Origin of the sequence: Paraburkholderia sp. HD33-4, assembly GCF_021390635.1 — a bacterium.
In the GTDB taxonomy this organism is placed as follows: domain Bacteria; phylum Pseudomonadota; class Gammaproteobacteria; order Burkholderiales; family Burkholderiaceae; genus Paraburkholderia.
The window spans coordinates 1,141,454-1,255,895 of sequence record NZ_JAJEJS010000001.1; the positions used below are offsets into that span (position 1 = coordinate 1,141,454).

99 protein-coding genes, 3 tRNA genes and 1 riboswitch (1 of these 103 only partly in view) are annotated in these 114,442 nt (G+C 64.5%); of the genes, 62 read left to right on the forward strand and 40 right to left on the reverse strand.

All coding sequences use genetic code 11. The annotated features are described in order from the left end of the window. On the reverse strand, positions 1 to 185 hold the start of the coding sequence (wrbA, locus tag L0U84_RS05100; RefSeq protein ID WP_233848249.1) for an NAD(P)H:quinone oxidoreductase. The gene continues 418 nt to the left of window position 1, outside the view; only the first 185 of its 603 coding nucleotides appear in the window; the start codon lies at positions 183 to 185; the stop codon falls past the left edge of the window. A 142-nt stretch (positions 186 to 327) separates the two neighbouring features. On the opposite strand from wrbA, the gene L0U84_RS05105 reads away from it, so the two are divergent. After that, positions 328 to 1,641, forward strand: a complete 1,314-nt coding sequence (locus L0U84_RS05105; RefSeq protein WP_233848251.1) for a YihY family inner membrane protein — start codon at positions 328 to 330, stop codon at positions 1,639 to 1,641. Between the two features lie 34 nt (positions 1,642 to 1,675). Here the strand turns inward: L0U84_RS05105 and L0U84_RS05110 are convergent, their stop codons facing one another. The 3 genes from L0U84_RS05110 to L0U84_RS05120 form a co-directional block, all read right to left on the reverse strand. Next, positions 1,676 to 1,996, reverse strand: coding sequence for an Mpo1-like protein (locus L0U84_RS05110; protein WP_129963260.1), 321 nt, complete (start codon positions 1,994 to 1,996; stop codon positions 1,676 to 1,678). 200 nt (positions 1,997 to 2,196) lie between these two features. Next, positions 2,197 to 3,030, reverse strand: a complete 834-nt coding sequence (locus L0U84_RS05115) for an alpha/beta fold hydrolase (protein WP_233848253.1) — start codon at positions 3,028 to 3,030, stop codon at positions 2,197 to 2,199. Next, positions 3,027 to 4,424 carry an O-acetylhomoserine aminocarboxypropyltransferase gene (locus L0U84_RS05120; RefSeq protein WP_233848255.1) on the reverse strand — a complete coding sequence of 466 codons (1,398 nt, stop codon included), beginning with the start codon at positions 4,422 to 4,424 and terminating at the stop codon, positions 3,027 to 3,029. Before L0U84_RS05120 ends, L0U84_RS05115 begins: the two co-directional genes overlap by 4 nt. A gap of 296 nt (positions 4,425 to 4,720) precedes the next feature. Between L0U84_RS05120 and L0U84_RS05125 the strand changes: the two genes are divergently transcribed. The 3 genes from L0U84_RS05125 (at position 4,721) to aroC (ending at position 8,723) form a co-directional block, all read left to right on the forward strand. Then, positions 4,721 to 5,188, forward strand: coding sequence for a CBS domain-containing protein (locus L0U84_RS05125; protein ID WP_233848256.1), 468 nt, complete (start codon positions 4,721 to 4,723; stop codon positions 5,186 to 5,188). A gap of 337 nt (positions 5,189 to 5,525) precedes the next feature. Beyond that, the gene (locus L0U84_RS05130; RefSeq protein WP_233848259.1) at positions 5,526 to 7,463 is read left to right on the forward strand and encodes an MFS transporter; all 1,938 of its coding nucleotides are present in this window, start codon (positions 5,526 to 5,528) and stop codon (positions 7,461 to 7,463) included. Positions 7,464 to 7,622: 159 nt separating this feature from the next. Next, entirely contained in the window at positions 7,623 to 8,723 is a 1,101-nt protein-coding gene (gene aroC / locus L0U84_RS05135) for a chorismate synthase (protein ID WP_233848268.1), read from the forward strand. Between the two features lie 271 nt (positions 8,724 to 8,994). Here the strand turns inward: aroC and L0U84_RS05140 are convergent, their stop codons facing one another. Next, positions 8,995 to 10,668, reverse strand: coding sequence for an electron transfer flavoprotein-ubiquinone oxidoreductase (locus tag L0U84_RS05140; protein ID WP_233848276.1), 1,674 nt, complete (start codon positions 10,666 to 10,668; stop codon positions 8,995 to 8,997). A 188-nt stretch (positions 10,669 to 10,856) separates the two neighbouring features. Here L0U84_RS05140 and L0U84_RS05145 point away from each other — a divergent pair, with 188 nt between their 5' ends. Further along, positions 10,857 to 11,633 carry an SDR family oxidoreductase gene (locus tag L0U84_RS05145; protein WP_233848278.1) on the forward strand — a complete coding sequence of 259 codons (777 nt, stop codon included), beginning with the start codon at positions 10,857 to 10,859 and terminating at the stop codon, positions 11,631 to 11,633. Between the two features lie 56 nt (positions 11,634 to 11,689). Then, positions 11,690 to 12,121: an acyl-CoA thioesterase gene (locus tag L0U84_RS05150; protein ID WP_233848280.1), complete on the forward strand. Its 432-nt coding sequence runs from the start codon at positions 11,690 to 11,692 to the stop codon at positions 12,119 to 12,121. Positions 12,122 to 12,191: 70 nt separating this feature from the next. Here L0U84_RS05150 and L0U84_RS05155 read toward each other — a convergent pair whose 3' ends face one another. After that, complete coding sequence (locus L0U84_RS05155) at positions 12,192 to 12,737, reverse strand: LuxR C-terminal-related transcriptional regulator (RefSeq protein WP_018421157.1); 546 nt, start codon at positions 12,735 to 12,737, stop codon at positions 12,192 to 12,194. Between the two features lie 219 nt (positions 12,738 to 12,956). Here L0U84_RS05155 and L0U84_RS05160 point away from each other — a divergent pair, with 219 nt between their 5' ends. The 21 genes from L0U84_RS05160 to L0U84_RS05260 all read left to right on the forward strand — a co-directional run bounded on the left by L0U84_RS05160 (position 12,957) and on the right by L0U84_RS05260 (position 40,928). After that, a complete protein-coding gene (locus tag L0U84_RS05160; protein WP_233848281.1) occupies positions 12,957 to 13,661 on the forward strand; it encodes a CoA transferase subunit A in 705 nt (234 codons plus the stop codon). A 2-nt stretch (positions 13,662 to 13,663) separates the two neighbouring features. Continuing rightward, positions 13,664 to 14,305, forward strand: a complete 642-nt coding sequence (locus L0U84_RS05165; protein ID WP_233848282.1) for a CoA transferase subunit B — start codon at positions 13,664 to 13,666, stop codon at positions 14,303 to 14,305. A gap of 226 nt (positions 14,306 to 14,531) precedes the next feature. Further along, positions 14,532 to 15,446, forward strand: coding sequence for an alpha/beta fold hydrolase (locus L0U84_RS05170; protein ID WP_233848283.1), 915 nt, complete (start codon positions 14,532 to 14,534; stop codon positions 15,444 to 15,446). A gap of 78 nt (positions 15,447 to 15,524) precedes the next feature. Then, on the forward strand, positions 15,525 to 15,878 hold the full coding sequence (locus L0U84_RS05175; RefSeq protein WP_233848285.1) for a RidA family protein: 354 nt from the start codon (positions 15,525 to 15,527) through the stop codon (positions 15,876 to 15,878). Between the two features lie 82 nt (positions 15,879 to 15,960). Further along, on the forward strand, positions 15,961 to 18,204 hold the full coding sequence (locus L0U84_RS05180; RefSeq protein WP_233848287.1) for a RelA/SpoT family protein: 2,244 nt from the start codon (positions 15,961 to 15,963) through the stop codon (positions 18,202 to 18,204). 105 nt (positions 18,205 to 18,309) lie between these two features. Further along, a tRNA-Val gene (locus L0U84_RS05185) sits at positions 18,310 to 18,386 on the forward strand. Between the two features lie 254 nt (positions 18,387 to 18,640). Continuing rightward, the gene (gene thrS / locus L0U84_RS05190) at positions 18,641 to 20,548 is read left to right on the forward strand and encodes a threonine--tRNA ligase (protein ID WP_233848288.1); all 1,908 of its coding nucleotides are present in this window, start codon (positions 18,641 to 18,643) and stop codon (positions 20,546 to 20,548) included. A gap of 50 nt (positions 20,549 to 20,598) precedes the next feature. Beyond that, positions 20,599 to 21,123, forward strand: coding sequence for a translation initiation factor IF-3 (gene infC / locus L0U84_RS05195; RefSeq protein ID WP_075643713.1), 525 nt, complete (start codon positions 20,599 to 20,601; stop codon positions 21,121 to 21,123). A 258-nt stretch (positions 21,124 to 21,381) separates the two neighbouring features. Further along, a complete protein-coding gene (gene rpmI / locus L0U84_RS05200) occupies positions 21,382 to 21,579 on the forward strand; it encodes a 50S ribosomal protein L35 (protein WP_006052501.1) in 198 nt (65 codons plus the stop codon). 29 nt (positions 21,580 to 21,608) lie between these two features. Further along, entirely contained in the window at positions 21,609 to 21,968 is a 360-nt protein-coding gene (rplT, locus tag L0U84_RS05205) for a 50S ribosomal protein L20 (protein WP_006052502.1), read from the forward strand. A gap of 158 nt (positions 21,969 to 22,126) precedes the next feature. Then, positions 22,127 to 23,140, forward strand: a complete 1,014-nt coding sequence (pheS, locus tag L0U84_RS05210; RefSeq protein WP_008918800.1) for a phenylalanine--tRNA ligase subunit alpha — start codon at positions 22,127 to 22,129, stop codon at positions 23,138 to 23,140. Between the two features lie 160 nt (positions 23,141 to 23,300). Further along, the gene (pheT, locus tag L0U84_RS05215) at positions 23,301 to 25,736 is read left to right on the forward strand and encodes a phenylalanine--tRNA ligase subunit beta (protein WP_233848289.1); all 2,436 of its coding nucleotides are present in this window, start codon (positions 23,301 to 23,303) and stop codon (positions 25,734 to 25,736) included. Positions 25,737 to 25,805: 69 nt separating this feature from the next. Next, positions 25,806 to 26,216, forward strand: coding sequence for an integration host factor subunit alpha (locus tag L0U84_RS05220; protein WP_008918798.1), 411 nt, complete (start codon positions 25,806 to 25,808; stop codon positions 26,214 to 26,216). 43 nt (positions 26,217 to 26,259) lie between these two features. Next, complete coding sequence (locus L0U84_RS05225) at positions 26,260 to 26,676, forward strand: MerR family transcriptional regulator (protein WP_233848290.1); 417 nt, start codon at positions 26,260 to 26,262, stop codon at positions 26,674 to 26,676. 75 nt (positions 26,677 to 26,751) lie between these two features. Further along, a tRNA-Pro gene (locus tag L0U84_RS05230) sits at positions 26,752 to 26,828 on the forward strand. Positions 26,829 to 27,603: 775 nt separating this feature from the next. After that, positions 27,604 to 28,461 (forward strand): bestrophin family protein, encoded by an 858-nt coding sequence (locus tag L0U84_RS05235; RefSeq protein ID WP_233848291.1) that lies wholly within the window; start codon positions 27,604 to 27,606, stop codon positions 28,459 to 28,461. A gap of 226 nt (positions 28,462 to 28,687) precedes the next feature. Continuing rightward, the gene (locus L0U84_RS05240; RefSeq protein WP_233848293.1) at positions 28,688 to 29,605 is read left to right on the forward strand and encodes a BMP family ABC transporter substrate-binding protein; all 918 of its coding nucleotides are present in this window, start codon (positions 28,688 to 28,690) and stop codon (positions 29,603 to 29,605) included. Between the two features lie 27 nt (positions 29,606 to 29,632). Then, positions 29,633 to 30,958: an ATP-binding protein gene (locus tag L0U84_RS05245; protein ID WP_233848295.1), complete on the forward strand. Its 1,326-nt coding sequence runs from the start codon at positions 29,633 to 29,635 to the stop codon at positions 30,956 to 30,958. 236 nt (positions 30,959 to 31,194) lie between these two features. Beyond that, positions 31,195 to 32,598 (forward strand): hypothetical protein, encoded by a 1,404-nt coding sequence (locus tag L0U84_RS05250; protein WP_233848297.1) that lies wholly within the window; start codon positions 31,195 to 31,197, stop codon positions 32,596 to 32,598. A 676-nt stretch (positions 32,599 to 33,274) separates the two neighbouring features. Then, positions 33,275 to 33,949 carry a response regulator transcription factor gene (locus L0U84_RS05255; RefSeq protein ID WP_233851944.1) on the forward strand — a complete coding sequence of 225 codons (675 nt, stop codon included), beginning with the start codon at positions 33,275 to 33,277 and terminating at the stop codon, positions 33,947 to 33,949. A 634-nt stretch (positions 33,950 to 34,583) separates the two neighbouring features. Then, on the forward strand, positions 34,584 to 40,928 hold the full coding sequence (locus L0U84_RS05260; protein WP_233852080.1) for an autotransporter outer membrane beta-barrel domain-containing protein: 6,345 nt from the start codon (positions 34,584 to 34,586) through the stop codon (positions 40,926 to 40,928). Between the two features lie 27 nt (positions 40,929 to 40,955). Here L0U84_RS05260 and L0U84_RS05265 read toward each other — a convergent pair whose 3' ends face one another. The 4 genes from L0U84_RS05265 to L0U84_RS05280 are packed head-to-tail and all read right to left on the reverse strand — an operon-like array spanning position 40,956 to position 46,496. Beyond that, positions 40,956 to 41,921, reverse strand: a complete 966-nt coding sequence (locus L0U84_RS05265; RefSeq protein WP_233848299.1) for an amidohydrolase family protein — start codon at positions 41,919 to 41,921, stop codon at positions 40,956 to 40,958. A gap of 30 nt (positions 41,922 to 41,951) precedes the next feature. Beyond that, complete coding sequence (locus tag L0U84_RS05270; RefSeq protein ID WP_233848300.1) at positions 41,952 to 43,124, reverse strand: acyl-CoA dehydrogenase family protein; 1,173 nt, start codon at positions 43,122 to 43,124, stop codon at positions 41,952 to 41,954. Between the two features lie 12 nt (positions 43,125 to 43,136). Continuing rightward, the gene (locus tag L0U84_RS05275; protein ID WP_233848301.1) at positions 43,137 to 44,345 is read right to left on the reverse strand and encodes an acyl-CoA dehydrogenase family protein; all 1,209 of its coding nucleotides are present in this window, start codon (positions 44,343 to 44,345) and stop codon (positions 43,137 to 43,139) included. A gap of 30 nt (positions 44,346 to 44,375) precedes the next feature. Beyond that, positions 44,376 to 46,496, reverse strand: coding sequence for a 3-hydroxyacyl-CoA dehydrogenase NAD-binding domain-containing protein (locus L0U84_RS05280; protein WP_233848303.1), 2,121 nt, complete (start codon positions 46,494 to 46,496; stop codon positions 44,376 to 44,378). A gap of 129 nt (positions 46,497 to 46,625) precedes the next feature. Here L0U84_RS05280 and L0U84_RS05285 point away from each other — a divergent pair, with 129 nt between their 5' ends. The 3 genes from L0U84_RS05285 (at position 46,626) to L0U84_RS05295 (ending at position 49,766) form a co-directional block, all read left to right on the forward strand. After that, positions 46,626 to 47,534 carry a LysR family transcriptional regulator gene (locus L0U84_RS05285; protein ID WP_233851945.1) on the forward strand — a complete coding sequence of 303 codons (909 nt, stop codon included), beginning with the start codon at positions 46,626 to 46,628 and terminating at the stop codon, positions 47,532 to 47,534. A 125-nt stretch (positions 47,535 to 47,659) separates the two neighbouring features. Then, complete coding sequence (locus tag L0U84_RS05290; protein ID WP_233848304.1) at positions 47,660 to 49,336, forward strand: acyl-CoA synthetase; 1,677 nt, start codon at positions 47,660 to 47,662, stop codon at positions 49,334 to 49,336. A gap of 49 nt (positions 49,337 to 49,385) precedes the next feature. Further along, positions 49,386 to 49,766 carry a DUF5594 family protein gene (locus L0U84_RS05295; RefSeq protein ID WP_233848305.1) on the forward strand — a complete coding sequence of 127 codons (381 nt, stop codon included), beginning with the start codon at positions 49,386 to 49,388 and terminating at the stop codon, positions 49,764 to 49,766. 109 nt (positions 49,767 to 49,875) lie between these two features. On the opposite strand, the gene L0U84_RS05300 is transcribed toward L0U84_RS05295, so the two are convergent. From L0U84_RS05300 to L0U84_RS05320, 5 genes are all read right to left on the reverse strand, one after another. After that, a complete protein-coding gene (locus tag L0U84_RS05300) occupies positions 49,876 to 51,993 on the reverse strand; it encodes a phosphocholine-specific phospholipase C (RefSeq protein WP_233848306.1) in 2,118 nt (705 codons plus the stop codon). 128 nt (positions 51,994 to 52,121) lie between these two features. Next, a complete protein-coding gene (locus L0U84_RS05305; RefSeq protein ID WP_233848307.1) occupies positions 52,122 to 52,433 on the reverse strand; it encodes a hypothetical protein in 312 nt (103 codons plus the stop codon). Positions 52,434 to 52,555: 122 nt separating this feature from the next. Further along, the gene (locus L0U84_RS05310) at positions 52,556 to 53,428 is read right to left on the reverse strand and encodes an alpha/beta fold hydrolase (RefSeq protein WP_233848308.1); all 873 of its coding nucleotides are present in this window, start codon (positions 53,426 to 53,428) and stop codon (positions 52,556 to 52,558) included. A gap of 11 nt (positions 53,429 to 53,439) precedes the next feature. Continuing rightward, positions 53,440 to 55,029: a benzoate-CoA ligase family protein gene (locus L0U84_RS05315; RefSeq protein ID WP_233848309.1), complete on the reverse strand. Its 1,590-nt coding sequence runs from the start codon at positions 55,027 to 55,029 to the stop codon at positions 53,440 to 53,442. A gap of 73 nt (positions 55,030 to 55,102) precedes the next feature. After that, positions 55,103 to 55,570 (reverse strand): DUF4863 family protein, encoded by a 468-nt coding sequence (locus L0U84_RS05320; RefSeq protein ID WP_233848310.1) that lies wholly within the window; start codon positions 55,568 to 55,570, stop codon positions 55,103 to 55,105. Positions 55,571 to 55,816: 246 nt separating this feature from the next. Here L0U84_RS05320 and L0U84_RS05325 point away from each other — a divergent pair, with 246 nt between their 5' ends. From L0U84_RS05325 to L0U84_RS05345, 5 genes are all read left to right on the forward strand, one after another. Further along, positions 55,817 to 56,818, forward strand: coding sequence for a helix-turn-helix transcriptional regulator (locus tag L0U84_RS05325; RefSeq protein WP_233848311.1), 1,002 nt, complete (start codon positions 55,817 to 55,819; stop codon positions 56,816 to 56,818). A 115-nt stretch (positions 56,819 to 56,933) separates the two neighbouring features. After that, positions 56,934 to 58,613 (forward strand): 2,3-epoxybenzoyl-CoA dihydrolase, encoded by a 1,680-nt coding sequence (gene boxC / locus L0U84_RS05330; protein ID WP_233848313.1) that lies wholly within the window; start codon positions 56,934 to 56,936, stop codon positions 58,611 to 58,613. A 98-nt stretch (positions 58,614 to 58,711) separates the two neighbouring features. Beyond that, positions 58,712 to 60,139, forward strand: coding sequence for a benzoyl-CoA 2,3-epoxidase subunit BoxB (gene boxB / locus L0U84_RS05335; protein ID WP_233848314.1), 1,428 nt, complete (start codon positions 58,712 to 58,714; stop codon positions 60,137 to 60,139). Between the two features lie 68 nt (positions 60,140 to 60,207). After that, on the forward strand, positions 60,208 to 61,446 hold the full coding sequence (gene boxA / locus L0U84_RS05340; RefSeq protein ID WP_233848316.1) for a benzoyl-CoA 2,3-epoxidase subunit BoxA: 1,239 nt from the start codon (positions 60,208 to 60,210) through the stop codon (positions 61,444 to 61,446). 293 nt (positions 61,447 to 61,739) lie between these two features. After that, positions 61,740 to 62,519 carry an amino acid ABC transporter substrate-binding protein gene (locus tag L0U84_RS05345; protein ID WP_233848317.1) on the forward strand — a complete coding sequence of 260 codons (780 nt, stop codon included), beginning with the start codon at positions 61,740 to 61,742 and terminating at the stop codon, positions 62,517 to 62,519. 128 nt (positions 62,520 to 62,647) lie between these two features. Here L0U84_RS05345 and leuA read toward each other — a convergent pair whose 3' ends face one another. Then, positions 62,648 to 64,354, reverse strand: a complete 1,707-nt coding sequence (gene leuA / locus L0U84_RS05350; protein ID WP_233848318.1) for a 2-isopropylmalate synthase — start codon at positions 64,352 to 64,354, stop codon at positions 62,648 to 62,650. A 439-nt stretch (positions 64,355 to 64,793) separates the two neighbouring features. Between leuA and L0U84_RS05355 the strand changes: the two genes are divergently transcribed. Continuing rightward, positions 64,794 to 65,135: a hypothetical protein gene (locus L0U84_RS05355; RefSeq protein WP_233848319.1), complete on the forward strand. Its 342-nt coding sequence runs from the start codon at positions 64,794 to 64,796 to the stop codon at positions 65,133 to 65,135. 121 nt (positions 65,136 to 65,256) lie between these two features. Here L0U84_RS05355 and L0U84_RS05360 read toward each other — a convergent pair whose 3' ends face one another. Next, positions 65,257 to 65,718, reverse strand: a complete 462-nt coding sequence (locus L0U84_RS05360; RefSeq protein ID WP_233848322.1) for a cadmium resistance transporter — start codon at positions 65,716 to 65,718, stop codon at positions 65,257 to 65,259. A gap of 379 nt (positions 65,719 to 66,097) precedes the next feature. Here L0U84_RS05360 and L0U84_RS05365 point away from each other — a divergent pair, with 379 nt between their 5' ends. Further along, complete coding sequence (locus L0U84_RS05365; RefSeq protein WP_233848324.1) at positions 66,098 to 66,541, forward strand: hypothetical protein; 444 nt, start codon at positions 66,098 to 66,100, stop codon at positions 66,539 to 66,541. A 49-nt stretch (positions 66,542 to 66,590) separates the two neighbouring features. Here L0U84_RS05365 and L0U84_RS05370 read toward each other — a convergent pair whose 3' ends face one another. From L0U84_RS05370 to L0U84_RS05380, 3 genes are all read right to left on the reverse strand, one after another. Beyond that, the gene (locus L0U84_RS05370) at positions 66,591 to 67,853 is read right to left on the reverse strand and encodes a DUF3443 domain-containing protein (protein WP_233848326.1); all 1,263 of its coding nucleotides are present in this window, start codon (positions 67,851 to 67,853) and stop codon (positions 66,591 to 66,593) included. A 69-nt stretch (positions 67,854 to 67,922) separates the two neighbouring features. Continuing rightward, a complete protein-coding gene (locus L0U84_RS05375) occupies positions 67,923 to 68,387 on the reverse strand; it encodes a DUF2844 domain-containing protein (protein ID WP_233848327.1) in 465 nt (154 codons plus the stop codon). Between the two features lie 28 nt (positions 68,388 to 68,415). Further along, positions 68,416 to 68,754, reverse strand: a complete 339-nt coding sequence (locus L0U84_RS05380) for a hypothetical protein (RefSeq protein ID WP_233848328.1) — start codon at positions 68,752 to 68,754, stop codon at positions 68,416 to 68,418. 111 nt (positions 68,755 to 68,865) lie between these two features. On the opposite strand from L0U84_RS05380, the gene bamC reads away from it, so the two are divergent. Continuing rightward, positions 68,866 to 70,104 (forward strand): outer membrane protein assembly factor BamC, encoded by a 1,239-nt coding sequence (bamC, locus tag L0U84_RS05385; RefSeq protein ID WP_233848330.1) that lies wholly within the window; start codon positions 68,866 to 68,868, stop codon positions 70,102 to 70,104. A gap of 338 nt (positions 70,105 to 70,442) precedes the next feature. On the opposite strand, the gene L0U84_RS05390 is transcribed toward bamC, so the two are convergent. From L0U84_RS05390 to L0U84_RS05415, 6 genes are all read right to left on the reverse strand, one after another. After that, entirely contained in the window at positions 70,443 to 71,369 is a 927-nt protein-coding gene (locus L0U84_RS05390) for a DMT family transporter (RefSeq protein ID WP_233848331.1), read from the reverse strand. Between the two features lie 293 nt (positions 71,370 to 71,662). Further along, the gene (locus L0U84_RS05395; RefSeq protein WP_233848333.1) at positions 71,663 to 73,261 is read right to left on the reverse strand and encodes an L-lactate permease; all 1,599 of its coding nucleotides are present in this window, start codon (positions 73,259 to 73,261) and stop codon (positions 71,663 to 71,665) included. A 297-nt stretch (positions 73,262 to 73,558) separates the two neighbouring features. Continuing rightward, complete coding sequence (locus L0U84_RS05400; RefSeq protein WP_233848335.1) at positions 73,559 to 74,002, reverse strand: hypothetical protein; 444 nt, start codon at positions 74,000 to 74,002, stop codon at positions 73,559 to 73,561. Positions 74,003 to 74,271: 269 nt separating this feature from the next. Continuing rightward, complete coding sequence (locus L0U84_RS05405) at positions 74,272 to 74,496, reverse strand: glycine zipper 2TM domain-containing protein (protein WP_233848336.1); 225 nt, start codon at positions 74,494 to 74,496, stop codon at positions 74,272 to 74,274. 144 nt (positions 74,497 to 74,640) lie between these two features. Continuing rightward, positions 74,641 to 76,572 carry a phosphomethylpyrimidine synthase ThiC gene (thiC, locus tag L0U84_RS05410; RefSeq protein WP_233848337.1) on the reverse strand — a complete coding sequence of 644 codons (1,932 nt, stop codon included), beginning with the start codon at positions 76,570 to 76,572 and terminating at the stop codon, positions 74,641 to 74,643. Between the two features lie 89 nt (positions 76,573 to 76,661). After that, positions 76,662 to 76,779: riboswitch (TPP riboswitch) on the reverse strand. A 141-nt stretch (positions 76,780 to 76,920) separates the two neighbouring features. Continuing rightward, complete coding sequence (locus L0U84_RS05415) at positions 76,921 to 77,322, reverse strand: GreA/GreB family elongation factor (RefSeq protein WP_233851947.1); 402 nt, start codon at positions 77,320 to 77,322, stop codon at positions 76,921 to 76,923. A 602-nt stretch (positions 77,323 to 77,924) separates the two neighbouring features. Here L0U84_RS05415 and L0U84_RS05420 point away from each other — a divergent pair. The 6 genes from L0U84_RS05420 to L0U84_RS05445 all read left to right on the forward strand — a co-directional run bounded on the left by L0U84_RS05420 (position 77,925) and on the right by L0U84_RS05445 (position 82,639). After that, on the forward strand, positions 77,925 to 78,383 hold the full coding sequence (locus tag L0U84_RS05420; protein ID WP_233848338.1) for a hypothetical protein: 459 nt from the start codon (positions 77,925 to 77,927) through the stop codon (positions 78,381 to 78,383). A gap of 112 nt (positions 78,384 to 78,495) precedes the next feature. Further along, complete coding sequence (locus L0U84_RS05425; protein WP_233848342.1) at positions 78,496 to 79,353, forward strand: DUF1223 domain-containing protein; 858 nt, start codon at positions 78,496 to 78,498, stop codon at positions 79,351 to 79,353. Positions 79,354 to 79,401: 48 nt separating this feature from the next. Beyond that, on the forward strand, positions 79,402 to 80,046 hold the full coding sequence (locus tag L0U84_RS05430; RefSeq protein WP_233848344.1) for a cytochrome b/b6 domain-containing protein: 645 nt from the start codon (positions 79,402 to 79,404) through the stop codon (positions 80,044 to 80,046). Between the two features lie 75 nt (positions 80,047 to 80,121). Further along, positions 80,122 to 80,925 (forward strand): molybdopterin-dependent oxidoreductase, encoded by an 804-nt coding sequence (locus tag L0U84_RS05435; protein ID WP_233848345.1) that lies wholly within the window; start codon positions 80,122 to 80,124, stop codon positions 80,923 to 80,925. 93 nt (positions 80,926 to 81,018) lie between these two features. Further along, positions 81,019 to 81,267 (forward strand): pentapeptide MXKDX repeat protein, encoded by a 249-nt coding sequence (locus L0U84_RS05440; protein WP_233848347.1) that lies wholly within the window; start codon positions 81,019 to 81,021, stop codon positions 81,265 to 81,267. Positions 81,268 to 81,706: 439 nt separating this feature from the next. Then, positions 81,707 to 82,639 carry an EamA family transporter gene (locus tag L0U84_RS05445; protein ID WP_233848349.1) on the forward strand — a complete coding sequence of 311 codons (933 nt, stop codon included), beginning with the start codon at positions 81,707 to 81,709 and terminating at the stop codon, positions 82,637 to 82,639. A gap of 36 nt (positions 82,640 to 82,675) precedes the next feature. Here the strand turns inward: L0U84_RS05445 and L0U84_RS05450 are convergent, their stop codons facing one another. Further along, entirely contained in the window at positions 82,676 to 84,718 is a 2,043-nt protein-coding gene (locus tag L0U84_RS05450) for an NADPH-dependent 2,4-dienoyl-CoA reductase (protein ID WP_233848350.1), read from the reverse strand. A 308-nt stretch (positions 84,719 to 85,026) separates the two neighbouring features. On the opposite strand from L0U84_RS05450, the gene L0U84_RS05455 reads away from it, so the two are divergent. Continuing rightward, positions 85,027 to 85,824, forward strand: a complete 798-nt coding sequence (locus L0U84_RS05455) for a DUF4397 domain-containing protein (RefSeq protein ID WP_233848351.1) — start codon at positions 85,027 to 85,029, stop codon at positions 85,822 to 85,824. A gap of 255 nt (positions 85,825 to 86,079) precedes the next feature. Here the strand turns inward: L0U84_RS05455 and L0U84_RS05460 are convergent, their stop codons facing one another. Together L0U84_RS05460 and L0U84_RS05465 are read right to left on the reverse strand one after the other, a co-directional pair. Beyond that, a complete protein-coding gene (locus tag L0U84_RS05460; protein WP_233848353.1) occupies positions 86,080 to 86,217 on the reverse strand; it encodes an entericidin A/B family lipoprotein in 138 nt (45 codons plus the stop codon). A gap of 218 nt (positions 86,218 to 86,435) precedes the next feature. Next, a complete protein-coding gene (locus L0U84_RS05465) occupies positions 86,436 to 87,920 on the reverse strand; it encodes a sensor histidine kinase (protein ID WP_233848354.1) in 1,485 nt (494 codons plus the stop codon). A 197-nt stretch (positions 87,921 to 88,117) separates the two neighbouring features. Between L0U84_RS05465 and L0U84_RS05470 the strand changes: the two genes are divergently transcribed. The 5 genes from L0U84_RS05470 to L0U84_RS05490 all read left to right on the forward strand — a co-directional run bounded on the left by L0U84_RS05470 (position 88,118) and on the right by L0U84_RS05490 (position 90,490). Next, positions 88,118 to 88,294 (forward strand): DUF1328 family protein, encoded by a 177-nt coding sequence (locus tag L0U84_RS05470; protein WP_129961306.1) that lies wholly within the window; start codon positions 88,118 to 88,120, stop codon positions 88,292 to 88,294. A gap of 103 nt (positions 88,295 to 88,397) precedes the next feature. Beyond that, on the forward strand, positions 88,398 to 88,559 hold the full coding sequence (locus L0U84_RS05475) for a DUF1328 domain-containing protein (RefSeq protein ID WP_129961305.1): 162 nt from the start codon (positions 88,398 to 88,400) through the stop codon (positions 88,557 to 88,559). A 137-nt stretch (positions 88,560 to 88,696) separates the two neighbouring features. Further along, positions 88,697 to 89,242, forward strand: a complete 546-nt coding sequence (locus L0U84_RS05480; protein ID WP_129961304.1) for a ferritin-like domain-containing protein — start codon at positions 88,697 to 88,699, stop codon at positions 89,240 to 89,242. Between the two features lie 163 nt (positions 89,243 to 89,405). Then, positions 89,406 to 90,038 (forward strand): response regulator, encoded by a 633-nt coding sequence (locus L0U84_RS05485; RefSeq protein ID WP_013089872.1) that lies wholly within the window; start codon positions 89,406 to 89,408, stop codon positions 90,036 to 90,038. 20 nt (positions 90,039 to 90,058) lie between these two features. Continuing rightward, positions 90,059 to 90,490, forward strand: a complete 432-nt coding sequence (locus L0U84_RS05490; protein ID WP_233848355.1) for a response regulator — start codon at positions 90,059 to 90,061, stop codon at positions 90,488 to 90,490. Between the two features lie 8 nt (positions 90,491 to 90,498). Here L0U84_RS05490 and L0U84_RS05495 read toward each other — a convergent pair whose 3' ends face one another. The 7 genes from L0U84_RS05495 to L0U84_RS05525 all read right to left on the reverse strand — a co-directional run bounded on the left by L0U84_RS05495 (position 90,499) and on the right by L0U84_RS05525 (position 97,963). Continuing rightward, complete coding sequence (locus L0U84_RS05495; RefSeq protein ID WP_233848356.1) at positions 90,499 to 91,704, reverse strand: MFS transporter; 1,206 nt, start codon at positions 91,702 to 91,704, stop codon at positions 90,499 to 90,501. 233 nt (positions 91,705 to 91,937) lie between these two features. Continuing rightward, on the reverse strand, positions 91,938 to 92,762 hold the full coding sequence (locus tag L0U84_RS05500; protein ID WP_233848357.1) for a phosphodiesterase: 825 nt from the start codon (positions 92,760 to 92,762) through the stop codon (positions 91,938 to 91,940). 57 nt (positions 92,763 to 92,819) lie between these two features. Beyond that, positions 92,820 to 93,866 carry an ABC transporter ATP-binding protein gene (locus tag L0U84_RS05505; RefSeq protein ID WP_233848358.1) on the reverse strand — a complete coding sequence of 349 codons (1,047 nt, stop codon included), beginning with the start codon at positions 93,864 to 93,866 and terminating at the stop codon, positions 92,820 to 92,822. Further along, positions 93,863 to 94,780 carry an ABC transporter permease gene (locus L0U84_RS05510; protein WP_233848359.1) on the reverse strand — a complete coding sequence of 306 codons (918 nt, stop codon included), beginning with the start codon at positions 94,778 to 94,780 and terminating at the stop codon, positions 93,863 to 93,865. The genes L0U84_RS05505 and L0U84_RS05510 overlap by 4 nt, the downstream gene beginning before the upstream one ends. Before the next feature lie 50 nt (positions 94,781 to 94,830). Next, positions 94,831 to 95,655: an ABC transporter permease gene (locus L0U84_RS05515; RefSeq protein ID WP_233848361.1), complete on the reverse strand. Its 825-nt coding sequence runs from the start codon at positions 95,653 to 95,655 to the stop codon at positions 94,831 to 94,833. Beyond that, on the reverse strand, positions 95,652 to 96,656 hold the full coding sequence (locus L0U84_RS05520) for an ABC transporter substrate-binding protein (protein WP_233851949.1): 1,005 nt from the start codon (positions 96,654 to 96,656) through the stop codon (positions 95,652 to 95,654). The genes L0U84_RS05515 and L0U84_RS05520 overlap by 4 nt, the downstream gene beginning before the upstream one ends. 212 nt (positions 96,657 to 96,868) lie before the next feature. Beyond that, complete coding sequence (locus tag L0U84_RS05525) at positions 96,869 to 97,963, reverse strand: LacI family DNA-binding transcriptional regulator (RefSeq protein WP_233848362.1); 1,095 nt, start codon at positions 97,961 to 97,963, stop codon at positions 96,869 to 96,871. A 140-nt stretch (positions 97,964 to 98,103) separates the two neighbouring features. Here L0U84_RS05525 and L0U84_RS05530 point away from each other — a divergent pair. Continuing rightward, positions 98,104 to 98,188 (forward strand) — tRNA-Leu (locus L0U84_RS05530). Between the two features lie 75 nt (positions 98,189 to 98,263). Next, positions 98,264 to 98,767 (forward strand): M48 metallopeptidase family protein, encoded by a 504-nt coding sequence (locus L0U84_RS05535; protein ID WP_233848363.1) that lies wholly within the window; start codon positions 98,264 to 98,266, stop codon positions 98,765 to 98,767. A gap of 41 nt (positions 98,768 to 98,808) precedes the next feature. On the opposite strand, the gene L0U84_RS05540 is transcribed toward L0U84_RS05535, so the two are convergent. Further along, positions 98,809 to 101,157, reverse strand: a complete 2,349-nt coding sequence (locus tag L0U84_RS05540) for an FdhF/YdeP family oxidoreductase (RefSeq protein ID WP_233848366.1) — start codon at positions 101,155 to 101,157, stop codon at positions 98,809 to 98,811. 114 nt (positions 101,158 to 101,271) lie between these two features. Between L0U84_RS05540 and L0U84_RS05545 the strand changes: the two genes are divergently transcribed. Both L0U84_RS05545 and L0U84_RS05550 read left to right on the forward strand, forming a co-directional pair. After that, positions 101,272 to 102,705, forward strand: a complete 1,434-nt coding sequence (locus tag L0U84_RS05545) for an aminotransferase-like domain-containing protein (RefSeq protein ID WP_233848367.1) — start codon at positions 101,272 to 101,274, stop codon at positions 102,703 to 102,705. A gap of 47 nt (positions 102,706 to 102,752) precedes the next feature. After that, positions 102,753 to 103,043 carry a helix-turn-helix domain-containing protein gene (locus L0U84_RS05550; RefSeq protein WP_233848368.1) on the forward strand — a complete coding sequence of 97 codons (291 nt, stop codon included), beginning with the start codon at positions 102,753 to 102,755 and terminating at the stop codon, positions 103,041 to 103,043. Positions 103,044 to 103,125: 82 nt separating this feature from the next. On the opposite strand, the gene L0U84_RS05555 is transcribed toward L0U84_RS05550, so the two are convergent. Continuing rightward, positions 103,126 to 103,749 carry a lysozyme inhibitor LprI family protein gene (locus L0U84_RS05555; RefSeq protein WP_233848369.1) on the reverse strand — a complete coding sequence of 208 codons (624 nt, stop codon included), beginning with the start codon at positions 103,747 to 103,749 and terminating at the stop codon, positions 103,126 to 103,128. 302 nt (positions 103,750 to 104,051) lie between these two features. Between L0U84_RS05555 and L0U84_RS05560 the strand changes: the two genes are divergently transcribed. From L0U84_RS05560 to L0U84_RS05595, 8 genes are all read left to right on the forward strand, one after another. Beyond that, positions 104,052 to 104,957 carry an SH3 domain-containing protein gene (locus tag L0U84_RS05560; protein WP_233848370.1) on the forward strand — a complete coding sequence of 302 codons (906 nt, stop codon included), beginning with the start codon at positions 104,052 to 104,054 and terminating at the stop codon, positions 104,955 to 104,957. A gap of 277 nt (positions 104,958 to 105,234) precedes the next feature. Beyond that, the gene (locus L0U84_RS05565; RefSeq protein ID WP_233848371.1) at positions 105,235 to 107,550 is read left to right on the forward strand and encodes a putative bifunctional diguanylate cyclase/phosphodiesterase; all 2,316 of its coding nucleotides are present in this window, start codon (positions 105,235 to 105,237) and stop codon (positions 107,548 to 107,550) included. Positions 107,551 to 107,685: 135 nt separating this feature from the next. Further along, complete coding sequence (locus tag L0U84_RS05570; protein WP_233848378.1) at positions 107,686 to 107,874, forward strand: hypothetical protein; 189 nt, start codon at positions 107,686 to 107,688, stop codon at positions 107,872 to 107,874. Positions 107,875 to 108,044: 170 nt separating this feature from the next. Beyond that, a complete protein-coding gene (locus tag L0U84_RS05575; protein WP_233848379.1) occupies positions 108,045 to 109,442 on the forward strand; it encodes an FAD-containing oxidoreductase in 1,398 nt (465 codons plus the stop codon). Positions 109,443 to 109,470: 28 nt separating this feature from the next. Then, positions 109,471 to 109,824, forward strand: a complete 354-nt coding sequence (locus L0U84_RS05580; protein WP_233848380.1) for a cupin domain-containing protein — start codon at positions 109,471 to 109,473, stop codon at positions 109,822 to 109,824. Positions 109,825 to 109,972: 148 nt separating this feature from the next. Continuing rightward, on the forward strand, positions 109,973 to 110,548 hold the full coding sequence (locus L0U84_RS05585; RefSeq protein WP_233848382.1) for a TMEM175 family protein: 576 nt from the start codon (positions 109,973 to 109,975) through the stop codon (positions 110,546 to 110,548). A gap of 2 nt (positions 110,549 to 110,550) precedes the next feature. Then, positions 110,551 to 111,357 (forward strand): hypothetical protein, encoded by an 807-nt coding sequence (locus L0U84_RS05590; RefSeq protein WP_233848383.1) that lies wholly within the window; start codon positions 110,551 to 110,553, stop codon positions 111,355 to 111,357. 8 nt (positions 111,358 to 111,365) lie between these two features. Then, a complete protein-coding gene (locus L0U84_RS05595) occupies positions 111,366 to 111,854 on the forward strand; it encodes a metallophosphoesterase family protein (protein ID WP_233848384.1) in 489 nt (162 codons plus the stop codon). Positions 111,855 to 111,920: 66 nt separating this feature from the next. Here the strand turns inward: L0U84_RS05595 and proP are convergent, their stop codons facing one another. Next, entirely contained in the window at positions 111,921 to 113,390 is a 1,470-nt protein-coding gene (proP, locus tag L0U84_RS05600) for a glycine betaine/L-proline transporter ProP (RefSeq protein ID WP_233848386.1), read from the reverse strand. A gap of 740 nt (positions 113,391 to 114,130) precedes the next feature. Next, positions 114,131 to 114,403 carry an oxidative damage protection protein gene (locus tag L0U84_RS05605; protein WP_026228676.1) on the reverse strand — a complete coding sequence of 91 codons (273 nt, stop codon included), beginning with the start codon at positions 114,401 to 114,403 and terminating at the stop codon, positions 114,131 to 114,133. Positions 114,404 to 114,442 lie beyond the last annotated feature (39 nt).

Below are 114,442 nucleotides of genomic sequence, written 5' to 3' on the forward strand. Positions count from 1 at the left end.
TCGACGTACGGCGGTCCTTCGGCGGGGATGTCCGGCTCGCTCGCCTCGCAGACCGTGGAAACCGCCGGCACGGTGCGCACGCGCGCCTGCATGCCGGGGACGCTGTCGACACCGTGCGCGATCGCCAGCGCGAGCTCGCGCGTGGCGCCGTGACGGCTGTAATAAAGCACGAGAATGTCTTTCATAGGCCTCATCATTGAACGGGTATTATAGGGGTTCGGTCCATTGCACAGGCCACTCATAGCCGTTCGGCCAGCAGGTTCGGCCCAACGCCGCGCGGGGTTCCCGCAGTCCCGGTCTGACGGTTCAGCAAGCAAGGAGGCAGGTTTGTTGGTTAGGGTGCGTTTCGATCTCGACACGCTCAAACGGCTCGCGCAATTCGCCGCGCAACGCATCGGCGAGGATCGGATTCCGCAAGTCGCGGGCAGCCTGACGTTCACCACGATGCTCGCGCTCGTGCCGCTCGCCACCGTCGCGTTTGCGCTGTTCACCGCGTTTCCGATCTTCAGCTCGTTCCAGGCGTCGCTGCAGTTTTTTCTTGCCGACCACCTGATGCCCGCGCAACTGAACGATCAGATCTTCAAGTATCTGAACCAGTTCGCGTCGAAGGCCAAAGGGCTGACCACGATCGGCATGATCATCCTGTTCGTCACCGCGGTGATGACGATGATGACCGTCGAGTCCGCGTTCAACGTAATCTGGCGCGTGCGCAAGGCGCGGCCCGTCGCGCAGCGCATTCTCGTCTACTGGGCGATCATCACGCTTGGTCCGATCCTGATCGGCGTGAGTCTGTCGATCTCGTCGTATCTGTTCACGCAATCGATGTCGTTCAGCGCCGCGCAGCGCATCACACCGCTGATCGAGTGGGCGCTCGCGAGCGCCACGCTGCCGTTCACCATGCTCGCGTTCACCATCCTTTACGTTTATTTGCCCAACTGTCGTGTCGAGTGGCGCGACGCGGTGGTCGGCGGCGTGATCGCTGCGGTCGCGTTCGAGCTCGCCAAGCGCGGCTTCGGCTACTACGTGCGCCGTATTCCGACCTATACGGCGGTGTACGGCGCGTTCGCCGCGGTGCCGCTGTTCCTGCTGTGGATGTACCTGTGCTGGTTCATCACGCTGACCGGCGCGATGATCGCATCGGCGTTGCCGGCGATTCGCATCGGTCAGTTTCACCGCCCCGTGTTCTATGGCAGCAATCTGTTCGATTCGCTCGAACTGCTGGCGCGGCTGTGCGAAGCGCGTGAGGGCGGCAGACGCGGCTACACGATGCCCGAGCTTGCGCGCATGCTTCGCCGCGACAAGGATACGACGCTGATGCTGTTGCAGCGTCTCGAGGAGATCGAGTGGATCGCGCGGCTGGAGGAGGACCATACCGGCCCGCACTTCGTGCTGCTCGCCAACCCGGCGCAGGTGACCGTGCAGCGGCTGTACGACCTGTTCGTGATCGACCGCGCGGAGCTTACGTATCAGCTCGAACTGGATTCCACGCGCGTGGACGGCGGCATGCTGCTCGCCGCGCTCGACAACGACCAGCTGAAGGTGACGCTCGCCGCGTTGCTGGCCTCGCGCGCGGCGGCACGGGCGGCGCGATCCGCAGACGGGCAGCGCGCGGCGGCTTCGATGCCGCAGCAGGCGGCGTGATAGAGCGGCTCGACCTGAAGCCGCCCCGCTAGAACTACAACGAAATCTTCCCCACGCAGATGTCCTTGAACATCACCCAGTCGCCCATCAGGCTGTAAAACGGATGGCGGAAGGTGGCCGGCCGGTTCTTTTCGAAGAAGAAATGGCCGACCCACGCGAAGCCATAGCCGCACACCACGGCCGCCGGCAACCATAGCCAGTCGCCGGTGGCGAGCGCCATCGCGAGGCAGCCAATCACGCCGAGCGAGCCGACGAAATGCAACCGCCGCGACGCGATGTTGCGATGCTCGCTCAGGTAATACGGATAAAACTCCGCGAAGCTCGCGAAGTGATCGGTATGCGCGGTATGAGCCATGACGGCCTCCGGAGGCTGAAAAAGACGGCTTTTCAATCATTCTCCGGCGATCGCTTGCCTAACGCAACCTGGCCTTTCGGCAGATAGTGCGGCGGATTCGGCGTGGGTATCGTGGTGACTCGGCGGCCATTCGCAACAGCATTCCCGGTGGCTGCCTGCGGACCACCGAACTGCGCAACGAGCCGAAATCGCACGCCCCTTCAGCTCGCTTCGTGCGGCGCCCGCGAAGCGAAACTGAACAGCGCATCGAGCGTCGCGTCGGGTTGCTCGGTCATCAGCGCGTGGCCCGCATCGAGCGTGACGGTATCGACCGGGGCGCCCGCCTGCGCGAGCGCATCGGCAAGCGCTTTCGCCGCGCGCGGCGGCGTCATCGCATCGCGCCGGCCGACGATCAGGCGCGTCGCGCAACGCACCTGCGTCGCGCGAGCGAGGCCATCCGCATAGGTGTGGCAGGCGGTGAAGTCGGTGTGGAACAGATGCGGTTCCCCTCTGGCGGACACGTGCTCCATCAGCCGCTGGTTCATGCCGTGCAGCCAGAAGCCGGGACCGGGGCACGAGGGCTTTGCGGCGAGCGTCGAATGCGACCACTGGTTGACCATGTCGATCGCCTCGGGTTCGCGATTGAGCGCGGCGTCGAGCAACGCGTCGGAGACGCTCATCGGCTGCGCGGTCGCGAGCAGCGCCAGATGCGTGGCGCGCTGCGGATAGCGGCCGGCGAAGTCGAGCGCGATCAGCGAGCCCATACTGTGACCGGCGACGAACGCTCGGGTGACGCCCACGGCGTCGAGCAGCGCGGCGAGCCAGTCGGCCAGCGCGGCGATGCTGACGAGCGCGGGGCCGGCGCTGCGGCGATGGCCCGGAAGATCGACCGCGAGCACGCCGAAGCCGTGATGCGCGAAGTAGCGGCTTTGCAGCGCCCACACGCTGTGATCGTGCTCGGCGCCATGAATGAATACTGCCGTCGGCAGGCTCGCGTCGAACGGTTTGCCGCCGGTGTAGGCGTAGGCCGGTTTGCCTTGAACGGTGACGATCATGCGGACTCCGGGCGGGCGGGGCCGTTGGTGGTGGCGGACGCGGCAGAGGCGTTCTGCTGTGTTGGGTTGCCGTTTGGCGTTGCGGGACGACCGCCGGGCGCCGGTTGCGCGGCTTTTTGCGCGGCCTTCAGCGCGCGCTTGAGATCGTCGATCAGGTCATCCGGATCTTCAAGACCGATCGACAGACGGATCGTGCCTTCGGTGATGCCGGCCGCGGCGAGCGCGGCGGCATCCATGCGGAAATGCGTCGTCGACGCCGGATGGATCACCAGCGAGCGCGCGTCGCCGACGTTCGCGAGGTGCGAGAACAGCGTGAGCGCTTCGATAAAGGCGCGCCCGGCCGCTCGGTCGCCGCGCAGGTTGAAGCTGAACACCGCGCCGGCGCCGCGCGGCAGCAGCCGTTTGGCCAGCGCGTGGTCGGGATGCGTCGGTAGCTCGGGATAGGCGACCGATTCGACCATCGCATGACTGGCGAGAAAGTCGATCACGCGCCGCGTGTTGGCGACGTGTCGCTCCATGCGCAACGGCAGGGTCTCGATGCCTTGCAGCAGTTGCCACGCGGCTTGCGGATGCAGGCACGCGCCGAAGTCGCGCAAGCCTTCGCGCCGCGCGCGCAGCAGGAACGGCGCGACGGTGCTTTCCTCGGCGAACACCATGCCGTGGAAGCCGTCGTACGGCTCGGTGAATTCGGGAAAGCGGCCGGAAGCCTCGAAGTCGAACGTGCCGCCGTCGACCAGCACGCCGCCGATCGTCGTGCCGTGGCCGCCGAGAAACTTGGTCGCCGAGTGATAGACGAAGTCGGCGCCATGCTCGAACGGGCGCAGCAGGTAGGGCGTCGTGAAGGTCGAGTCGACCAGCAACGGCACGCGGTGCTCGTGCGCGATCTGCGCGAGCGCGGCGATGTCGAGCACGTCGAGGCCCGGATTGCCGAGCGTTTCGCCGAATAGCAGGCGCGTGTTGGGGCGCAGCGCGGCGCGCCACGCGCCGAGGTCGCCGGGCTTCACGAAGGTCGTCTCGATGCCGAAGCGCCGCAGCGTGTAATGCAGCAGATTGTGCGAGCCGCCGTACAGCGCGCTCGACGCGACGATGTGAGAGCCGGCGCCCATCAGCGTCGCGATCGCAAGATGCAGCGCGGCCTGGCCGCTAGCGGTGCCGATCGCGCCGGCGCCGTTTTCGAGCGCGGCGACGCGCTCTTCCAACACGGCGACGGTCGGATTCGAGATGCGTGAGTAGACATGGCCGGCGCGCTCCATGTTGAACAGCGCGGCGGCGTGATCCGAGTCGCGGAATGAAAACGACGTGGTCTGGTAGATCGGCGTCGCGCGCGCGCCGGTGGCGGGGTCGGGAGCGGCGCCAGCATGCAGCGCAAGCGTATCGAAACGGTTGGCGGACATCGTGAGCGGCGGGCCGTCGGGGCCACGCGAAAGGTCAGGGTGGGCCGGCCATCCTATCATCGGCGCGCGCCGCTTCAAGCGCGGTTTTCCCGTGGGTTCGTGGCCGGGTTGATCGTGGATTCGCGCGGCTCGTGCCGGGAGCGGGACAGGCTCGCGATCTGGAAGTCAGATGAATTCGAGATCCCGAAAGCTCGCCGAGCCTCGGCTGGCGGGCCGCTTTCCTTTTATGGGCCTTTCCGATAGGATCGAAAAAACATTTCATGCATTGCACGATTGGCGGTATCAGGAGATAGATCATGCGAGTCAGCGACATTCTTAAAGTCAAGGGCAACACCCTTTTTACGGTCACGCCGGATACCACGCTGCATGACGCCGTCAATACCATGGCCGAGCACGACATCGGCTCGCTCGTCGTGATGGAGTACGGCGACCTCGTCGGCATGCTGACGTTTCGCGAAATCATCATGACCTTGAGCGAGAACGGCGGCAGCGTCGGCACTTCGACGATCCGCAAGGTGATGGACGACCATCCGCTCACCTGCACGCCCGAAACCGACGTCAACGAAGTTCGCCGCATGATGCTCGAGCATCACGTGCGCTATCTGCCCGTGATGGAAAGCCGCACGCTGATGGGCGTGATCTCGTTTTACGACGTCGCGAAGGCGGTGGTCGAGGAGCAGGGGTTCGAAAACCGCATGCTGAAAGCCTATATCCGCGACTGGCCGGAAGAACAGGAAGGACAGGACCAGCAGCCGGCGCGTTGATGCGCGTGGCTCGAACGTCGCGCTCCGGCCGTCGCCGCGAGCGCGAAACCGCCGACAGGGCGCGCGCGCAAGCGGGCGCTTTTTTTGTGTCCGGCCCCCGGAGTCCGGATCCGGCTCGGGAGGATCGCGGGAGCGCTAACGGGCGGGGCGACGCTAGTGTGCGTGCCCGCTCCAAGGCGAACCGCGCCGGGCGAGGCCTCGCCGCCGAAATGATTGAAAGCCCTATCGCCGGTAACACCAGGTGTCACGCGCAGACCCGCGTGCGCGTCGTGCCAGCCTGTTTGCGGGCCGCGCGTTACGTATCATTGCCATTTTTCCGCGCCGTTCTTCCGACTTCATGAACGATCGTCCGTTGCCTGCCGCTCGCCGCGCCGCCCGTGCGCGCGAAGCGCACGAATCCCAGTTCCGCCTGCTCCGCCAGCGCCGTTTCGCGCCGTTTTTCTGGACGCAGTTTCTCGGTGCGATGAACGACAACGTGTTCAAGATCGGCTTCACGTCGCTCGTCACGTATCAGGCGGCGCGGTTTTCGGGCGTCGATCCGAAAACCGCGGCGTTCCTGATCTCCGCGATTTTCATTTTGCCGTTCGTGCTGTTTTCGGCCACTTCCGGCCAGATCGCCGACAAGTACGACAAGGCGTTGCTCACGCGCGTCGTCAAAACGTTCGAGATCGCGGTGATGCTGGTCGGCGGCGCGGGATTCTGGCTGCATAGCGCGCCATTGCTGTACCTGTGCACGTTCCTGATGGGCGTGCATTCGACCGTATTCGGACCGGTCAAGTACTCGTATCTGCCGCAACATCTGTCGAAGGCGGAACTGGTCGGCGGCAACGGCATGGTCGAGATGGGCACCTTCGTCGCGATTTTGATCGGTACGATCGTCGGGGGCGCAGGCGCGGGGTTCGCCGAGCATGGCGCGGTGGTGCTCGCTTGCGCGTGTATCGCGATCGCGCTGATTGGGCGCGCCGTGTCGGGCTTCGTGCCGGCTACGCCCGCGCCGCAGCCGGGATTGCGCATCAACTGGAATCCGGTCAGCGAAACGTGGCGCAATCTGAAGCTGGCGCACGAAAACCGCACGGTGTTTCTGAGCCTGCTCGGCATTTCGTGGCTATGGTTCGTCGGCGCGACGTTCCTCGCGTCGTTTTTCAACTTCGCGAAGGACGTGCTGTCCGCCGATCCCGACGTCGTGACCGTGCTGCTCGCCACGTTTTCGATCGGCATCGGCATCGGCTCGCTGCTGTGCGAACGGCTGTCGAAGCGGCGCATCGAGGTCGGGCTCGTGCCGCTCGGCTCGATCGGCATGAGCGTGTTCGCAATCGATCTTTTTTTCGCGAGCCACGCGTTGCCGCCGGCGGGGCATCTGCTGAGCGTAGGCGAATTTCTCGGGCGGCTCGCGCATTGGCGCGTGCTCGCCGATCTGTTCCTGCTCGCGATGTTCGGCGGCTTTTACAGCGTGCCGCTGTATGCGCTGATCCAGAGCCGCAGTCAGCCGAGCCATCGCGCGCGTATCATCGCCGCGAACAATATCCTCAATGCGCTGTTCATGATCGTGTCGGCGCTGATGGCGATGGGCCTGAGCGCCGCAGGTTTTGGCATTCCGGCGATCTTCCTCGTCACCGCGCTGCTGGACGTGGTCGTCGCGGGCTACATCTATTCGCTCGTGCCCGAGTTCCTGCTGCGCTTCGTCGCGTGGCTGCTCGTGCATACGTTTTACCGGATCCGGCTCGTGCACGCGGAGCGGATTCCGGAGCAGGGCGCGGCGGTGCTCGTATGCAACCACGTCAGTTTCGTCGATGCGATCGTCATCATGGCCGAAAGCCCGCGGCCGATCCGCTTCGTGATGGACCATCAGATCTTCCGCTCGCCGTTCGTCGGCTGGCTGTTCCGGCACGCGAAGGCGATTCCGATCGCGCCCGCGCATCAGGACGCGGCGCTGCTCGCCCGTGCGTACGATCTGTGCGCGCAGGCGCTCGCGGACGGCGAACTCGTCTGTATCTTTCCCGAAGGCAAGCTGACCCGCACCGGCGAGTTGAATCCGTTTCGCCACGGCGTCGCCGAAATCGTCGGGCGGACGCCGGCGCCGGTGATTCCGATGGCGCTGCGCGGGCTGTGGGGCAGTGTGTTTTCGCGCGCGGTGGACGCGAACTGGCCGCGGCCGATCAGCAAAGGTGTGATGAGCCGACTGAGCCTCGCGGTTGGCGAGCCGATCGACCCGGCGCTCGCGACGCCGGAGAAGTTGCAGCAGCTCGTGACCGAGCTGCGCGGCGCGCGCAAGTAGCCGTGGGCCGGTGGGCGGACGCCGGTGGCGCGTTCGCCCGTATCACCCGGTGCGGCCGCGGGCGTCCTGGCCGGTCGGCCATCGTCGTCGCCACGCCCGGCCTGGAGGCGAGCGGGCTGGCATAATAGCGTTCTCCCCGTATTTCTTTGGACGACGCTCATGTCCGGCAACACGCTCGGTACGCTTTTCACTGTCACCACCTTCGGCGAATCGCACGGCCCCGCTATCGGCTGCGTGATCGACGGCTGCCCGCCGGGCATGGCGCTCAACGAAGCCGACATCCAGTTCGAACTCGATCGCCGCAAGCCGGGCACGTCGCGCCATGTGACGCAGCGCCAGGAAGAGGACAAGGTCGAGATTCTGTCGGGTGTGTTCGAAGGTCAAACCACCGGCGCGCCGATCGCGCTCCTGATCCGTAACACCGACCAGCGCAGCAAGGACTACGGCAACATCGCCGAGACGTTCCGCCCCGGCCACGCCGACTACACCTACTGGCATAAGTACGGCATTCGCGATTACCGCGGCGGCGGCCGCTCGTCGGCACGGCTGACGGCGCCGACGGTGGCGGCGGGCGCGGTCGCGAAGAAGTGGCTGCGCGAGAAGTTCGGCACCGAGATTCGCGGCTATATGGCCGCGCTCGGCGAGATCGACGTGCCGTTCGTCGATTGGGCGCAGGTTCGCGAGAACCCGTTCTTCGTGCCGAATGCGGAGATCGTTCCGCAACTCGAAGCGTATATGGACGCGCTGCGCAAGGACGGCGATTCGATCGGTGCGCGCATCAACGTGGTCGCCTCCGGTGTGCCGGTCGGCCTCGGTGAGCCGCTGTTCGACCGCCTCGACGCTGACATCGCGCACGCGATGATGGGCATCAACGCGGTGAAGGGCGTCGAGATCGGCGCGGGCTTCGCGAGCGTCGCGCAACGCGGCTCGGTGCATGGCGACGAGCTGACGCCGGAGGGGTTCGTCGGCAATCACGCGGGTGGTGTGCTTGGCGGTATTTCGACGGGGCAGGACATCACGGTGTCGATCGCGATCAAGCCGACCTCGAGCATTCGCACGCCGCGCCGTTCGATCGACAAGGCGGGGAAGCCGGTGGTCGTCGAAACCTTCGGGCGGCACGACCCGTGCGTCGGCATTCGCGCGACGCCGATCGCCGAGTCGATGCTTGCGCTCGTGCTGATCGATCACGCGTTGCGTCATCGCGCGCAATGCGGCGATGTGGCCGTCGACACGCCGAAGATTGCGGCGAGCGCGCCGTAACCTGTCCTTTCACGTTGAGAATCTCGTGCTCTCGAGATTCTCCCCCACCTCGCGCAGCCTATGAGCGGCGCTTCCTGAACGCTTCCTTTTTCCGCGATTGCGCGCGTGGGCACACAGCCCGTGCGAAACGTGGCTTCGCCTGCGCAATCACGCACACAACGTCAAGAAAGAGGGAGTAAAAAACGGGAGCGACAGTGCGAGCGCACCGTCGAGGCTTGCCTTCGCAGCGCAAAGCTGTCGCAATGCGCGGCGAAGGCAAACAGCACACCAATCACATATTCGGATAGTTCGGGCCGCCACCGCCTTCCGGCGTCACCCACACGATATTCTGCGTCGGGTCCTTGATATCGCAGGTCTTGCAGTGCACGCAGTTCTGCGCATTGATCACGAGCCGCTCGTTGCCTTCCTCGTTCTTCACGAACTCGTACACGCCGGCCGGGCAGTAACGCGACTCCGGTCCCGCATAGGTCTGCCAGTTCACGTTGACCGGCACGGTCGGATCTTTCAGCGTCAGGTGCGCCGGCTGATTTTCCTCGTGATTCGTGTTCGAGATGAACACCGAGGACAGCCGATCGAACGTCAGCTTGCCGTCCGGCTTCGGATAGGGAATCGGCTTGCACTGCGAAGCCGGCTTCAGCATCTCATGATCGGAATGCTGATGATGCAATGTCCAGGGCACGTTGCCGCCGAGCAGCTTCTGCTCGAGACCGACCATCAGCGTGCCGAGGTAGAGACCCTTGCTCATCCACTGCTTGAAGTTACGCGCGCGATACAGCTCGGTGTAGAGCCACGACGTCTTGAAGGTTGCCGGGTAGGCGGTCAGCTCGTCCGACTGACGGCCGGCCTGCACCGCGTCGAACGCGGCGTCAGCGGCCAGCATGCCGGTCTTGATCGCGGCGTGCGAACCCTTGATACGCGACGCGTTCAGGAAGCCCGCGTCGTCGCCGACCAGCGCACCGCCCGGGAACACCAGCTTCGGCAGCGACAGCAGGCCGCCCGCGGTAATCGCGCGCGCGCCGTACGACACGCGCTTGCCGCCTTCGAGGATCGCGCGGATCGCCGGATGCGTCTTGTAGCGCTGGAATTCCTCGAACGGCGACAGATACGGATTCGAATAGCCGAGGCCGACCACGAAGCCCACCACCACCTGGTTGTTGTCCATGTGGTAGAGGAACGAGCCGCCGTACGTGTCGTTTTCGAGCGGCCAGCCGGCCGTGTGCATCACCAGACCCGGCTTGTGTTTCGCGGGATCGATTTCCCACAGCTCCTTGATGCCGAGGCCGTACACCTGCGGATCGACGCCGTCGCGCAGCTTGAACTTCTCGTTCAGCTGGCGGCCGAGGTGGCCGCGCGCGCCTTCGCAGAACAGCGTGTACTTCGCGTGCAGCTCCATGCCGAGCTGGAAGTTCCCGGTCGGCTCGCCGTCCTTGCCGATGCCGAGGTTGCCCGTGGCGACGCCCTTGACCGAGCCGTCGTCGTTGTACAGCACTTCGGCCGCCGGAAAGCCCGGGAAAATCTCGACGCCGAGCGCCTCGGCCTGCTGACCCAGCCAGCGCGTCACGTTCGCGAGGCTGATCACATAGTTGCCGTGGTTCTTGAAATTGTCCGGTAACGCCCATGTCGGCACGCTCTTCGCGCCCGTTGCCGACAGGAACAGGAAGCGGTCTTCGGTCACGTCGACCGTCAGCGGTGCGCCTTTTTCTTTCCAGTCCGGAATCAGCTCGGTCAGCGCGCGCGGATCCATCACCGCGCCCGACAGAATATGAGCCCCGATCTCAGAGCCTTTTTCGAGTACGCACACGCCAAGCTCGACGCCCTTTTCGGCGGCGCGCTGCTTCAGACGAATGGCAGCCGACAGGCCCGCAGGGCCGCCGCCGACGATGACGACGTCGTACTCCATCGACTCGCGCGGGCCGTACTGCTCAATGAGACTTGCGGGGGTCATTGATGCTCCTCTTACCGTTAGAATGCTTTTTTCGGGTTCGTATTGTGGGCGATCGATTCTCGCGCCGCAACCCAAAAGCCACAGATTAGCACGATCGTACTATTTCATGATACGGTATAGACCCTTAGTCGCGGTCCTACCGAACCCCGTCAACCGCAGTTGTCATTACAACCGAACAAGGAAAGACAATGGGCCGTTCGATCAATCTGGAAGGCAAGGTCGCGCTGATCACGGGCGCTTCGAGCGGGTTGGGCAAGCGCTTCGCGCAGGTGCTGTCGCAGGCGGGCGCGAAGGTCGTGCTGGCGAGCCGACGAACCGAGCGGCTCAAAGAGCTGCGCGCGGAAATCGAGGCGTCCGGCGGCGCCGCGCACGTCGTGTCGCTCGACGTGACCGACTACCAGAGCATCAAGTCGGCGGTCGCGCACGCGGAGACCGAGGCCGGCACGATCGATATCCTCGTCAATAACTCGGGCGTGTCGACCACGCAGAAGCTGTCCGAGGTCACGCCGGCGGACTTCGAATACGTGTTCGACACGAATACCCGCGGCGCGTTTTTCGTCGCGCAGGAAGTCGCCAAGCGCATGATCATGCGCGGCAACAGCGCGCAGAAGCCGTCGTACCGGATCATCAACATCGCGTCGATGGCGGGCTTGCGCGTGCTGCCGCAAATCGGCCTGTATTCGATGAGCAAGGCCGCGGTCGTCCACATGACGAAGGCGATGGCGCTCGAGTGGGGCAAGCACGGCATCAATGTGAACGCGATCTGCCCCGGGTATATCGACACCGAGATCAACCATCACCACTGGTCGACCGACCAGGGGCAGAAGCTCGTGGCGATGCTGCCGCGCCATCGGGTCGGCAAGCCGGAGGATCTCGACGGGCTGCTGCTGCTGCTCGCCGCGGACGAATCGCAGTTCATCAACGGCTCGGTGATCGCCGCTGACGACGGCTTTGGGCTCGCGTGAGCGGGCCGTCCCAAGTTTCAACAGTCAGGCAAAAAAAGGAAGAACGGAAGTACAGAATGAGCGATTTTCATGCAGTTTTCGAAATGACGATGCCGATCCGCTGGGGCGACATGGACGCCTTCGGTCACGTCAACAACACGGTTTATTTCCGCTACATGGAGCAGGTGCGGATTTCCTGGTTCGAGCACATGGACTTTCTCGGCCAGCGCGAGGACGGGCAGGGGCCGGTGATCGTCAATGCGTCGATGGAGTTTCTGAAGCAACTCCACTATCCGGGTGACGTGATCGGCCGGATGTCGGTGGCCACGCCGGGGCGCAGCAGCTTCGATACGGCTTTCGAGCTCCTGCGCGCCGATGAGCCGGATGCGCTCTACGCGCGGGGCGCCGCGCGCTGCGTGTGGATCGACTACGCGGCGGGCAAGTCGGTGCCGGTGCCCGACGTACTGCGCGCGGCCATCGAGAGCGCGGCGCTCGTCAAGGCGGCCTGACAACGCCGTCTGACAACGCCGCCTGAGCGCGCGGCTCGACCACACCGTCGCGCGCTTCAAATTTCCTCTGTCAATCGCCGAGCAGCCGCTGCAACAGCTCGGTCGCATTGCCCGTATCGTACTTGCGCATGAGCCGCGCACGGTAGACGTCGACCGTGCGCGGGCTGATGTCGAGCACGCGGCCGATCTGCTTGCTGGTCTTGCCCGTCACCAGTTGCGCGGCGATTTCGCGCTCGCGCGGCGTCAGTTCCACCGCGACCCGCCGGGTCGCGCTCAGATCCTCGAAGGTCCAGACACCCGCCGCGTGCGGGTCGGTGCGCTGCTGCGCGCGGCCCGTCACGTGACACCAGAACAGCTCGCCGTTCGCGCGCTTCATGATGCGGTCGTCCGCGTAGCTGCCTTGCGCGGTCATGATCGGCGGGATGCGCGCGCCGATCCGCTCGAATTCATCCGCCGACGGATACAACACCTGAAAGGACTGACCGATCAGCGCGTCGCGCGCATAGCCGAAAATCGACGCGAGCTCGTCGTTGCAGTCTTCGATGGTCCGCTCGCGGGACAGCACGAGTCCGATCGGCGCGAGGTGAAACGCAGTGCGGTAATCCAGGGCGGGCATGGGCGGGCGGCAAGTACTTATGTATTTTTGCGTATTGTGCCGCATGGCTGGCCCAGCGTACTCTTTCGGGCAGATGACAACGCGGCATATGCCGCGGATGACTAGAATGACGTAGCGGTATCGGGAGGCGACGTGAAGTTCGCCAGCCGCGATATCAGCCGCAACGATCCGGCGGCCTGCGTACAGGTTTCGGGTTTCCATAAAGGAAGGGACAAACAGATGAACAAGGTCTATCCAGGCGCCGCCGAGGCGCTGAAGGACATCGTCAAGGACGGGCAGACGTTCGCCGTCGGGGGCTTCGGCCTGTGCGGCATTCCCGAGGCGCTGATCGCGGCGCTGCGCGATACGAAGGTGCAGGGCATCACCTGCATCAGCAACAACGCGGGCGTCGACGGTTTCGGCCTCGGCCTGCTGCTCGAGACGCGCCAGATCAAGAAGATGATCTCTTCGTACGTCGGTGAGAACAAGGAGTTCGAGCGCCAGTACCTGGCCGGCGAACTCGAGCTCGAATTCACGCCGCAAGGCACGCTCGCCGAGAAGCTGCGCGCGGGCGGCTCGGGCATCCCGGCGTTTTTCACGAACACGGGCTACGGCACGCAGATCGCTGAGGGCAAGGAAACCCGCCAGTTCGGCGATAAGCACTACGTGCTCGAACATTCGCTGACCGCCGACGTCGCGCTCGTCAAGGCATGGAAGGCCGACAAGTCCGGCAACCTGATCTATCGCCGCACCGCGCGCAACTTCAATCCGATGTGCGCGATGGCTGGCCGCATCACCGTCGCGGAAGTCGAGGAGATCGTCGAAGTGGGCGAGCTCGATCCGGACGCGATCCACACGCCTGGCATCTTCGTGCAGCGCATCGTGCTGAATGCGCATCCGGAAAAACGCATCGAACAACGCGTCGTCCGCGCGAAAGGAGACTGATCATGGCATGGACTCGTGACGAAATGGCCGCGCGCGCGGCGAAGGAACTGCAGGACGGCTTTTACGTGAACCTCGGCATCGGCCTGCCTACGCTGGTCGCGAACCACGTGCCGGCGGGCGTCGAAGTGTGGCTGCAGTCGGAGAACGGCCTGCTCGGCATCGGCCCGTCGCCGCTGGAAGACGAAGTCGACGCCGACCTGATCAACGCCGGCAAGCAGACGGTGACGACGCTGCCGGGTTCGTCGATATTCTCGTCGGCGGATTCGTTCGCGATGATTCGCGGCGGCCACATCAATCTGGCGATTCTCGGCGCGATGCAGATCAGCAAGAAGGGCGATCTCGCGAATTGGATGATCCCGGGCAAGATGATCAAGGGCATGGGCGGCGCGATGGACCTGGTGGCGGGCGTCAAGCGCGTGATCGTGCTGATGGAGCACGTCGCGAAGGGCGATCAGCACAAGATTCTCGAAGAATGCACGCTGCCGCTGACGGGCGTGGGTGTGGTCGACGAGATCATCACCGATCTCGGCGTGATCGAAGTGACCGAAAACGGCTTGAAAGTGACCGAACTCGCGCCGGGCGTGAGTGTCGACGAAATCAAGGCGAAAACCGGCGCGCCACTCGATGTGAGCGCGGTGATCTGACGCGGTTCGACGCGCGGCTGCGCGGGTCGGTTGCGACCGCGCGGCGGCGGCGGTGTTTTCCGGGCGGGCGAGACGTGAGTCTCGCCCGTTCTGTTTTGTGCGCGGCGCTCGATGCGCCGGACGGTTGGATCGACCTTCCTAAGCCTTCTGGCCGATGCTTGCCGCGCGACGAAGCGGTTTACAATCGTTCGCAGGCCAATCCGCAACGTCTTTGCAAGGACACCAGATGACCGCAACGACTTCCGCTTCCACCACCGGGCGCCCCGCGCCGCGTCAACGTTTCGTGCAGTGCGCGAGCGCCGCCGGCCTGCATCGCGTCGCCTATACCGAGTGGGGCGACCCGGACAATCCGCGCGTGTTGCTGTGCGTGCATGGACTCACGCGCTCGGGGCGCGATTTCGACCGTCTCGCCGCCGACTTCGCCGACACCTATCGCGTGGTGTGCCCGGACGTGGTGGGGCGGGGCTTGTCGTCGTGGCTCGCGAACCCCAATTTGTACGCGGTGCCCCAGTACGTCGCCGACATGGTCACGCTGATCGCGCGGCTCGACGTCGACACCGTCGACTGGTTCGGCACCTCGATGGGCGGCCTGATCGGCATGGGGCTCGCCGGTCTGCCGGACACGCCGATCCGCAAGCTGCTGCTGAACGACGTCGGGCCGCACCTTGAGCCGGTCGCGGTCAAGCGCATCGGCGATTACCTCGGCAAGCCCGCACGCTTCGATACGTTGCAGCAGGGGGTCGATTACGCGGCCCAGCTCGCGCAGAGCTTCGGCCCGCTGACACCGGACGAATGGCGCGAAATCAATACGCCGTTGCTGCGCGAGGAAGATGGCGCGTGGGTGCTGCGCTATGACCCGCGCATCGCGCAGCCGTTCGCCGCGGTCACCGAGGAAGCGGCGAAGCTCGGCGAGGCGGCGCTGTGGCATTCGCTCGCGTCGTTTCAGGGGCCGGTGCTCGTGGTGCGCGGCGAGCAGTCGGATTTGCTGTCGCGTGAAACGGTCGCGAAGATGGTGGCGACCGGGCGTGCCACATCGAGCGTGGAGATCGCGGGCGTCGGGCATGCGCCGGCGTTTCTGGCGGCGGACCAGATCGCGCTCGCGACGGAGTTCTTCATCGGCTCGGCCTCGAACGCGTCATAATATCGAGTTCCGCACGACGTTTTCATCTGTAGTGTCGTGCGGCATGTCGTTCGATTAACTCTCAGCTCAGGACTTTCCATGGCAGTCATTCGTTATCACGTCGGCAAGCGTCTCTCGGAAATGGCCGTGCACAACGGCACCGTGTACCTCGCGGGTCAGATCGCCGAAGACGACGATCAGGACATCACCGGCCAGACGCGCGAAGTGCTCGGCCATATCGACCGTCTGCTCGCGGAAGCGAACAGCGACAAGTCGCAGTTGCTGTCGGTGCAGATCTATATTTCGGACATGGTGCATTTCGCCGGCATGAACGCCGTGTGGGACGAGTGGGTCGCACAGGGCGACACGCCGCCGCGCGCGACAGTCGAGGCCAAGCTCGCAAATCCGAAGTGCCTCGTCGAAATCGTCGTGATCGCGGCGCAGCGCAGCTGAGTCGCGGCGTTCAGGCAGCACGCTCAGGCAGCACCGTTGTTGATTTTCCGTTGAATCGTCTGGCCCGGCGGGCCGTCGCACCATGAACACCGAAACCGTTACGAACGCGCCTCATCCCCATCGTTCCTTCGACGAAGCGATGGCGTTCGTGCGCGAACATGCCGGCGAGGTGCGGCTGTCGTCGGGCGAATCGCTCGCGGATCACGCGGCGGGCACCGCGTCGATCATCCGCAAGCTCAACGTCGATCCGCCGGCGGTGCTGGCTGCGGCGCTATTTGCGCTGACACCGCATCTGCGCGATCCGGAGCGGGTGATCGCCGACAACTTCGGTGAAGAAGTCGCGCAACTGGTCGGCGACGTACGCAAGCTGTTGCGCCTCGGCACCGTCAGTCTGCGCGCGGCGCAAAACGCGATGCCCGAAGCCGGGCGCGACGCGCAGGCGGCGCGCCGCGCGCAGGTCGAGGCGCTGCGCAAAATGTTGCTCGCGTTCGCGCAGGACATTCGCGTCGTGTTGATCCGCCTCGCGTCCCGGCTCCAGACGCTGCGCTATTACGCGGCGGCGAAGATCACGCCGTCGCCCGACGTCGCGCGAGAAACGCTCGATATCTACGCGCCGCTCGCAAACCGCCTCGGTATCTGGCAATTGAAGTGGGAGCTCGAGGACCTCGCGTTCCGCTTCCAGGAGCCGGTCACCTACAAGCGTATTGCGAAGCTGCTCGACGAGAAGCGCGTCGAACGTGAGAGTTATGTCGCGCAGGCGATCGAACGCCTGCAGCAGGAGCTGGCCGCCGCACATATCCGCGCTGAAGTGAGCGGTCGGCCAAAGCATATCTACAGCATCTGGCGCAAGATGCGCGGCAAGGAGCTGGACTTCGCCGAGCTGTACGACGTGCGCGCGTTTCGCGTGATCGTGCCGGACATCAAGGACTGTTACACCGTGCTCGGCATCGTGCACAACCTGTGGCAGCCGGTGCCGAAAGAGTTCGACGATTACATCTCCAGGCCGAAGCCAAACGGCTACAAGTCGCTGCACACGGTCGTGATCGGCGACGACGGCCGCGCGTTCGAGGTGCAGATCCGCACGCAGGAAATGCATCGCTTCGCCGAGTATGGCGTGGCCGCGCACTGGCGCTACAAGGAAGCGGGCGCGCGCGGATATGGCGGCACGTTCACCGCGAGCGAGAAATACGACGAGAAGATCGCCTGGCTGCGGCAACTGCTCGCATGGAAGGACGAGGTGTCCGAAAGCGAGCATGGCGAAGCGGGCGCGCCGCAGCCGTGGGAGCAATTGCGCCAGGCCACGCTCGACGACGATCACATCTACGTGCTGACACCGCAGGCGCGCGTGATTCCATTGCCGCACGGCGCGACGCCGATCGACTTCGCGTATCACCTGCACAGCGAGCTTGGGCATCGCTGCCGCGGCGCGCGTGTCGACGGCGCGATGGTGCCGCTCAACACGCCGCTGCAGAACGGCCAGACGGTCGAGATCGTGGCGGTGAAGGAGGGCGGTCCGTCGCGCGACTGGCTCAATCCGCAGCTCGGCTATCTGCAAAGCCCGCGCGCGCGGCAGAAGGTGCGCGCGTGGTTCAACGCGGTCGAGTTGCAGGAACACATCGCGAACGGTCGCGCCATGGTTGAAAAAACCCTGCAGCGCGAAGGCAAGACCTCGGTCAATCTCGATCAGCTGGCCGCGCGGCTCGGTTTCAAGACCACCGACGACCTGTTCTCCGTGGTCGGCAAGGAGGAGTTCAGCCTGCGGCTCGTCGAGCAGGCGCTGCAGGATGCACCGCCACCCGAACCCGAGGTCGATGCGCCGGAGAAATTCGAGAAGCGCAGCAGCGGCGCGAGCGTCGCGCGCGGCGCGTCCACGGGCGTGCTGGTGGTCGGCGTCGATGCATTGCTCACCCAGCTCGCGCGCTGCTGCCGGCCCGCGCCGCCTGACGAGATCTGCGGCTTCATTACGAGAGGCAAGGGCATGTCGGTGCATCGCAGCGATTGCGCTACATTCCGTCGCATGGCAGAGCGCGCGCCGGAGCGCGTGCTGCAGACCGCGTGGTCGGCGGACGTGATGAGTGGCCGCGGCCAGTCCGTCTATCCAGTCGACCTCAGCATCGAAGCGACGGACCGACAGGGTTTGCTGCGCGATATCTCCGAAGTGTTCGCGCGGGAAAAGATGAACGTGATCGGCGTGAAGACGCAATCGCGCCGCAATGCCGCGTTTATGCAATTTACAGTCGAGGTGTCGAGTTCGGCGCAGATTCTGCGCGCATGCACGCTGCTGGGGGAGATTACGGGTGTGGTGCGGGCAACCCGCAAGAATTGAGGCGCGAGCGGTTGCAAAAAGGCCTGCTGGCGACGCGACGAATTAAAGCCGCTGCATAAAAGTACTTGCCAAGCTTCGCTGTACCCCATATACTCTCGTTTCTTCAGGCTCGTAGCTCAGCTGGTTAGAGCACCACCTTGACATGGTGGGGGTCGTTGGTTCGAGTCCAATCGAGCCTACCAACGAAAATGAAACTCTGGTCCTGCCAGGGTTTTGTAGATTGCAGTAAGCGCTTTGAGCGCAAAAAGGCGAATACGGTTATGACACCGCGAACGTTGACCGAAATCACTTCGGAGCGACGCTAGTCGAGGACCACTTTCGCGAGTGAAGTTTGCATAAAATGTGAATGCGGCCCCTCGAAAGCGGGGCCGCATTTTTTTTGTCTTTTTGACCTTGGTTGTATGTGCCGCCGCCGGTCGGCACCACGGAGAACGCAATGGTTTCGATACGTTTGCCTGACGGTTCTGTTCGACAGTACGAGCATCCGGTGACCGTCGCCGAAGTGGCCGCCTCGATCGGCCCCGGCCTCGCGAAAGCCGCGCTCGGCGGCAAGATCGACGGGGAGTTGGTCGATACGTCCACTCTGATTAATCATGACGTGGCGCTCGCCATCGTCACGGAGAAGGACGCAGACGGTCTCGATATCATCCGCCACTCGACGGCGCACCTGCTCGCGTACGCGGTGAAGGATCTGTACCCCGAAGCGCAGGTCACGATCGGTCCGGTGATCGACAACGGCTTCTATTACGACTTCTCGTACAACCGTCCTTTCACGCCGGAAGACCTCGAAAAGATCGAAAAGCGCATGCAGGAGCTCTCGAAGAAGGATGAGCCGGTGTCGCGTCGCGTGGTGTCGCGCGACGAAGCGGTCGAGTACTTCAAGAGCATCGGCGAAAAGTACAAGGCCGAGATCATCGAATCAATCCCGGCCAGCGACGAAATCAAGCTGTATTCGCACGGCGGCTTCACGGACCTGTGCCGTGGCCCGCACGTGCCGTCCACCGGCAAGCTGAAGGTCTTCAAGCTGATGAAGGTCGCGGGCGCGTACTGGCGTGGCGACTCGAAGAACGAGCAGTTGCAGCGCATTTACGGCACGGCCTGGACGAAGAAGGAAGACCAGGAGGCGTATCTGCACATGCTCGAAGAGGCCGAAAAGCGCGACCATCGCAAGCTCGGCAAGCAACTCGACCTGTTCCACATGCAGGACGAGTCGCCGGGTATGGTGTTCTGGCATCCGCGCGGGTGGACGTTGTGGCAGCAGGTCGAGCAATACATGCGCCGTCGCGTGAACGACGCGGGCTACCTCGAAATCAAGACGCCGTTGATCATGGACCGTTCGCTGTGGGAAGCGTCGGGCCACTGGCAAAACTATCGTGAAAATATGTTCACGACGGAGTCGGAAAAGCGTGACTACGCGATCAAGCCGATGAACTGCCCCGGTCACGTGCAGGTGTTCAATCATGGTCTGCGCTCCTATCGCGATCTGCCGCTGCGTTATGCGGAGTTCGGTTCGTGCCATCGCAACGAATCGTCGGGTGCGCTGCACGGACTGATGCGCGTGCGCGGTTTCGTGCAGGACGACGCGCATATTTTCTGTACCGAAGGCCAGTTCATCAGCGAATCGATCGCGTTCAACACCTTGGCGATGAGCGTCTACCGCGACTTCGGCTTCGACAATGTCGAGATCAAGCTGTCGCTGCGCCCGGATGCGCGCGCTGGCACCGACGAAACTTGGGATCGCGCGGAGCAGGGTCTGCGCGAGGCGCTGACGGCCTGCGGCGTCACCTGGGAAGAACTCCCCGGTGAGGGCGCGTTCTATGGCCCGAAGGTCGAATATCACATCAAGGACGCGCTCGGCCGCTCGTGGCAGTGCGGTACGCTGCAGCTCGACATGGTGTTGCCCGAGCGTCTGGGCGCCGAATACGTCGCTGAGGACAATAGTCGCCGTCGCCCGATCATGCTGCACCGGGCGATCGTCGGATCAATGGAGCGTTTCCTTGGGATTCTGATCGAGCACCATGCTGGTGCAATGCCCGCTTGGCTCGCGCCGATGCAGGTCGTCGTGATGAATATCGCGGAAAGTCAGGCCGAATATGCGCAGTCGCTAGCCCAATCGTTGCAAAAACAAGGGGTTAGAGTCGAGGCCGATTTGCGCAACGAGAAGATTAGCTATAAAATACGCGAGCACACGCTGGAGAAGGTCCCGTACCTGCTGGTGGTCGGCGACAAGGAGCGTGAAGCGCAAACGGTAGCCGTGCGTGCCCGTGGTGGTGTCGATATGGGTGTAATGCCTGTTGACGCCTTCATTGAGCGTCTGCGCCAAGACGTGCAGTCGTTCAACTAAACCACTCGGTACTCCGGCTCGTTTTTTTTAATTTTTAGAGGAAACGTAACATCGCTACTGATAAGTCTGCGCACCGCATCAACGGTGAAATTACAGCACCCGAGGTGCGACTGGTCGGCGTCGAGAACGAACCGCTCGGCATCGTGAAACTCGCTGATGCGTTCCGCATGTCGGAACAGCAGGACGTGGATCTGGTCGAAATCGCTCCGCAAGCGGTTCCGCCGGTTTGCCGGTTGATGGACTACGGCAAGTTCAAGTACCAGGAAGCGAAGAAGCAACACGAGGCCAAGCTCAAGCAGAAGGTCATCCAGGTCAAGGAAGTCAAATTCCGCCCAGGTACCGACGACGGTGATTACAACGTCAAGCTGCGCAACCTCGTCCGCTTCCTCGAAGACGGCGACAAGACGAAAATCACGTTGCGTTTCCGTGGCCGCGAAATGGCTCACCAGGAAATCGGCATGCGCATGCTCGAACGCCTGCGCACCGACCTCGACGAAGTCGGTCAGGTCGAGCAGATGCCGAAAATGGAAGGGCGCCAGATGATCATGGTGCTCGCTCCGAAGAAAAAGAAGTAAGCGCGAAGCAGTTGGCCGGAGCGGCGGCGCGCCATGTGGCGCGCGCTCCGGTGGCGCAAGTTTGTTTGATGCTGTGCTGGGTGTCCGGCGTGGCGTCGGAAGGTTTCGGAACGGCGCGCATGCAAGTGCGTAGTGGTTCCCGAAAAGCGGCCGCTGGCGGTATCGGCGGTCTGCATACCAAGTGGAATGGGTTTCGAAGGGCGGGAAATGGCCATCTGGCCGACCGCACACCCATGTCCATCTAATAATGGAGTTGTCATGCCGAAGATGAAGACCAAGAAGAGCGCTGCAAAGCGCTTCGTGGTGCGTCCGGGCGGTACCGTCAAGCGCGGTCAGGCCTTCAAGCGTCACATTCTTACCAAGAAGACCACCAAGAACAAACGCCATCTGCGCGGCTCCACGGCAGTTCATGATTCCGATCTGAACTCCGTTCGCGCAATGCTGCCGTTCGCTTAACCCTTAACCGACACTCATAGGAGCGAAACATGCCTCGAGTAAAACGTGGGGTTACCGCACGGGCCCGTCACAAGAAGATCATCAAGCTGGCCAAGGGTTACCGCGGCCGTCGCAATAACGTCTATCGCATCGCCAAGCAGGCGGTCATGCGTGCAGGCCAGTACGCCTACCGCGATCGCCGCAACAAGAAGCGTGTGTTCCGCGCCTTGTGGATCACGCGTATCAACGCGGCGGTGCGTCAGCACGACATGACGTACAGCGTGTTCATCAATGGCCTGAAGAAGGCGTCGATCGAACTGGACCGTAAGGTGCTGGCCGACATGGCTGTGTTCGACAAGGCTGCTTTTGCTGCGATCGTTCAGCAGGTGAAAGCCGCCGTTGCAGCCTGATTGCGCTTCTGGCAATTAAAACTGCGTGGTTCGTTGCAGCGAACATCCGGTAGTCTCGGTGACGCTGCAACAAAAACGGGGCTCCTCACCGAGCCCCGTTTTTGTTGGTAGAACCAGTTTTGTTTCGATAGAACACTGACGTTGAAATGATGGGATCAATGGATCTGGACCAGATTGTCGCCGACGCGCAAAAAGCCTTCGCAGAAGCCCCCGACGTCACCACCCTCGAGAACGAGAAAGCACGCTTTCTCGGTAAGGCGGGTGCGCTGACCGAGCTGTTGAAGGGCCTTGGCAAACTCGATCCCGAAACGCGCAAGACCGAAGGCGCACGGATCAACCTTGTCAAGCAACAGGTCGAAGCCGCGCTGACGGCACGTCGTCAGGCGCTCGCCGACGCCCTGCTGAACCAGCGTCTCGCAGCTGAAGCGATCGATGTCACGTTGCCGGGCCGCGGCGCCAATGCAGGCAGCCTGCACCCGGTGATGCGCACCTGGGAGCGGGTCGAACAGATTTTCCGTACGATCGGATTCGACGTGGCTGACGGTCCCGAGATCGAAACCGACTGGTACAACTTCACCTCGCTGAACAGTCCGGAGAACCATCCGGCGCGTTCGATGCAGGACACCTTCTACGTCGACGGCAAGGATGCCGACGGCCGCCCGCTGCTGCTGCGCACCCATACGAGCCCGATGCAGGTGCGCTACGCGCGTACCAACACGCCGCCGATCAAGGTGATCGTTCCGGGCCGCACCTATCGTGTGGACAGCGACGCGACGCATTCGCCGATGTTCAACCAGGTTGAAGGCCTGTGGATCGACGAAAACATCAGCTTCGCGGACCTGAAGGGCGTCTATACCGACTTCCTGAAAAAATTCTTCGAGCGCGACGACATTCTCGTGCGCTTCCGTCCGTCGTATTTCCCGTTCACCGAACCGTCGGCCGAGATCGACATGCAGTTCGAAACGGGCAAGAACGCGGGCAAGTGGCTCGAAATTTCGGGCTCCGGCCAGGTTCACCCCACCGTGATCCGCAACATGGGTCTCGACCCGGAGCGCTACATTGGTTTCGCGTTTGGCAGCGGCCTCGAGCGTCTCACGATGCTACGTTACGGCGTGCAGGACTTGCGCCTGTTCTTCGAAAACGACCTGCGTTTCCTGCGTCAATTCGCGTGAACCGGCGCGCGCGAGCGCGACAAAGCATAGAACGCGGTGGCGCACCTGGTGCGCGCCGCGAGCGTCCCCGGCAGAGCTCGCTGCACCGGCGCAAGACCACCGGGCTATACGAAGCATCCGCCGGACGTGGACCCAACCTGATCAGAACGTACACAGAACCATGCAATTTCCGGAATCCTGGCTCAGAACTTTTGTCGATCCGCAACTGTCCACCGACGAGCTGTCGCACGCGTTGACGATGGCGGGGCTCGAAGTCGAAGACCTGCGGCCGGCCGCGCCGCCGACTTCGAAGATCGTCGTCGGCCAGGTGCTGGAAGTCGTCAAGCACCCGGATGCGGACAAGCTCAACGTGTGTCAGGTCAACGCCGGCACTGGCACGACGCTGAACATCGTGTGCGGCGCGCCGAATGTTGCGCCGGGCATCAAGGTGCCGGTCGCGCTCGTCGGCGCGCAGCTGCCGCCGGCCGAAGACGGTGGCACACCGTTCGCGATCAAGCTGTCGAAGCTACGCGGCGTGGAAAGCCAGGGCATGCTGTGCTCGGCGCGCGAGCTGAAGCTTTCTGAAGATCACAGCGGTCTGATGATCCTGCCGGAAGATACGCCGATTGGCCAGGACATCCGCGAGACTCTCAACCTCGACGACACCGTTTTTGAAATCAAGCTGACGCCGAACAAGGCCGACTGTCTGTCGGTATTCGGTGTCGCGCGCGAAACGTCGGCAATTACCGGCGCGCCGCTGCGTCCGCTCGAAATCAAGCCGGCTCTGGTCACGCTCAACGAAACATTGCCCGTGAAAATCTCGGCGCCTGATCTGTGCGGCCGTTTCTCGGGCCGCGTGATCCGCGGCGTCAATGCGTGCGCGAAGTCGCCGCAATGGATGGTCGAGCGTCTTGAGCGCTCCGGCCAGCGCAGCATCTCCGCGCTCGTCGACATCTCGAACTATGTGATGCTCGAGCTGGGGCGTCCGTCGCACGTGTTCGATCTCGACAAGATCCACGGCGGCATGGACGTGCGCTGGGGCCGCAAAGGCGAAACGCTGAAGCTGCTGAACGGCAACACGGTCGAGCTCGACGAGACGGTTGGCGTGATCGCCGACGAGCAGCATATCGAAAGCCTCGCGGGCATCATGGGCGGCGATAGCACCGCGGTCACGCTCGACACCACCCACATCTATCTCGAAGCCGCGTTCTGGTGGCCCGACAGCATTCGTGGCCGCTCGCGCAAGTACAACTTCTCGACGGATGCGGGCCATCGCTTCGAGCGTGGCGTCGACTACGCGACGACCGTCGACCATATCGAGCGCATCACCCAGCTGATCCTCGACATCTGCGGCGGTGAAGCGGGTCCGGTCGACGATCAGATCGTCAACGTGCCGAAGCGCTCGCCGGTGAAGATGCGCGTCTCGCGCGCGAACCGCATCATCGGCGTCGCGATCGGCACCGATGAAATCGCGCAGATCTTCACGCGCCTCGGCCTGTCGTTCGAACGTGACGGCGATACGTTCTCGGTGATGCCGCCGTCGTACCGCTTCGATATCGAGATCGAAGAGGACCTGATCGAAGAAGTCGCGCGTATCTACGGCTTCGAAAAGATTCCGGCGCGCCCGCCGGTCGCGACCAGCGAAATGCGCGCGACCAACGAGACGCAACGCTCCATCCACGCTATCCGTCATGCGCTCGCCGCGCGCGACTACGCGGAAACGGTGAACTTCAGCTTCGTCGACGCCGAATGGGAGCAGGACTTCGCGGGCAACAGCAACCCGGTGCGTCTGATCAACCCGATCGCGAGCCAGCTGTCGGTGATGCGTACAACGCTGTTCGGCAGCCTGATTCATGTGTTGCGCACGAACCTGAACCGGCGCGCGGCGGACCGCGTGCGCGTATTCGAAGCGGGCCGCGTGTTCCTGCACGATCCGTCGATCAAGGCTGGCGAGTTGACCGTCGAAGGGTTCGCGCAGCCGAAGATGTTCGGTGCGCTCGCTTATGGTCCCGCGCTCGACGAGCAATGGGGCGCGCCGACACGTGCGATCGATTTCTTCGACGTGAAGAGCGACCTCGATGCGCTGATCGCACCGGCGGTCGCGCGGTACGTGAAGGCCGAGCATCCGGCTCTGCATCCGGGACGCAGCGCGCGTATCGAATTGAATGGTCGCGCAGTGGGCTGGATTGGCGAATTGCATCCGCGCTGGATGCAAAAATATGATTTGCCGCATGCGCCGATTCTGTTTGAAATCGAAGCGGAAGCATTAATGCAACGGGTATTGCCGATTCCGTCGGAAGTTTCAAAATTTCAGCCGGTACGACGTGATATCGCGGTGGTCGTCGATCAGAAAATCGAGGTTCAGGCGCTGCTCGACGAGCTTCAGAAGGCCCAGTCCGAGCCGGCCTGCAAGGCTGTCCAGAAGGTTGCGCTTTTCGACGAATTTCGTCCAAAATCAAACACTTCCGGCGGTCTGGCCGCGCACGAGAAAAGCCTTGCGTTCCGGGTGACCTTGCAAGATACTGGCGGAACCCTTCAGGATGAAACGGTCGATCTGGCTATTCAAACTCTGGTGGAACGTCTGGCTCGAGTCTATGGCGCACGGTTGCGCGGATAACCCGCATTTAACAATTGCACGGCTGTTTCCGCATCCATTGTTTTACGCTTGGCGCGCCATTTGATAGATATGAATGAAATGAACTCGAGTGATTTCGAAGCCCTTCTTACGGCGCAACGCAGCGCCATGATTCGAGATATTCCGACATCACCCGCCGTCGTTTCCAATGAAACGCCGACGCTTACCAAGGCGGAACTTGCCGAGTTGCTGTTCGACAATGTCGGGCTCAACAAGCGGGAAGCGAAGGACATGGTCGAGGCGTTCTTCGAGGTGATCCGCGATGCGCTCGAGAGCGGCGACAGCGTGAAGCTGTCGGGCTTCGGCAACTTCCAGTTGCGCGACAAGCCGCAGCGTCCCGGCAGAAATCCGAAGACGGGCGAGGCGATTCCAATTGCGGCGCGTCGCGTGGTGACGTTTCATGCAAGTCAAAAGCTGAAGGCGCTCGTCGAAAACGGCGCCGAAGCGAGCTTCGCGCGCTGAGCGACTGGCGCGCTTTCGGGCAACCCATCACGGCTAACTGACGATGACAGCGACGATCGAAAAAGTCGTCTTGCCTCCGATCCCGGCGAAGCGCTACTTCACGATTGGTGAGGTCAGCGAACTTTGCGGGGTGAAGCCTCACGTGCTGCGTTACTGGGAGCAGGAGTTCACCCAGTTGAGGCCGGTCAAGCGGCGCGGCAATCGTCGGTATTATCAGCATCACGAGGTACTGCTGATCCGGCGGATTCGAGAGTTGCTGTACGAGCAGGGTTTTACGATCAACGGGGCGCGCAACCGGCTCGATTCGCATGGCGGCGGTGGGCCGGATGCGATGATCGAGGAAGGAGAGGACGCCAGCGCAGCAGTGGGGCAAGTGCCCACATCGGCGGAAATGGTTGCCGTCGATGTCGAAAAGTTGCGTAAGGATCTGCAGATCGTGATCGATCTGCTGGACCGCTAGTTCATGGGCTGGTTCGGTTTGTTCGTGCGGGCAGTTCTAATCGACTGAAGTGTCTGTTATAATTTTCCTTCTGTTCGGGGCGTAGCGCAGCCTGGTAGCGTACCTGCATGGGGTGCAGGTGGTCGGAGGTTCAAATCCTCTCGCCCCGACCAAGAAATCAAGGCCTTATGGATCTATGTCCATAAGGCCTTTTTCGTTTTTGGGGATTTTGCCGCCACGTTTGCCGCCACACGTTGGATGGCTCATGCTGGAACGCTTTGCCTGCCGCAAGCGCGGGGGCTTGTTGCGGTCGTTGCTCGACGGTTCCGGCACCGAACTTTCGACCGAAGCGACGGCTACGCAGATACCCGAATTGATTTCACGTGAACGCTTCACGTTTTGGGGCATGCGTTGCGCGAAGGATTGGCGGACTTCGACATCAGCAGGTAGCCACGACTCGATACCAGCGGTTCGTGGGCACGACATCTCGCGCTCATGCGCTCACGTGAGCGCTCTCTATCTAGTCCAGCCACGAAGGGATTGATCTGGGCAGGACGGGTTGGGATGAGCGTCGTCAAGCGCGGAAATATACGATTTAATAGTAGGACTGCGAAATGAGGTGGACTGTCGTGTGCGCTGGCGAGCGATTCCGCGCCATTCGATGGCAGAGGCGGCCACATTGGCGACGATTTTCTCGACGATGATGGTGCCGGCGCGCCTTCTCGCCCATCTAATTCCAGCCTAATTCTCAAGGGGTAGGATTCGTTCCGCAGCGTCTGCCGAGCCCTGTGCCTTGAGCTTGGTGTGGCATGTCAGCGGCTCTTTTTCCATTGCGTCCAGTCGGTGCAACGCGCTCAGAAGGATCGGGGAAAGATTTGAGTTGCCGCGAAACGCTACTTCGCGGCTCAATTGGAAGGATGCGCGATGATTATTCCAGGGCGAGTTCGTTTGAGTCAGATTCTCCACTATGTGGGTCGTCCGCTCGCGCTTCTGTTTACCTGGGATGTGGTGGTCACTGCGGTATATCTGAGTGGGCACTACAAGATTGAATTCCCAGCGTTGCCGATGTCGTTGCTCGGCACGGTTGTCGCGATTTATCTGAGCTTCCGCAATGCGACAGCCTACGCCCGTTGGTGGGAGGCGCGTACGCTATGGGGAATGCTGGTCAACAATTCGCGAAGTTTCGCGCGCGAAATCAAGATGCTGCTGCCTCAGGACGCCGCGTACTTGAAACGAGACCTGGTCCTTCGCCACGTCGCGTACGTTCATTCACTACGTTTGCATCTGCGCCGTGAAGCGCCTTGGCAAGAGTTAGGTGCTCGGCTGTCCGACGATGAACTGCACCACTTGCGCCGTGTCGCTAACGTTCCGAACGCGATCTTGAGCCGCACGGCTGAAATGATTGCGCGAGAACCCAGTCTTGACAGCGTGAAATTGGTTGCGCTGGAGCGAACCATGACTGAATTTTCCAACGCGCAGGGTGGCATGGAGCGCATTAAAAACACGCCGTTGCCGAGGCAATACGCAAATTATCCAGTTTTCTTTACGCATCTGTTTTGCGTACTCCTTCCGTTGGGACTGGTCGAAGTCCTCGGATGGTATACCCTGCTAGGGTCGACGGTAGTAGGGTTTCTGTTCCTGGCGTTATTGAAGATCGGAGACGATATGCAAAACCCATTCTCGAATACGGAAAATGATGTGCCGTTGACGACGCTCACTCGATCCATCGAAATAGATTTGCTTGACGGGTTGAGCGAGACCCATGCACTCAAACCGGTTCAGATCGAGAACGGCGTCTTGTGGTGACGGGTGGGCCGTATCACGTACGCCTGAGCACAGGGGCACGAGTGGGAGCGTGCGCAACGTCCCAGCGAGAATTAATGAGGAAACCTTATCTGAATGGAAAGCAGTGCGTCGGTGCGACAAATCTCTCTTGACGTGATCTCCCGCGCCTGCCTAGACTTTGGACGTATTCAGGTTGGTTCTTCAGAACATTCGACTATCTGAGGAAGCGCATAACAATCCTGTCCGAATGAAACCGCACCCCGTCAACGAGCGACGTCGCTTTGTCTGTTCGCTGCTCGCATTGTCTGCGTTCGCCCCGACCGCACTCCGAGGCGCAACGCATGCGTCCGTTGCGGGCACGGTCAGCACATGGCCAGTGTTGCTGTTCATTCCCTACGGCGGAAGCGATCTCGGATTCAGCGAGGCCGCCTATCGCGGCTACCTCCAGGTGCGCCGCAGCGGGTACCGGATCACGGTCGTGCGCGACGCCGACAGTCTGGGTGCTGCGCGAATCCTTACGATTATCGGCCGACACTACAAGGCAGGTGTACGCGGTTTCATTCTGGCAGGCGCTGAGCTGAGCGCGGTCACCGCAACGGCCGCAGCACAATACCCGCAAGCCTATTTCGCGACCTTGTCGGGAACGGCGAATGGCCCCAACGTCGTCAATTTTTGTCTCGACTGCAAGAGCCTCGGTGGCGCGCTTGCGGGAGCTGTTGCCGCGAACGTGTCGAAGACAAAGACCGTCGGTTTCGTCGGCGGCGTAGAGTCTGTCGACGGAACGGAGGCGCAAAGCTTCAGGCAGGCCGTACTGGCCAAGGTGCCAGACGCAACGGTTTTGGTAGATTGGGTCGGCGACTGGGACAACCGTCGACGTACGCAGCAGTTGACGGGGCAGCAGATCGACGCCGGCGCCGACGTGGTCGTCGCCGATGCAAATGACTCAGTGATCGTCGCGGCCGCGCGCCATCCGAGCGTGCGCGTGATCGGCTGGATGGCCGACGCGTCGCGCCGGCACGGAAACGTCGCGGCTAGCGTGATCATCGACACGAGCGTCATTTTCCGGCGTTTCGTCGATGGCGTGGTCGCCGGCCAATTTGAGGGCGGCGACTACACTGTCGTCGATGCGGACCATGTCTGGAAGATTGTGTGGCCGCGACGCTAACCGCTGATACACGCTGGATTCGATAGCATGGGCTCGTTGAAAAACCAGATTACGATAACGCTGATCGTGCTGGTCACGGCAGTCGGCCTCATCGATGCGTATACGTCATATTGGCTGTCGCGCAAGCACATCGGGGAGCTACTCGACGTGCACTTGCAGGGCGCCGCTATCTGGCTGTCCGCCGGCAATGTCGGCGCGATAGGCTCACACGGTCCGCCGCAGCACTCCGTAGACGGCTTTGTCGGGCAGATCTGGAAGCGCGGCGACGCGGCGCCAACTGATAACACCGATCCGGAAGTGCTATTCGATCGCAATGCGCCGGACGGATATTCGATCGAGCGTATCGGCGAGCATCCCTATCGCATCTACACGTTGAGAAAGGCCGACGGCCAGTACACGTACGAGGTCGGACAGCCGGTCGAATTCCGCGAACAAACAGCAAGACATGCCGCGATCGAAAGCCTGATACCGACGCTCATCCTGATTCCACTCGTCTGGCTCGCCATTCCCTTTGTGGTCAACGCGGCGTTCGCGTCGCTGTCGCGTGCAGGGGCGCAGTCGGAGTTCGTCGGCATTCGGCACCTCAAGCCCCTCGATATATCGGGCGTGCCGGACGAAGTACGACCGTTCGCTGCGTCGATCAATCGGATGATTGCCCGGCTTCAGGTTGGTATCGACGCTGAAAAGCGCTTCGTCGCCGATGCCGCGCATGAGTTGCGCACGCCTATCGCTGCGATGCAACTCCGCGTCGACAACCTCGTCAACGCTCCCGACGAGGCGGCGCGCGCCGAGCGTTTGCGCGAATTGCGCGAGGCCATCGCTCGAGCGTCGACGATGATCCGACAGCTTCTCTCGCTAGCGCGAGCTGATGCACAGCTCGATCCGACGGCAATTGAGACAGTGGACCTGTCCCAGTTGGTTCAGAAGCTCGTCGCAGACTTTCTGCCGGTTGCAGATGCACGCTCGATCGATCTTGGCGTAGGGAAGTTCGAGAGCGCGCAAGTTGAAGCACGTGAAGGAGAACTGCGTATGGCCGTGCGCAATCTGCTCGAGAACGCACTGCGCTATACACCGCCCGGCGGGACCGTCGACATCGATCTGTTCCGAAGTGCCGACGACGTGGTGGTGCGCGTGACCGACAACGGACCGGGCATTCCGGAAGCGTCACTGCACCAGGTGTTTGACCGCTTCTTCCGTCTGCGTGCGGAGGATTCGGAAGGGAGTGGTCTCGGGCTTTCCATCGTCAAATCGGTCGCGGCAAAGTACCGGGGTACTATTTCGCTTGAAAACCGCAGCGATGGACCCAGCGGTCTCATCGCGACTATCGTTCTGCCGGCGCGCGGCATGATGTAGGGAGTGCGATTGCGGCAGCGACTTGCGGCAAAGGCAAACTTGCCAATTATTCAATAGGGCGAATAATTCGGCATCCGAATGCATTAGCCAAATTACCCTGTGAGAAACCCTCCGACTAATAGAAAGCTAATCCGGCGAACGTTCTAATAGAGCATGTCGTCGCGGCACCTTAAGTAGTCGATTCAAGCCTGATTGCGTCGCGACTCATGCCTATTCAAGAATCTGGAGATTTGGCCATGAAACGATCGCTCTTCCTGATATTTGCCGGAGTTGCCGCACTCAACGCACATGGTGCGACAACCATCATGAACAACAAGCTCTATGTCGACGATCAGGCATGGTTTGTAAATGGCATGGTGTATCAACCTGAACCGCGCGGCTGGTACACCACCAACAGTCAATACGACATTAAGGCAGGCGAGGGTGGAGCATGGCTGTGCTCCGGCGCGCATATCGACAATCAGAATAGCTGGACGAGCCCCTGCTACGACGATGATCTGACCGGACTGCTACCGGAGGGTGGCGACGGAAAAAACCTTCAATATAACAATGCGCTCAAGCAGCGGTGGAAGCTCGATCTCGATGACATGCAAAGTATGGGGGTCAACACAATTCGTCTGTATAACATCAATACCTACAACAAGTCGCATACGGCGTTTCTTGACGAACTGGACGCTCGGAAGATGAAGGTCATTTATCCTGTCCTTACAACCTACGCGTCGCAACAGCCGCCTGACACTGCTAAAGGAATCATTACTTCAATTGTTCAGGAAACCTGTCCTGCTGGACAACTGCACAACGCGGTGCTCGCTTACAGCATTGGCAACGAATTCGACCAGGAGATTCTGGGCAATCCGACTGGAAATGTAGCCCAAAACGTCCAGCTTGCTGCCAGGGTCGTGCGGGAGCTGTGTCCGGCTGCCAGAATCACGTATTCGGCGGTCGATAATCCGAGTCAATGGACTCTCGACGCCAATGGCAAGAGTCCAATAATCGAGGCCATTGGCCCGAACAACATTGATATTATTTCGGTGAATTCTGGATATCGCGGCGACGCGTCCAACCCATCGTCTGCGGGCTCGTACAATTTGATGTTCAACCAGATCACGGCGCTTACGCAGAAATACAATAAGCCGTTTCTCATCAGCGAAATGGGGGCTCATGATAACGAAACCGACGGCTTCAATCCGCATTGGTGGAATTACGTTTGGGGTATCGTCGTAAGCCGTTCCCAACAGGCGAACAATGTGGGCACCGTGTACTTCGAGTATAACGACGAACCATTGAAGAAAACTCTGGCATTCACGCAGCTGAACAATGACGCATATATGGGCGTAACGACCGGCCAATGGCCGGCTCAGGGCGCCGATCCGCACGATTACAGTCAGACTGGTAACCTGGTCAATATCCAGAAAACGGTCGCTTATCAAGGTATTCCCGATTATCAAACACAGGATAACGGGATCATTGTCTACCCGCGATCAAACCATGGGGCGGGCCGTTACGAGATGTTCGTAAGCGACAACAAGGGCATCAACGCCTGCAATTACAAATTCTCCCCGAATCCCTTCCAGATTGAATCGACATGCTCCGCAGCGGTCAACTCACTCAATCTGCTCAAGACGACGAAGCGTCCCTGACAGGAAGCTGCCGCGAAGCCTGTTCGTCGATACTCCTGTTGCCTTGTTTCAAATCTCTTGTCATCCACAGCCGCCCATCGCGACCGACCCCATTTATTAGACGCCCTCCCGAACAATACAAGGATCAACCGATAGTCGAGGTTCGACCTGTTAGATTGGTCGCCTGTTGTCAGGCGGGCGGCTCCTTTTCGAACGCTCGCGCGCTGCAAGGGCCGTTCCGTCGATTCTCATTCCAATCTCATTCTTAACACCTAGAATATTTCCTGAGACGAAGATTGCGGATCGGCGGGCTGAAAAGTGCCAATGGAGAGTGGATTCCGGGAGTTATTTCGAGCGAATCCCTGGCGCAAGATGGTCTCTACGTGAGAGGGACACATGCTAAATGTCTATTTCCTGCCCGTCGATCCTGAGGACAGCGATTCTTCATGGGGTCCGTGTTCAGCCACTTGTATAAATCCCGGCCGATACAGCTTCACCAGTTCCGGCATTCGCGAGTGGTTCGGAAAGTTTTTCCCGGGGAGAGCCAATTCGCCTGATGTGAAGCGTCCGAACTGATGAGACATAACCGGCGCATTACGCATGAATCGCGAATCGCTCGGGCGCGCAACGCGCCCGCGGAGGAACGTTCCTTGCCTTGCACCCAACGACAACGCTCCATTGCTGTGGACAATGCACCATGCGAGTGCTCATAGTCGAAGACGACCTGCAGATCGGTCAAAGTTTGCTGCGTGCGCTTCAGGATGCGGAGTACAGCGTCGACTGGGTACGCGACGGCAATGCCGGCAGTGCGGCCATCGCTGCCGTTGAATATACGCTGGTCTTGCTCGATCTTGGTTTGCCCGGCATGGGCGGCATCGAATTGCTGAAGACGGCGCGTGAGAAGGGTAGCAAGGTACCCATTCTGATCCTGACTGCACGTGACGACCTCGACGCCCGGGTCCAAGGGCTCGATTTCGGCGCTGACGACTACGTTCTCAAGCCCTTTCACCTGCCCGAACTGCTCGCGCGAATTCGTGCCGTGCTGCGTCGCAGGGCGGGCTTTGCGTCGTCGCGTCTTGGCAATGACGCACTGAACCTCGATCTCGACAAACGAACTCTATGCTGCAACGGGGTGTCGTCCGTTCTGTCGGCGCGCGAGTTCGCACTGATGTTCGCGTTCCTCGAGCGCCCCGGTACCATCCTCTCGCGAGATCAGCTCGAGGGGAAGCTTTATGGGTGGGGTAAGGAAGTCGAGAGCAATGCGGTCGACGTGCTCATCCACGGTGTACGGAAGAAGTTCGGACAGTCTGTGATTCGCAACGTGCGTGGCCTCGGCTGGACCGTTACGCTCGGCGAATCGCCCGAGGCGTGACGGCACGTCTCGGCTGCTCGTTCCCTTACGACGCAGATGTCAATTTTCCGGGTTTAAAGACAGATCCAGATCTTGAGGCTTGTTGACGTACATAGAATCAATATTCTAAATATTCATCTTCGGAGTACTTGTGATGATCGGAGACGCCGAAGAGAAACGTAGTTCTGCGTCGGTCAGCCAGAGGCCATTCAAATATCGAATCCCGGCTTGCCGTAGTGCAAAGCCCGCCGTGGAAGTGCAGTACCAGGCTTGAAATTCGCGCTGCGCTCTTCAGCGTCTGGATCTTCGTATTTTTGTTCCATTCAACCAAGCCCGGCTAGCGGCACCTGTGGTTCCCTCCTACTAATTTATATCTAAGTCATCACGCGCACTATGCAACCTAAGCGCAATTGATTGATGTTTTTCAAACGCGCATAGGGTGCCTCAGCCCATTCTGAAGGCCTTTATCAAGTTGGAAAACTTCCACCGAAATATTCCGGCGAAAGTTAGAAATTAATCACCTTCCTGGGCAGGGCTCAATTTCGTACGCATTACTTGCCAGTGCGGGCTTCCGGTCATTCGTCGTGTTCAGAAATCGGATTTTGTCCGATCGGGCCGGGTCGCCAGGAAAGCCAGTCATTGCGACAAAACCAAAATGGGAAAGATCGTGTATATCTTCAAGCATTCATCGCATTGTGAGTCTGCCCGGGCACTGACGTCGGTGCCTTGTATGGAGGATTGCCGCGGCCGCAAGCGTCGCACCGTAGTTGCATTGGCCTCGGCCGTGGCGTCGCTGGCGACGCTGCTGGTTCCGGTCGCGGTTCGTGCCCAGTGCAACAGCAGCGCCAACCCCGCGCTGCCTGCGGCGCCGGCACAGACCAACTTCTCCAATCAGACGTTCGGCTCAGCGCCGCTTCCCCAGTACTACCTGAACGCCCCGGGCCAGCAGGGATGCAACGGCGCTGACGACGGTTCCTGGAACGGACGGGGCCAGGATGGCTTCGCTGGTCAGTCGGGTGGTTCCTTTAACAGTGTCAATAGCGGAATTACGGTGAAGGGAGGCTTCGTGCCGTTTGTCATGAGCCCCCTGGTGGGGGCGGAATGGTCCGTCAACGGTGGTAACGGTGGTGTCGGCGGACAGGGCGGTTATAACGACAATAACACCGCCCACACGGGAGCCGGCGGAGCGGGCGGCAATGGCGGCGCGGTCTCCGTGCAGTTCAGCGGCACGGTTGGCCCCGACTCGAAAGGTGTCCTTCCGGAAGTTGCGCTCGACGTGGAAGCCAATGGCGGCGCCGGCGGAGCGGGCCGCGACTCCAATACCCAAGGCAGACAGGCGCTCTACGGCGGCAACGGCGGAGCGGGGGGGCGGGGTGGTCGGGCAGCGCTTAACGCCTCCGGCAATATCCAGTTCTATGGTAAGGGCCTGCAAGTGTTCGCCAGGGGCGGAAGCGGCGGAACGGGGGGCGACGCGCCCAAGCCGGTGGATCTTGCCGTGCAAAGCTATGGAGGCAAGGGCGGTGACGGCGGCGACGGCGGTACCGCGACGCTTGCGTTTCAGAACGGCAGCCTGATCGCCGGCACCTCTACAGGCCAGATCTTTCCGATGCAGGCCGACGCCGATGGCGGTAGAGGCGGCGACGCTGGTGGCGCGCTCGGTGGAATTGGCAGTTTTGGTGGGACCGGCGGCAACGGAGGTAACGGCGGCACAGCCAGCGCGGAACTCGGCAGCGGTGGCCAGATCGTTTTCTCCGATCAGATGCAATCGGCGAACAGTCGGTATCAGCCGGGCAGCGGCGTAACCGCCAAGGCAAATGGCGGAGCAGGCGGGACCGGTGGCACCGCCACCGACGGCGCATTCCGCAACGAGGGTGGGGCGGGCGGCAACGGCGGGAATGGCGGCAGCGCCGGCGCTACCGTGCTGGGTTCGGTCGATTACACGGCGAATGCTCCGGCCGGGCAGTCTGCTGCCGGGCTGATCGGGGGTGAGGCGGTGCTGGTGCAGGCCAATGGCGGCGCCGGCGGCGGCGGTGACGGCGTCCAGAGCCCTATCGTGGGTGAAGGCGGCAATGGTGGTAAGGCGGGCGCCGGCGGGAGCGCTTCGCTGACCCTTGGAGACGCGAAGAACACGGCGACAATCAAAACGAACGGCCCATATACCCACGGCGCCCTGGTGCAAAGTGTCGGCGGCGGCGGGGGCAATGGCGGTAGTGTCAGCTTCGCGCTGGCCGGCTCGGGCGGTGCAGGTGCCGCGGGCGGCGATGGCGGCGCGGTCACGGTGAATTCGGACCACGCCTATGTCACGGCCGGCAGTCAGTCAGGCGCAGGCACAGGCAGCATCCCGCTGATCGCGCAAAGCATCGGCGGTGGCGGCGGAAGCGGCGGCGACGCCAGCGGCGCCACCGCTGGCGCGGGCTTCGAGATTGGCGGCAACGGCGGCCAGGGTGGCAATGGCGGCGCGGTGAAACTGACGCTGGGCCAGCACAGCGTGTTTGGCAGCCTCGACCAGAGCGGTGGCGCCGGCATCCTCGCGCAAAGCATCGGCGGCTCCGGCGGCAACGCCGGCAGCGCGACGTCGAGCGGCGGGGGGCTGATCACCATGGTGATCGGCGGGGATGCTCACGGTGGCGGCAACGGCGGCCAGGTTAGCGTCGACAACGCCGCACTCGTCACGACCTACGGCGACCACGCAGCCGGCATCAAGGAGCAGTCGATCGGCGGCGGTGGCGGCAATGGCGGCAACGCTACAGCGTTTACCGTCGGCGGCCCGCTGTCGAGCTCGGTTGCCATTGGCGGGCAGGGCGGCGGAGGCGGCGCGGCCGGCGCGGTGTCGCTGACCAACACGGGGCAGGTCGTTACGTATGGTTCGGATGCCGAAGGTGTCGTGCTGCAAAGCATCGGCGGCGGCGGCGGCTCCGGCGGCAGTGCCACGGCGCGTGCCGTGGCCGCATCGGGCAGCCCCAACATTCCTTCAATCAGCGTCAGCGCCGCTATCGGCGGCGCCGGCGGGACCGGCAACACCGGCGGCAATGTCACGCTCGATAATTCCGGTCTGATCACCACAGCGGGCGACAGCGCAACCGCTGTGTTCGCGCAGTCCGTCGGTGGCGGCGGCGGTACGGGCGGCGACGCAACCGCCGCGTCCTACTCCGCGTCACCTGCCAAGGGGGCGTCGCTGTCGGTCTCCGTGGCTCTCGGCGGCAGTGGCGGCAGCGGCGGCACGGGCGGCGCCGTCAACCTGGAAAACTCCGGGCTGATCGCAACCCTGGGCCAGGACGCCCACGGCGTGTTCGCGCAGTCAATTGGCGGTGGCGGCGGCAATGGCGGCACGGGCGATGCCTCGGCAACGGCGACTAACGCCAAAACCAGCTTCAGCGCGACAATCGCGGTGGGCGGAACGGGTGGAACAGGGGGGACGGGCGGCACGGTCGGCCTGACCAACGACGGTTCGATCGCGACGCGCGGCGACGGCGCCGATGCGGTGTTCGCCCAGAGCGTGGGCGGCGGCGGCGGCGCAGGCGGCGGTGGTACCGCTGCGGCCAGCGGCGGCTCGGCTGCGATCGCCGTGGGAGTTGGCGGCAAGGGTGGCGTCGGCGGCGACGGCAACACGGTGACGACGACCAACAACGGCAACATCGTCACCCGCGGCGCAGCCTCGACCGGCATCTTCGCGCAAAGCGTCGGCGGCGGCGGGGGCAAAGGCGGCAAGGGCGCGGCGGCAGCGGGCGGCAGCAGCGGCCTCGACACGTACTCCAACGCCCAGACCCTGTTCGGCATTCTGGGTAACGGCCTCGGCCTGAACCAGAACGTGCAGAACCTGGGCAACAACATCCTGCAGGACGGCGCGCTCGGCGAAAAAATCGAAGCGACTTATGGTGATCTGGAAAAGCTCCTCACGCAGCCGGATGGGGTATCGAAAGTTCTGGGCACCGTGAACCAGATCAGCGTGGGCGTGTCGGTCGGCGGCAGCGGCGGCGCGGGTGGCGTGGGCGGTGCGGTGAACGCTACTAACACCGGCGCGATCGGCACCTATGGCGCGCAATCCCATGGCATCTTCGCGCAGAGCGTTGGCGGCGGCGGTGGCAGCGGCGGTGCGGCGAGTTCGGTCGGCAAGTCGAACAACGATTCGAAGGTGCAGGCCGCGGTCGCCGTGGGCGGCAGCGGTGGCGCGGCCGGCTCGGGCGGGGCGGTGAGTGTCGTGCAGGGGGCGACTGGCGCAGTCGAGACGCAGGGGGTGGAAGCGTTTGGCTTGTACGCGCAGAGCGTAGGCGGCGGTGGCGGCAACGGTGCGATGTCGGGGGCGATCAGCGGTTCGCTGAAAAGCCTGTCGATCGCCGTGGGCGGCAATGGCGGAGGCGCCGGGAACGGCGGCACCGTGAACGTCAGCAACGCCGGCACGGTCACGACACTTGGCAAGCACAGCGTCGGCATCCTCGCGCAAAGTATCGGAGGCGGCGGCGGTGTCGTGACCACCGCGAGCAGCGATGAGACGTTCGATCCCTCCAAAGCCGTCAACAATCCTCAGGGACGCATCGCCGACATCTACGGGGTGACACTGAGCTTCGGCGGTCAGAACGGCAGTTCGGGAAATGGCAGCGGCGTCACTGTCAACACGCAAGGCAACGTGACGACGAGCGGACTTGACGCGCACGGTATCGTCGCGCAGTCGATCGGCGGCGGGGGCGGGTTCGTGGCGGGCGGACAGATCAACACGAACACGCCCGTTGGCGCCGGCGGCGCGAGCGGCAACGGCGGCAGCGTTCTTGTCGTGGACACCAATCACACTGTCTCTACCACCGGCGACGGTGCGTATGGGATCGTCGCACAATCGATCGGCGGTGGCGGGGGTTTTGCCGGCGACCCGTCAGCCCCGAACTACTACGGTGACAATACGAGCGGCGAAGTATTTGCCAACAGCGGCAATGGCGGCGCCGTCAACGTCATCGTGGTAAACGGCGGGAAGGTCGTGACGACCGGCCGGTACGCGCCGGCGATCTTCGCGCAATCGATCGGTGGTGGCGGTGGTCTGGTGGCTTCCAACAACCCCTCGAGCATACTCGGCCCGCTGCATGATGTGGCACGTGGCAGCGCGGGTGGCGCCGGCGTGGGCGGCATGGTCGCCGTCAACGTCAGGGATAACGACACGGTCATGGCCACAGGCGTCGGGTCCGCCGGCATCCTGGCGCAAAGCGACGGCCAGAAAGGCGGGCAAATCTCGATCCACCTGGCGCCCGGGTCGAAAGTCATAGGCGGCACGACCGATCCCAATTTCGCGACGGGCCTAAAGGGGGGGGTGGAGCCGGAGTTTCGCGACGCTGCCGCCGTCCGTCTGATTGGCGGCAATAACAACATCATCACCAACCAGGGCACCATCCAGACCTTAGGCAAATACGCGATCCTGGTGGACCCCACGGTGTATGGCGAGGCGTCCGCCACCACCACGGTCAACAACTCCGGCACTATCACCGGTGACATCTACGACCTTGGTGGCCCCGGCAACAGCGTTGTCAACAATCTGCCCGGCGGCGTGATCGACACACCCACCACGCTGAACGTCGGAGGCGGCACGGTCAACAACGCCGGCACGCTCAAAGTCGGCGGCGCGAAGTCGATCGGCAATACGGTTCTCACCGGCAATCTCGTGCAGACTTCGACTGGCACGCTGAACGTCCAGATCGATCCCGCCAACAAGCGGTCCGATCTGCTCAACATCACCGGTACCGCCGCGCTTGCCGGCAAGGTGCAGGCCGATCCGGTGAGCTATCTGAAGAGCACGAGCACCGTGCTGTCGGCGGCCGGCGGCATTCAGCCGGATGCGACGCTCGCGGGTTCTTCTACGCCGGTCTACCGCTTCACGCCGCTGGTGCAAGGCAACACCGTCGCGATTAAAACCGATGCGGATTTCGTCGGTGCGAGCAAGGGGACTTCGGCCACGCAGCAGAGTGTCGCGGCCAACCTGGACCGGTTGTGGAGCAGCGCCAATCCCACCTTTTCGCCCATCTTTGGAGCCTTCGGTAGCGCCGCTAGCTCGGCGGGCTATGCCCAGACGCTGACCGCCGTCTCCGGGCAGGAGTTGCTCGGCGTGGCCGCTGCGCGCTACCAGTCCAGCCAGGCATTCTCGCGCTCCGTCTTCAGTTGCCCAGAGTTCGGCGACGACGACTCCACCGTCAGAAAGCAGGGCTCCTGCGTGTGGTTCCGCGCCACGGGCATGTGGGAAAACCGTAGCGCCGACGCTTCATTCCCGGGTTTCGGCTGGCAAGGTACGACGATGAAGGTCGGCGGGCAGGTCCAGCTGCAGCCCGGCTGGTTCCTCGGTGGCGCCATCGGCTACGAGACCGACCGTTTCACCGGCAACGACAACCTGACGAGCGCCAACGGCAATGCGCTTCTTGGCGTCGTCGCGCTCAAGCACGAGGTCGGTCCGTGGACTTTCACCGGAGCGGTGGACGCCAGCTACGGCTGGTTGAACAGCTCGCGCGTGATCCCGACCGCCAATGCGGTGGCGACCGCCTCGCCCGATTCGTACAATCTCGGGTTGCACTTGCGCGCGGCCTATCAGATCCCGTTCGGCCGCTTCTACCTCGAACCGGCGCTCGACGGCGATCTGAACTACATCAATCTCCCGGGCTACACGGAGAGCGGTGCGGGCGCGCTCAACCTGAAGGTGAATAGCGCGAACAGCGTCATTGCGACCGGCACGCCGAATTTGCGGATCGGCACGCGCGCGCAGATCGGGTCGGCGACAGTCGACGCTTATGTCGGCGCCGGGGTGAGCTTCATTGCAGGCAATAGCTACACGACCAACGCGTCGTTCGCCGCTGCCCCGGGTTTCGGCACCTTCACCAATACGCTCACCAATGCGCACGTCGCGGGCAAGTTTTCCGCTGGGGTAGAGGTCTATACGACCAAACGTCTCGATGTGCGTCTGGAGTATGACGGCATGGTTGCCGCGCACGAGGTCGAGAATGGCGGCCAGATCCGGGTCAAGTACCGGTTCTGATAAAAGCGTCGGGGCCCGGACAAGTCATCAAAAGCCGTAAAGCGTGGTTGGATTGGTGACGAGGATGCGCTGTCGCAATTCCGGTTCGGGTACCCAGTGCGCGAGTTGATAGAACACGCGCGCGTCGTCGACGTGACGGAACGGGCTGATGGCGGTCGGTTTTTCGCCCGGCTCGTGCTGGGTGTGCGGCCAGTCACTCGCCCAGACTATGCGCGCGGGATTTGCCTCGATCAGGTGGCGCACGAGCGGGCGCACGTCGTCATAGTCCGGCGTGCGTTGCGAGATGCGATAGGGCGCCGACAGCTTGATATAGGTATGGCCGCTTCGCAGAAGCTCGACGATCGGCGGTAAGTCCGGCTGCGCCATACCCTTTGACGGCTCGATCATCGCGAAGTGATCGAGGACGACCGGCACCTCGAGCGCACCGATTTCGTCCGCCAATGCCGCAATCACCTGCGAGGCTGCGTAAATCTCTACGTGCCATCCAAGCGGCCCGATGCGGCGTGCGAGCGAATTCAGTACGCCGCGGGCCGCGGCGGGGTCCTGCTGACCGATCGACGCCAGATTGACGCGCACGCCTTTGACCCTGTTAGCTGCCAGCGCCTGGAGCGTTTCATCGGGCGCAGACGGATCGATCACCGCAGTCCCTCGCGCGATGTCGCCGAGCACCTGTAGCGCATCGACGAGGCATGCATTGTCTGCGCCGTAGAAGCTCGGCTGGACGAGCACGACGCGGGACAGGCCAAGCTGCGCGAGGTGTGCGCGCAAAGCGGCCACACTCGCTTCGGGAGGGGTGTAGTCGCGATCAGGCAACATCGGATAGCGGCTTTGCGGACCGATGATATGCACATGGCAGTCGCACGCGCCGGGTGGGATCGGGAAGGAACCGGCGCTATTCCTGTGCGCAGTGCTTGCCGCCGACGCCAGGCCGAACGACGCGCCAGCGAGACAGGCAGTGGTGGCCTGCAAGATGAAATGTCGTCGGTCGGTCATGGTCGCCGGATCGCGGGGATTATGAGGACATCAAGTCTGTCTGCGAGTTGCCTCAGCACTGGATTTTCGCTCAGCGTAGCCCAACGCCACGAACCGCTCCAGATGATGATCCTCATCCCCAAGCTGATGATCGATCATCACGAGCCGCTTCGCGTAGTGCGCAAGCGGCAGCTCCCACGTCATGCCGATCCCGCCGTGCAACTGGATGCATTCCTCCGCGACCCGCGCGCCGATCCGGCCGATGCTGTACTTCGCCGCCGACACCGCGCGCTCGCGCGCGTTGCGTTCGCCGTCGAGCGCCGCCGCCGCGTTGATCACCGCCGAGCGTGCCTGCTCGATTTCGAGCAGCAGATCGGCCATGCGATGCTGCAACGCCTGGAAGCTGCCGATCGGCACGCCGAATTGCTTGCGCGTGCGCAGATAGTCGAGCGTGTAGTCTTTCGCGACGTCCATCGCGCCGACCGCTTCCGCGCACAGCGCGAGCACGCCGCAACTCACCGCATATTCGAGCGTCGCGTAGCCCTCGTCTACTGAGCCGAGCACGCTGTCGTCGCCGAGCGTGACGTTGTCGAACGTCACTTCGGCCGCGCGTCCGCCGTCGATCTTGCGATAGCCGCGCACGCTCACCCCCGAAGCGTCCTTCGGCACCAGGAACAGCGTGATGCCGCCTTCCGCATCGTCCTCGCCGCTCGTGCGTGCCGAGACGAGGAACACTTGCGCATGCTCGCCAAACTGAACGACAGCCTTCGCTCCGTTCACTGTCCACCTATTGTCACTGCGCAGCGCTCGCGTCGCAGCGACCCGAGCCAGTTCGTAATGACTGTCCGGCTCACCATGCGCGAGCGCGACGATCCGCGAGCCGTCGATCAACGAAGTCAGCGCCGCTTTCTGCGCGTCGCTGCCGCTGCGATCGATCGCCCGGCCGACGATCAGCGTATCGAGAAACGGCTCGACGACGAGCCCGCGGCCGATACTCTCGAACACGACGGAAATATCGAATCCGCCGCCGCCAAAACCGCCGCTCGCTTCATCGAACAATGCGCCGATCACGCCAAGCTCCGCGAAGCGCGCCCACAATTCGCTGCTGAAGCCCTGCGTCGAGCACGCGATCTTGTCGCGGGTCGCGAAGCCGTACTGCTCGCTGATGAAGCGGTTCAGCGTATCCGCCAGCATGCGGCGGTCTTCGGTGTGCTGGAAATTCATGACGTGCGCCTCTTACAGTCCGAGGATCATCTTGGAGATGATGTTCTTCTGGATTTCGTTCGAGCCGCCGAAGATCGACAGCTTGCGATTGTTGAAGTACTGCGACGCGGCACTCGCGGCTTCGTCGGGGCCGACCGGCACGCCGTCGAAGCCTTCGTGCAGCGCTTCCTCGACGAACGGCTGCGCATAAGCGCCCATCGCGCGCCGCGTCAGCGACGAAATCTCCTGACGGATCTCGGTGCCGCGAATCTTCAGCATCGAACTCTCGGCACCGGGCACGCCGCCGCCCGCCACCGCCGCGATCACGCGCAGGTTGGTCGTCTTCATGTTCTCGAGATCGATCTCGACGCGCGCCATGCGTGCCGCGAACGCGGGATCCTCGGCGAGAGGCCGGCCATTGCGCAGCTGTTTCGCGGCGATCTTGCGCAGACGATTGAATGCGGCGACCGAAAAGCCGACGCCCGCGATATTCGTGCGCTCATACGTGAGCAGATATTTCGCGTAGGTCCAGCCCTTGTTCTCTTCGCCGACGAGATTCCCGGCCGGCACGCGCACGTCGGTGAAAAACACTTCATTGACTTCGTGCTCGCCGTCGAGCGTGATGATCGGCCGTACCTCGACGCCCGGCGTGTTCATGTCGATCAGCAGAAAGCTGATGCCTTCCTGCTTGCGTACGTCGGTCGCGGTGCGCACGAGGCAGAAGATCATGTTTGCGTAATGACCGAGCGTGGTCCACGTCTTCTGCCCATTGACGATGTAGTGCTCGCCCTCGGCGTCCGTGCCGCGCACCGCGGTCGTCTTGACCGACGCGAGATCGGAGCCCGCGCCGGGCTCCGAATAGCCCTGGCACCACCAGTCGGAACCATCGAGTATGCGCGGCAGCCAGTGGCGTTTCTGCGCGTCGCTGCCGTACCTGATCAGCACGGGCCCGAGCATGTTGACGCCGAACGGCACCACGCGCGGTGCGCCGGCCAATGCGCATTCGTTTTCGAAGATGAACTTCTGCACCGCGCTCCAGCCGGGGCCGCCGTACTCTTTCGGCCAGTGGTTCGCGAGCCAGCCTTGCGCGTTCAGAATCGCGTGCCACTCGGCCATATCGTCGCGCGTCAGACGCCGGCCGCCGTGCACCTTGTCGGCAAGGCGTTGCGGCAGCTTGTCGCGCAGAAACGCCTGCACGCTGGCGCGAAACGCTTCTTCTTCGGGGGTGAAGTTCAGATCCATCGCAGTCGTTCCGTCAGTGTTCGTGGTGGCTCAGGCCGTCGTATTCAGGCTCGCGAAATCCGCGCCGCGCTCGACCAGATCGATCAGCAGCGGCGACGGCCGCCAGAACAGCGGGTCTTCCTTCGCGAACTCGCGAATGTCGGCGAGAATCGCCGCCAGCCCGACGCTGTCCGCGTATTTCATCGGACCGCCGCGGTAACGCGGAAAGCCGTAGCCGTACAGCAATGTCACGTCGACGTCGAGCGGGCGCAGCGCGATGCCTTCGTGCACGACGTTCGCGCCTTCGTTGATCATCGCGGCCAGATAGCGGCGCAAGATCTGCTCGTCGGTGAAGCTGCGCGGCGTGATGCCCGCGCGCACGCGCTCGGCGTCGATGATCGCCTCGACTTCGGGATCGGGCATGCCGCCGCGCGATCCCTCGGGGTACAGATAGAATCCGCGGCCGGTCTTCTGGCCGAACCAGCCGCGCTCGCACAGGCGGTCGGCGATCTGCACGTAGCGCGCGTTCGGATCGCGCGTGGCCGCGCGGCGTTTGCGCGCCGCCCAGCCGATGTCGCCGCCCGCGAGGTCGACCACCTGGAACGGGCCCATCGGCAAGCCGAACGCGCGCACCGCCGTGTCGATCTGATACGGCGACGCGCCGTCTTCCATCAGCGCGTCGGCGGCGGCGCGATACACGGCGAGCAGCCGATTGCCGATGAAGCCGTCGCATACGCCCGCGCGCACCGGCGTCTTGCGCAGCTTCTTCGCGAGCTCGAACGCGGTCGCGACGACGTCGGCGCTGACCTGCTTCGGCACCACGACTTCGAGCAGCTTCATGATGTTGGCCGGCGAGAAGAAGTGCAGGCCGATTACGTCGGCGGGACGCGAGATGCTGGCCGCGATCGCTTCGATGTCCAGATACGACGTGTTGGTCGCGAGCACCGCGCCGGGCTTGCAGACGCGATCGAGCTCGGCAAACACGGCCTTTTTGACGTCGAGATCTTCGAACACGGCTTCGATCACGAGGTCGGCGTTAGCAAGCGCATCGTACGACGTGCTGCCGCTCCAGCGCGCCATGGTTGCGGCTTTCTTCTCCGCGGTGAGGCGGCCTTTGGCGATCAGCGCGTCGTAGACCTTGTCGATATGCGCGCGGCCGCGCGCGAGCGATGCTTCGTCGCGTTCGATCATCGTGACGGGCAGTCCCGCGTCGAGCACCGCGACCGCAATGCCCGCGCCCATCGTGCCGCCGCCGATCACGCCGATCGCGTCGAGCGCGCGCGGTTTCGCAGCGCGCGTTTCAGGCGCTTTCAGCACTTCGCGCTCGGCGAAGAACGCGTGAATCAGGCCGGCGCGCTGCGGGCTGTCGAGGCATTGCAGGAACAGCTTGCGTTCGAGCTTCAGGCCTTCGTCGAAGGGCTGTTCGATCGCGGCTTGGACGGCGTCGACGATTTTCAGCGGCGAGAACAGGCCGCGCGCTTTCTTCGCGGTTTCCTCACGCGCTTTCGCGACTGCGGCGAGGCTCGCGGCGCGATCGTTCAACGCGGCGGCATCGCGCGTGCGGCGCACCGGCGCGTGCGCGGCGAGCAACTCGTGCGCGTAGGCGAGCCCTTCGGCGAGGATGTCGCCGCTGTCGCCGAGACGGTCGATCAGCCCGAGCGCGAGCGCTTCCTTCGCACTCGCATGACGGCCGCTCAAGATCAGATCGAGCGCGGCCGGCGCGCCGATCAGACGCGGCGTGCGTTGCGTGCCGCCCGCGCCGGGCAGCAGGCCGAGCTGCACTTCGGGCAGGCCGAGCTTCGCGCCATCGACGGCAATCCGGTAATGCGCGGCGAGCGCCACTTCGAGCCCGCCGCCGAGCGCGGCGCCGTGCAGCGCGGCAATCACGGGCTTCGCGCAGGCCTCGATGCGGTTGCACACGTCCGGCAGCGAAGGGGGCACCGGCGGCTTGCCGAACTCGCGGATATCGGCACCGGCGATGAAGTTGCGCCCCGCGCCGACGATCAGCACGGCTTCGACCGCGCGCTCGGCGTCGGCGGCTTCGATCGCGGCCAGCAGGCCGCGCCGCACGTCGGCGGATAGTGCGTTGACCGGCGCGTGATCGATCGTGACGAGCAGTACCTTGCCGCGCAATTCACGGGTGACGACGTCGGCTGAGGGGGAAGGGGTCATGCTGGTGTCTCCGTTTGATGGTGGCGACGCGCGCGCGTCTGATCGTCCCATTCTGGAGCGGTCAACGTTCATTGACAATCACATGGCTGATTGACAGACTGTCAAAATTATTTTGACAAAGGCATGGCGATGGACGTCAACTCGCTGACCCTGCTCGTCGACATCCTCGACGCCGGCAATCTGAGCGAAGCGGCGCGCCGGCTCAAGATGAGCCGCGCGAACGTCAGCTATCACCTGAACCAGTTGGAGCGTTCGGTCGGCCTGCAGTTGGTGCGACGCACCACGCGCCGCGTCGAGCCGACCGAGATCGGTCTGCGGCTCTACGAGCACGGCCGCACGATCCGCAACGCGCTGCTGGCCGCGCGCGAGTCGGTGACGACGCTCGGCCAGAGCCTGCAGGGGCGCGTGCGGCTCAGCGTGCCGAGCGGCTATGGCCAGCTCGTGATGTCCGACTGGCTGATCGCGTTCAAGCGGCTGTATCCGGGCATCGTGCTGGATGTGATGTTCGAGAACCGCGTCGAGGATCTGATGCGCGACGAGATCGACATCGCGGTGCGCGTGATGTCGGAGCCGCCGCAAAACCTCGTCGCGCGGGACATGGGCCCGGTCCGCTACGTGGCTTGCGCATCTCCCGAATTCGCGCGCACGCACGGCATGCCCGCGACGCTCGACGACCTGCGCACCGCGCCGCTGATTACCGCGGCCGTGATCGGCAAGCAGTTGCGGCTCGCCGCGTATCTGCGCGACGAGCGTCATGAAGTGCTGCTCGAGCCGACGATCATTTCGGAAAACTTTCTATTTTTGCGGCAGGCGGTGCTGGCCGGTCTCGGCGTCGGACTCGTGCCCGACTACGTGGTGCAGGACGATCTGAAGCGCGGCGCCGTGCTGAGCGCGCTCGATGCGTGGCGACTCAGCATCTTCGGCACGCACATGTACATGCTGTACATGCCGAACCGGCATCACACGCGCGCGGCGGCGACCTTCATCGACTTCGTGCTGGAGCAGGCGCAGGGCTCGGGCAGGGGCGGCGCGCATTGAAGCTGCGAATTCGGGCGCCGAGTCTGCGCGCGCTGGCCGTCGTGACGATCGGCACGCCGACGCAGGGTCGTGGGCTAAACTGCGGAACACCGCCCATGCACACAAATACAGCATCCGGAGACACGATGAACCTCGACGGCGAGACTTACGATTCGCTCACGACCCATTTCACGTGGCGCATTCCGCCGCGCTACAACATCGGCGTCGACGCGTGCGACAAGTGGGCCGATGGCTCGGGGCGTCTCGCGCTGATCTATGAAGACGCCGACGGCCGCGCGACCCGCTATACGTTCGACGAACTGAAGGCACTGTCCGACCGTTTCGCCAACGCGCTGCTCGCGGCGGGCGCGCGGCGCGGCGAGCGCATCGGCATCTTCCTGTCGCAATCGATCGAAACGGCCATCGCGCATCTCGCGGCATACAAGGCCGGCATGGTCGCGGTGCCGCTGTTCGCGCTGTTCGGCGTGGACGCGATCGAGCATCGGCTCGGCGACAGCGGCGCGGTCGCGCTGATCACCGATCACGCCGGTGTGCAAAAGATCGACGAAATTCGCGGCGCACTGCCCGAGTTGCGACACGTGTTCAGTGTCGATATCGAGCAGGACGACGAAGCATCGGACGCGCCCGTGCGCTCGTTCTGGCGGGCGTTGAATGGCGCTCGAGCCGAGTTCACGCCGGCCGATACCGCCGCGGACGATCCGGCAATCATCATCTATACATCGGGCACGACCGGCAAACCGAAGGGCGCGTTGCACGGGCATCGCGTTTTGCTCGGGCATCTGCCCGGCGTCGAGATGTCGCAGCAGGGCTTTCCCGCGCACGCGACGCTGATGTGGACGCCCGCGGACTGGGCGTGGATCGGCGGTCTGTTCGATGTGCTGCTGCCATCGTGGCATCACGGCGTCGCGGTGCTGGCGCGCCGTTTTGCGAAATTCGATGGCCATGCCGCGTTCGATCTGCTCGCGCGTCACGCGGTCTCCCATGCGTTTCTTCCGCCGACCGCGCTGAAGATGATGCGCGGCGTCGAGCGGCCCGCTGATCTGCGTCTTGCGTTGCGATCGGTCGCGAGCGGCGGCGAATCGCTCGGCGAGGAACTGATCGGCTGGGGACGCGACGCGCTCGGCGTGACGATCAACGAGTTCTACGGGCAGACCGAGTGCAACGTGGTGGTGTCGTCGTGCGCGGCGCTGTTCGAGCCGTGCTTCGGCGCGATCGGGCGCGCGGTGCCGGGCCACCATGTTGCGATCGTCGATGCCGCCGGCAACGAATTGCCGCCCGGCGCGATCGGCGATATCGCGGTGGCCGCGCCCGATCCGGTGATGTTTCTCGGCTACTGGCGCAACGACGCGGCCACCAGCGAGAAATTCCGCGGCAAGTTTCTGCTGACCGGCGATCTCGGCACGCGCGACGCGGACGGCTTCATTCGCTTCGTCGGCCGTGGCGACGACGTGATCACGAGTGCGGGCTACCGCATCGGGCCGGCGTCGATCGAGGACTCGCTGCTGCGTCATCCAGCGGTCGCGATGGCGGCCGTGGTCGGCGCGCCCGATCGCGAGCGCACCGAAATCGTGACGGCGTTCGTCGTGCTGAAAGCGGGTTTCGTCGGCGACGATGCGCTCGTTCGCGAGATCCAGCGGCACGTGAAGACGCGTCTGGCCGCGCATGAATATCCGCGCGAGATTCGCTTCGTCGAAAGCCTGCCGATGACGGCCACCGGCAAGGTGATCCGCAAGGCGCTGCGCGAGGCGCTGGAGGAGACCGGCACGCACGAACCGGACGCGATGCCGCCGGCGAAAAACTGAGTCTGCTACGATGACCGACCCACGATCAGAATCACAGCGGAGAGCCCGGATGCGCCCGGAGAGTGCAATTCGTTTTGACCAGGAGTTCGCGCCGCGCATCGCCGAGGCGATCACCGCGTGTTTCGCGAAGACCGTGCACACCGAGGTGTTGCCGCATGGCGAAGAGGGGCAGCCCACCCGCGTGCGGATTCACGCAACGCCGCTCGAAGAGCTCGGTCACTACCCGCATCCGTTGAATCTGTATCTGACCTGGGACAGCGACGAAATCGAAAGACTGATGGGCGAGCAGGGCGCGCTGCGTTTCGCCAGATATCTGGCCGCGCTGCCGCGCAAGCTCAATGCGTGGACCCAGGCGCGCGAACTCGATTTCTCCACGCATACGCAGGGGGAGCCGGTTACGTTGATCGGCGGGCTCGATTTCGAGTCGTAAGCGCTGGCACGCGTTTGCGGGGTTGCGTTCCAGAGCTGGATAAAAAAGCGGCCGCTGTGCTCGAGGAGCCAGCGGCCGTCGCTTTTGCAGAGTTGCGTTGCGGCGACGCTCAGCCGCCCAACGCCGGATCGCTCATGCTGCTACTGCCGGTCTCCACGTGACCGGCGATGCGGCGCGCGAACGTCGGGTCCGTATCGACGGTGATCGCGAGATCGTACCAGCCGTAGGCGTTGCGCAGATCGAGGTACAGATTGTCGGTGTCGCCGCCGCGCACCGAATGCCTGATTACGTGGTTCGCGTCGTACGCGTTGACGATCGTGAACTCGCAACGCGCGCTGCCGACATTCTCGAGCCGCAGTTGCAGATTACCGTTCGCAACATCGTAGCCTTCGGCGACCACCGGTCGTGCGGTGTCCGAACCATTCCACCAGTTCCTCGCGACCACCTTGCCCGCGAAGCGGCGCAGGAATCCGTTCGGTCCGTGCACGCTGAAGTCGTAGCTGCCATCGGCGTTGACGAGCAGCGTGTCCTGCAGATGCTTGCCTGCTTCGACGGTATAGCTGCGCGGCGCGTCGGCGCTATTGGCCGCGTACACGAGGAACACCGCGCCCGCGCGGCCCGTGTTGACGAAGCGCATCGTCAGCTTGCCGTTCGAGCCTTCGTCGACACGCACGAAGAGTTCATACGGCAATGCGCGGGCCGGGCGCACGCCCGCTTCCTGCTTCGGCACCGTCTGCAGCGTCGGCGGTTGCGGCACGTAGTCCGGGTGACGGTTCTGGTCGGGCGGCACGTAGCCGCTCGTGCTCGGCAGCGACGGTACCGACGCGTTCGGATTCGCGAAGTTGAACGCCGAGCTCAGATCGCCGCACACCGCGCGGCGCCACGGCGTGATGTTCGATTCGCGCAGATCGTGGTGCTGGCCGAAGCGCTTTTCGATGAAGCGGATCACCGAGGTATGGTCGAACACTTCCGAGCACACGTAGCCGCCCTTCGACCACGGCGAGACCACCAGCATCGGCACGCGCGGTCCGAGCCCGTACGGCCCGGCGACGTTCTTCGGATCGCCTGCATAGATGTCGTGCGTGATGTCGACGGTAGACAGACCGTTCGCGCTCGACGCAGCCGCGAACGGCGCCGCGATGTGATCGAAGAAGCCGTCGTTTTCGTCGTAGTTGATCAGCAGCACGGTCTTGCTCCACACGTCCGGGTTCGACGTGAGGATCTGCAGCACCTGGTCGATGTACCACGCGCCGTAGTTGGTCGGCCAGTTCGGATGTTCGCAGTACGCTTCGGGCGCGACGATCCACGACACCTGCGGCAGCGTGCCGTTCTGCACGTCGCGCTTCAGGATGTCGAAGTAGCCGTCGCCGTTCGCCGCGTTGGTGCCGGTGCGCGCGTTATCGTACAGCGGGTTGCCCGGCTGCGCGTTGCGATACTGGTTGAAATAGAGCAGCGAGTTGTCGCCGTAGTTGCCGATGTACGCGTTCTGCGTCCAGCCCCACGAACCGTTCGCATCGAGCCCGGTGCCGATGTCCTGATAGATCTTCCACGAGATGCCGGCGTTCTGCAGCACTTCGGGGAAGGTCGACCAGCCGTAGCCGAGTTCCGAATTGTCGATCACCGGACCGCCGCCGCTGCCGTCGTTGCCGACCCAGCCGCTCCACATGTAGTAGCGGTTCGGGTCGGTCGGGCCCATCAGCGAGCAGTGGTACGAGTCGCAGACCGTGAATGCGTCGGCGAGCTGATAGTGGAACGGAATGTCGTCGCGCGTCAGGTAGGCCATCGTGGTCGCGCCTTTCGACGGCACCCACTGATCGTTGCGGCCGCCGTTCCATGCCGCATGCGTGGTGCCCCAGTCGTGCGCGAGATCCTGCAGGAATTGCAGGCCGAGATTCGGCGCGGTGGGATGGAACGGCAGCACGTAGCTGGCGCCGGCGGTGTCGGCGGTGAGCGGTTGATACCACACCGGCTGGCCGTTCGCGAGCTTGATCGCGCGCGTGTCGCCGAAGCCGCGCACGCCTTTGAGCGTGCCGAAGTAGTGGTCGAACGAGCGGTTCTCCTGCATCAGCACGACGATGTGCTCGACATCGTGGATCGTGCCGGTTCGGTTGTTGGCCGGAATCGCGAGCGCATTGCGGATGCCCGGCGGCAGCATGCTCAACGCGGTGAAGGAACCGGCGGCTTGCGCGGCCGAGCGCAGAAAATCACGGCGATTGTTTGAGGTCATGGTTGTGGCGGATGTGGCTTTGATCTTCGGTGGGGGAAAAGGCACGGGGACAGCGAATTGCGGTACTGATACGGCGATGCTGCGTCTGACGCGCGAAGGCAAACCCGCCGCCGCGCGCGGCGCGATTCTCAATCGACGGTATGGATGACGGGGCTGGCAAGCGGCGGCGAGGCGGCGGACAGCGCCGTGCCGGCTTCGAATGCGGGTGCCGCCGGTGTCTGGATCGTCAGCGTCGGCGGCGCGGAGTCGGCCGGCGGCGTGGCGCTCGGTGGGTCGCCGGGGTCAGCGGCGGAATGCTCGGTAGAACTGATGGTATTCGGGGCGGCGGGTGGGTCGTCGTCGCTGCATGCGCCCATTAGCGCGCACAGCGCGATAACAGCCACGGCGCCCGTCAAACGTTTGCACCGCGGCGCACGGTTCGGCTTCGACACGAGGGGCATGGCACGGTCTCCGGGCGGGGAAGGGATGCCTCGCCATCGAGGTGCCGAGGTCAGCGATGCCGCAGCATAATCGCCGATCCGTGTAATTTTTATGAAGTATCGGTGACAGGTTGGGGCGCCGCTTATTCCTGGCCGCGAACGAACCCGGCGATCGCATCGTTGAGCGCGGCGGGCGCGTCGCGATGCGGCGAGTGTCCGCAGGCGTCGAGCTTCACGAGTTGCGCGTGCGGCACGCGCTCGGCGATCGTGTCGATCTGCGCCATCGTGCCGTAATTGTCGTCGTGGCCCTGGATCGCGAGCAGCGCTCGGCGGATCTGCGCGAGCGCCTCGACGATCGACCACTGCCTGAACGCCGGGTCGAGCCAGATATCGTTCCAGCCGTAGAACGCGGAATCGACGTCCGCGTGATAGCGGGCGAGCTTCCCGCGCAGATCGGTGGTTTCGTAAAGCTGCTTCGTTTGGGCGATGCTTTGCACCGAGATGTCTTCGACGAACACGTGCGGCGCGATCACGACCGCACCCGCGAGCGCATCGGGATACAGTGCCGCGTACAGAAGCGCGATCGAGCCGCCGTCGCTATGGCCGATCACCCACATGCGCTGGCGTTGCCGCGGATCGATCCCGAGCGCGTCGAGCAGCGCGGGGAGGATGTCGCGCGCCTGCGCGGTCATGAAATCGACCGGCCATTTCTCGTCGGGCGCACGCGGTGTCGAGAGTCCGTAGCCGGGCCGCGAATAGACGAGCCCGCGCATGCCGAGCCGCTCGCACAACGTCTGCGGCCAGTCGCGCCACATTGCGATCGAGCCGAGACCTTCGTGCAGGAATACCGCGATCGGCGGATCGTCCTGCTGAGCGTTCGCTTCAGTATTCGCGTGCTCGTTGACCCAGCGATACTCGATGCGCAGCGGCCCATGCGACGCGGTCGCCGGCAGCTCGGCGAAGCTGCCAGAGGCACTCGCGGAGGAAGTGGCAGAGGCGGTACCTCGGTTCTGCATCAATGAATCACCTATGACAGTTCGCGCAGCTTGAAGCGTTGAATCTTACCGGTGGCGGTTTTCGGCAGATCGTCGGTGAACACGATATCGCGCGGGTACTTGTGCGGCGCGAGCCGTTCCTTGACGAAGGCCTTCAGTTCATCCGCGAGCAGATCGGATGGCTTGAAGTCGCGCTTGAGCACGACGAACGCGCGCGTTTTCACGAGTCCGCCATGATCGACCCCGACCACCGCAGCTTCGAGCACCGCCGGATGCGCGACGAGCACCATCTCGACCTCGACCGGCGACACGTACTGGCCGCTTACTTTCAGCATGTCGTCGCTGCGGCCCGCGTAAACATAACAGCCGTTCGCGAGACGCCGGTACTTGTCGCCGCTCCTGATCCATTCGCCGAGAAAGGTCGCGCGCGTTTTCTCGCGATTGCTCCAGTACATCAGCGCCGCGCTCGGCCCCTTGATGAACAGATCGCCGATTTCGCCGTCGGGTACCGGCCGCCCGGCTTCGTCGCGCAACTCGATTTCGTAGCCGGGCACGGGGCGCCCGGTCGTGCCGTATTCGACTTCGCCCGCGCGATTCGACAGGAAAATGTGCAGCATTTCCGTCGAGCCGATGCCATCGAGAATTTCGGCGCCAAAGTGCGCGGTGAAGCGTTCGCCGACGTCGCGCGGCAACGCCTCGCCTGCCGACGCGCACACGCGGATCGCGACGTCGGCGCGCGCGGGCAGATTGGGCGACACCAGCATGTTCGCGTACAAGGTCGGCACGCCATAGAACACGGTCGGACGATGCTCGACGAGGCGCGCGAAAATCGCGTCGGCGGTCGGGCGCTCGGCCATCAGGATCGCGGTCGCGCCGACCGACAGCGGGAACGTCAGCGCGTTGCCGAGCCCATACGCGAAGAACAGCTTCGCCGCCGAAAACACCACGTCGCTCTCGACGATGCCGAGCACCGGCTTCGCATACAGCTCGGCGGTCCAGTACAGATTCGCGTGCGTGTGGACGGTGCCTTTCGGCTTGCCGGTCGAGCCCGACGAATACAGCCAGAAGGCGATGTCGTCCGCGTTGCTGGCGCAGCCTTTGAGCGCCGGTGATGCGGTGTCGACCAGCGTTTCGAAGCGGGGCGCCGCGAGCGGCGCTTCGGTGGACGAGCGAGGCTGGGAGACGATCAGCTGACAGCCGTCGTCGTCGATGCCGCTCAGCGCCTGCGTCACGTTAGGTAACAACGGTTCCGACACGATTACCGCTCGCGCATGGCTGTGCGTCAGCATGTACGCATAGTCGGCGGCGCTCAGCAAAGTGTTCGCGACGACCGGCACGATGCCGGCGTACAGCGCGCCGAGAAACGCGACCGGCAGCGAGACGGTGTCGAGCATCACGAGCAGCACGCGCTCCTCGGGATGCACGCCGAGCGCGCGCAGTGCGCTGGCGCAGCGTCGCGCGCGATGTTCGAGCTCGCCGTAGGTGAGCGCGCCGTGGTCGTCGATATAAGCGACTTTGCTCGCGCGCGCTTCGTTCAACTGGAATAGATGCCTTGCGAAGTTGAACAGCGGGGGCGGCGGCGCAACCGGCTCGCGCGCACTCGTTTCCAGCAGGGCTTCCATATGTCTCCTCCATCCGTGGACGCGGTCCGGCTTTTGCATGCCCGTGATCCGCTCGATGCTGCCCGCTCGCGGCTCACGCGCGCGTAAATTCGATCGCCCCTTGCGGCAGCAGATACAGCACCAGCGCCTGGCCGTTCGCGACGGTCGGACGATGCGCCGAGCCGGGGCCGTACACGCACCAGCCGGCCGGATGGCCGTCGAACCTCGCGCCTTCGGTGAGCGGCATGATCAGATCGATCTCGCCGTGCGGATGCACGTGGTGCGGGCCGGCAATGTCCTGCATGTCGACGACGTCGACGGAAAAGCCGTGCGTGTCGGGCAGCGCCTTGAAGATGCGGCCGTAGCGGATGCCGCCGGCCTCGCGATTGCACAGCCAGCCTTCGGCGACGCCGCCGCGGCATGCGTTCGCCAGTTCCTGGAAGGTGGGGCTGTCGGCGGGCCAGGTGTCGTTCAGCCAGTCCGCGAGCGCAGCGTCGAGCGGCCGCCCGGCGAGTTGCCCAGTGACGCCTGTGATCAGGCGCTGGAATTCCTGTGGGGACATGCGAGCCTCCAGAAGCGCGCTCACGCAGGCCGGACGGCCGAGCACCGGTGCGCCGGCCGCCGGATGGCCGGCCCCCGGAACTTTGGTGCATGCGTATTGCGGCGCCGTCTCCGTGACGCCGCCCGAATACCAAGGCGGCGCGCGACTGTGTTTGTGATTGGATCAGCTTTTGGCGAAAATTAAACCGTTCACGTAGTGCGTGTCAAGCACTATAGTACATGTATCGCAGTCATGAGGTCGCAAAACATGAATCATAAGTACTCTCCCGCACCGTCGGATGAAACCGACGACGACGCGGCCCGCGCCGAACCCACCGGGCGCGCGGGTGAACGCACGGCCGAACGTGGCATCGAGCGCGAAGAACGCGACCCTTTCCTGACCGCGATGGGCGAGCGCGTGCGTCTGCTGCGCGCGCGCCGCGGCATGACGCGCAAGACGCTGGCGGCCGAAACCGGTTTGTCGGAGCGGCATCTGGCGAACCTCGAATCGGGTGTTGGCAATGCGTCGGTGCTGGTGCTTCGGCAGCTCGCGGCCACGCTGAACTGCTCGCTTGCCGAGGTGGTCGGCGACGAAACCACCGCGTCCGCCGAATGGCTGCTGATCCGCGAACTGTTGCAGGGCCGCGACCAGGACGCGCTGCAGCGTGCGCGCATCGCGCTCGCGGAGATGTTCGCGCAGGCGCCGCGCGACCCGCACCGCAAGGACCGCATCGCGCTGATCGGCCTGCGCGGCGCGGGCAAGTCGACGCTCGGGCGCATGCTCGCGCAGGAACGCAAGGTGCCGTTCATCGAGCTCACACGCGTGATCGAACAGCTCGCGGGCTGTCCGCCGTCGGAGATCCATTCGCTGTACGGCGCGAGCGCGTATCGACGCTACGAGCAGCGCGCGCTCGAGGCGGTGATCCACGAGCATCCGCGCGCGGTGATCGCGTCGCCGGGCGGGCTCGTGTCGGAATCGGGCACCTTCAACGTGCTGCTGTCGCACTGCTTCACCGTATGGCTGCAGGCGACGCCCGACGAGCATATGCGCCGCGTCGTCGCGCAAGGCGATCTGCGGCCGATGTCCGGCAACCGCGAGGCGATGGACGACCTGAAGCGCATCCTCGCCGGGCGCGCCGAGTTGTACGGGCGCGCGGACATGTCGTTCGACACCAGCGAGAAGACGCTGGCCGATGCCTATCTGCAACTGCGCGACCGCCTGGCCGCGCGTCTCGCGGCGGAAGCGCCCGACGAAGCGCGCGTGAACTGACCAATCGTGGGCGCCAGGGTTTCCCCGTAAAAATGCACTAAAGTGCTTTACGCTGGTATGACGATGCACTATTGTTCAAAAAAACAGATTGCATCGTCCAGTCAGGAGACGCCCCATGTCCACAGCACCCACCGCCGTTGCTCAGGCCGCGCCGGTCGACTACCGCACCGAGCCGTCGCAGTACAAGCACTGGAAGCTCAGCTGCAACGGTCCGGTCGCGACGCTCGGCATCGACATCGCCGAGGACGGCGGCATTCGCGACGGCTACAAGCTGAAGCTCAATTCGTACGATCTCGGCGTCGACATCGAACTGCACGACGCGATCCAACGCATTCGCTTCGAGCATCCGGAAGTCCGCACGGTGGTGGTGACGAGCCTGAAGGACCGGGTGTTCTGCTCGGGCGCGAATATCTTCATGTTGGGACTGTCGTCGCACGCGTGGAAGGTCAACTTCTGCAAGTTCACGAACGAAACCCGCAACGGGCTCGAAGATTCGTCGCGCCATTCGGGGCTGAAGTTTCTCGCCGCGGTGAACGGTGCGTGTGCGGGCGGCGGGTATGAACTCGCGCTCGCCTGCGACGAAATCTATCTGATCGACGATCGTTCCTCTTCGGTGTCGCTGCCGGAGGTGCCGCTGCTGGGCGTGCTGCCCGGCACCGGCGGTCTCACGCGCGTGACCGATAAGCGCAAGGTGCGCCACGATCGCGCGGATATCTTCTGCACGGTGGTCGAGGGCGTGCGCGGCGAACGCGCGAAGGCGTGGCGTCTCGTCGACGAAGTCGTGAAGCCGAACCAGTTCGAGCAGGCCATTCAGGCGCGCGCGCTCGAACTCGGCGCGCACAGCGATCGTCCGGCCGGAGCGCCAGGCGTCGCGCTCACGCGCATCGAACGCACGGATCGCGAAGACGGCCTCAGCTATCAGACGGTCGACGTGTCGATCGATCGCACCAAACGTGTGGCGACCTTCACCGCGCGTGCGCCGCACAGCGAGCCACCGACTGACATCGAAGCGATCGTCGCGGCCGGCGCCAACTGGTGGCCGCTGCAATTCGCGCGCGAACTCGACGACGCGATCCTGTCGATGCGCACCAACGCGCTCGACATCGGCACCTGGGTGTTCAAGACCGAAGGCGACGCGCGCCAATTGCTGGCGGTCGACGCGACGCTGCTGCAGCACAGGGATCACTGGTTCGTGCGCGAAACGATCGGCATGCTGCGCCGCACGCTCGCGCGTCTCGACGTGTCGTCGCGCTCCATCTTTACGCTGATCGAGCCGGGCTCGTGCTTCGCGGGCACGTTCGCGGAACTCGCGTTCGCCGCCGATCGCACCTACATGGCCGCGCTACCCGAGAACGAGGACGAGGAGCCGGCGATCACGCTGTCGGAAGTCAACTTCGGTCTGTATCCGATGGTCACGCATCAATCGCGGCTCGCGCGCCGCTTCTACGAGGAAGCCGAGCCGCTCGACGCGGTGCGCGCGCTGATCGGCCAGCCGGTCAAGGCGCTCGATGCCGAGCGCCTTGGTCTCGTCACCGCGTCGCCGGACGACATCGATTGGGCCGACGAAATCCGCATCGCGCTCGAAGAGCGTGCGGCGATGTCGCCCGACGCATTGACTGGCCTCGAAGCGAATCTGCGCTTCAACGGGCCGGAGACGATGGAGACGCGCATTTTCGGCCGTCTCACCGCCTGGCAGAACTGGATCTTCAACCGGCCGAACGCTGTGGGCGACAAGGGTGCGCTCAAGGTGTACGGCAAAGGCAGCAAGGCGCAATTCGATGTGTCGCGCGTGTGATCCGCGCCGCGCTCATTCCGACTAAACGACGCCGCCTGCCGATACGCGCCTCTCGCCACTGCAGCTTCCGAACCGGGAATTGACCCAGGGAACCGACCATGTCCTCGATCAACTACAGCGAAAAGATTCCGAACAACGTCAACCTCGCAGACGACCGCGCGCTGCAGCGCGCGCTCGAGCAATGGCAGCCGAACTTTCTGTCGTGGTGGGGCGATATGGGCCCCGAAGGCTCGCACGGCTACGACGTGTATCTGCGCACCGCGGTCAGCGTCGATGCGGGAGGCTGGGCGCACTTCGATTACGTGAAGATGCCCGAGTACCGCTGGGGCATTTTCCTCACGCCCGGCGAGCAGGACCGCAAGATCCACTTCGGCGAGCACAAGGGTGAAGCCGCGTGGCAGGACGTGCCCGGCGAGCATCGCGCCAACCTGCGCCGCATCATCGTCACGCAGGGCGATACGGAGCCGGCCTCGGTCGAGCAGCAGCGTCACCTCGGTCTGACGGCGCCGTCGCTGTACGATCTGCGCAACCTGTTCCAGGTGAACGTCGAGGAAGGGCGCCATTTGTGGGCGATGGTGTATCTGCTGCATCGCTACTTCGGCCGCGACGGTCGAGAGGAAGCCGAAGCATTGCTTGGCCGGCGCTCGGGCGACGAAGACAATCCGCGCATTCTCGGCGCGTTCAACGAGAAAACGCCGGACTGGCTCGCGTTCTACATGTTCACGTACTTCACCGACCGCGACGGCAAGTTCCAGTTGTCCGCGCTCGCGGAGTCGGGCTTCGATCCGCTCGCGCGCACGACGAAGTTCATGCTGACCGAGGAAGCGCATCACATGTTCGTCGGCGAATCGGGCGTGTCGCGGGTGATCCAGCGCACCGCGCAGGTGATGAACGAACTCGGCACCGACGACGTCGCGAAGATCCGCGCGGCCGGTGTGATCGATTTGCCCACCATCCAGCGCTATCTGAACTTCCATTACTCGGTCACGATCGACCTGTTCGGCGCCGATCATTCGTCGAACGCGGCGACGTTCTATAGCTCGGGCCTGAAGGGCCGCTACGAGGAAGGCAAGCGCGACGACGATCATCGCCTGAACGAGCACAGCTACAAACTGCTCGACGTGCAGGACGGCAAGCTCGTCGAGCGCGAAGTGCCGATGCTCAACGCGATGAACGAAGTGCTGCGCGACGACTACATCAAGGACTCGGTGTCGGGTGTGGGCCGCTGGAACAAGGTGCTCGAAAAGGCCGGTATCGACTTTCGCATGACGGTGCCGCACAAGGCGTTCAACCGGCAGATCGGCACCTTCGCGGGCACGCGCGTGTCGCCCGACGGCCGCATCATCAGCGAAGCCGAATGGGCCGCCAACGAAGCGAAGTGGCTCGCCACGCCGGAAGACCGCGCGTTCGTCGCGTCGCTGATGGGCCGCGTCGCCGAGCCGGGCAAGTTCGCGAACTGGATCGCGCCGCCCGCGATGGGCGTGAACCGTCAGCCGGTCGATTTCGAATACGTGCGCTTCAACTGAAGCAACTGAGGTGTCCGAAGCATGAAAGGCGCGCCGCGCGCACGCCGTATTACCAGGTGGAGGTAGTCATGAACGGCGCAGTATCGGTCGAAGTTCTGCGGCAGCATCTGATCGATCCGGAGATCTGCATTCGCTGCAATACCTGCGAAGAGACCTGTCCGATCGATGCGATCACGCACGACGACAACAACTACGTCGTGAAGGCCGATGTCTGTAACGGTTGCATGGCCTGTGTGCCGCCGTGCCCGACCGGCGCGATCGACAACTGGCGCACGGTGCTGAAGGCCGACGCGTATTCGATCGACGAGCAGTTCACGTGGGAGGTGCTGCCGGAGCAGAACACGATGGCGGTGCCGGCTGAAGAAACGGCGGCGGCGTCCGCTGCGGGCGACGGCTCCGCCGAAGCGGACGGCATTGAAGTCGACACCGTGCGCGGCGCGGTCGTGCCGCCGTGGTCGGCCGCGAAGCCTTACGTGAATCTGTACACGCACAAGGCGCCGACCACCGCGACCGTGGTCGGCAACTACCGGCTCACCGACGGCGCGACGTCGAACGACATCCATCACATCGTGCTCGATTTCGGCTCGATGCCGTTTCCGGTACTCGAAGGCCAGTCGATCGGCATTCTGCCGCCGGGCGCTGCCGCCGATGGCCGCGTGCATCACGCGCGCCAGTACTCTGTGGCGAGTCCGCGCGATGGCGAGCGGCCCGGCTATAACAACGTGTCGCTGACGGTCAGGCGCGTGTCGCAGCAGCACGGCGACGCGATCGACGGCGTCTGCTCGAACTATCTGTGCGATCTGAAGAAAGGGGACGTGGTCAACGTGATCGGCCCGTTCGGCAGCACCTTTCTGATGCCGAATCATCCGAACTCGCATCTGCTGATGATCTGCACGGGCACCGGTTCCGCGCCGATGCGCGCGATGACCGAGTACCGCCGGCGCAAGCGTCTGAAAGGCGCGACCGGCAAGCTGATGCTGTTCTTCGGCGCGCGCACCAAGGAGGAGCTGCCGTACTTCGGACCGCTGACCAATCTGCCGAAGGATTTCATCGACACGACGCTGGCGTTTTCGCGCACGCCGGGACAGGCGAAGCGCTACGTGCAGGACGCGATGCGCGAACGTTCAGCCGACGTTGCGAATCTGCTGAAGGACGACAACACCTATATCTACGTGTGCGGGCTCAAAGGCATGGAAGACGGCGTGCTGCAGGCGCTCAAGGACATCGGCGAGCAGCATCAGCTCGATTGGGAAGCGTTGTGGGCGAAGCTGAAGCGGGAAGGGCGGCTGCATCTGGAGACTTACTGAAGCACCGAATGCGAGGCGACGCGCCACCCATACCGAATGCTCCACGAAAAGGCTCCGCAAAGGCTCGTGAAAGTATGAGCGCTTGCGGGGCCTTTTTGCCTGTGTCATGTTGTCGACGGACGAACGCGGCGGCTCACCGGCGCGCGTGAGCGTGTCCACGCGCCCACGCGCGAAGCGCTTTGAAATTCGCGGACGGTTTTGCTACAGTCGGCCCACGCAGCCGGCCGCGCGACGGCACGCCCGCCAAACGCGGCAGTCCGCCCCCTGCGCAGCCACCCAGACGGAGCCGTCCGATGAAGCCGATTCGTTCACTCGCGATGATCGCGCTATTGCAGGCGGCATTGGCGCATCCGGCGAGCGCCGACGATCTCGCGCAGATCAAGGCATCGCGCGTGTTCCGGATCGGCACCGAAGGCACCTACGCACCGTTCACCTATCACGACGACGCCGGCAAGCTGACCGGCTTCGACGTCGAGCTTGGCAGCGCGATCGCGCAGCGTCTGGGCGTCAAGCCGCAGTTCATCGAAGCCAGATGGGAAGGGCTGATCGCCGGTCTCGACGTCAATCGCTACGACGCGGTGATCAACGAGGTCGCGATCACCGACGAGCGCAAGCTCAAATACGACTACTCGGACCCGTACATCACGTCGCACGCGGTGCTGATCGTCGCGTCGGACAACACGACGATCAAATCCTTCGATGACCTGAAGGGCCGCAAGTCGGCCAATACACTGACCAGCAACGTCGGCAGGATCGCGGCCGCGCACGGCGCGCAGGTGATTCCGGCGCAGGGCTTCGACGAATCGATCGATCTGCTCGTCGCGGGTCGCGTCGACGCGACCGTCAACGATTCATTGTCGTTTCTCGACTACAAGAAGCGCGAGCCCGACGCGCGGATCAAGGTCGTCGCGGTCGATACGTCGCCCAATAGCAGCGACAAGTCGGCCGTGCTGATCCGCAAGGGCAATCCGAAGCTGCGGGCGGCGATCGACGACGCGCTCGCGGGCATCAGAAAGGACGGTACGTACCAGCGGATTTCGCTGAAGTACTTCGGCCGCGACGTGTACCAATGAACCTCGGCCGACGCTGAAGCGGATATATTCACGTTAAAAAAGAAGGGGCGTCGAAACGCCCCTTCTTCGTTGCTGTCAGCGCGTTGAACCTGTGGTGCACCGCATGTTCAACGTGGCAGACCCCGGCCTCACACCGTCGCGTCGCTCAGCGCGGCGTCGAAGAAGCGTTCCTGCGCATCCGCGTTCACGCGTGCATACGCGCGGTTCACGCCGCTGATCACCGCGCGAATCGACGCGGTGATCAGGTTCGCATCGACACCCACGCCGAACGCGCTGCCGGCCACATCGGCACCGGCCATCTCGGCGATCGCGATCGCGCGCGCATCGGCGCCCTGAGTGAGCGCGCGTTCCTCGTAGTGCTGGATCCGCACGGGCACGTCGAACGCGTGCATCAGCGCGTCGAGCGGGCCGTTGCCGGCACCCATCAGCACGCGCGGCGTGCCGTTGATTTCGACGTTGAGCTTGATGTGCTCGCGGCCGTCATGCTCGGACAGGCTGTGGCTGATGTAGCGGACCGGTTCGGCCGTGCGCACGTATTCCTGCTGGAACAGTTCCCAGATCTGCGCGGGCGTGACTTCCTGGCCGCTGTCGTCGGTGAAGCGCTGCACGGCCGAGCTGAAATCGACTTGCAGACGGCGCGGCAACACGACGCCGTAGCTCTGCTCGAGCAGATACGCGATGCCGCCCTTGCCCGACTGGCTGTTCACGCGAATCACAGAGTCGTAAGTGCGGCCGAGATCGCTCGGATCGATCGGCATGTACGGCACCTCCCAGATCGCGTCCGGCTTCTGCGCGGCGAAGCCCTTCTTGATCGCGTCCTGGTGCGAGCCCGAGAACGCGGTGAAGACGAGATCGCCGACATACGGATGACGCGGGTGCACCGGCAACTGCGTGCATTCCTCGGCCGTGCGCGCGACTTCGTTGATGTTCGAGAAATCGAGCTCCGGATCGACGCCCTGCGTGTACAGATTCAACCCGAGCGTGACGAGGTCGACGTTGCCGGTGCGCTCGCCGTTGCCGAACAGGCAGCCTTCGACACGATCCGCGCCCGCCATCACCGCGAGTTCCGCGGCGGCGACGGCCGTGCCGCGGTCGTTATGCGGGTGGACGGAGACGATCAGCGAGTCGCGGCGCTTGAGGTTGCGGTGCATCCACTCGATCTGATCCGCGTAGACGTTCGGCGTCGCCATCTCGACGGTGGCCGGCAGATTGACGATCGCCTTGTGCTCGGGCGTCGGTTGCCAGATATCGAACACCGCGTCGCAGACTTCCTTCGCGAATTCGAGCTCGGTGCCGCTGAAGACTTCCGGGCTGTATTGCAGCGTGAAGTGGGTTTCGGGCTGCGCGTCGGCGAGGCGCTTCATCGTGCGTGCGGCCTTTTGTGCGAGTTCGATCACGCCGCTCTTTTCGAGGCCGAATACGATCTTGCGGAATTCCGGCGCGGTCGCGTTGTACAGATGGACGATCGCGCGCGGCGCGCCGCGCAACGATTCGAAGGTACGCTCGATCAGATCGTCACGAGCCTGCGTGAGCACTTCGATCGTCACGTCATCGGGAATATGGCCGCCCTCGATCAGCTCGCGCACGAAGTTGAAATCGGTCTGCGACGCCGACGGAAACGCGACTTCGATTTCCTTGAAGCCGATCTGCACCAGCGTCTTGAACATGCGCATCTTGCGCTCGGCGTTCATCGGCTCGAACAGTGCCTGGTTGCCGTCGCGCAGGTCGGTGCTCATCCAGATCGGCGCGCGCGTGATGGTGCGCGACGGCCACTGGCGATCCGTCAAATTGATCGGCTTGAACGAGCGGTACTTGGTAGCGGGGTTTTTCAACATTTTCATCATCCGAGGGAGAGACCGTGGAACGGGTGTCGACCGGACGACGAAAACGCGATACTGGGCCGCCGGTCGGAAACCGGGGCTGGGTCAGTTACTGGGGATTCAAGCGATGCTTCGGTGTATCAGAAAGAAGCGGACGCGCGCAGCAGCAGACCTAGCCCGGTAGAGCGGGCTAGTAGTAGCGATAGGGTGGTCTGGGCGCGGTACATAGTGCGCAATGGGAACATATTATTGAGAGGGCGTCAAGGATTCCCCTGGAGCGGCTCAGGCATTTCCTGCGGCAGGACGGACGGGATGGCGGGCCCGCTTGTTGAATCCGGACGCAGCGGCGGTACGTATCAGTCAGGACGGGTGGCGGCTGGCAGGCGGGCGGCTCGCGCTTTCCGTGCGTGGGCGGTCGCGAGGCATCGCTCATTTCACTTTGCAGGAGGCGGATATGGAACAGGTAGCGAATACATCGGGCGTCGCGCGGCTGGTGCTATGCGCGGCGGTTGCAGCGATGGCAGGCGGATTTGCCGTCCAGGCGGGTGCGCAGGGGCTCAGCGCGCAGAACGACATGAACGCGCCACAGAACAGCACGCGTCTGATGCCGCAGGCGGCGCTTGGCAGCGAGTATCCGACGCACGGCAACCAGCAGGCGGGCGAGCTGAATCTGAATCCGACCGATCCGCGCGCGCAGCTGGTCAACGGCTTGCCGAACAACGCGAGCGCGGGCGGCTACGGCGCGCCGCTGGCGGGCGTGCGGACTTACGTGCAGCCGCAGCGGCCAGCGAATTGAGATTGCGGAGCCCGGAGCGGCAAAAACGAGGTCGCGGCGCTGAGGGGGTGACTTGAAGCCACCGCGCGGCGCGCGGTATTTTCCTGCTTCCGAGCCGCACTTCGACCAATCGCCGCGCCACTCACATCCCGAACACGAGCCGCAGCGTTTCGTTGCTCACGATCACCGATACGCCGATCGCGAGCAGGATCAGCGGCAGCAGCGCCGAACCGTAGCGGCGGATCGGCGCGCCGAGCAGCGGATGGTCGACGAGCCATGGCGCACCGGCGCACCACAGCCCGATCATTCCGATGAACACGAGCGAAATGAGTGCGTTCTGGGCGGCCGTGTGACTCGCGTACAGCGGCACGTAGAGGGCGATGTTGTCCGAGCCGTTGGAGATCGCGACGCTGGCGACGGTCCAGCTCGATGAGCCGCCACGGGCCGCCAGCCTGGTGACACGGCGCGCTGCGAGAGGGGGGGCGTGCGCATGACCATGCGCGTCGCTGCTCTCGCTGTCGTTGCGCTGCGCGTGGCCGGGACCGAAGCGCCGCCATGCCTTGTGCAGGCCCACCGCAATTGGCAGGAAGCCGAGCAGGCCCACACAGCCGGGCGGCAGGCGCGTGAGCAGGCCGCTAGCACGAGCGCCGCGGCGACGGAAATCCGCGATCCCGCGTACTGTCCCACGACGACGCGGTGGCGTTGCGCGCCCGTTTCGGTCAGAAACCCGAGCAGCACGAACAGGTTGTCCATATTGGTCGCGGTGTAGGCGGCGATCGCGAGCAGGATGAGGCTGAGCATGAAGAAGGTGAGGTCGTTACCTTGAGGAAAGCGGCTTCGGTTTGGCGGCGCGGTGAGGCCAAGCGCGCGGCCGATCGACACGATGTCGATGCGCCGCGTCGAGGTCAAGCGGCAGGCTGCCGCGAAACCGGGCGGCGGGGTCGTAAGCTACAATGGCCGACGCCTGGAACAACGGAACATCGATGAAGATTCGCCTTCTCTCTATCGCCTGTATCGCGAGCGCGGCAACACTGCTGGCGGCCTGCACGATCGTCACCCGCAACTCGAGCGCATGCGAGCAATTGATGCGCAGCAAGCTGGCCGAGGCGTCGCCGGGAATGTCGTCGGATACGCTGCGGGTCTCGCATCGCGCGGCCGCGATTCACGGCTCGCGCGTCGTGGTGGAGGGATCGATCGAGCACGTGGTGAGCGCCTCCGCGGTGGCGGCTTCCGCGCCGCTCGCGGCATCGGCGTCGCAGGCGGCGTCGGAAGTCAAGGTGGCCGCGAAGCCGGTCGAGCCGAAGAAGGTCAGCACGCCGGCCGCCGCCGAGTGCACGTTCCACGGCGAAGAGCTGGACGTGTTCCGCTGGCTCGCGCCGGCGAAGCTGGCCACGCCGGTTCCGCAACCGGCTAGCGCGGCGGGCTGAGTTCGCACCCGCGCGCCGCGCCCTCACTGCGCATCCAACCCAGGCAACCTCAGAACGCGTAATACGGCCCCTGGCCGGCCGACGTATTGCGCGCCGCAATCGCCGTGTAAATGCGTTTGCCGTAAAAGAACGGCAAGCCCCAGCCGAAGCCCTGACTCGAAGTGCCCGCGAGGTTGTCGAACGCATTGTTCGACGACGCGAACAGCGTATTCGCATCGCCGATGTCGAACGATACCGTGCTCGACACGCCATCGATGCCGGTCAGCGACGCGTTCGCCGATTGCGTCGAAGTCGGGCAGTACCACTCACCGCACAACGGAAACAGCGTCGAATGGAAGAACAGGCCATTCGAGCCGCTGTCGAGATAGCTCACCGCATAGGTTTGGCCGCCCGTGCTCGTCGTCACGTAGCCGGTCGCCGAGTTCGCCTTCAGCACGTTGGTGCTCGTCAGCGTGTTGTTCGACTGGGTGTCGATGCCGAAGATCAGCGAGCCCGACACGCTCGCCGCGCCCGCCTCGGCGACGGCCGGCAGGTCGATCACGACGCCGTTGTTGTCGAGCGCGAAGCTGCTGACCGGGTTGGTCACCTGCTGCGCGAGCGGCTGCGCGGTCGCGGTGCAGCCGCTCGTCGTGCAGCTGTAATACCAGCGCGGCAATGCGGAGTTCGAGCAGCCGTCGCCACAGTCGACCGGGAACAGACCCACGCCGAGGATGCCGTTCGAGTGCAGGCTCGACACCGTCAGCAGCGACGCGCCGGAGTTCGCGCAGTCGGCGGGGGCGGCGGGCAGCGCGCTGTCGGCGATCACCTGGATCGGAATCGATGACGCCTGTTGGCCAGCCATGCGCACGTCCGCGTTGCGGATCGAGCCCCACGCGTAGCCGCTGCCGAACACCGCGCATTCGGCGCTGGTACCGCTGCCCGCGGCGATGGCCGGCAGAGACAGCGTCGTCGGCAGCGCCGAGGCGAGGATGCGCAGGCCGTTCGAGCCGGTGTCGACCTGGATGTCGTCGATCGTCGCGCAGTTGCTGGTGCCGGCCTGGCAGACGGTGACGCTCGTCGTCAGCATGTTGGGCGTATTGCCGGGCGATACGCTGACCGTGACCGGCTGCACGTTCGGCGTGGTCGATTGCGGCACGGTCGCGCTCGTGTTCGACGCGCTGGTGGGAGCGGTGGGCGAGGTCGGCGTGCTCGTGGACGGCGTCGAGCCCGGGCCGGACGAGCCGGACGAGGAACTGCCGCCTCCGCCGCCGCAGCCGACGAGGGCCGCGCAGACGATCAGAAGCAGGGCATGGATACGCAGGGCGGATTTCATGGCGTGGCGGTCGGTCGGGTGGAACTCAGGCGTGAAGGGTGCGCGAGCGGCGCGTGCGGGGCGCACGCGTCACTGAATGTCGTCGGCGGTGACGCCGGCAGGCAAAGCCGCCGGCAGCCAGGCGCGTCCGACGTAGCCACGCATCGGTCCGCCGGACTCGACGATCACGTCGGAGCGCGTGACCCGCGACGCATGCAGATTGCCGCGGCCGGCCGCCGCCGCGGCGCCTGTCTTGTACGAGTCGCCGTATTTGCCGAGCAGCGCGTGCAGATCCGGCATCGTCGGGCCTTGCCATGCGTAGGCGACGATCAGGCCGGTGCTGGTCGCGTATTCGTTGATGGTCGTATTGCCGGCATCGGTCCACGTGCGCTCGCGCAGCGCGCCATTGAGCAGCGTGCGCGGCGCGCTCGCGCCCGACGCCGGCTGGCTCGGCATCGTGCCGCCCAATTCGGCATGCGCGCCGAAGCTCGCGCAGCATGCGACGACGGCGATCGCCGACGCGAGCGCGGATGGATTGCAGCAGGACTTGGACATGAGGCCTTCCTCGTTTGGCGCCGGATTATTATTGAGATAACGCGATTAACGTAGCACCGGTTTTTTCAGTTCTTTGCATACCGCGGCGGCTGGCACCGCTCGCGAGGTTGAAAAAATGAGCCGCATGCAGGCCGGAAACCCTTATTCGACAGGCCTCCGGTGGAAAAGATAGGAACACTCCCGATGTCAATCCGAAAGTGTTATTGAGTGTTAAATCTACCTGATAAGCAGGTAAACAGGAGGGAAGGGCGCGGACATTTTTCCCGTTGTCGCTTCGTCGCCATGGCATGCGACTCACCGTTGCGACTACCGCGCGGGCGCCGGACATTTGAGCTCCGTCTTTCGGTGCCGGAATGCCCTTTTCCACCGGGCGATTCGCGGGCAAACCCCAGTTTTTGCACACGCCTCGCCGGGACCGGTAAAATGTTGGGTTGATCCACGGAAACTTGCCGTGGCGTTGCGGAAGGATTCCCCGAACATGATTGATTTTCGTCTCACCAAGCGGTTTGCAGTAATGCTCATGGCAGGCGGGCTGGTCGCCGGCTGCGGTACCTCGTCGCCGACCAAAATCGACTATAGGAGCGACTCCCGTTCGAAGCAGGCATCGCTTGCCGTACCGCCGAACATGATCGACGAGACGGCCGATCAGCGCTCGCTGCCGCCGCAGGGCGGCGAAACCTCGCTGTCCACGCTCAAACAGGTGCAGTCGCAGGCGCCGGCCGGCGACGCAGTCGCGGTCGTGCCGCCCGTGCAGGGCATCCACATCCAGCGCGACGGCACGGAAAGCTGGCTCGTGCTCGACAACAAAACGCCCGATCAGGCCTGGCCGCAAATCCGCCGCTTCTGGCAGGAGCAGGGTTTCCTGCTCGTCGTCGACCAGCGCGACAAGGGCGTGATGGAAACCGACTGGAACGAAACCCACGCGCAGATCAACGACGGCTTCATCCGCAACACGCTGTCGAAGGCAATGGGCAACAGCTACGTGAGCTCGGAGCGCAACAAGTTCCGCACGCGTCTCGAAGCGGCGCCGAACGGCGGCACCTATGTGTTCGTCAGCCAGAAAGGTATGCGTGAAGCGATCGCCGGCACGAACAACGAGTCGACCCAGTGGCAACCGAAGCCGAACGACCCGGCGCTCGAGCAGGAATATCTGAAGCGCCTGATGGCGTCGCTCGCGCGGGCCGATTCGGGTACCACTGCGGCTGGCACGCAGAACGCCGAACTGTCGCCTGCGGGCACGCAGACCGCGCCGAACGCGGCGACGGCGGGTGCGAAGTCGGCGACGGCCGCCGTGGCCGCGCAGAACGTCGTGCTCTCTGCCCAGCCGCCGATGCCGGACGCGGATTCGGCCAACAACAACACGTCGGCGCAGCTCTCGTCGACCGAACTCACGCTCGGCGAGCCGTATGACCGCGCATGGCTGCGCGTGGGCCTCGCGCTCGATCGCAGCAATTTCACGGTCGACGACCGCGACGTGAGCCGCGGCCTGTATTTCGTGCGCTACGTCGATCCGAAGGATATGTCGTCGGCCGAGCAGGGCTTCTGGAGCCAGGTCTTCCACGGCAGGAAGGAGAAGGTCGCCAAGCAGTATCGCGTGAACGTGCGCGCGGTGACGCCGAACCAGACGCGCGTGGCCGTGGTCGACGACAAGGGGCAACTGGACGAAAGCTCGCAGGCCAAGCAGATCATGAGCCTGATGGTCGACCAGCTGCACTGATACGAGAGCCTCGCGGCCTACGCCGCCGGTTCGACGAAACCGCCCGGAGAAATCCGGGCGGTTTTTTTTCGACCAGGCATTTCGACGCGCGAGGTGTGCCCATCTGAGCCAGAGTGACGCGACGTTATCCCGGGGACGTCATTCTTCCCACGTTTCCTCGATCCGCACTCCAGCGCGTTGCGCGCGGCCTCGGTGGCCCGTCGCCTAGCCTCGCAGGTCGACGGTTTCTAGCCAGCACTCCACGAAGCGCGAGCCGTTTTTTCATGTTTGCGGTTTGCCAGCTACACGCCGGATCGGCGAGCCGCGACCGCGCGCGGCTGCGAACTGTTTCCGTGCACTCAGGTATCCGCGCGCCGCGTCCCGATCCACGGCAAGCGCTTGACCACGCCGGTCGCCAGCGCGGTACCGACCAGGATCACCGCGCAGCCTTCGAGCATGCCGGGCGACACCGTCTCGCCGAGAAACAACGCGCCCCACAGGATGCCGAAGATCGGAATCACGAAGGTCACGGTGATCGCTCGCGTCGGCCCGGCGACCGCGATCAGATGGAAAAACAGCATGTACGCGACGCCGGTACAGGCGACGCCGAGCGCGATCACCGCGCTCCACGCGCGCAGCGAGATCGGCGCGGCGGGCCAGTAGATCACCGCGAGCGGCAGCAGCACGATCGTCGCGCCGATCATCGTGCCGGTCGCGACGGTCAGCGCGTCGACGCCGGTCAGGTGACGCTTCGTGTAGTTGGCGGCGATGCCATAGAGCAGCGTGGCGCCGAGCGCCGCGCCGGCCGCGAGCGCGACGGTCAGCGGCGAGGTGGCCGAGCCGGCCGGCGACGCGATCTGATCCCACACGAGCATCAGCACGCCGAGAAAGCCGACCACGAGACCGAGCGTGCGCAGCCCGCTGAGCCGGTCGCCCAGCCACACGAAGCCGACCAATGCGCCCCACAGCGGCGCGCACGCATTGATCACCGACGTGACGCCCGCCGACAACGTCAGCTCGGCATACGCGAACAGGCAGAACGGTGCCCCCGAGTTGAGGATGCCGACCACGAGCAGCGGCAGCGCGCGCGTGCGCAACACGGTGGCGGATTGTTGCAGGGGTCGTCGCGCGATCAGCACGATCGCGAGAAAGAGGGCGCCGATGCCGACACGCAGCGCCATCAGCGGCGCGACGCCGAAGTCGGTCACGCCGACGCGAATGAACAGGAACGACGCGCCCCACAGGGCGGCGAGAATCAGCAGTTGCAACAGGTTTCTGGCTTTCATTGGAATGGCGCCGGGCGCGGTTGAGTCGGGACGCCAGCACATCGTAGCAGTGCGATCGCGCGAATCGTTTCAGTGCGGAATGAAACGGCAAGATCCGGGAGACGGCCGCGTCCGGTGATGTCGATCGTAAGTGTTGCGGGTGGCGCGTGCCAAACGAGCAATTCTCACGGTTATGTGAGAAAAATTGCGACTCGTCGGGACGATGGTGGGGATGGGATCGTAAAAGGCGCCCGCCGTAAGCGGGCGCCCGTACCAAACGATGTGAATTGCATTACGCCGCTAGCGGCACGACCTCAATGCGGAATCATCCACTGCAGGAAGTTCTGCTGCGCCCAGACGAGCAAGCCGAGCAGCACCGTCAGCAGAATCGAATGCTTGAAGGTCTTGGCGAACACGACGCCTTCCTTGCCCTTCAACTCGGTGGTCGCGACGCCGGTCGAAATATTCTGCGGCGAGATCATCTTGCCCATCACACCGCCCGACGAGTTGGTCGCCGCCATCAGCACCGGATTCAGATTGAGCTGGTTGGCCGCGACCACCTGCAGATTGCCGAACAGCGCATTGCCCGACGTATCGCTGCCCGACAGGAACACCGCGACCCAGCCGAGGAACGCCGACACGAGCGGAAACAGCGGCCCGACCGATGCAACGCCGAGACCGAGCGTATAGGTGAGCCCCGAGTAGTTCATCAGATATGCGAGGCCGACGATCGTCGCCACGGTCAGAATCGCGATGCGCGTCTGCACCCACGTATCGCCGATCGCCTTGCCAAATTCAGCCGGGGAGAGCCGCACGACGAACGCGGTGATGAGCGCCGCGACGAGGATCGCGGTGCCGGTCGCGAGCGGCTGGAAGTCCCAGATCGCGCCGTAAGGCGTGTTGTACAGCGTGATGAACACGGCCTTGTCGAGACCCGGCCACGGCACCTTGACGTCGCCGATCGTGAAGACCTTTGCGATGGTCCAGATGATCACGACGACCGACACGATGATCCACGGGTACCAGCCCTGCACGCCGCCGATCTTGCCGCGCACCTCGTTGATGCGGTCGACGTTGACCGCGAATTTCGGATCGACGGCGGGCTTCCAGACGCGCAGGAACGCGACGGTGAGGATCAGCGAAACCAGCGAAGACAGCACGTCGGTCAGGCTGTAGTTCACGAAGTTCGAGACGACGAACTGGGTCAGCGCGAAGCTCGCACCCGACACCAGCAGCACCGGCCAGATCCGCAGCATGTTGCGAAAGCCCGCGTACACGCCGATCACATAGAAGGGCAGCATGACCGCGAATAAAGGCAATTGCCGCCCGACCATTTTCGCGAGCATGTCAGACGGCAGATGGGTGACCGCGCCGAGCACTGTGATCGGCACGCCAAGCGCACCGAACGCGACCGGTGCGGTGTTGAAGATCAGCGTGAAGGTCAGCGCTTCGAGCGTCGGAAAGCCGAGCATGATCAGCAGCGAACTCGTGATCGCGACCGGCGTGCCGAATCCGGAGATGCCCTCGAGCAGCGCACCGAACGAAAAGCCGACCACGACGAGCACGATGCGCCGGTCGTTCGGCAGGTTGTCGATCATCCACAGGCGGAAGGCCGCGAAACGCCCCGAGCGCTGCGCGATGTTGTACAGCAGGATCGCGGTGAACACGATCCACATGACCGGCCAGCACGCGAACACGGCGCCGGCCGCGACCGAGTTGAACGCGAGCCCGACCGGAAACTGCCAGACGAAAATCGCCACGATCAAACCGATGATCAGTCCCGCGAGCGACGCTTGCCACGCGGGCCTGCGCGCCCAGCCGAGCAGCGCGAGCACGGCGATGATCGGCAGCGCGGCGACGATGAACGACGGAAAAAGCGAATTGCCGACCGGAGTGAGTAGTTGGTGAAACATCACGTCTCCTTCGTTGTTGTGTAATTCGACGCGGGGGGAATGCGCGTGACGGCGCGTCGCTATGACACGGCGGACGCTCGCAAGTGGTCTCGACGAAGCGGCGTCGCCTGATTTAAGCGCGTACTGCATGAAGCCTTCCAAGGATAGAGCGCCATATTGGCGCGTCAAGCCGGGAAAGTACGGGCGCAGTTTGCGCGGTGGCGGCCGATAGGCGCAGGAAAAACGACTAATGAAGATACGCGCGCGCCGGTAGCCGAAGTGCCGGCGCGAGCGCGCTTCACGACGGGAGAGGGCGGGTCAATGCCAGTGGCCGCCCCAATGGCCACCCCAATAGCCGCCGATGCCGATCGCGATCGACGGTCCGTAGTAGGCGGGATAGCCGTAATAAGCGGGGTAAGGATAAGCCGGTGGCGGATAGTAGGCCGGATAAACCGGCGGCGCCGCATAGACGGGAGCGGCAGCTACATACCCGGGCGGCACGTTCTGCGGCGCGACCTGCATTTGCGCCTGGGCTTGAGGCTGCTGCTGTGGATCGGTCGCCGGCGCGGATTGGTCCGCCGTGGTCGCGGGCGCGGTCGAGTAGTAAGCCGGGTAATAGCCTGTGGGATAGTAGCCGGCGGGGTAATAGCAGCCTGCTAAAAGCAGACTCGAAGCGAGCGCGGAAATCGCGGAAAAGCGGGACGAATCGCGGGGCGTCGACAGGCGCACCGCGCGAAGATGGCTGACGACGCGGGACTCCATAACGCTCTCCTCGATGAAGCGATGCCGCTTCGCGCGACATCATGATGAGGAGCTTACGCTCTTGCCGCGGCAGCGTTGTGGCAAAACCGCAACCGCATATTTCAGTCTGTTTCCACGCGCTTGGTCGACGCCAAGGCGCGGCATGCGCGCCCCTCGCCCAGGATCGTGGTCGGAAAATATCGTTCGTTATCCTGTCTGAATGCTTAGGCGTTCATCGGACGCAACGCATCGGACGCAACGCATCGGACGCAACGCATCGGACGCAACGCTCACTTGCCGACCTGGTTGCCGATGACGCCGCCTACCGCAGCGCCGCCCAGCGTCGACAACGCGCTGCCGCCGATCGCCGCGCCGGCCGCGCCGCCGACGCCGGCGCCGATCGCAGTATCGCGTGTGCGTGGGGACATGCCGTCGCATGCCGCGAGACCCGCGGCGAGCGAAATGGCGACTGCGACCGTGCCCAGACGGGCACTGAATTGACGGATCGATTTCATGATGCTGCCTCCGTTCGTTGTTGGAAACGATTGTTTCCAACCCTCAGCACGCAGCGTGCCTGCTCGACGAAACGAAAAAAAAGCCCGCCATGCCGGCGGGCTTCGATACTGCGATGCGAGCTTCGCGCGAATCGCGCAAGCCGTTTATTGCCGCTGATAAATCTCCGCGCCTTGCTTCATGAACTCGATCGACTTCACTTCCATGCCCTTCTGCAGCGCTTCGTTATCGCTGACGCCTTGTTGCGCGGCGAATTCGCGCACGTCCTGGGTGATCTTCATCGAGCAGAAGTGCGGGCCGCACATCGAGCAGAAATGCGCGACCTTGGCCGAATCCTTCGGCAGCGTTTCGTCGTGGAATTCGCGCGCCTTGTCCGGGTCGAGACCGAGATTGAACTGATCTTCCCAGCGGAATTCGAAGCGTGCCTTCGACAGCGCGTTGTCGCGTACCTGCGCGCCCGGATGACCCTTCGCGAGGTCCGCCGCATGCGCGGCGAGCTTGTACGTGATGATGCCGGTCTTCACGTCGTCCTTGTTCGGCAGGCCGAGGTGTTCCTTCGGCGTCACGTAGCACAGCATCGCGGTGCCGAACCAGCCGATCATCGCCGCGCCGATGCCCGACGTGATGTGATCGTAGCCCGGCGCGATGTCGGTGGTCAGCGGCCCGAGCGTGTAGAACGGCGCTTCGTCGCACCAGTCGAGCTGCAGGTCCATGTTCTCCTTGATCAGTTGCATCGGCACGTGGCCCGGACCTTCGATCATCACCTGCACGTCGTGCTTCCACGCGATTTGCGTGAGCTCGCCGAGCGTCTTCAGCTCGCCCAGTTGCGCTTCGTCGTTGGCGTCGTAGATCGAGCCGGGACGCAGGCCGTCGCCGAGCGAGAAGGCCACGTCGTAGGCCTTCATGATTTCGCAGATCTCTTCGAAATGCTCGTACAGGAAGCTTTCCTTATGATGCGCGAGGCACCACTTCGCCATGATCGAGCCGCCGCGCGACACGATGCCGGTCATCCGGTTCGCCGTGAGCGGCACGTATTGCAGACGCACGCCCGCGTGGATCGTGAAGTAGTCGACGCCCTGTTCAGCCTGCTCGATCAGCGTGTCGCGGAAGATTTCCCACGTCAGGTCTTCGGCCTTGCCGTTGACCTTTTCGAGCGCCTGATAGATCGGCACCGTGCCGATCGGCACCGGGCTGTTGCGGATGATCCATTCGCGGGTTTCATGAATGTGCTTGCCGGTCGACAGATCCATCACCGTGTCGCCGCCCCAGCGGATCGCCCACGTCATCTTGTCGACTTCCTCGCCGATCGACGAGGTCACCGCCGAGTTGCCGATGTTCGCATTGACCTTCACGAGGAAGTTGCGGCCGATGATCATCGGCTCGCTTTCCGGGTGATTGATGTTGTTCGGGATGATCGCGCGGCCGCGCGCGATTTCCTCGCGCACGAACTCAGCGGTGATTTCGGTCAGGCCGTTCGGACCGAACGCGCTCGCGCCGAATGCCTGGCCGGGATGCTGGCGGCCCATCATCGCGGCGAGCTTCGTGCCGTTCGGGCCGCTCGCCTTCAGCGTTTCCAGATACTCGGCGCGACGCTGGTTTTCGCGAATCGCGATGTATTCCATTTCCGGCGTGATGATGCCTTGCTTTGCATAGTGCATCTGCGAGACGTTCTTGCCGGCGACCGCGCGGCGCGGCGTGCGATGCAGGCCCGGAAAGCGCAGCTGCGCGGTGGCGGGATCGGCGGCGCGCTCGCGGCTGAAGCTGCTCGACAGACCGGTCAGCGGCTCGGTGTCGCCGCGCTCTTCGATCCACGCCTCGCGCAGCGCAGGCAGACCCGCGCGGATGTCGATCTTCGCGTCCGGGTCGGAGTAGGGGCCCGACGTGTCGTACACGTAGATCGGCGGATTCTTTTCGCCGCCGAAGCTGTCGGGCGTGTCGGCCTGCGAGATTTCGCGCATCGGCACGCGGATATCGGCGCGCGAGCCGGTCACGTAGACCTTGCGCGAATTCGGCAACGGCGCGACGGCCGCCTCGTCCACGTGGGCTTCGGCGGAAATAAACTTCGGATTGGCGTTCATGTAAGTCTCCGTACAAAGTGGGGCGGCTAAGCAGGAGACCGAGATGGAAGTGGTCGGAAATCGCGGAGAAGTGAGGCGGTTGAGGCTGGGTGCGAATTCCGTACGCTTCCCTGCGCTGGCATTATCCAGATCAGGTTCAAAGGGTATTTCTCACCCACGCAACGCGGACCTCCAGCTCCGCGCTACGCAGGACCCCCGCGTTAGCAGCGCACACGATACACCGCCCGCCCGCGGTTTGGCAACCTGTCCGAACGACTCAGAAAATTGGTCCAGATGAAACCAGACATCTCCTATGCTTGATTCGAGATCGCATCAGACAGGGCAACTTACAGCCAGGGAACAGCCGGCTTACAGCAAAAAATCGTCGGCGGCTTCGGGCTGATACAGGATTTTGTCGAGCTTCAGCACTTTGTGATCGCCGCTCGGTGGCGTGAAGCGGATGCTCTCGCCGCGGCGCGCGCCGAGTAGCGCGAGGCCGGCCGGCGAGAACACGTTCAGGCGCCCGTGCGCGAAATCGGCGTTAGGCGGATAGACGACGGTCCACGTCATCTGCTCGCCGTTCGCTGTGTCGATCAGCGTCGCTTGCGAGTTCATCGTGACGACGTCGGCGGGGACGTCGTGCGAGTCGACGATCACCGCGCGTTCGAGCACGTCGTCGAGCATGTGCTGCAGCTTCGCGTCGGTGGCCGCGTGTTTCTCGAGGCGGGTCACGTCGAGTTCGGTCAGATAGCAGGTGTTGATCTTCTTCATCATCAAGGACTCCGGATAAACGTTGCAGGAAGGCCGCGTGCGACGACCCAAGCGGGGTGGCCGGCGGATGAACGAATGGGAAAGCCCGGAGCCCGGCGACGCGGCCCAGGTATGGCGGGCTGCGTCAGCGAGGGCGCCGGGCGGCGTGAAGCGGGAGCGTTCGGGACGTCTCCCCGGCGCTTTGCCGCGCGACACTCGCACGCGCGCCGCCGCTTGCGCGCCACAGGCGCAAACGGGCGAGAGCACGGAAAGTCGGACGACGCAAAGAAGTCACGGGCAAAACGACCAGAGGTTGGCAGCAGACCGAACGGAAGGTGTCGCGCGACAGAACTTGAGGCCGCGCGGCAGCAGCGAGACAAAGTTTCATGGTAGCACGCTGCGTCGCGCACCTTCGCTGGCGACGTCGCGCCGCGCCGATAAGCCGCTTTTGTGCGATGCCAGATGAAGACGACCTGATCCGCCTTACGTTCAAGCCAGTCGGAAGATTGCCGTTAAAGAAAGTGCAGCGAAGGCCGCACTCCAGCGAAGCGCTGCGCGGGATGGCGCGTGAGTGGCGCGTGAGTGGCGCGGGGCGACTCGCGCCGATCGACTAAGAGGTGCACATGAAAGCGGAAACAAGGCGGTGGCGAACCTTCGGTCGCACGGTCGCGGTGGCGGCATTGCTCGCCGCGCCGCTGGCGGCGCCGGCGGCGCCGGCGGTGACGGGCGGGGTGATCCGGTTCGTAGGGATGATCGTCGCGCCGCCGATGCAGATCAGCACGGCGATGGCGCCCACTGGCGTCGCTGTCGATAGCGCGAGCGGGGCGGCTCAGCGCTTCTCGCGCACGGTGACGTTCAGCGCGCCGCCGGGCGTCGTCGGCGGGGCCGATGTCGCGCTCGAAGTGAACGGCGGCACGCAGTCGCCCGATCTGGTGGCGGCGCGCTTCGTCGATGGGACCGGGCGCGTCACGCGGGCCCGTGACGGCCACTACGTCGTCGATCGCACGGGCGGCGTGCTGTCGCTGGACGCGAAGCGTACCGATAGGGACACGCGCGTGACGGTGGTGGTCAGTTACGACTAAATCGCGGGCGAGCCTGGACTGGTTCACCCCACGCCGGAAAAAAAATTAAAACAGGCTTGTCATAACCGGCCGCGCGGGTCGACAAACGTGCAGATTACGATCGGAGCACGTCATGTCGACCGCGCACAATCGCTCGATACTTCAGCGCTTTACGTTTTTTTCGCCAGCCGCCGCCGGCCTCGCGCTTCTTCTGCTGAGCGGCTCTGGCATTGCCGCGGCCGACGCGGCCGGGCCCTCGTGCGCCACGCACAGCCCCGCGCACCGGGTCGCGCTCGTCGAGCTGTACAGCAGCGAGGGGTGCGACAGCTGCCCGCCCGCCGACCGCTGGCTCGGTCAATGGAAAAGCGACGGCGCCGCGCACGGCATCGTGCCGCTCGCGCTGCACGTCGACTACTGGAACAGCCTCGGTTGGACCGACCGCTTTTCCCAGCATCGCTTCACCGAACGTCAGCAGACTCTGACGCGTCTCGGGGGCGCGCACACGATCTATACGCCGGAAGTGTTCGTCGCGGGCCGCGAGCTGCGCGACTGGTCGCAACGCGACAGTTTCGAGCGCCGCATCGACGAGCTCGTCGCCGAACCCGCGCAGGCGAGCGTCGCGCTCGCGCTGAGCCCGCATACCCCTGGCGCGTTCGATGTCGATGCGCAGTTCAGCAGTGCGGCAGCCGCCACGGGTCCGTTGAGCGCCTATCTCGCGGTCTATGAAAACGCGCTGACGTCGCAGGTCGGCGCGGGCGAGAACCGCGGCGCGACGCTGCATCACGAGCGCGTCGTGCGCGCGTGGTTCGGGCCCGTGCCACTCGTCGCCGGTCACGCGCGGATTCATCAGGAGGTCGACGTCCGCGATGCGACGGGCGATGCGAAAGCCGATCCGGGCGCCGCCGCCGAGCGCTTCGGCGTGGTCGCGTTCGTCGAAAGCGACGCGAGCGGCGACGTGCTGCAAGCGACCGATCTTCCCGCGTGCCGTTGACCGGCATCGCGCGCGCCGCATTCTCTACCGTCGTTCGAGGAGAGCCCCATGGCCACACCCCATACCTTGCGCCCCAACGCGCCCGCCGCGCCCGCCGCACCGAAGCGCGGCGTGATTCATCCGCTGTGGCTGCGCATCACGCATTGGCTGAACGCGCTCGCCGCGATCGTGATGATGCTGTCGGGCTGGCGCATCTACGACGCGTCGCCGATCTTTCCGGCGTTCAGCTTTCCGACCGCGATCACGCTGGGCGGCTGGCTCGGCGGCGCGCTGCAATGGCACTTCGCGGCGATGTGGCTGCTGGTGTTCAACGGCCTCGTGTATATCGCGCTGAATCTCGCGAGCGGGCGTTTCGTGCGCAAGTTCCTGCCGTTGACGCCGCGCGCGGTGTTGCGCGATTTCATCGCCGCGTTGCGCGGGAAGCTGTCGCACGATGATCTGCGCGTCTACAACGCGGTGCAGAAATTCGCCTACCTGTTCGCGATCGCCGATCTGATCGTGCTCGTGCTGTCGGGGCTCGCGATCTGGAAGTCGGTGCAGTTTCCGCTGCTGCGCGAACTGATGGGCGGCTACGACAACGCGCGCGTCGTGCACTTCAGCGCGATGTCGCTACTGGCCGCGTTTCTGGCCGTGCATCTGGCGATGGTCGCACTCGTGCCGCGCTCGCTGCTCGCGATGCTGCGCGGACGTTGATGCGCAACTGCCCACGCTGATGCTCAAGCTCTCGCGCAACCAGGCGCCACGCGAATTCCTTACGGATACCGAATCATGAACAAGCCGACAGACAAACCAGCGGACCAATCCGCGCCGCGCGTTAGCCACACGCTCGACCGCGCATCGATCCTGATCGATGCGAAGCGCGAACTGGCGATGCCGTCGCGGCGCCTGTTCGGCAAGCAGCTATTGACGCTCGGCGGCCTGTCGATGCTGACCGGCTGCTCGCTGACCGACGACGCTTCAGTGAACCATTTCCTGAGCGCCGTATCCCGGCTGAACGATCGCGCGCAGGCCGCGCTGTTCGATCCGAAGCAGCTCGCGCCGACCTACACCGAAGCGCAGATCACGCGGCCGTTTCCGTTCAACGCGTACTACGGCATCGACGACGTGCCGCACGTCGACGGCTCCGATTACCAGCTGAAACTGAGCGGCCTCGTGACCGGCCAGCGCGTGTGGACGCTGCCCGAGCTGTATGCGCTGCCGCACGCCGAGCAGATCACACGGCATATCTGCGTCGAAGGCTGGAGCGCGATCGGCCGCTGGGGCGGCACGCCGTTCGCCGATTTCTTGCGGCGTGTCGGCGCGGATACGACGGCGAAGTACGTCGGCTTCAAATGCGCGGACGACTACTACGAAAGCATCGACATGCCGACCGCCTTGCATCCGCAAACGCTGCTGACGTTTTCCTACGACGGCGAGCGGCTGCCCGCGAAATACGGCTATCCGATGAAGCTGCGCATGCCGACCAAGCTCGGCTACAAGAATCCGAAGCACATCGTCGAGATATTCGTCACCAACACGTATCCCGGCGGCTATTGGGTCGACCAGGGCTACAACTGGTTCGGAGGCTCCTGACGCATGCGGGCGCACGCTCGCTTGCGGCAGCGGCTTCGGAAGCACGCCGGCTCGAGCCGGTTTCGATTGATTCACCACCAACGGAGTCATCCAATGAAGAAGATTGCAATCACCACGATCGCGTTGCTGATGCTGGCGGGCGCAGGCACGGCGTTCGCGCAGGCGAGCGGCGCGATGGGCAACGATGCGATGTCGAAGGACGCGATGTCGAAAGATTCGATGTCCAAAGACAGCATGTCGAAGGACGGCATGAAAAAGGACGCGATGAAACACGATTCGACGAAAAAGGGCGGCGATGCGATGGGCATGAAGCACGAGGCGTCGGGCGCGATGGGCAACTGAGTCAACGGCCACGGTGCTTAGCGATCCTGCCGATGCGCGGCGGCGCATCGGCGGGATTCCGGGTCGAATGCAAGCCGGGGATGCGTCCCCGGCTTTTCTGTTGCAGGAACGCCGAAAAGTTACGATTCTGTCGCGCGGCGCACTCGGCGCTTACTGCATAATGCGGTGCGCGCGGCGGCTTTCACCAGCGTAGCCGCCGCGCATAGCGGCCTTCCGGCATCGTGTCGTTTTGACCGATTCCGCCGCCACAGCCGTTTCTGGCGCTTTCTGCGCCGCCCATCGTCTTACCGTTCCGCCGACATGTCCGCCAGCCTCGCCCCCCAGACCGCATCGCCGATGCGGTGCCCGCCATCCCGCCCGAAAAGCATCGACGCAGGCTCGGCACCTCGCGGGCATCGAGCGCAGCGCGCGGGTCGAGTGGCGACGGCGGGCTGAACGCATGTCGCTGCAACGCTCTTCCGCTTTTTCTCCGCGTGGCTGGCCGCTGCGTCTGCCGCAGTCGCGCAACGGGCAGATAGCGCTCGCGCTGGCCGTCGTTTATCTGGTGTGGGGCTCGACGTATCTCGGCGTGCACGTCGCGCTCGGCTCGTTTCCGCCGCTGCTGATGTCAGGCTTGCGCAACCTGTTCGCCGGCATTGGTCTATTCGTGCTCGCCGCGCGACGTAAGCCGATCTGGCCGAGCCTCGCCGAAATCCGCAACGCGGGCCTCGTCGGCACGATGCTGGTGGGTCTGTCGAGCGGCATGCTCGCGTACGGCATGCGCACGGTCGGCACCGGCACCGCGGCCGTGATGGTCGCGACCGTGCCGCTGTTCGCGACCGTGATCGCGGCCATCGCCGGGCGCAAGATCGGCCGCGGCGAATGGTTCGCGGTCGGGCTCGGGTTCGCCGGCATCGTGATTCTGAGTCACGGCGACAGCACGCCGGGCTCGGCGGGCGGTAGCCTCGCGATCCTGTGCGCCGCGCTGTTCTGGGCCGGCGGCGCGCATCTGGCGGGGGTGCTGAAGCTGCCGTCGGACCTGTTTCTGTCGACCTCGCTACAGATCTGCCTCGGCGGCGCGATGTCGACGCTGGTCGCGTTGGCCTCGGGCGAGCGGATGCTCGAGCTGCATTTTCTGCCGGTCGTCGCGTTTCTGTATCTGATGCTGATCGGCTCGATGGCCGCGTATGTCGCGTACGGTTTTCTGATCCGCCATACGAGCCCGATCATCGCGAGCAGCTGCATGTACGTGAATCCGGTGGTCGCGGTCGTGCTGGGAGCGCTATTGCTCGGCGAGCCGGTCACGCGCTCGACGGTGATCGCGACGGTCGTGATTCTGATCAGCGTCGGCTTGTCGTTCTGGTTCGATTACCGCAAGAAGGGCAGCGCCTGATAGCGACGCGGTTCCCGTCGAACCGCGTGCCCGCCGTCAAAGCCTTGCCGCCAGTTCCGCGCCCTCGCGGATCGCGCGTTTCGCATCGAGTTCGGTCGCGAGCTTCGCGCCGCCGATCACATGAAAGCGCGGAGCGCCGCTGCCGTGGCTGCCATCGACCGCCGACGGCAACAGCTCGCGCAACGACTCCTGCCCCGCGCACACGACGATCGTATCGACGTCGAGCCATTGGTCGGCACCGTCTCGCGCGATCCTCAGACCGCGCGCGCTGATCTCCCGATACTCGATGCCGCCGAGCATCTGCACGTCATTCCTCGCGAGCGCCGCGCGATGCACCCAGCCCGACGTCTTGCCGAGCCCCGCGCCGAGCCTGCCGGCCTTGCGTTGCAATAGCCAGATCTGCCGTACCGGTTGCGCGGGAGCAGGCGGCTTCAGGCCGCCGCGTTCGCGCACCGCGAGGTCGACGCCCCATTCGTCGAGCCAGGTATCGCGCGGCACCGGCAGCGGCTCGCCCGCGCGATGCAGCAGAAACTCGCTGACGTCGAAGCCGATGCCGCCCGCGCCGATCACCGCGACGCGCGCGCCGACCGGCGCGCCGCGCAGCACGTCGACATACGACAGCACGTTGGGCCCGTCGATGCCGGCAATCGCCGGACGCCGCGGCACGATGCCGGTCGCGACGATCACGTCGTCGTAGGCGGCGGCCGCCAGCAGCGCCGCATCGACGCGCGTACCGAGCCGCACGTCGACGCGATGGCGCTGCAACTGGCTGCGGAAATAGCGGATCGTCTCGCTGAACTCTTCCTTGCCCGGCACGCGCATCGCCAGATTGAACTGGCCGCCGAGCCTGTCGCTCGCCTCGAACAGCGTTACGCGATGCCCGCGCGAGGCCGCCACTGTCGCGGCCGACAAGCCGGCCGGCCCGGCGCCGACCACCGCGATCGAGCGCACGGCTTGCGCGCTCGCGAGCGGATGGTAGACGAGCTCGGTTTCGCGTCCCGCGCGCGGATTGACGAGACAGCTCGCGCGCTGGTTCTTAAACGTGTGATCGAGGCAGGCCTGATTGCACGCGATGCAGGTGTTGATTTCGTCCGCGCGGTCCGCAGCGGTCTTCAGCACGAAGTCGGGATCGGCGAGCAGCGGCCGCGCCATCGACACGAGATCCGCCGTGCCGTCGGCGATCAGCGCATCGGCCACCTCGGGCGTGTTGATGCGGTTCGATGCGATCACCGGCACGTTGACCGAGGCCTTCAGACGCCCGCTCAGCGATGCGAACGCCGCGCGCGGCACCGAGGTCACGATGGTCGGCACGCGTGCCTCGTGCCAGCCGATGCCGGTGTTGAAGATCGTCACGCCGGCCGCTTCGAGCGCCTGCGCGACCTGCACGGTTTCTTCCCACGTATTGCCGCCCTCGACCAGATCGATCAGCGACAGCCGGTACACGACGATGAAGCGCTCGCCGCATTCGGCACGCACCCGCTCGACGATTTCGCACGCGAGCCGCATGCGATTTTCGAGGCTGCCGCCGTACCGATCGGCGCGGTGGTTCGTGCGTGGGCACAGGAACTGGTTCAGCAGATAGCCTTCGCTGCCCATGATCTCGACGCCGTCGTAGCCTGCGCGTTGCGCGAGCCGCGCGCAACGCGCGTAGTCGCGCACGGTTCGCTCGATGCCGGCGAGCGTCAGCGCGCGCGGCTTGAACTTCGAGATCGGCGACTTCAACGCCGATGCCGACACCACGAACGGTTGATAGCCGTAACGTCCCGCATGCAGGATCTGCAGCGCGATCTTGCCGCCTTCCGCATGCACGGCCTCGGTCACGAGCCGGTGATTGCGCAGATCGAACACCGAGTTCAGCGTGCCGCCGAACGGCAGCAGCCAGCCCTGACGATTCGGCGAAATGCCGCCAGTGATGATCAGGCCGACGCCGCCTTTCGCGCGCTCGCGAAAATACGCGGCCAGTTGCGGGTAATGCCAGAAGCGGTCTTCCATGCCCGTGTGCATCGAACCCATCACGACACGATTGCGCAGACGTGTGAAGCCCAGGTCGAGTTCGGCGAGTAAGTGTTGGTAAGACATGCAGGGACCGTGTAAGTGGGGAGGCCGCACGAACGATACACCGCGGTCCCGGCCGCAGCGCCGAAGAAAAATTCTAAATCTCCGCAAACATTGATCAGCAAGACATTGGTCAGTCGTCTCACGCCAATTTTTAGGGCCACGGCACAGCCATTGCTGATTGCGAGCGTCCATCGACATGGACGCGCCCACGGCAAAACCGGCGCGCCGTGCGGCACGGACGGGAGGGGGACGAGCGCGAGGTATGCCGCGCTCGTCCACGTTTCAATGGGCGATGAGCGTCAAGCCCGACATCGAGACAGGTGAACACAATGAAAATGATCCGAACGATGGCAGCGGTCGTTGCGGCCGCGGCGGTACTGAGCGCATGCGGCGGCAGTGGTGGCAGCGATGCCGGCAAGGAACTCGGGTTGACCAATCCCGAGATCCACTTCATTCACGCGATTCCGGGCGGCCCCGCGGTCGACTTCCTCGTCAACGGCAGCGCGCCGTCGGGGCAGACCAACGTCTCGTATAAAGGCGTGACCAATCTCACCAATATCAACACGGGCTCGACGACCGTCGCATACGCGGCGACCGGCACGAAGAGCGCGCTCGCGAGCGGCAACTTCCCCGATGTCGCGAAGGGCCACGTGTACACGGTGCTCGCGTTGCCGGGTCTGTCCGCGCCCGACATCGGCCTGATCGACGATCCGTTCGACAAGGGCCTGCTGACCAATGACGCGCGCGTGCGCGGCTTCAATGCGTCGGCGAACGCGACGGACCTCGACCTCTACCTCGTGCAGGCCACCTCCACCAGCATCACGAGCGTATCGCCGACGCTTGCAGGCGTGTCGTTCAAAAACGCGGTGCCGGCGAGCGGCCAGGATTCGATCTACGTGTCCGGCGGCCAGTACGTGCTGATCGCGACCGTGGCCGGCAGCAAGACGCCGATCTTCCAGTCGAACTCGTTCTCGCTCGCGAACAACGCCGACTGGCTGATCACGTCGGTGCCGATCGGGGGTACGTTGAGCCAGCTGGTTCCTGGGCAAATTCATCTGCTGATCGCGCAGAACGGCAACACGGGCACGCCGAGCGTGGAACTGTCGAATACGCTGACCGGACAATGACCTGGGCCGCCGATCGCCGGATGAGCCTCGCGCAGCGCGAGCAGTGACGATCCGCAAGCGCTAGCCAAACAACCAGGGACTCCGGAGGATCGGGAAGGGAGGACGGCACGGCGATCCACGACAGTGGGTCGCCGTTCTGTTCTATCGCGTTCCGAAAACGCAGCGCGTCGAAAGCCAGCGAGCGAACCCTCACGAAAAAGAGCCCGCCGCGGCATCCCGCGACGGGCACTGCAAGTCCAACTGCCATGTGTCGGCTTATTTAGCCTTTTCCGCCGAATTCGTGATGGCGTTGCCGCCCTTCGAAATATCCTCGCCGGCGCCCGCCATCGTGTTGCAACCGGTGACGAGCATGGCGGTTCCAGCCAGCACGAGCAAAGCGATCAGTCGAGTCATGAAAGTTCTCCTTGTCGAGAATGCATCGGGTGATGTCGTCCGACCGGGGCCATGCCAGTCGATGAGGTCTCGATCCGGTTTCGAACCGGCCTGATTGCATGGTAAAAAAAGGGTGGGGGCGGCGCTGTCGGCCGTGCCGCGATTTTGTTGTAGGCGTGCTCCGGTGTTTGCGTCGGCGCACTCCTACAACGGCTTTGCGGCGCTGCGGCGAGTCCCTGTCAGACGGGGCTTTGCGATGGAGTGGACGGCGTGGCCGACGCCGGCGGCAGATCGACCGAAGGCGTCGCGGTGCTCGCGCTCGGCATCACGACGTCGATGTCGGTGCCGCTTTGCGCGCCACGGCGAATATCGAAGCGCCCGCCATGCGCGGCCACGCGCTGGCGCATGCCGAGCAGGCCGTGCGTATGTGTGCGCGTCATGTCGGCGGGCATGATGCCGACGCCGTTGTCCGCGATATGCAACGCGACCTCGCCGTCGCCGACCCGCAACGCGATGCCGACCTTCGAGGCCCGCGCGTACTTCGCGGCGTTCGTCAGCGACTCCTGCGCGACCCGAAACAGCGCGATCTCGGTCTGCTCGTCGAGCTGGATGTCGTCGGCCGGCAGGTGCAGCTCGAGCGTCCAGTTGTTGCGCTGCGCGGCTTCGTCGGCGAGCGTGCGCAGCGCGGTGACGAGCCCGAAATTGGCGAGCACGGTCGGCCGCATGTCCTCGATGATGCGCCGCTTCAACGCGATGCCCTGGTCGAGATTGGCGAGCGCGCGCTGCAGCTTGTCGGCGATGTCCGGCTCGCTGTCCTTCAGCTTGCGGCGCGCCCACGCGACGTCCATCCGGCATGCGGTCAAAATCGCGCCGAGTTCGTCGTGCAACTCGCGCGCGAGCTGGGTTTTTTCGTTTTCGCTGACCGCCTGCAGGTGCCAGCCAAGCGCTTCGAGCTGGCGCGTGCGCTCGCCCACCAACTGGTCGAGTTCCTCCTGCTGCGTGATCAACTGACGCTGCGCGCGCGCCTGCCGGTCGATCTGGATGCCGAGATTGCGAAACAGCAGAATGAACAGCACGATATTCAGCGCCGACAGACCCGCCGCGCACAGCGTCGACAGCCGCTGATCGGCGCGGCTCGCGGCCAGCGCATGCTGCGCGCGACGCTCCTCGTTGTCGCGCAGCAGCGTGAGCGTGCTGTCGATCAACGACGCGTCCGCCGGGTTGACGTCGCTCGCGGGCCCGCATGCGCCGAGATCGAGCGGGTGCGGCGCCGCATGCTGCATCGCGGCGGCGCCCGCGCCGATGCGCGCGTCGATCAGCGCGAGAATCTGCGTGAAGCTCGCGAGCTCCGCGCTGTCCGCGCGGCCGCCGCGATAGAAGTGGTCCAACTGCCGCGTGGTATCGCGGATGCGCGCGGCGCTCGCGCAGAACGCGTGGGCGGTCGCGTCGTCCTTCGTCAGAAGAAACTGGTTTTGTTGCGCGGTGAGGCGCGACAGATCGCTCGCGAGCGCGCTCAGTCGCACGGTGACGTCGCGCGCTTCGAGTGCGGTTTCGTACTCGGCGGTGATGCGCTGCCGCGCGGTCTCCAGAATCACGAGGCCGCCCACCGTGATCACGATCGCCACCGTCATCGCGATCGCCCAACTGCGATTGCGCATCCAGTCGGCGAGCCGCGCCGTGGCGCGCGCCCCCGGTTGTTCCGGCGGGTTCTGCAGATTCGACACTTTCGGCTCCAGAAAGGGGCATCGACTCAGATTCAGGCATCGACTCCAGCATCGCGCGAAGCCGCGCGCGTAACGTCGTCGTAATCCAATGTAAGCGGATTCTCACACGAAAAACGGCGAGCGTCGGAATGCGCGCGGCGCCGCGCCTCGATAGGATGGACTCGATCGTTCATTCAATGTTTCGGGAGGAAGCCATCATGTTGAAGTGGGCACTGTTCTTCGCGGTCGTCGCGGTGATCGCGGGTCTTCTCGGCTTTACCGGCATCGCGGCCGGCGCGGCGGCGATCGCGAAGTTCCTGTTCTTCGTCTTCGTCGTGCTGTGCGTGGTGTTCCTCGTGCTGGGTTTCGTCGTGACGAAGAAAATGATCGATTAGCGCGGCCGTCGCAACAGCGGCAAGCCGCGCCTTCATAGCGGGCGAGCGGTTTGCTTGTAGTCGCTCGTAGTCGATTCAAGGGCCAACAAAAGGGAGAAATGCCATGCTTCACTATGCGATCGTTTTCTTCGTGATTGCGATCATCGCGGCCGTGTTCGGCTTCACGGGCATCGCGGCCGGCGCGGCCGAAATCGCGAAGATCCTGTTCTACATCTTCCTCGTCGTGTTCGTGGTCACGTTGCTGCTCGGCGTGTTCCGAGCGTAGCCGGGCGAGCCTGGATGAACGCAACACGAGGTAGGCAGCGAAGTGCGCAATACGTATACGTTGTTCCAACCTCGGCGCATCAGGCGCGATTCGCGCCGATGCGCGATTCCCCCAATACCGGATAAAGGAGAAGTTCGATGACGAAGCAATCTGGCGACACGTTCGTGATGGACATCAAGAAGATCCGCGAGGACGCGCGCAAGCATATGTCAGACGGTCCTGTAACGCAGACCTACGCAGCGAATCGCGACACGGTGCTCAAACTGCTCAACGACGCGCTCGCCACCGAGATCGTCTGCACGCTGCGCTACAAGCGCCACCACTTCATGGCGAAGGGCATCAATTCCGAAGCGGTCGCGGCGGAGTTCGCCCAGCACGCCACCGAGGAGCAGGAACACGCCGATCGCATCGCCGAGCGCATCGTGCAGCTTGGCGGCGAACCGGACTTCGCGCCGGACGGCCTGAAGACGCGCGCGCATTCGGAGTACAAGGAAGGCACCGATCTGACCGACATGATTCGCGAGAACCTGGTCGCGGAGCGCATTGCGATCGACACGTATCGCGAGATCGTCCGCTATCTCGGCGAGAAGGACGTGACCACGCGCCGGCTGTTCGAGGAAATTCTCGCGGTCGAGGAAGAGCATGCCGACGATATGGCGGACCTGCTCACGGGCCGTGAGTAACGCGCGAGAGTGACAGGGAAGCGCCGAAGGACCGGGCGCGAGTGAACTCGGCAATGCCGGCGGCTGCGGTGCGAAGCCGCCTTCGCATTGCGCGTTCAGCCGCGGCCCCGGGTCACTACAATGTCGGCTTCGAAGCGATTCCCTTTGCACGGACACCCAACCGATGATTCGAGTGCTGATAGCTGACGATCATGCGATCGTACGAGGTGGTTTCAGACAGTTCGTCGCCGACGAGCCGGACATGTGCGTCGCCGCCGAGGCCGCCACCGGCGAGGAAGCGATCGGCCTCGTGCGCGAGCAGGCTTTCGACGTCGTGCTGCTCGACATCGCGATGCCGGACAAGAACGGCATCGATACGTTGCGGGTGATCAAGCAGGTGCGTCCCGAGCAGGGCGTGCTGATTTTGTCGGGCTATCCCGAGAGCCAGTACGCGATCAATCTGCTGCGCGCGGGCGCGAACGGCTATCTGAACAAGGACTGCGAGCCGGAGGAAATCGTGCGCGCGATCCGCTCGGTCGCACGCGGGCATCGCTATCTGTCGGAGGCGGTCGCCGATACGCTCGCCGACAATCTCGACAAGCCCGCCGCCGGGCGTCCGCATGAAGCGCTGTCGGAGCGCGAATTCCAGATCTTCTGCAAGCTCGCGGCCGGCCAGTTGCCGACCGAGATCGCCGAAGAGCTGCATCTGTCGGTCAAGACGGTGAGCACGTATCGCGCGCGGGTGCTCGAGAAGATGCGTCTCGCGAACAACGCGGACCTCACGTATTACGCGATCAAGAATGGCCTGATCGAATGACGGACGATCGAGACATCCCGATGAACAGCGAACCGAATCCTGCTACCGAATCAGCCAGCCGCGCGCCGTTGCGCGTGCTGCTGATCGAGGATTCGCCGCTGATTCGCCGCAGCCTCGTCGAGGCGATCGACGCGTCGGGCCTGCTGCGGGTGGCCGCTTATGCCGATTCCGCCGATCAGGCGATCGCGCTGCTCGGCGACGAAGCGTTCGACGCGGTGATCGTCGACCTGCAGTTGAAGCAGGGCTCGGGCGTGCCGGTGCTCGCGTATCTGCAGCGCGAGGGGCTGATCGATTCGATGTTCGCGGCGGTGCTGACCAATCACGCTTTGCCCGCGTATCGCTCGCGCTGCGAGCAGTATGGCGTGCGGCACTTTTACGACAAATCGTTCGAGTTCGACCGCGTGCTCGATGCGCTGCATGAGTATGCGTCGGGGCGGGGCGGCGGCGTTTGAACGCTCGCTCAATGCCCAGCCCGCGCCGGCAGGCGCAAATGATTCCACGCACCGAGCCCGGCGAACACGATGCCCGCGATAGTGACGCCGATCCAGCCGAACACCGGCCATACGATCGCACCGACGCCGGAACCCAGTGCCCCCCCGATGAAATACGCGACCATGTACACGGTATTCACGCGGCTGCGCGCTTCGGGCTTCAACGCGTAAATGCGCGACTGATTCGAAATCTGCGCGGCCTGCACGCCGACATCCAGAATGATCACGCCGACCACGAGTCCCGCGATGCTCTTCGCCGACGCGCCGAAAATCACGAACGCGATCACGACCAGCACGAGCGACACGGTGATGATCGCGCGCGGCCCACGCCGGTCGGCGAACTTGCCGGCGAGCGGCGCGGCCAGCGCGCCGGCGGCGCCGACGATACCGAACAGGCCCGCTGCTTGCGGCCCGAGATGAAACGGCGCGCCCGCGAGCAGCAGCGCGAGTACCGACCAGAAAATGCTGAACGCCCCGAACAACGCCGCACCCGTTAGCGATGCCTCGCGCAGCGCGCGATGCTCGCTCACCAGATGCCACATCGACACGAGCAGCTTGCCGTACGGCAGCGTCGAGGTCGGCTGGCTCTTCGGCAGACGCACAATGATGACGGCCGCGAGCGCGAGCAGCGCGACGACCGATGCGCCGAACACCGCGCGCCAGCCGAAGTACTGGGCGACGATGCCCGACGCGGTCCGCGCGAGCAGGATGCCGAGCAGCAGGCCGCTCATCACGGTGCCGACCGCGTGGCCGCGCTCGGACGGCGGCGCGAGTTCGGCCGCGAACGGCACGGCCTGTTGCGCGATCGTCGCGAGCACGCCGATCGCGAGACTCGCAACGATCAGCACCGCGAGCGTTGGCGCCGACGCCGCGATGACGAGCGCGACGCACATGCCGGCGATCTGCAGCAGGATCAACAGGCGGCGGTCGAAGCGGTCGCCGAGCGGCGCGAGCAGCAGCATGCCGGCCGCGTAGCCGAGTTGCGTGACGGCCGGCACCGTGCCGACCCATGACGCGCTGTCCGGAAACGACTGGCGGAAGTTGTCGAGCAGCGGCTGGTTGAAATAGATGTTCGCGACCGAGATACCGGCGATCGTCGCGAGCAGCAGCAACAGGCCGCGCAACGACCGGGCGGAGGAAGCGGAAGCGGAAGTGGAGGCGTCGGAAGTGGACATGACGGAGGCGGATTGACGGACCGGCCCATGCGCGGTCCTCAAGCGTGCCGATCATACCGGAGCGGCGGGGTTCCTGCTGACGGCCGCGACGGCCGGCAGCGGCCCGCGCGAGCGCTAGCGCAGACGCGAGCCGGCAATGGTGGCTTGCCGCTCGCCGCGCCGGAGCGCGAGGCTCGTCGGCGCATACGGTAGCAGACTGTGGCGAAGTATGGCGACCGGTTCGGTCGATCAGATCAGTCGATCAACGCGCCAGCGTCGTAGAACGGATAGGGGCCGTCGGCCGGTTCGACATACGCATGATGCGTGACGATGCCCGTTGCCGGATCGTAGTAATGCAGCGCGTACGCGGGCGGCTCCATCACGAACGCCGACGGTCCGTCCTCGCGAAAATCGAGCGCCACCTGGTGCGCGGGCGCCGGAATCGCGCTCGCGATCGTGCCGCCGAAGCGCACGAACATCGACCGATGCACGTGCCCGCAAAGCACGCGCTCGACGTTGGGATGCTGGGCGATCAGCGCCGCGAGCTGGTCCGATGCCGTCTGGTCGAGGCGGATCTCGTCCATATGTCCGATGCCGCAAACGAAGGGCGGATGATGCAACGCGACCACGACCGGCTTGCCGCGCGCGGCATCGAGTTGCCGCGCGAGCCACGCGAGCCGCGTGCTGCACAGCATGCCTGCGCTCGAACCGGGCACCAGCGAATCGAGCGCGATCACGCGCAGCGGGCCGACATCGACCGCGTATTGCACGAACTCTCCGCCACTCTGCAATTCGTCGCGCTCGGCAAACGCCGCGCGCAACGCGTTGCGTTCGTCGTGATTGCCGACCATCAGGAAGTAGGGGATCGCGAGCGGCGCGAGCAGTGTCTTCAGATGAGCGTACTGCTGCGGGTCGCCCTGATCGACGAGGTCGCCGGTCATCAGCACCGCGTCGGGGCGCGGCGTGAGCGCGTTGAGCGCGTCGACGCAGCGCGCGAGATAGGCGGCGGTATCGACGCGGCGATACGCGAGTGCGCCGGGTTGCTTGATATGCAGGTCGCTAATTTGAGCCAGCAGCATGACAGAGGTCCTTCGGGTTTCTTCGTGTTGAGCGCCGGGCTGTGGCGCCGCTTTTACCTACGATAGCGCAATCAGTGCGTCCGGCTCGATCGAGATGCCGACCGGCGTGCCGCGCGCAAGCTCGATACGGCCCGCGACATCGACGACGAGCGGCTCGGGCGCGGCGCCGCCAATCGTCAGACGCGTTCGTTCGCCGAGGAACGCGGTGCTTTCGATCTGACCGCGCAGCTGCGCGAGCGCGGGGTCGGTGAGCCGGGCGTCCTCGGGGCGAAAGAAGATTTCATGCGCGCCGTGCGCATTCGGCCCATGCGCGGGTAAGGGCACGGCGCCGCCGGTCGTCGTCAGCATGCCGTCGCGCGGCTCGCCCGCGACGCGGTTGATCGTGCCGACGAACTGCGCGACCGTGCGATTGGCCGGACGATAGTAGATGTCGCGCGGCGAGCCGATCTGCTCGATGCGTCCCGCGCTCATCACGACGATCCGATCGCCGAGCTCCATCGCTTCGGCCTGATCGTGCGTCACGTAGACGGTGGTGATGCCGAGCTCGCGCAACAGCGCGTTCATCTCGGTGCGCAATGCGTCGCGCAGACGCGCGTCGAGCGCGGTCAGCGGTTCGTCGAGCAGCAGCACGCGCGGCTGTACCGCGAGCGCGCGAGCAAGTGCCACACGCTGACGCTGGCCGCCGGAAAGCTGATCGATCGGTTTGTCCGCGTGCGCGGTGAGCCGCATCATGCCGAGCAGTTCGTCGACGCGTTGACGCGCGGCTGCGGCCGGCACGCGTTTGATCTTCAAACCGTAGCCGATGTTGCCGCGCACGGTCAGATTCGGGAACAGCGCGTAGCTTTGAAACACCATGCCGACCGCGCGTTTTTCGATCGGCAACGTCGTCACATCGTCGTCGCCGAATGCGATGCGGCCGCCCGTGTCGGGGCTTTCGAGCCCGGCGATCAGGCGCAGCGTCGTCGTCTTGCCGCAGCCCGACGGTCCGAGCAGCACGAGGGTCTCGCCCGCTCCGATCGACAGGTCGAGCGGTTCGAGCACGCGCGTGCCGCGAAACGTTTTGGCGCACTGCGTGAGCGTGATGGGAACCGAGGTCAGTTTCATGGCGTGTCGGTGGGCTTCGCGGAAGAAACGGCGCGCTGCTTCGACGCGCTGCGCTGGCCGGTCGCATCGACGCCGAGCCATTGCATCGCGACGAGCAGCGGCATCGTCATGATGAAAAACAGGATCGTGTAGGCGCTGCCGATCTCGATGCGCATCGACGCGTAGGTATCGGCGAGGCCGACCGGCAGCGTCTTCGTGTCGGGCGTGTGCAGCATCCACGTCAGGTTGAATTCGCCGATCGACAGCGTCAGCACCGCGAGCGCGCCCGCGACGATGCCGGGCCGCGCGTTCGGCAGCACGATCGTCACGAAGCGCGTGAAGAAGCCCGCGCCGAGGCTCGCCGCGCCTTCTTCGAGCGTGCGCAGATCGCTGCTCGCGCAGACCGCGGCGACCGCGCGCACCATGAACGGCAGCGTGAACACCACATGTCCGACGACGATGAACGCCGCGCTCATCCGAAACGCGGTGAAGCCGCCGTAGATCACCAGCAGCGCGAGCGCCGAGGCGAGGCCCGGCAGCGCGATCGGCAGCACCAGGAACTCCTCGACGATGCGTGCGAAGCGCGTCTTGCTGCGCGCGAGCACGTAGCCCGCGGGCACGCCGGTCAGGAGCGTGACGACGAGCGTCGCCGCGGCCACTTCGAGCGACAGCCACACCGAGGCGTGATACTGGGTCCACACTTCGACGAGCCAGCGCAATGTGAGTCCGCTCGACACGCCCTTGAAGTAGTTGACCGTCAGCCCCGCGACGATCGACATGACGACCGGTACGATCAGGAACGCGCACAGTAGCAGTGTGACGAGCCATTGACCCGCGGCGAGCCACGTTCGCGTGGAAGGCCACGCGCGTCGCGCGCGCGGTCCCGCTGCCGGCTGCGATGGCGAGGAGGGCGAGGAAGCCGTGACTGAGTTCATGGATAGGTCGTCGGTCTGTTCGCGCACGCCGGGTTCAGGCGAAGCGCCGTTCATGCGCTCGCCGCCACGCCCGAGCCGCTCGCGCTGCGCGCGATCGCGAGCACCGCCCACGTGACGATGCCGAGCACGATCGACAGGCCCGCGGCCGTCACCATGTTCGCGTTCAGCGTGAACTCGGTATAGATGGTCATCGGCAGCACGTCGATGTCGGTGGCGAGCGTGAAGGCCGTGCCGAAGGCGCCCATCGCGGTCGCGAAGCACACGGCGCCCGCCGCGATCAGTCCAGGCGACAGCGCCGGCAGCACGATGTCGCGCATGATGCGCCACGGCGATGCGCCGAGCGAGCGCGCGGCCTCTTCGAGCGACGCATCGAGCTTGCTCGCCGATGCCATCACGGTGACGATCACGCGCGGAATCGAGAAGTACAGATAGCCGAGAAACAGGCCGCTCATCGAATACGCGAATACCCAGCGATCGCCTGCGAGTTTCAGCGACAGCGCGCCGATCAGTCCCTGGCGTCCGGCGAGCATGATGACCATGAAGCCCACGACGACGCCCGGAAACGCCAGCGGAAACGTCAGCAGCGCGAGCAGCGTGCGCTTGCCCGCGAACTCGCGGCGCGCGAGCAGCAGCCCCGCGATCACCGACAGCACCAGCGTGGCCGCCGTGACTGCCGCCGACAGCACGACGGTCGCGCCGAGGCTCGACATATAGCGCGGATTCGTCAGCATCGCGCGATAGGTCGCGAACGCATGACCGCCGCCGGAGAGCTGCGCGAGCGCGCCCATCGGCAGCAGCCAGAACGCGATGAATACCGCGAGCGCGGGCGCGAGCAACGCGATGCGCCAGCGCAGCGGGAACGTGACGTCGTTCAATGCATCACCTGCAGATAGCGCTCGCCGAAACTCGACTGCTTGTCGGCCATCTTCGCGAAGTCGACCGGTTTCGCACGCGCGTATTCGCTCGCGGGCAGGAACTGGGCGGCGGTCCCGGCGCTCATCGCGCTCGCGCGCACCGGTCGCAGATACGCCTGCGCCCACAGCTTCTGGCCTTCGTCGGACAGCACGAAATCGAGCACCTTCTTGCCGTTCGCTTCGTGCGGCGCGCCCTTCACGAGGCTCATCACGTACGGCACCGAAATCGTGCCTTCCTTCGGAATCACGAACTCGACGTTCGCGTGATCCTTGTACTTCGCGCGATACGCGTCGAAGTCGTAGTCGAGCAGGATCGGAATTTCGCCGGACAGCACGCGCGCGTACGCGGTCTGCTTCGGCACGATCGGCGCGTTGGCCTTCAGCTTCCTGAACCAGTCGAGGCCCGGCTCGAAGTTGTCGAGCGTGCCGCCGAGCGCCTGGTTGACCGCGACCGCGCCCGCATAGCCGACGAACGCGCTCGACGGATCGAGGTAGCCGATCATGCCTTTGTATTCGGGCTTCAGCAGGTCGGCCCACGAGCGCGGCACTGGCCGGCCTTCGAGCGCGTCCTTGTTGACGAAGAAGCCGAGCGTGCCCGAGTGGATCGTGAACCAGTAGCCTTGCGGGTCCTTCAGGCCGGCGGGAATGTCGTCCCAGTGCGCGGGCTTGTACGGCTGGATCACGCCCTTGTCCTTCGCCTGGAAGGCCGACGACACGCCGAGATAGACGACGTCGGCGACCGGGCTTTTCTGCTCGGCCATCAGCTGTGCGATCGATTGGCCCGAGTTCTTGTTGTCGAACGGCACGCGAATGCCGGTCTTTTGCTGGATCGCCTTGATCTGGCTGGCCCAGTCGGCCCATTCGGGCGGGCAGTTGTAGCAGATCGCGGTTTCGTCGGCGCGCGCGGCTTGCGGCGCGAGCGTAACGAGCGCCGCGCCCGCGACGAGCAGGCTCGCCGGCAGTGCGGTCGCGGCGGCTCGCGACAGTTTCCGCCAGAGCGGTTTGAGCGAGGACGCGAAGCGTGAGGGTGAGCGGGTCACTGCGGATCTCCTGTGTCGATCGGAGTCGGTGCATTGGCACCGACTCCGAGCCCATAACGTGGTTGCGGTCGGATGTGTTGCGGGAGCTTTTTATGACAGCTGGGCGTACCGATGCCCAAGCCTTCCTGCACTTCTTATGCGAACGGCTTTTGAGTGGCTGCCGCGGCGCTCGGCTCATGGGTGAGGCACGCTTCGTCGGGATCCGTCCGCGACCCGAGCGCCGCGATCGTCGCGCCTTCGCGCACGCTGTGCGGCAAGCTCAACGCGAGCGAGGTGGCGGGGAATGCGCGCTCGTCGCGCGTGCCGCCGATGCGGGCGAGCAGACGCTGCCACGCCGCGCAGCCGATCTCGCGATTCGGCGCGCAGATGCTCGCGAGCGCCGGCGATAGCAGTTCGCCCATGGCGAGGCCGTCGAAGCCGAGAATCGACATGTCCTGCGGAATCTTCAGACGCGCGCGGCGCAAGCCGCGCATCACGACCATCGCGAGCAGATCGTTGCTGCAGAAGAGAGCGGTCGGACGGTTTGCGCCGTGCGTCAGGTGCGCGAGCACGGACGGCGCCAGTTCGTCGGCGTTGAAATCGACTTCGAGCGCCGGCGCGGCCGTGAGTCCGGCCTGCTGCATCGCCTGCGCGTAGCCGAGATGCCGTTGACGCGCGCGATCCGACGCGGCGAACGAGCCGGCCAGCATCAGGATGCGGCGATGGCCGTGGGCGATGAGCCGGCGCACGCCGTCGTAGGCGGCGAGGCGATTGTCGACCGACACCGACGGGCGGCGCACTGTGTCGTTGTGCATCAGCACGTAGAGCAGGCCGTCGCGGTCGAGTTCGTCGAGCAGCGGATGGGTGTCGGCATCGGCGACGGTCAGGATCAGCCCTTCGACGCGATGCTCGCGCAGCGTTTCGATTGCGTGACGCTCGCGGTCCACGTCGTACTGCGTGGTCATCAGCATCAGCCGATAGCCTTGCGCCGACGCGAGATCGTCGATGCCTTGCAGGCATTCGGCGAACACCGGGTTCGCGAGCGTCGGCAGAACGACGCCGATCAGGCGCGTGCGCTCGCCGCGCAATTGCCGGCCGAGCGGGCTCGGGCGGAAGTTCAGCGCGTCGATCGACTGACGTACCTTGTCGAGCGTGATGGGGTTCACGGTGTGCGGCGCGTTGATCGCGCGCGATACCGTGGCGATGGAAAAGCCCGCGTGGGCGGCGACATCCTTGATAGTCGGCGTCATCGGTTTGCGGTCCGCTGTAATCGTTTTCGTGAGCGGATTATCGGCAAGCTTTGTGACTTGGGGATGAATGCGGGGCGGGCGTTCTTGGGAGCTCCCGTGAGCGATGGTAGAATTCGCGACCACGCGCGATTGCGACCCCTGCCGGGGTGATGAAATTGGTAAACATAGCGGACTTAAAATCCGCCGCCTCACGGCTTGTCGGTTCGAGTCCGATCCCCGGCACCAGGTGTTTCCCCGCCACGTTTATTGTTCTGGCGCTGGTTGCGGCGAAACTCTCCGGGACGCCAGAATGCGAAGATCATGTCCCCCCTCAAATACCTGACCGGCTATCCCGCACCTCTGCTAGACAAGGTGAGAACGCTGATCGACGCCGATCAGCTCGGCTCCTATCTGGCGCAGAAGTACCCGAACACGCACGAGGTGCAAACCGACCGCGCGCTGTATGACTACTGCGCGGACCTCAAACGCGAACACCTGCGCAACGCCGAGCAGATCGACAAGGTCACTTACGACAGCAAGCTCGACGTGATGCGTCACGCGCTCGGCCTGCACACGAGCATTTCGCGCGTGCAGGGCGGCAAGCTGAAGGCGAAGAAGGAAATCCGCATCGCGTCGCTATTCAAGGCCGCGGCGCCGGAGTTTCTGAAGATGATCGTCGTGCACGAACTCGCCCATCTGAAAGAGAGCGATCACAACAAGGCGTTTTATCGTCTGTGCGAGTTCATGCAGCCGGGGTACCACCAGATCGAATTCGATCTGCGTCTATATCTGACGCATCGCGATCTGGCGAAGAAGACCGTGTGAGATACGCCGCGCGACAGGCGCGGTAAACAAAACTGACTTCATCAGGCCGCCAGTTCCGCGGCATTCTCCGTGACCGACGCCGTCAACAACACCGGAATCGACTTCGAGGTCGGCGTACCCGCGCCATCCGCGACCGAGGAGAGCGGCACCAGCGGATTCGTCTCCGGGTAGTAAGCACCGAGGCAGCCGCGCGGAATGTCGTACTCGACGAGCAGAAAGCCGTCCACGCGTCGCTCGACGGCATCGGCCCACACGCTGGTGATATCCACACGCTGACCGGCCGCAAATCCGAGCATCGCGAGATCGTCCCTGTTGGCGAACAGCACGCGCCGCTGGCCGTACACGCCGCGGTAGCGATCGTCGAGACCGTAAATCGTCGTGTTGTACTGATCATGTGAGCGGGTGGTCATCAGCGTCATCAGGCGTTCGCCGTGAAGCTTCCTGGCCTGATGAATCGGCGTGTCGAGCGCGATCGCGTGCGCGATGAACTGCGCCTTGCCGCTCGGCGTTTTCCAGATGCGATCGCGCGAGGCGACGCCGAGGTGGAAACCGCCGGGTTTCTTCAGGCGCTCGTTGTAGTCGTCGAAGCCGTCGATCACCTTCGCGATGCCGTCGCGAATCAACGCGTAGTCGGCCGCATGCGCGAGCCAGTCCACCTTGCCGCTACCCAAAGTCGCATGCGCCATGCGCGCGACGATCGCCACTTCGGACAGCAGATTGTCCGATGCCGGCTTGTTCATCCCGTACGACATGTGCACCATGCTCATCGAATCCTCGACGCTGACGCCTTGCGCGACGCCGTTCTGAAGGTCGATCTCGGTGCGCCCGAGCGTCGGCAGGATCAGCGCGTCCCGGCCATGCACGAGGTGGCTGCGATTGAGCTTCGTCGTCACGTGCACGGTCAGATCGCACGCGCGCATCGCGTCCCACGTGCGCGGCGTGTCCGGCGTCGCGATCGAGAAATTGCCGCCCAGGCCGATGAACACTTTGACCTTGCCATCGAGCATCGCCTGAATCGTGTTGACGACATCGAGCCCGTGCTCGCGCGGCGGCTCGAAATCGTAGGCTGCGCCGAGTTTGTCGAGAAACGCGTCGGTCGGCTTCTCCTCGATACCCACCGTGCGGTCGCCCTGCACGTTCGAGTGGCCGCGCACCGGGCACAGCCCCGCGCCGCGCCGGCCGATATTGCCGCGCATCATCATCAGGTTCGACAGCAGTTGCACCGTCGCGACCGAATTCTTGTGCTGCGTGAGACCCATGCCCCACGTCGAAATTACCGCGCGACCCTTCACGTAGATATCGGCGAGCTTCAGCACCTCGTCGAGCGGCACGCCCGCTTCGGCGACGATCGTGTCCCATCGCTCGGCGCGCAGATCGTCGGCGAACGCAGCGAAGCCGGCCGTGTGCGCGGCGATGAAGTCGACGTCGAGCACCCGCGTGAGGCCCGACGCGAGCGCTTCGTCGTCGAGTTCGAGCACGCGTTTGGCGACGCCCTTGAGCAGCGCGAAATCGCCGCCGACCTTCGGACGGATGAACACCGAGCTGATTTTCGTGCTGCCCATCGTCAGCATTTCGACCGGATGCTGCGGACTCGCGAAGCGTTCGAGGCCGCGTTCCTTCAGCGGATTGATCGACACGATCGTGGCGCCGCGCTTCGCGCATTCGCGCAGCTCGCCGAGCATGCGCGGATGGTTGGTGGCCGGGTTCTGGCCGAAGATCAGCAGCGTGTCCGCGTGTTCGAAGTCGTCGAGCGTGACCGTGCCCTTGCCGATGCCGACCGTGTGCGGCAGGCCACGGCTGGTCGCCTCGTGGCACATGTTCGAGCAATCGGGAAAATTGTTGGTGCCGTACATGCGCACGAACAGCTGGTACAGGAACGCGGCTTCGTTGCTCGCGCGACCCGACGTATAGAACGCGGCGCGGTCCGGATCGTCGAGGCGCTTCAGATGGCTAGCGATCAGCGCGAACGCGTCGTCCCAGCCGATCGGCACATAGCGATCGCGCGCGGCGTCGTAGACGAGCGGATCGGTCAGGCGGCCGTGCTGTTCGAGCTCGAAGTCCGATTGCGTCATCAACTCGGCGACGCTGTGCCGCTCGAACAACACGGGCGTCGCGCGCTTGGCCGTAGCTTCGGCGGCCACCGCCTTCACGCCGTTTTCGCAGAACTCGAAGGTCGATGCGTGCTCGCGATCCGGCCACGCGCAGCCGGGGCAGTCGAAGCCGTCGGGCTGGTTCTGCTTGAGCAGCGTGCGGTAGTTGCCGCCCGCGACCTTTTCCTTGATCAGATTGATGGCGACGTACTTCAGCGCGCCCCACCCGGCAGCCGGGTGCTTGTACGGCTCGATGCGGGCTTCAGGAATGGATTCGGTGCGTGCTTCGTTCTTCTTCATGACGTGGCGATGGACGGATTCGACAGGCTTTGCAGACCAATGCCCACAGCGTACTGTGTTCCACATGGCACGTCGGATACAGAAAAACGGAAAGAATAGGAGTACAGTTGCGCGATGAAGCTCTACGAGAAACTCGCCGACGAAATCACCGAAGCCGTGCGACGCGGCGTATTCGCAGCCGGCGAACGGATCGTGTCGGTGCGTCAGGCGAGCCAGCAGCACGGCGTCAGCATCAAGACCGTGCTGCACGCGTATGCGCTGCTGGAGAGCCGCGGCATCGTCGAGAGCCGGCCGCAGTCCGGCTATTTCGTGCGCGATGCGGCCGCGCGGGCGCTCGCGCCGGCGCCCGCCGCGCCACGCGCGGGCCGCAAGTCCGCGCCCCCTCCGGTGCCCGCCACGGTCGACGTCAGCCGGCTCGTGCTGTCGACGCTGCGCAGCATCCGCGCGCACGACGCCGTGCCGTTCGGCTCGCCGTATCCCGATCCGTCGCTGTTCCCGTGGCGGCGCATCAACCAGTACGCCAACGCGATCGCGCGGCGGCACGCGAGCTGGAATCTGATCGACGATCTGCCGCCGGGCAATCCCGAGCTGATCCGGCAGATCGCGCGGCGCTACGCGGAAAACGGTCTGCCGGTCGATCCGGGCGAAATCGTGATCACGCTCGGTGCGACCGAGGCGATCAATCTGAGCCTGCAGGCGGTCGCGAAGCCGGGCGATACCGTCGCGGTCGAATCGCCGACCTACTACGCGATGCTGCACGCGATCGAGCGCCTCGGCATGCGCGCGATCGAGGTGGCGACGCATCCGGTCGATGGCATCGACATCGACGCGCTCGCGAAAGTGATCGCGCGGCAAAAGATCGCCGCATGCATGGTGATGCCGAATTTCCAGAATCCGCTCGGTTTTTGCATGTCGGACGAGCGCAAGCGGCAACTGGTCGAACTGCTGGCCGCGCACGAGATTCCGGCGATCGAGAACGACGTCTACCAGGAGCTCTATTTCGGCGACGCGCGGCCGTCGACGCTGAAGACTTTCGACACCAAAGGGCTCGTGCTGCACTGTGCGTCGTTTTCGAAAAGCCTGACGGCGTCGTACCGGATCGGCTGGGCACTGCCGGGGCGTTATCGCGCGCAGGTCGAGAAGCTCAAGTTCCTGAATACGCTGACGACGCCGTCGGTGCCGCAGGTCGCGGTCGCCGATTATCTGCGTCAGGATGGCTACGACCGGCATCTGCGGCACCTGCGCCGCGTCTACCGGCAGCAGGCAAGCATCATGAGCGCGCTGGTGCTGCGCTTTTTCCCGGTCGGCACGCGCGTGTCGACGCCGCGGGGCGGCTACGTGCTGTGGGTCGAGCTGCCCGTTGCGATCGACTCGATGCGGCTTTATCAGTTGGCTCTCGAACGTGGGATCACGGTCGGACCGGGGATGATGTTTTCGACGCGCAACGATTTTCGGCACTTCATCCGGCTCAACTACAGCTACCCGTGGACCGCGCAAGCCGAGGCGGCATTGAAGACGCTCGGTGAGCTGGCTACGGCGATGGCATGAACGGTACCGCGGTGATGCAAACTACACATCACAACAAGGAGACCCGCATGAACGACGACGAAGTCGACCCGCAACTCGTCGCGATACTCGCGCAGCTTTGGCGCGCGCATCGCGAAACGCCCCAGCGCGCGTGGTCGCTCGCGAAGCTGTCGAAGCAGGCGGGCGTGCCGATGAGTAGCTTGCGGCGGCACTTGACGGCGCTCGCGGGGGGCGGTCTCGTCGACACGACTTTCCACGACGATGGCAGCGGAGCCGCGTCACTGAGCGAAATTGGCGCTCAGCTTTGCGCGGACCTGTTCGACAAGGACGCGGGCAGCGAGCCGTCCGCCGCCGACTGAGCTTTCCGGCGCAACTGCCAGCGGCGCGCCATTCACCGGGTGCGCGCGATGGCTGACGGCGTTGGCGGCGTGTGGCGCCGCTTCATTGCCCGGCGCTCGCCTGCACCTGCGGTTGCCACTGCGTCGGCAGCGGCGCCGGCGCCACGCTCGCCGTCGCCGATTGGGAGTGCGATGGCGCAATGTCCGGCGCCTCTAGCGTGGCCACGCCGCAGAACCAGTCGGCATCGCGCGGCTGATACTTCCACTGCTTGCCGGACTGCCCGATCACGCTTGCACACTGATCGTTCACGACGAGACCGGGCTTCGCGGCCGTGCATTGCAGGGTAGACGGGTCCGAGGGCGCTGGCCCATCCACATCCACGGACACCGCGTGCCGCGCGCCGCTCGACAGGCTCGCCAGCAGCCGCTGCAATTCGTCGATGCGCGTCGCATACCACGTCCGCAAACACGCCGCGTCGCGGCAGTTCGCTTCGCGCCAGGCCCACTTGCTGTCGCTGTCGTCGATGAACGCGCGGCGCTGGGCGACTCGTCGACGTGCTTTCCAGTAGAGTTGGCCCAACGTGTCGTCGAGCGTCGACAGCGCGGAGTCGCCGCAAATCATGCGCTCGGTGGGCGAGCGGCCGCGCTGGCAGTCGAAGCTGGTGGCGTTGGCATACGGATGCGCGAGCAGCAGCCCGGCGATCAGGAGTGGGCGGAAGAGGGTCATCAGAGTCCCGGCGATGCATCGATTGATCATGCCGCCGATGATCGACCGGTCGCGCGCCTAGTGGACGTTCGAACAACGCGGGAGTTCGGACGGGTCGTTACCAGATGTTGCCGCGCGGCCCGCCGGCTGGCATGTGCCGTGCATGAGCACGGCGGGCGCGAGCGCGGTGCTGCCGCGGTACGAAGGCTGGGGTCGGCGCTCGTACACGTTCGCGTGTCATGAAGTGGGCGCAACGTCGATATAGTGGAAGCGGGCACCTAGGCCGGCGTGGTCAAAAGCGGCCGTCGAACCACGGAGAACGGATGCAAAAACAACTCGTGATCGGTCTTTGCATGGCAGTGGGCCTGCTGACCGTGCCCGGTGTGGCCAGCGCGCAGTCGCAGGCCTATACGAACAGCGGGACCAACGTGCGCGCAGGCCCGGCGTCCGATTACCCGATCGTCGCGCAGCTACCGGGCGGCGTTCCGGTGACGGTGATGGGGTGCCTCAGCAACTACCAGTGGTGCGACGTCGCCACGCCGAATCTGCGCGGCTGGGTATATGCATCACGGCTCAGTTCGCCGTACCAGGGCTACAGCATGCCGCTGAACTACGGCGCCGCGCTCGGCCTGCCGATCCTCGCGTTCTCGATCAACGATTACTGGGGCAACTATTACCGCGGCCAGCCGTGGTACGGCCAGCGATCACGCTGGTCGCGTCATGCGCCACCTCCGCCGCCGCGACCGGGCGCCGGGCATCCGCCGCCGAACTGGCGGCCGTTGCCGGGGCATGTCGGCGGGCGTCCGCCGGGCGGGCCGTCGCCGGGCAATGCGGGCGGGAGGCCGCCAGGTGGTCCGCCGCCGGGCAATGCGGGCGGAAGGCCTTCGGGTAACGACGGTGGCCGACCACCGGGCAACGCCGGCGGCCGTCCTCCCGGCGCAGAGCAGGGCGGTGGAGGCGGCCGACCACCGGGCGGCGGACCGCAAGGCGGCGCAGGCAATCGTCCGCCGGGCGGTGGCCAGCAAGGTGGCGGTAATCGCCCGCCGGGCGGTGGCCAGCAAGGTGGCGGTAATCGTCCGCCGGGTGGCGGCCAGCAAGGTGGCGGTAATCGCCCGCCGGGCGGGGGCCAGCAGGGTGGCGGCAATCGTCCCCCAGGCGGTCAGCAGGGCGGACCCCAAGGCGGTGGCGGTGGCGGCACACGTCCGCCCGGAGGCGGCGGCAACAATTGAGGCATTGACGCCGCCGCCGCGCTGAAGACAATGAAGCCAACGGGGCGTCGCAGCGTGCCGCAGCGGCGGGCCCGGGGTCGAGCCGCCGCGGAGCTCTGGCCGCGACCCGACGGCGCCAGAAGCGCCGTCGCCCGTCGTATTCGCGTCAGCCGATGCTTGCACGCCACACCAGCAACCATCCGCACGCGATCCATTGCAGATTTTCGCGCTGGGCTTAGCGTAAACCCCGGTGTGCCGCGTACACTAACTTGCCGATGTTGGGTTGGGGGGCGCAACTATGATTTGCGAAGCGACATCACGTGGCACGACGACAGCCGCGCCGGAGGGCGCCCGCTATGGGCCGGAACGGGCCGAGGAAGTACTCGCATCCGAGCGCAGCGTGTTGCGGCTGATCACCCGCAATACGCCGCTACCCGAGTTGCTCGATGAAGTCTGCCGGCGCGCCGAGGCGCTGCTCGGCGACGGCGCGTGCTGCTCGATCCTGCTGCTCGACCCCGACGGCGTGCACGTGCGCGTCGGCGGCGCGCCGTCGCTGCCGCCCGCGTTCAGCGCGGCGATCGAAGGTGCCGCGATCGGTCCACGCGTCGGCTCGTGCGGCACGGCGATGTTCGAGCGCCGTCTGGTGATCGTCGACGACATCGAATCCGATCCGCTCTGGGAAAACTTCCGTGACCTCGCGTTGCCGCACGGCTTGCGCGCATGCTGGTCCGTGCCCTTCGAAAACGACGCCGGCATCGTGCTCGGCGCATTTGCCGTCTACTACCGGACCACTCGCCGTCCGACCCCCGAGGAAGAGGCGATGCTGCGCGACATCGGCAGCAGCGTCGGCCTCGCGGTCCATCAGGACGAGATGGCGCAGCGCCTCGCGCATAGCGAGGAGCGGCACCGGCTGGTCGTCGATCATCTGAGCGAGGGCATCGTCGTGCAGTCGCGCAGCGGCATCGTGCTCGCCTGCAATCCCAGTGCGCAGCGCATGCTGCACGTGAGCCCGCAGGTCGTCGGCCGCAGCATGCGCAGCGTGATGACACGCGCGTTCGGCGAGGACGGCTCGGTGATCGGCGACGCCAACCGTCCGGTCACCCAGGTCTTTGCGACCGGCAAACCGATGCTCGGCGTGACGATCGGCCTCGAGTTGATGAGCGGCGAAGTCGTGTGGATCACGGAAAACGTCGTGCCGATCCTGCGGCCCGGCGACAGCGAGCCGGACTCCGTGCTGATTTCGTTTTCCGACATCGGGCCGGTGCGCGAGGCGCAGCGCCAGCTGAAGTATCTCGCCACCCGCGATTCGCTGACGGGCCTGTACAACCGCGCCTATCTGACCGAGCGGATGCGCGACCTGTTCGCGCCGCGCGCCGCCGGCGACCGTGACGGCGAGCTCGCCAGCGTCGCCGTGCTGTTCGTCGATCTCGACGGCTTCAAGAAGGTCAACGATACGGCCGGTCACGAAGCCGGCGACGCGTTGCTGTGCAGCGTCGCCGAGCGGCTGTCGGCCTGCGTCGGGCGCGGCGACACGCTCGCGCGCGTCGGCGGCGACGAGTTCGTGATCGTCGCCAGCGCGTATGGCAATACCGGCGAGCTGATCGGCCTCGCGCACCGCATTCTCGACATGATCGCGGTGCCGTTCGCGGTGGCGGGCAACGAGTACTACCTGGGCGCGTCGATCGGCATCAGCCTGTTTCCGGAAGACGGCCAGGACGTCGCGACGCTGATGCGCAACGCCGACTCGGCGATGTATCACGCGAAGCAGCGCGGCCGTAACAACTTCCAGTTCTTCACCGCCGAGCTGAACCAGCATCTGCAGCGGCGCTTCACGATCGAGCAGTCGCTGCGGCGCGCGCTCGCGGGCAACGAGCTGAGCCTCGTGTACCAGCCGATCGTCGACAGCCAGAGCGGTCGCACGATCGGCGCGGAAGCGCTGCTGCGCTGGTACAACGGCGAACTGGGCAACGTCTCGCCGGGCGAATTCATTCCGGTCGCCGAGGACGCCGGGCTGATCGTCGAGATCGGCGACTGGGTGCTGGAACACGCCTGCGAGCAGGTCGCGCAGTGGCGGCGCACGTTGGCGCCGCATCTGATCGTCGCGGTGAACCTGTCGCCGCGGCAGTTCAACGACGGGCTGCTCGAGCGCATCGAACGGTGTCTTGCGCAATCCGGGCTCGAACCGGCCGCGCTCGAACTCGAGATCACCGAGCGGCTGCTGATGAGCGACAGCGACACCGTGCTGCCGATGCTGAGCGCGCTGAACGAGATGGGCGTGCGCGTCTCGGTCGACGATTTCGGCACCGGTTACTCGTCGCTGTCGTATCTGAAGCGCTTTCCACTGCATAACCTGAAGATCGACCGGTCGTTCGTCGCGGGACTGCCGGATCATCGCGACTCGATCGCGATCACCCAGGCGGTCGTCGCGATGGCGCACTCGCTCGGCATGAACGTCACCGCCGAGGGCGTCGAGACCGCCGCGCAGGCGGCGTTTCTGCGCGCGATCGATTGCGACAAGCAGCAGGGCTATCTGTACAGCCGGCCGGTCGGGGCGAGCGCCTACGCGCGCACGCTGTACGACGCGCAGATGATCGGCATGGCGAAGGCTTCCTGATGCGATTGTTCAGAATGCCGAACAAGTGACTTCGCGTTGCCGCTATTTATCGGCGGCGACGCATTCCCTAGAATTCCCCCATCGAAACGTTATTGGTGCGTGGTGCCGAAGCGGCGCCCCGCGATGGGGGTCGTCATGTCGGAGTTGATCAGAAACCAGTTTTACCGCCCAGCAGTCTTATTGCCGATGGTCGCGCTGATGCAGGTAATGGTGTCGCAGGACTTCAATCTCGGCCAGGTCGGCTGGGTGTTCGCGGCGCGCGGCGCGCAAGCCGCATTGCAACGTTCGCGCGAGTTGATTTGCGCGGTTCATTGCCACGCCTGAGAAATCCCGCGGAGGAAAGGCAGTAATTCAAGCTGATTGGCGCCGCCTCGCACGCGGCGTCTGGCCAGACGGGCCGTCGCCAAAGCGCCCGCACAATCAGACATGGCATCGCGGCACGTGGCACGAGGCGTAAGATGCTACGACCTGCACCCAGCCTTGGGAGAGTCGCCATGCCACAGCACTTCGACGCAGTCGTGATCGGTACGGGACAAGGCGGTTCGCCGCTCGCCGTGCGCCTCGCTCAAAGCGGACGCCGCACGGCGGTGATCGAACGGGCGGACTTCGGCGGCACCTGCGTGAACGTTGGCTGCACGCCGACCAAATCTTATGTGGCGAGCGCCCGCGCGGCGCACGTGGCGCGCCACGCGGCGGACCTCGGTGTGCAGGTCGGTTCGGTCAGCGTCGATATGGCAGCCGTGAAGGCTCGCAAGGACCGGATCATCGGAGAGTCGCGCAGCGGCGTCGAAAAATGGCTGCGCGGCACGGAAAACATCACGGTGTTCAACGCTCACGCGCGCTTCACCGGCGCGCGTACGCTCTCGATCAGCGGGCGCGACGGCCAACTGCTGGACGAACTCAGCGCCTTCGAAGTCTTCATCAACACCGGGACGCGCGCAGTCGTGCCGCCGCTCGAAGGCATCCAGCGGATTCCGTACTACACGAACTCGACGCTGCTCGAACTGACTGCGGTGCCGGATCATCTGGTGATCGTCGGCGGCAGTTATATCGCGCTCGAATTCGCGCAGGTGTTTCGCCGCTTCGGCAGCCGCGTCAGCGTGCTGGTGCGCGGCGAGCGCGTGCTGACGCGCGAGGATGCCGATTTCGCGGAGTCGGTGCAGAAGGTGCTCGCGCGCGAAGGCATCGAATTTCATTTCGGCGTGCAGCCGACCCGTGTCGAGCCGCACCCGCATCGCGCGAACGACGTGTGCATCGGTTTCGAGCAGAACATCCCGGCCATGGAGGCCTCGCACCTGCTGTTGGCCACCGGTCGCAGGCCGAATACCGACGACCTCGGTCTCGACGCCGCCGGCATCGAGACCGACCGGCACGGCACGATCATCGTCGACGGCCAGTTGCGCACCAGCGTGCCGGGCGTGTGGGCGATCGGCGACGTGAACGGCCGCGGCGCATTTACGCATACGTCCTGGGACGATTACCAGATCGTCGCGGCCAACTTGCTCGACGGCGGCGCGCGCAGCGTCGACACGCGGATCATGACGTACGCGGTGTTCGTCGATCCGCCGCTCGCGCGCGTCGGCATGTCGGAGGAGGAGGTCCGCAAGAGCGGCCGCGAAGCGCTGATCGCGACGATGCCGATGTCGCGCGTGGGCCGTGCGCGCGAGCGTGGCGAAACCGACGGCTTCATGAAGGCGCTCGTCGATGCGAACAGCAAACAGATACTCGGCGCGGCGATTCACGGCGTCGAGGGCGACGAGGCGATCCATACGTTCGTCGACATCATGACCGCGGGTGCGCCGTATCCGACTTTGCAATACGCGATGCACGTGCATCCGACCATCAGCGAGCTGGTGCCGACGCTGCTCGACGGGCTCAAGCCGATGCAATGAACTGCCATCACGCTGGCGCGACACGCAGATGACAAGCTCGCTCAAATCCGCGCGTCGCGGCGGCAACCTGTTCGGCGCCGTCGCGCAGTTGGGGACGACGTCCGATGAGCAGGTCGACGCACTGGTCGAGCAGGGCGGCGTGACGATCGAGCGGATCGTCTCGACCGGGCAGGCGAGTCCGCGCGGCTTCTGGTACGACAGCCCGCGCGCCGAATGGGTCGTGCTGCTCAGCGGCGCCGCAGTGCTCGAATTCGACGGCGACCCCGAGCCGCATCCGATGGAGCCCGGCGATCACGTGCTGATCGAAGCCCATTGCCGCCACCGTGTCGCATGGACGAGCGGTACCGAGCCGAGCATATGGCTCGCCGTCTACTACCCGTGAGCCGACGCGGACAAAGCGATGCGCGCGGCCGGCTGCCGCGCATCGACAAATCCTCACACCATCATCGATAATCGGCAGCGGCGCGGCCCGCGCGCAAGGCGCGGGCGGGTTGTGCGCTCCACCGCATTCATTCTCGGGACATCGCAGCATGGGCAAGAGTCGCGTCGAAGCCTTCAGCGATGGCGTCATCGCCATCATCATCACGATCATGGTGCTCGAACTGAAGGTGCCCGAAGGTCACGACCTTGCCGCGCTGCGTCCGGTCGTGCCGGTGTTCTGCGCGTATGTGCTGAGCTTCGTCTACGTCGGCATCTACTGGAACAATCACCATCACATGTTTCATGCGGTGCAGAAGGTCAACGGCAAGGTGCTGTGGGCGAACCTGCATCTGCTGTTCTGGCTGTCGCTGTTGCCGGCCGTCACGCACTGGGTCGGCGAAAACCATCTGGCCGCGTGGCCGACCGCGATGTACGGCATCGTGCTGTTCATGTCGGCGATCGCGTATTTCATCCTGACGCGCGCGCTGATTGCTCAGCACGGTGGCGACTCGGCACTGGCCAAGGCGCTCGGCAACGACTTCAAGGGCAAGGTCTCCGTCGTCATTTACCTGAGCGGCATCGGGCTCGCGTTCGTGATGCCATGGGCGTCGGCCGCGCTGTACGCGCTCGCTGCCGCGTGGTGGTTCGTGCCGGACCGGCGCATCGAACACGTGCTGGAGGCTTGAGCATGCTGCTCGCACTGAAGCTCGTGCTGGTGCCGGCCTTTCTCGCCGCGCTGACGGCGGCCGCGCGCGTGTGGGGACCCTCGGTCGCGGGATGGCTCGCGGGGCTGCCGGTCGTCGCCGGACCGATCGTGCTGCTGCTCGCATTCGAGCGCGGGCCGGCGTTCGCGGCGCAGGCGTCGGCGGCGTCGGTGGCGGCGATCGCCGCGTCCGAGGCGTTCAATCTTGCTTATGGGTGGACCTGCCGACGCTTCGACTGGCCGCTCGCACTGGTCGCGGGGATGGCCGGCTGGCTCGGCGCTGCGCTGCTGATCGTGCGGATGCCCGGCTCGCTTGGGTGGGCGGTGGCGGCGGCGGGCGTGGCCGTCGCGGTGTCGCAGAGCAGCTTGCCGCGCGCGACGGGTCATGTGCCGGCGGCGCGCGTCGGGCGCGCGGATCTGCTCGTGCGGATGCTCGCGGGCGCCGTGCTGACGCTCGCGGTAACGACGGCGTCGGCATCGATGGGCGCGGCGTGGAGTGGCGTGCTGTCGGTGTTTCCGCTGCTCGGCATCGTGCTCGCGGTGTCGGCGCAGCGTGCGCATGGCGCGGACTTCGTCGCGCTGCTGATGCGCGGCATGGTGGTCGGGCGCGGCTCGTTCGCGGCGTTCTTCGCGGTGACGGCGACGCTGTTGCCGCAGTACGGTGTGGCGACGGGCTTTGTGTGCGCGGCGCTCGTGTCGGTCGTCGTGCAGGGTTTGACGCGGCGCATGCTGGCTGGGCAGCGCGGCGCTCGGGCGGCGGCGCGAGAGTTGGCGCAGCCGCAGGCTGAGTGAGAACTAAGATGGATGCACATCGCGCACCTTCGAGCGCTGCCCGCATCGGGCTCATCTCCGATACGCACAACCTCGTGCGTCCCGAAGCGTTGCGCTATCTCGACGGCTGCGACGCGATCATTCACGCGGGTGATATCTGCAACCCGGACGTGCTCGACGCGCTCGCGCGGATCGCGCCGCTCACCGCCGTGCGCGGCAACAACGATACCGGCGACTGGGCCGCGTCTATTCCGACGCATGCGCGGCTGACGATCCAGCAGGTGACGATCCTCGTCGTGCACGATATCGCCGAGCTCGGCTGCGTGCCGCAGCACGAAGGCATTCGCGTCGTCGTGAGCGGCCACTCGCACAAGCCGTCGATCGCCGAGCGCGACGGCGTGCTGTACGTCAATCCGGGCAGTGCGGGGCCGCGCCGCTTCAAGCTGCCGGTCTGCGCGGGCAAGCTGATCGTCGAAGGCGAGCGGGTTAGCGCGACGTTCGATTCGCTGCTGACGTAAAAAAGCGGGCCGGCGAATATCGCCGGCCCGCTTCAGAAACTACGCTTGGCTCGATGACCGCGCGGATCAGGCACGCGCGGTCGCAGCGGCCGCGAACCGTTCATCCATCTCCTCGGCCTCGCGCTCGCCGCGCAGCACCGCGTGCGCTTCGGCGCGGGTCGCGACGCACGGACCCGAGCCGAGCAGCGGCTTGCGCGCGGTTTCGCGCAGCGCGAGCACCGACACGATGCCGATCAGGGATGCGCCCATCAGGTAGTACGCGGGCATCATCAGATTGCCGGTCCGCTCGACGAGCCATGCGGTCACGAGCGGCGTCGTACCGCCGAACAGCGACACCGAGATATTGAAGCCGATCGCGAGCGCGCCGTAGCGGATCTTGGTGGGAAACAGCGCCGGCAGTGCCGACGGCATCACACCGGTGAAGCACGACAGCAGCACGCCGAGAATCATCAGGCCGCCGAACACCGGCAGCACCGTGCCCATGCGGATCAGCAGCAGCGCCGGAATCGACAGCGCGAACAGACCGACGCAGCCGAGCAGCATCACCGGCTTGCGGCCGATCGCGTCGGACAGACGGCCGGCGGCGAGCGTCATCGGCATCATCAGGATCATCACGAGCAGCACGAGGAACAGGCCGTGCGTTTCGTTGAAGTGCAGCGTCGCCGACAGATAGCTCGGCAGATACGACAGCGCCATGTAGTCGGTCACGTTGAAAATCAGCACGAGGCCGATGCACAGCAAGAGCGGCTTCCATTGCTGCGCGAGCAGCTGACGGAACGACTGCTTCGGCACCGCGCGGTCCTCGGCTTCACGCTCTTCGGCCTGCTTCTTGAACGCGGGCGTTTCCTCGAGCTTCATGCGGATGTAGAGACCCACCAGGCCGAGCGGACCGGCGATCAGGAACGGCACGCGCCAGCCCCAGGACAGCAGAGCGTCGTTCGACAGCGTCGCCGTCAGCAGCGCGACCGTGCCCGCGCCGAGCACGTAGCCGATCAGCGTACCGAACTCGAGGAAGCTGCCCATGAAACCGCGGCGCTTGTCAGTGGAGAATTCGGCGATGAAGGTGGCGGCGCCGCCATACTCGCCGCCGGTCGAGAAACCTTGCACGAGACGCGCGAGCAGCAACAGTGCCGGCGCGAGAATGCCGATCGTCGCGTAGTTGGGGATCAGGCCGATCGCGAAGGTGCCCGCGGCCATCATGATCATGGTCATCGCCAGCACGCGCTGACGGCCGATACGGTCACCGAGCGGCCCGAACACCATGCCGCCGATCGGCCGCACGAGAAACGCCGCGGCGAACGTGCCGAAGGTTGCAATGAGCTGCGCCGACGGACTCGACGAAGGGAAGAACACCTTGCCGAGCGTGACCGCGATGTAACTGTACACGCCGAAATCGAACCATTCCATCGCGTTGCCGAGCGCCATTGCGCCGACGGCCCGTTTCAGGAGGGAGTGATCGACGACGGTGATGTCGTCGAGGGAAAGGCGTTGTTCCTGTTTGTGATGTCGCCAGAAGCCGTTGCTGGAAGCGGTCAAGGTTGAAACTCCAATGACTGCGACGAAACTCGTGATGCGTTCCGCCACGGTTGCTGGGAAGTGCAATTTCGTGAGCAAGGCGAGGGTATCCGCGGCACCGGTTAGCCGGCGGCGGAACAGTTGGCGAAAAAATGCAAACGCCCGTGCCTCGCGATAAGTTCGCGAAAAAACACTCGTCTAGATCGTGCTGACTGTTGCACCTGCGTGGCCGTGGAAGGGGGGCAGATGCATGAAGGACGCCGGGTTGGCAGGAAGCTGACCCATGCGCCACTGAAGGCTTGAAACGAAAAAGGCCGGTCTTGAATTTATCCGCTTTAGGCGGGGAAACGACCGACGAGCCTTCTTGTTTAAAAACAGCTCGATTCAGGATGACGCACGCGCGGAAAATGCACGCCGAGCCAACTTGAAAAGAACGCGAATGAAGGTGAATTGCTGCTGAAACGAGGCACATGTTAGCACGATGACAGAGGATCGTGCAAACCTGCGGGGCGAAGTGAGGCCGCCGATGCGGCTCAATCCATTACGGGGCGGGGGATTTGGCGGGGTCTGACCAGATTGGAAAACGGACCGCTTAGAACATTTTCGGGGCAATGTTCGAGGCGAAGACGACGCGAACGGTGGGCGCGATACGCGGCCTATGTCGGGGCGAAAAAAATCCGCGCTCGCGGCGCGGATTCCTGGGCGTATGTTCGTTCGGCACGGGCGACGCGTTGTGTCGTGTCGGCCTCGACGACGCACGCTCAGGCCGACGGCGGCACGTAGCCCGATGCGGTATCCGCGCCTTCGCCGAAGAAGAATTTTTCGGTCTGCTTCATCAGATACTGACGTGCGCGCGGATCGGCCATGTTCAGGCGGTTTTCGTTGATCAGCATGGTCTGCTGCTTCAACCACGCCTGCCAGGCTTCCTTGGAAATACTTTCGTAGATCCGCTTGCCGAGTTCGCCCGGCAGCGGCGGGAAATCGAGGCCTTCGGCTTCCTTGCCGAGCTTCGCGCATTGAACCATACGAGTCATGCTGTGCTTCTCCTGTGTCGACCGGGGTAGGTGCTTTGG

What these genes read in the sequence shown, in the direction of transcription:
- L0U84_RS05550 (WP_233848368.1), top strand. Translation starts at nt 102,753, where the DNA reads ATGAACGACGACGAAGTCGACCCGCAACTCGTCGCGATACTCGCGCAG.
- L0U84_RS05125 (WP_233848256.1), top strand. Translation starts at nt 4,721, where the DNA reads ATGCGAGTCAGCGACATTCTTAAAGTCAAGGGCAACACCCTTTTTACG.
- L0U84_RS05425 (WP_233848342.1), top strand. Translation starts at nt 78,496, where the DNA reads ATGTCGACCGCGCACAATCGCTCGATACTTCAGCGCTTTACGTTTTTT.
- L0U84_RS05170 (WP_233848283.1), top strand. Translation starts at nt 14,532, where the DNA reads ATGACCGCAACGACTTCCGCTTCCACCACCGGGCGCCCCGCGCCGCGT.
- L0U84_RS05295 (WP_233848305.1), top strand. Translation starts at nt 49,386, where the DNA reads ATGCGCCCGGAGAGTGCAATTCGTTTTGACCAGGAGTTCGCGCCGCGC.
- L0U84_RS05180 (WP_233848287.1), top strand. Translation starts at nt 15,961, where the DNA reads ATGAACACCGAAACCGTTACGAACGCGCCTCATCCCCATCGTTCCTTC.
- L0U84_RS05110 (WP_129963260.1), bottom strand. Translation starts at nt 1,996, where the DNA reads ATGGCTCATACCGCGCATACCGATCACTTCGCGAGCTTCGCGGAGTTT.
- L0U84_RS05155 (WP_018421157.1), bottom strand. Translation starts at nt 12,737, where the DNA reads ATGCCCGCCCTGGATTACCGCACTGCGTTTCACCTCGCGCCGATCGGA.
- L0U84_RS05240 (WP_233848293.1), top strand. Translation starts at nt 28,688, where the DNA reads ATGAAACCGCACCCCGTCAACGAGCGACGTCGCTTTGTCTGTTCGCTG.
- pheT (WP_233848289.1), top strand. Translation starts at nt 23,301, where the DNA reads ATGCAATTTCCGGAATCCTGGCTCAGAACTTTTGTCGATCCGCAACTG.
- L0U84_RS05260 (WP_233852080.1), top strand. Translation starts at nt 34,584, where the DNA reads ATGGGAAAGATCGTGTATATCTTCAAGCATTCATCGCATTGTGAGTCT.
- L0U84_RS05365 (WP_233848324.1), top strand. Translation starts at nt 66,098, where the DNA reads ATGAAGATTCGCCTTCTCTCTATCGCCTGTATCGCGAGCGCGGCAACA.
- L0U84_RS05345 (WP_233848317.1), top strand. Translation starts at nt 61,740, where the DNA reads ATGAAGCCGATTCGTTCACTCGCGATGATCGCGCTATTGCAGGCGGCA.
- L0U84_RS05320 (WP_233848310.1), bottom strand. Translation starts at nt 55,570, where the DNA reads ATGTCCCCACAGGAATTCCAGCGCCTGATCACAGGCGTCACTGGGCAA.
- L0U84_RS05525 (WP_233848362.1), bottom strand. Translation starts at nt 97,963, where the DNA reads ATGACGCCGACTATCAAGGATGTCGCCGCCCACGCGGGCTTTTCCATC.
- L0U84_RS05565 (WP_233848371.1), top strand. Translation starts at nt 105,235, where the DNA reads ATGATTTGCGAAGCGACATCACGTGGCACGACGACAGCCGCGCCGGAG.
- bamC (WP_233848330.1), top strand. Translation starts at nt 68,866, where the DNA reads ATGATTGATTTTCGTCTCACCAAGCGGTTTGCAGTAATGCTCATGGCA.
- L0U84_RS05440 (WP_233848347.1), top strand. Translation starts at nt 81,019, where the DNA reads ATGAAGAAGATTGCAATCACCACGATCGCGTTGCTGATGCTGGCGGGC.
- L0U84_RS05445 (WP_233848349.1), top strand. Translation starts at nt 81,707, where the DNA reads ATGTCGCTGCAACGCTCTTCCGCTTTTTCTCCGCGTGGCTGGCCGCTG.
- leuA (WP_233848318.1), bottom strand. Translation starts at nt 64,354, where the DNA reads ATGTTGAAAAACCCCGCTACCAAGTACCGCTCGTTCAAGCCGATCAAT.
- L0U84_RS05270 (WP_233848300.1), bottom strand. Translation starts at nt 43,124, where the DNA reads ATGAATTTCCAGCACACCGAAGACCGCCGCATGCTGGCGGATACGCTG.
- L0U84_RS05590 (WP_233848383.1), top strand. Translation starts at nt 110,551, where the DNA reads ATGCTGCTCGCACTGAAGCTCGTGCTGGTGCCGGCCTTTCTCGCCGCG.
- rpmI (WP_006052501.1), top strand. Translation starts at nt 21,382, where the DNA reads ATGCCGAAGATGAAGACCAAGAAGAGCGCTGCAAAGCGCTTCGTGGTG.
- L0U84_RS05510 (WP_233848359.1), bottom strand. Translation starts at nt 94,780, where the DNA reads ATGAACTCAGTCACGGCTTCCTCGCCCTCCTCGCCATCGCAGCCGGCA.
- L0U84_RS05595 (WP_233848384.1), top strand. Translation starts at nt 111,366, where the DNA reads ATGGATGCACATCGCGCACCTTCGAGCGCTGCCCGCATCGGGCTCATC.
- L0U84_RS05245 (WP_233848295.1), top strand. Translation starts at nt 29,633, where the DNA reads ATGGGCTCGTTGAAAAACCAGATTACGATAACGCTGATCGTGCTGGTC.
- aroC (WP_233848268.1), top strand. Translation starts at nt 7,623, where the DNA reads ATGTCCGGCAACACGCTCGGTACGCTTTTCACTGTCACCACCTTCGGC.
- L0U84_RS05505 (WP_233848358.1), bottom strand. Translation starts at nt 93,866, where the DNA reads ATGAAACTGACCTCGGTTCCCATCACGCTCACGCAGTGCGCCAAAACG.
- L0U84_RS05160 (WP_233848281.1), top strand. Translation starts at nt 12,957, where the DNA reads ATGAACAAGGTCTATCCAGGCGCCGCCGAGGCGCTGAAGGACATCGTC.
- L0U84_RS05275 (WP_233848301.1), bottom strand. Translation starts at nt 44,345, where the DNA reads ATGGATCTGAACTTCACCCCCGAAGAAGAAGCGTTTCGCGCCAGCGTG.
- boxB (WP_233848314.1), top strand. Translation starts at nt 58,712, where the DNA reads ATGTCCTCGATCAACTACAGCGAAAAGATTCCGAACAACGTCAACCTC.
- L0U84_RS05450 (WP_233848350.1), bottom strand. Translation starts at nt 84,718, where the DNA reads ATGTCTTACCAACACTTACTCGCCGAACTCGACCTGGGCTTCACACGT.
- boxA (WP_233848316.1), top strand. Translation starts at nt 60,208, where the DNA reads ATGAACGGCGCAGTATCGGTCGAAGTTCTGCGGCAGCATCTGATCGAT.
- L0U84_RS05150 (WP_233848280.1), top strand. Translation starts at nt 11,690, where the DNA reads ATGAGCGATTTTCATGCAGTTTTCGAAATGACGATGCCGATCCGCTGG.
- L0U84_RS05480 (WP_129961304.1), top strand. Translation starts at nt 88,697, where the DNA reads ATGACGAAGCAATCTGGCGACACGTTCGTGATGGACATCAAGAAGATC.
- L0U84_RS05145 (WP_233848278.1), top strand. Translation starts at nt 10,857, where the DNA reads ATGGGCCGTTCGATCAATCTGGAAGGCAAGGTCGCGCTGATCACGGGC.
- L0U84_RS05540 (WP_233848366.1), bottom strand. Translation starts at nt 101,157, where the DNA reads ATGAAGAAGAACGAAGCACGCACCGAATCCATTCCTGAAGCCCGCATC.
- pheS (WP_008918800.1), top strand. Translation starts at nt 22,127, where the DNA reads ATGGATCTGGACCAGATTGTCGCCGACGCGCAAAAAGCCTTCGCAGAA.
- L0U84_RS05560 (WP_233848370.1), top strand. Translation starts at nt 104,052, where the DNA reads ATGCAAAAACAACTCGTGATCGGTCTTTGCATGGCAGTGGGCCTGCTG.
- L0U84_RS05605 (WP_026228676.1), bottom strand. Translation starts at nt 114,403, where the DNA reads ATGACTCGTATGGTTCAATGCGCGAAGCTCGGCAAGGAAGCCGAAGGC.
- L0U84_RS05220 (WP_008918798.1), top strand. Translation starts at nt 25,806, where the DNA reads ATGAATGAAATGAACTCGAGTGATTTCGAAGCCCTTCTTACGGCGCAA.
- L0U84_RS05535 (WP_233848363.1), top strand. Translation starts at nt 98,264, where the DNA reads ATGTCCCCCCTCAAATACCTGACCGGCTATCCCGCACCTCTGCTAGAC.
- L0U84_RS05400 (WP_233848335.1), bottom strand. Translation starts at nt 74,002, where the DNA reads ATGGAGTCCCGCGTCGTCAGCCATCTTCGCGCGGTGCGCCTGTCGACG.
- L0U84_RS05310 (WP_233848308.1), bottom strand. Translation starts at nt 53,428, where the DNA reads ATGCAGAACCGAGGTACCGCCTCTGCCACTTCCTCCGCGAGTGCCTCT.
- L0U84_RS05430 (WP_233848344.1), top strand. Translation starts at nt 79,402, where the DNA reads ATGGCCACACCCCATACCTTGCGCCCCAACGCGCCCGCCGCGCCCGCC.
- L0U84_RS05455 (WP_233848351.1), top strand. Translation starts at nt 85,027, where the DNA reads ATGAAAATGATCCGAACGATGGCAGCGGTCGTTGCGGCCGCGGCGGTA.
- L0U84_RS05485 (WP_013089872.1), top strand. Translation starts at nt 89,406, where the DNA reads ATGATTCGAGTGCTGATAGCTGACGATCATGCGATCGTACGAGGTGGT.
- L0U84_RS05370 (WP_233848326.1), bottom strand. Translation starts at nt 67,853, where the DNA reads ATGAAATCCGCCCTGCGTATCCATGCCCTGCTTCTGATCGTCTGCGCG.
- L0U84_RS05175 (WP_233848285.1), top strand. Translation starts at nt 15,525, where the DNA reads ATGGCAGTCATTCGTTATCACGTCGGCAAGCGTCTCTCGGAAATGGCC.
- L0U84_RS05415 (WP_233851947.1), bottom strand. Translation starts at nt 77,322, where the DNA reads ATGAAGAAGATCAACACCTGCTATCTGACCGAACTCGACGTGACCCGC.
- thiC (WP_233848337.1), bottom strand. Translation starts at nt 76,572, where the DNA reads ATGAACGCCAATCCGAAGTTTATTTCCGCCGAAGCCCACGTGGACGAG.
- L0U84_RS05500 (WP_233848357.1), bottom strand. Translation starts at nt 92,762, where the DNA reads ATGCTGCTGGCTCAAATTAGCGACCTGCATATCAAGCAACCCGGCGCA.
- L0U84_RS05225 (WP_233848290.1), top strand. Translation starts at nt 26,260, where the DNA reads ATGACAGCGACGATCGAAAAAGTCGTCTTGCCTCCGATCCCGGCGAAG.
- L0U84_RS05130 (WP_233848259.1), top strand. Translation starts at nt 5,526, where the DNA reads ATGAACGATCGTCCGTTGCCTGCCGCTCGCCGCGCCGCCCGTGCGCGC.
- L0U84_RS05475 (WP_129961305.1), top strand. Translation starts at nt 88,398, where the DNA reads ATGCTTCACTATGCGATCGTTTTCTTCGTGATTGCGATCATCGCGGCC.
- L0U84_RS05250 (WP_233848297.1), top strand. Translation starts at nt 31,195, where the DNA reads ATGAAACGATCGCTCTTCCTGATATTTGCCGGAGTTGCCGCACTCAAC.
- L0U84_RS05255 (WP_233851944.1), top strand. Translation starts at nt 33,275, where the DNA reads ATGCGAGTGCTCATAGTCGAAGACGACCTGCAGATCGGTCAAAGTTTG.
- boxC (WP_233848313.1), top strand. Translation starts at nt 56,934, where the DNA reads ATGTCCACAGCACCCACCGCCGTTGCTCAGGCCGCGCCGGTCGACTAC.
- L0U84_RS05325 (WP_233848311.1), top strand. Translation starts at nt 55,817, where the DNA reads ATGAATCATAAGTACTCTCCCGCACCGTCGGATGAAACCGACGACGAC.
- L0U84_RS05495 (WP_233848356.1), bottom strand. Translation starts at nt 91,704, where the DNA reads ATGTCCACTTCCGACGCCTCCACTTCCGCTTCCGCTTCCTCCGCCCGG.
- L0U84_RS05395 (WP_233848333.1), bottom strand. Translation starts at nt 73,261, where the DNA reads ATGTTTCACCAACTACTCACTCCGGTCGGCAATTCGCTTTTTCCGTCG.
- L0U84_RS05355 (WP_233848319.1), top strand. Translation starts at nt 64,794, where the DNA reads ATGGAACAGGTAGCGAATACATCGGGCGTCGCGCGGCTGGTGCTATGC.
- L0U84_RS05120 (WP_233848255.1), bottom strand. Translation starts at nt 4,424, where the DNA reads ATGTCCGCCAACCGTTTCGATACGCTTGCGCTGCATGCTGGCGCCGCT.
- L0U84_RS05420 (WP_233848338.1), top strand. Translation starts at nt 77,925, where the DNA reads ATGAAAGCGGAAACAAGGCGGTGGCGAACCTTCGGTCGCACGGTCGCG.
- L0U84_RS05315 (WP_233848309.1), bottom strand. Translation starts at nt 55,029, where the DNA reads ATGGAAGCCCTGCTGGAAACGAGTGCGCGCGAGCCGGTTGCGCCGCCG.
- L0U84_RS05390 (WP_233848331.1), bottom strand. Translation starts at nt 71,369, where the DNA reads ATGAAAGCCAGAAACCTGTTGCAACTGCTGATTCTCGCCGCCCTGTGG.
- L0U84_RS05585 (WP_233848382.1), top strand. Translation starts at nt 109,973, where the DNA reads ATGGGCAAGAGTCGCGTCGAAGCCTTCAGCGATGGCGTCATCGCCATC.
- L0U84_RS05265 (WP_233848299.1), bottom strand. Translation starts at nt 41,921, where the DNA reads ATGACCGACCGACGACATTTCATCTTGCAGGCCACCACTGCCTGTCTC.
- L0U84_RS05165 (WP_233848282.1), top strand. Translation starts at nt 13,664, where the DNA reads ATGGCATGGACTCGTGACGAAATGGCCGCGCGCGCGGCGAAGGAACTG.
- thrS (WP_233848288.1), top strand. Translation starts at nt 18,641, where the DNA reads ATGGTTTCGATACGTTTGCCTGACGGTTCTGTTCGACAGTACGAGCAT.
- L0U84_RS05115 (WP_233848253.1), bottom strand. Translation starts at nt 3,030, where the DNA reads ATGATCGTCACCGTTCAAGGCAAACCGGCCTACGCCTACACCGGCGGC.
- L0U84_RS05580 (WP_233848380.1), top strand. Translation starts at nt 109,471, where the DNA reads ATGACAAGCTCGCTCAAATCCGCGCGTCGCGGCGGCAACCTGTTCGGC.
- L0U84_RS05405 (WP_233848336.1), bottom strand. Translation starts at nt 74,496, where the DNA reads ATGAAATCGATCCGTCAATTCAGTGCCCGTCTGGGCACGGTCGCAGTC.
- L0U84_RS05285 (WP_233851945.1), top strand. Translation starts at nt 46,626, where the DNA reads ATGGACGTCAACTCGCTGACCCTGCTCGTCGACATCCTCGACGCCGGC.
- L0U84_RS05460 (WP_233848353.1), bottom strand. Translation starts at nt 86,217, where the DNA reads ATGACTCGACTGATCGCTTTGCTCGTGCTGGCTGGAACCGCCATGCTC.
- L0U84_RS05290 (WP_233848304.1), top strand. Translation starts at nt 47,660, where the DNA reads ATGAACCTCGACGGCGAGACTTACGATTCGCTCACGACCCATTTCACG.
- L0U84_RS05435 (WP_233848345.1), top strand. Translation starts at nt 80,122, where the DNA reads ATGAACAAGCCGACAGACAAACCAGCGGACCAATCCGCGCCGCGCGTT.
- L0U84_RS05305 (WP_233848307.1), bottom strand. Translation starts at nt 52,433, where the DNA reads ATGCCCCTCGTGTCGAAGCCGAACCGTGCGCCGCGGTGCAAACGTTTG.
- L0U84_RS05280 (WP_233848303.1), bottom strand. Translation starts at nt 46,496, where the DNA reads ATGACCCCTTCCCCCTCAGCCGACGTCGTCACCCGTGAATTGCGCGGC.
- L0U84_RS05545 (WP_233848367.1), top strand. Translation starts at nt 101,272, where the DNA reads ATGAAGCTCTACGAGAAACTCGCCGACGAAATCACCGAAGCCGTGCGA.
- L0U84_RS05140 (WP_233848276.1), bottom strand. Translation starts at nt 10,668, where the DNA reads ATGACCCCCGCAAGTCTCATTGAGCAGTACGGCCCGCGCGAGTCGATG.
- L0U84_RS05575 (WP_233848379.1), top strand. Translation starts at nt 108,045, where the DNA reads ATGCCACAGCACTTCGACGCAGTCGTGATCGGTACGGGACAAGGCGGT.
- L0U84_RS05300 (WP_233848306.1), bottom strand. Translation starts at nt 51,993, where the DNA reads ATGACCTCAAACAATCGCCGTGATTTTCTGCGCTCGGCCGCGCAAGCC.
- L0U84_RS05570 (WP_233848378.1), top strand. Translation starts at nt 107,686, where the DNA reads ATGTCGGAGTTGATCAGAAACCAGTTTTACCGCCCAGCAGTCTTATTG.
- L0U84_RS05470 (WP_129961306.1), top strand. Translation starts at nt 88,118, where the DNA reads ATGTTGAAGTGGGCACTGTTCTTCGCGGTCGTCGCGGTGATCGCGGGT.
- L0U84_RS05490 (WP_233848355.1), top strand. Translation starts at nt 90,059, where the DNA reads ATGAACAGCGAACCGAATCCTGCTACCGAATCAGCCAGCCGCGCGCCG.
- rplT (WP_006052502.1), top strand. Translation starts at nt 21,609, where the DNA reads ATGCCTCGAGTAAAACGTGGGGTTACCGCACGGGCCCGTCACAAGAAG.
- L0U84_RS05375 (WP_233848327.1), bottom strand. Translation starts at nt 68,387, where the DNA reads ATGTCCAAGTCCTGCTGCAATCCATCCGCGCTCGCGTCGGCGATCGCC.
- L0U84_RS05555 (WP_233848369.1), bottom strand. Translation starts at nt 103,749, where the DNA reads ATGACCCTCTTCCGCCCACTCCTGATCGCCGGGCTGCTGCTCGCGCAT.